The organism is Alcanivorax hongdengensis A-11-3, from assembly GCF_000300995.1.
Taxonomy (GTDB): domain Bacteria; phylum Pseudomonadota; class Gammaproteobacteria; order Pseudomonadales; family Alcanivoracaceae; genus Alcanivorax; species Alcanivorax hongdengensis.
Genome location: NZ_AMRJ01000001.1, coordinates 1 through 112,141, shown reverse-complemented (window position 1 = coordinate 112,141; position 112,141 = coordinate 1). Strand labels below are relative to the sequence as shown.

At 62.0% G+C, this 112,141-nt stretch carries 106 protein-coding genes and 1 tRNA gene (1 of these 107 cut by a window edge); 58 read left to right on the top strand and 49 right to left on the bottom strand.

What is annotated here, in order from left to right:
* The 5 genes from A11A3_RS00530 to A11A3_RS00510 form a co-directional block, all read left to right on the top strand.
* A protein-coding gene (locus tag A11A3_RS00530; RefSeq protein ID WP_008927296.1) for an adenylosuccinate synthase crosses the window boundary here: on the top strand, positions 1–461 show its 3' end. 832 nt of this gene lie to the left of the window's left edge; 461 of the gene's 1,293 nt are visible here — the last part of the coding sequence; its start codon lies off the left edge, out of view; its stop codon occupies positions 459–461.
* 234 nt (positions 462–695) lie between these two features.
* Complete coding sequence (locus tag A11A3_RS00525; protein WP_008927295.1) at positions 696–1,043, top strand: DUF3302 domain-containing protein; 348 nt, start codon at positions 696–698, stop codon at positions 1,041–1,043.
* Positions 1,043–2,170: an HlyD family secretion protein gene (locus A11A3_RS00520; protein WP_008927294.1), complete on the top strand. Its 1,128-nt coding sequence runs from the start codon at positions 1,043–1,045 to the stop codon at positions 2,168–2,170. The genes A11A3_RS00525 and A11A3_RS00520 overlap by 1 nt, the downstream gene beginning before the upstream one ends.
* A gap of 189 nt (positions 2,171–2,359) precedes the next feature.
* Entirely contained in the window at positions 2,360–4,159 is a 1,800-nt protein-coding gene (locus tag A11A3_RS00515; protein WP_008927293.1) for a PhoX family protein, read from the top strand.
* A 52-nt stretch (positions 4,160–4,211) separates the two neighbouring features.
* On the top strand, positions 4,212–5,882 hold the full coding sequence (locus A11A3_RS00510) for an Aq_1262 family (lipo)protein (protein WP_008927292.1): 1,671 nt from the start codon (positions 4,212–4,214) through the stop codon (positions 5,880–5,882).
* Here A11A3_RS00510 and A11A3_RS00505 read toward each other — a convergent pair.
* Both A11A3_RS00505 and A11A3_RS00500 read right to left on the bottom strand, forming a co-directional pair.
* On the bottom strand, positions 5,879–6,088 hold the full coding sequence (locus A11A3_RS00505) for a hypothetical protein (RefSeq protein WP_008927291.1): 210 nt from the start codon (positions 6,086–6,088) through the stop codon (positions 5,879–5,881). The two genes, A11A3_RS00510 and A11A3_RS00505, sit on opposite strands and share 4 nt — an antisense overlap.
* A 346-nt stretch (positions 6,089–6,434) precedes the next feature.
* Positions 6,435–6,521: transfer RNA gene (locus A11A3_RS00500), tRNA-Leu, on the bottom strand.
* A gap of 121 nt (positions 6,522–6,642) precedes the next feature.
* Between A11A3_RS00500 and rnr the strand changes: the two genes are divergently transcribed.
* A complete protein-coding gene (gene rnr / locus A11A3_RS00495) occupies positions 6,643–9,096 on the top strand; it encodes a ribonuclease R (RefSeq protein WP_008927290.1) in 2,454 nt (817 codons plus the stop codon).
* Between the two features lie 125 nt (positions 9,097–9,221).
* Positions 9,222–9,986, top strand: coding sequence for a 23S rRNA (guanosine(2251)-2'-O)-methyltransferase RlmB (gene rlmB / locus A11A3_RS00490; RefSeq protein WP_008927289.1), 765 nt, complete (start codon positions 9,222–9,224; stop codon positions 9,984–9,986).
* Here the strand turns inward: rlmB and A11A3_RS00485 are convergent.
* Both A11A3_RS00485 and A11A3_RS00480 read right to left on the bottom strand, forming a co-directional pair.
* Entirely contained in the window at positions 9,983–10,534 is a 552-nt protein-coding gene (locus tag A11A3_RS00485; RefSeq protein WP_008927288.1) for a hypothetical protein, read from the bottom strand. The genes rlmB and A11A3_RS00485 overlap by 4 nt on opposite strands.
* Before the next feature lie 8 nt (positions 10,535–10,542).
* Positions 10,543–11,277: a hypothetical protein gene (locus A11A3_RS00480; RefSeq protein ID WP_008927287.1), complete on the bottom strand. Its 735-nt coding sequence runs from the start codon at positions 11,275–11,277 to the stop codon at positions 10,543–10,545.
* Positions 11,278–11,564: 287 nt separating this feature from the next.
* Between A11A3_RS00480 and rpsF the strand changes: the two genes are divergently transcribed.
* From rpsF to radA, 7 genes are all read left to right on the top strand, one after another.
* Positions 11,565–11,906, top strand: a complete 342-nt coding sequence (gene rpsF, locus A11A3_RS00475; protein WP_008927286.1) for a 30S ribosomal protein S6 — start codon at positions 11,565–11,567, stop codon at positions 11,904–11,906.
* Between the two features lie 2 nt (positions 11,907–11,908).
* Positions 11,909–12,217 (top strand): primosomal replication protein N, encoded by a 309-nt coding sequence (gene priB, locus A11A3_RS00470; RefSeq protein WP_008927285.1) that lies wholly within the window; start codon positions 11,909–11,911, stop codon positions 12,215–12,217.
* A 22-nt stretch (positions 12,218–12,239) separates the two neighbouring features.
* Positions 12,240–12,470 (top strand): 30S ribosomal protein S18, encoded by a 231-nt coding sequence (gene rpsR / locus A11A3_RS00465; RefSeq protein WP_007148676.1) that lies wholly within the window; start codon positions 12,240–12,242, stop codon positions 12,468–12,470.
* 15 nt (positions 12,471–12,485) lie between these two features.
* Positions 12,486–12,938, top strand: a complete 453-nt coding sequence (rplI, locus tag A11A3_RS00460) for a 50S ribosomal protein L9 (RefSeq protein ID WP_008927284.1) — start codon at positions 12,486–12,488, stop codon at positions 12,936–12,938.
* A gap of 99 nt (positions 12,939–13,037) precedes the next feature.
* On the top strand, positions 13,038–14,432 hold the full coding sequence (gene dnaB, locus A11A3_RS00455) for a replicative DNA helicase (protein WP_008927283.1): 1,395 nt from the start codon (positions 13,038–13,040) through the stop codon (positions 14,430–14,432).
* A gap of 87 nt (positions 14,433–14,519) precedes the next feature.
* Positions 14,520–15,581, top strand: coding sequence for an alanine racemase (gene alr, locus A11A3_RS00450; protein WP_008927282.1), 1,062 nt, complete (start codon positions 14,520–14,522; stop codon positions 15,579–15,581).
* Between the two features lie 82 nt (positions 15,582–15,663).
* Positions 15,664–17,028 (top strand): DNA repair protein RadA, encoded by a 1,365-nt coding sequence (gene radA / locus A11A3_RS00445; protein WP_008927281.1) that lies wholly within the window; start codon positions 15,664–15,666, stop codon positions 17,026–17,028.
* 44 nt (positions 17,029–17,072) lie between these two features.
* Here radA and A11A3_RS00440 read toward each other — a convergent pair whose 3' ends face one another.
* The 10 genes from A11A3_RS00440 to A11A3_RS00400 form a co-directional block, all read right to left on the bottom strand.
* Entirely contained in the window at positions 17,073–17,504 is a 432-nt protein-coding gene (locus A11A3_RS00440; protein ID WP_157375186.1) for a hypothetical protein, read from the bottom strand.
* Entirely contained in the window at positions 17,479–18,285 is an 807-nt protein-coding gene (locus A11A3_RS00435) for a DUF547 domain-containing protein (protein WP_008927279.1), read from the bottom strand. The genes A11A3_RS00440 and A11A3_RS00435 overlap by 26 nt, the downstream gene beginning before the upstream one ends.
* A 16-nt stretch (positions 18,286–18,301) precedes the next feature.
* Positions 18,302–20,446: a dihydrolipoyl dehydrogenase family protein gene (locus tag A11A3_RS00430; protein ID WP_008927278.1), complete on the bottom strand. Its 2,145-nt coding sequence runs from the start codon at positions 20,444–20,446 to the stop codon at positions 18,302–18,304.
* Between the two features lie 29 nt (positions 20,447–20,475).
* Complete coding sequence (locus A11A3_RS00425; RefSeq protein ID WP_008927277.1) at positions 20,476–21,516, bottom strand: methyltransferase domain-containing protein; 1,041 nt, start codon at positions 21,514–21,516, stop codon at positions 20,476–20,478.
* Positions 21,517–21,647: 131 nt separating this feature from the next.
* Entirely contained in the window at positions 21,648–21,881 is a 234-nt protein-coding gene (locus tag A11A3_RS00420; RefSeq protein WP_008927276.1) for an anti-sigma factor family protein, read from the bottom strand.
* A complete protein-coding gene (locus A11A3_RS00415) occupies positions 21,875–22,486 on the bottom strand; it encodes an RNA polymerase sigma factor (RefSeq protein WP_008927275.1) in 612 nt (203 codons plus the stop codon). The genes A11A3_RS00420 and A11A3_RS00415 overlap by 7 nt, the downstream gene beginning before the upstream one ends.
* A gap of 3 nt (positions 22,487–22,489) precedes the next feature.
* On the bottom strand, positions 22,490–22,849 hold the full coding sequence (locus tag A11A3_RS00410) for a PilZ domain-containing protein (RefSeq protein ID WP_008927274.1): 360 nt from the start codon (positions 22,847–22,849) through the stop codon (positions 22,490–22,492).
* 63 nt (positions 22,850–22,912) lie between these two features.
* Positions 22,913–24,580, bottom strand: coding sequence for an energy-dependent translational throttle protein EttA (ettA, locus tag A11A3_RS00405; protein ID WP_008927273.1), 1,668 nt, complete (start codon positions 24,578–24,580; stop codon positions 22,913–22,915).
* A 156-nt stretch (positions 24,581–24,736) separates the two neighbouring features.
* On the bottom strand, positions 24,737–24,832 hold the full coding sequence (locus A11A3_RS18210) for a hypothetical protein (RefSeq protein ID WP_083851629.1): 96 nt from the start codon (positions 24,830–24,832) through the stop codon (positions 24,737–24,739).
* Between the two features lie 59 nt (positions 24,833–24,891).
* Positions 24,892–25,218, bottom strand: coding sequence for a hypothetical protein (locus A11A3_RS00400; RefSeq protein WP_008927272.1), 327 nt, complete (start codon positions 25,216–25,218; stop codon positions 24,892–24,894).
* Positions 25,219–25,830: 612 nt separating this feature from the next.
* On the opposite strand from A11A3_RS00400, the gene A11A3_RS00395 reads away from it, so the two are divergent.
* The 5 genes from A11A3_RS00395 (at position 25,831) to nrdR (ending at position 36,710) form a co-directional block, all read left to right on the top strand.
* Positions 25,831–29,616: a hypothetical protein gene (locus A11A3_RS00395; protein WP_008927271.1), complete on the top strand. Its 3,786-nt coding sequence runs from the start codon at positions 25,831–25,833 to the stop codon at positions 29,614–29,616.
* Positions 29,617–30,170: 554 nt separating this feature from the next.
* Positions 30,171–34,346 carry a PKD domain-containing protein gene (locus tag A11A3_RS00390; RefSeq protein WP_162136905.1) on the top strand — a complete coding sequence of 1,392 codons (4,176 nt, stop codon included), beginning with the start codon at positions 30,171–30,173 and terminating at the stop codon, positions 34,344–34,346.
* A gap of 177 nt (positions 34,347–34,523) precedes the next feature.
* On the top strand, positions 34,524–35,780 hold the full coding sequence (gene glyA, locus A11A3_RS00385; RefSeq protein WP_008927269.1) for a serine hydroxymethyltransferase: 1,257 nt from the start codon (positions 34,524–34,526) through the stop codon (positions 35,778–35,780).
* Positions 35,781–35,821: 41 nt separating this feature from the next.
* Entirely contained in the window at positions 35,822–36,178 is a 357-nt protein-coding gene (locus tag A11A3_RS00380; RefSeq protein WP_008927268.1) for a four helix bundle protein, read from the top strand.
* Positions 36,179–36,236: 58 nt separating this feature from the next.
* Positions 36,237–36,710, top strand: a complete 474-nt coding sequence (gene nrdR, locus A11A3_RS00375; protein ID WP_008927267.1) for a transcriptional regulator NrdR — start codon at positions 36,237–36,239, stop codon at positions 36,708–36,710.
* 5 nt (positions 36,711–36,715) lie between these two features.
* On the opposite strand, the gene A11A3_RS00370 is transcribed toward nrdR, so the two are convergent.
* Entirely contained in the window at positions 36,716–37,192 is a 477-nt protein-coding gene (locus A11A3_RS00370; protein ID WP_008927266.1) for a phosphate-starvation-inducible PsiE family protein, read from the bottom strand.
* Between the two features lie 117 nt (positions 37,193–37,309).
* Here A11A3_RS00370 and ribD point away from each other — a divergent pair, with 117 nt between their 5' ends.
* From ribD to A11A3_RS00330, 8 genes are all read left to right on the top strand, one after another.
* Positions 37,310–38,425 (top strand): bifunctional diaminohydroxyphosphoribosylaminopyrimidine deaminase/5-amino-6-(5-phosphoribosylamino)uracil reductase RibD, encoded by a 1,116-nt coding sequence (gene ribD / locus A11A3_RS00365; RefSeq protein WP_008927265.1) that lies wholly within the window; start codon positions 37,310–37,312, stop codon positions 38,423–38,425.
* Positions 38,426–38,532: 107 nt separating this feature from the next.
* Positions 38,533–39,198 (top strand): riboflavin synthase, encoded by a 666-nt coding sequence (locus A11A3_RS00360; RefSeq protein ID WP_008927264.1) that lies wholly within the window; start codon positions 38,533–38,535, stop codon positions 39,196–39,198.
* A gap of 96 nt (positions 39,199–39,294) precedes the next feature.
* Positions 39,295–40,404: a bifunctional 3,4-dihydroxy-2-butanone-4-phosphate synthase/GTP cyclohydrolase II gene (ribBA, locus tag A11A3_RS00355; protein WP_008927263.1), complete on the top strand. Its 1,110-nt coding sequence runs from the start codon at positions 39,295–39,297 to the stop codon at positions 40,402–40,404.
* 134 nt (positions 40,405–40,538) lie between these two features.
* A complete protein-coding gene (gene ribH / locus A11A3_RS00350; protein WP_008927262.1) occupies positions 40,539–41,009 on the top strand; it encodes a 6,7-dimethyl-8-ribityllumazine synthase in 471 nt (156 codons plus the stop codon).
* A gap of 61 nt (positions 41,010–41,070) precedes the next feature.
* Positions 41,071–41,523: a transcription antitermination factor NusB gene (gene nusB, locus A11A3_RS00345; RefSeq protein WP_008927261.1), complete on the top strand. Its 453-nt coding sequence runs from the start codon at positions 41,071–41,073 to the stop codon at positions 41,521–41,523.
* A gap of 38 nt (positions 41,524–41,561) precedes the next feature.
* Complete coding sequence (gene thiL / locus A11A3_RS00340; RefSeq protein WP_008927260.1) at positions 41,562–42,488, top strand: thiamine-phosphate kinase; 927 nt, start codon at positions 41,562–41,564, stop codon at positions 42,486–42,488.
* Between the two features lie 18 nt (positions 42,489–42,506).
* Positions 42,507–42,992 (top strand): phosphatidylglycerophosphatase A family protein, encoded by a 486-nt coding sequence (locus A11A3_RS00335; protein WP_008927259.1) that lies wholly within the window; start codon positions 42,507–42,509, stop codon positions 42,990–42,992.
* 95 nt (positions 42,993–43,087) lie between these two features.
* Positions 43,088–44,353, top strand: coding sequence for a GGDEF domain-containing protein (locus A11A3_RS00330; RefSeq protein WP_008927258.1), 1,266 nt, complete (start codon positions 43,088–43,090; stop codon positions 44,351–44,353).
* 8 nt (positions 44,354–44,361) lie between these two features.
* Here A11A3_RS00330 and dxs read toward each other — a convergent pair whose 3' ends face one another.
* The 4 genes from dxs to A11A3_RS00310 all read right to left on the bottom strand — a co-directional run bounded on the left by dxs (position 44,362) and on the right by A11A3_RS00310 (position 48,257).
* Positions 44,362–46,278, bottom strand: coding sequence for a 1-deoxy-D-xylulose-5-phosphate synthase (gene dxs, locus A11A3_RS00325; protein WP_008927257.1), 1,917 nt, complete (start codon positions 46,276–46,278; stop codon positions 44,362–44,364).
* 63 nt (positions 46,279–46,341) lie between these two features.
* Positions 46,342–47,238 (bottom strand): polyprenyl synthetase family protein, encoded by an 897-nt coding sequence (locus tag A11A3_RS00320; protein ID WP_008927256.1) that lies wholly within the window; start codon positions 47,236–47,238, stop codon positions 46,342–46,344.
* Positions 47,228–47,470, bottom strand: coding sequence for an exodeoxyribonuclease VII small subunit (gene xseB / locus A11A3_RS00315; protein WP_008927255.1), 243 nt, complete (start codon positions 47,468–47,470; stop codon positions 47,228–47,230). Before xseB ends, A11A3_RS00320 begins: the two co-directional genes overlap by 11 nt.
* A 334-nt stretch (positions 47,471–47,804) precedes the next feature.
* Positions 47,805–48,257 carry an acyl-CoA thioesterase gene (locus A11A3_RS00310; RefSeq protein ID WP_040296540.1) on the bottom strand — a complete coding sequence of 151 codons (453 nt, stop codon included), beginning with the start codon at positions 48,255–48,257 and terminating at the stop codon, positions 47,805–47,807.
* 66 nt (positions 48,258–48,323) lie between these two features.
* On the opposite strand from A11A3_RS00310, the gene A11A3_RS00305 reads away from it, so the two are divergent.
* On the top strand, positions 48,324–49,271 hold the full coding sequence (locus A11A3_RS00305) for a tRNA dihydrouridine synthase (RefSeq protein ID WP_008927253.1): 948 nt from the start codon (positions 48,324–48,326) through the stop codon (positions 49,269–49,271).
* Here A11A3_RS00305 and A11A3_RS00300 read toward each other — a convergent pair.
* A complete protein-coding gene (locus tag A11A3_RS00300; protein ID WP_051011718.1) occupies positions 49,216–50,235 on the bottom strand; it encodes an MBL fold metallo-hydrolase in 1,020 nt (339 codons plus the stop codon). The two genes, A11A3_RS00305 and A11A3_RS00300, sit on opposite strands and share 56 nt — an antisense overlap.
* A gap of 237 nt (positions 50,236–50,472) precedes the next feature.
* On the opposite strand from A11A3_RS00300, the gene A11A3_RS00295 reads away from it, so the two are divergent.
* The 6 genes from A11A3_RS00295 (at position 50,473) to A11A3_RS00270 (ending at position 58,829) form a co-directional block, all read left to right on the top strand.
* Positions 50,473–50,730, top strand: coding sequence for a DUF4212 domain-containing protein (locus tag A11A3_RS00295; RefSeq protein WP_008927251.1), 258 nt, complete (start codon positions 50,473–50,475; stop codon positions 50,728–50,730).
* Positions 50,731–50,753: 23 nt separating this feature from the next.
* Complete coding sequence (locus A11A3_RS00290; RefSeq protein ID WP_008927250.1) at positions 50,754–52,550, top strand: sodium:solute symporter family protein; 1,797 nt, start codon at positions 50,754–50,756, stop codon at positions 52,548–52,550.
* A 76-nt stretch (positions 52,551–52,626) separates the two neighbouring features.
* On the top strand, positions 52,627–54,438 hold the full coding sequence (locus A11A3_RS00285; protein WP_008927249.1) for a DUF294 nucleotidyltransferase-like domain-containing protein: 1,812 nt from the start codon (positions 52,627–52,629) through the stop codon (positions 54,436–54,438).
* A gap of 14 nt (positions 54,439–54,452) precedes the next feature.
* A complete protein-coding gene (locus A11A3_RS00280; protein ID WP_008927248.1) occupies positions 54,453–55,076 on the top strand; it encodes a 3'-5' exonuclease in 624 nt (207 codons plus the stop codon).
* A 23-nt stretch (positions 55,077–55,099) separates the two neighbouring features.
* Positions 55,100–55,321, top strand: a complete 222-nt coding sequence (locus tag A11A3_RS00275) for a hypothetical protein (RefSeq protein WP_040296538.1) — start codon at positions 55,100–55,102, stop codon at positions 55,319–55,321.
* 31 nt (positions 55,322–55,352) lie between these two features.
* On the top strand, positions 55,353–58,829 hold the full coding sequence (locus A11A3_RS00270) for a hybrid sensor histidine kinase/response regulator (protein ID WP_008927246.1): 3,477 nt from the start codon (positions 55,353–55,355) through the stop codon (positions 58,827–58,829).
* A gap of 103 nt (positions 58,830–58,932) precedes the next feature.
* On the opposite strand, the gene A11A3_RS00265 is transcribed toward A11A3_RS00270, so the two are convergent.
* Both A11A3_RS00265 and acs read right to left on the bottom strand, forming a co-directional pair.
* Complete coding sequence (locus A11A3_RS00265; protein WP_008927245.1) at positions 58,933–59,589, bottom strand: response regulator transcription factor; 657 nt, start codon at positions 59,587–59,589, stop codon at positions 58,933–58,935.
* Between the two features lie 101 nt (positions 59,590–59,690).
* Complete coding sequence (gene acs / locus A11A3_RS00260) at positions 59,691–61,640, bottom strand: acetate--CoA ligase (protein ID WP_008927244.1); 1,950 nt, start codon at positions 61,638–61,640, stop codon at positions 59,691–59,693.
* 175 nt (positions 61,641–61,815) lie between these two features.
* On the opposite strand from acs, the gene A11A3_RS00255 reads away from it, so the two are divergent.
* Complete coding sequence (locus tag A11A3_RS00255; RefSeq protein ID WP_040296537.1) at positions 61,816–63,030, top strand: DcaP family trimeric outer membrane transporter; 1,215 nt, start codon at positions 61,816–61,818, stop codon at positions 63,028–63,030.
* Positions 63,031–63,094: 64 nt separating this feature from the next.
* Here A11A3_RS00255 and A11A3_RS00250 read toward each other — a convergent pair whose 3' ends face one another.
* The 4 genes from A11A3_RS00250 to A11A3_RS00235 form a co-directional block, all read right to left on the bottom strand.
* Complete coding sequence (locus A11A3_RS00250; RefSeq protein WP_008927242.1) at positions 63,095–63,493, bottom strand: ectoine synthase; 399 nt, start codon at positions 63,491–63,493, stop codon at positions 63,095–63,097.
* An 81-nt stretch (positions 63,494–63,574) separates the two neighbouring features.
* Positions 63,575–64,879, bottom strand: coding sequence for a diaminobutyrate--2-oxoglutarate transaminase (gene ectB, locus A11A3_RS00245; RefSeq protein WP_008927241.1), 1,305 nt, complete (start codon positions 64,877–64,879; stop codon positions 63,575–63,577).
* Positions 64,880–64,929: 50 nt separating this feature from the next.
* Positions 64,930–65,463, bottom strand: a complete 534-nt coding sequence (gene ectA, locus A11A3_RS00240) for a diaminobutyrate acetyltransferase (RefSeq protein WP_008927240.1) — start codon at positions 65,461–65,463, stop codon at positions 64,930–64,932.
* Positions 65,464–65,467: 4 nt separating this feature from the next.
* Positions 65,468–66,004 carry a MarR family winged helix-turn-helix transcriptional regulator gene (locus A11A3_RS00235; RefSeq protein WP_008927239.1) on the bottom strand — a complete coding sequence of 179 codons (537 nt, stop codon included), beginning with the start codon at positions 66,002–66,004 and terminating at the stop codon, positions 65,468–65,470.
* Between the two features lie 384 nt (positions 66,005–66,388).
* Between A11A3_RS00235 and A11A3_RS00230 the strand changes: the two genes are divergently transcribed.
* Both A11A3_RS00230 and A11A3_RS00225 read left to right on the top strand, forming a co-directional pair.
* Positions 66,389–66,970: a TRAP transporter small permease gene (locus A11A3_RS00230; RefSeq protein WP_008927238.1), complete on the top strand. Its 582-nt coding sequence runs from the start codon at positions 66,389–66,391 to the stop codon at positions 66,968–66,970.
* Positions 66,971–67,007: 37 nt separating this feature from the next.
* Positions 67,008–68,288 carry a TRAP transporter large permease gene (locus tag A11A3_RS00225; RefSeq protein WP_008927237.1) on the top strand — a complete coding sequence of 427 codons (1,281 nt, stop codon included), beginning with the start codon at positions 67,008–67,010 and terminating at the stop codon, positions 68,286–68,288.
* Positions 68,289–68,343: 55 nt separating this feature from the next.
* On the opposite strand, the gene dctP is transcribed toward A11A3_RS00225, so the two are convergent.
* Positions 68,344–69,366 carry a TRAP transporter substrate-binding protein DctP gene (gene dctP / locus A11A3_RS00220; RefSeq protein WP_008927236.1) on the bottom strand — a complete coding sequence of 341 codons (1,023 nt, stop codon included), beginning with the start codon at positions 69,364–69,366 and terminating at the stop codon, positions 68,344–68,346.
* Between the two features lie 192 nt (positions 69,367–69,558).
* Between dctP and A11A3_RS00215 the strand changes: the two genes are divergently transcribed.
* Positions 69,559–70,467, top strand: coding sequence for a tetratricopeptide repeat protein (locus tag A11A3_RS00215; protein ID WP_040296534.1), 909 nt, complete (start codon positions 69,559–69,561; stop codon positions 70,465–70,467).
* A gap of 171 nt (positions 70,468–70,638) precedes the next feature.
* Positions 70,639–71,598, top strand: a complete 960-nt coding sequence (gene folE2, locus A11A3_RS00210) for a GTP cyclohydrolase FolE2 (protein WP_008927234.1) — start codon at positions 70,639–70,641, stop codon at positions 71,596–71,598.
* A gap of 67 nt (positions 71,599–71,665) precedes the next feature.
* Here the strand turns inward: folE2 and A11A3_RS00205 are convergent, their stop codons facing one another.
* From A11A3_RS00205 to yidD, 6 genes are all read right to left on the bottom strand, one after another.
* A complete protein-coding gene (locus A11A3_RS00205) occupies positions 71,666–72,184 on the bottom strand; it encodes an outer membrane beta-barrel protein (RefSeq protein ID WP_008927233.1) in 519 nt (172 codons plus the stop codon).
* Positions 72,185–72,230: 46 nt separating this feature from the next.
* Positions 72,231–72,971 (bottom strand): metal ABC transporter permease, encoded by a 741-nt coding sequence (locus A11A3_RS00200; RefSeq protein WP_008927232.1) that lies wholly within the window; start codon positions 72,969–72,971, stop codon positions 72,231–72,233.
* On the bottom strand, positions 72,964–73,866 hold the full coding sequence (locus A11A3_RS00195) for a metal ABC transporter substrate-binding protein (protein WP_040296532.1): 903 nt from the start codon (positions 73,864–73,866) through the stop codon (positions 72,964–72,966). The genes A11A3_RS00200 and A11A3_RS00195 overlap by 8 nt, the downstream gene beginning before the upstream one ends.
* A 45-nt stretch (positions 73,867–73,911) precedes the next feature.
* Complete coding sequence (locus A11A3_RS00190) at positions 73,912–75,201, bottom strand: putative porin (RefSeq protein ID WP_008927230.1); 1,290 nt, start codon at positions 75,199–75,201, stop codon at positions 73,912–73,914.
* Between the two features lie 75 nt (positions 75,202–75,276).
* Positions 75,277–75,585, bottom strand: coding sequence for a hypothetical protein (locus A11A3_RS00185; protein ID WP_008927229.1), 309 nt, complete (start codon positions 75,583–75,585; stop codon positions 75,277–75,279).
* Positions 75,572–75,814, bottom strand: a complete 243-nt coding sequence (gene yidD, locus A11A3_RS00180) for a membrane protein insertion efficiency factor YidD (RefSeq protein ID WP_040296530.1) — start codon at positions 75,812–75,814, stop codon at positions 75,572–75,574. The genes A11A3_RS00185 and yidD overlap by 14 nt, the downstream gene beginning before the upstream one ends.
* Positions 75,815–75,968: 154 nt before the next feature.
* Here yidD and A11A3_RS00175 point away from each other — a divergent pair, with 154 nt between their 5' ends.
* Positions 75,969–76,664, top strand: coding sequence for an SRPBCC family protein (locus A11A3_RS00175; protein WP_040296563.1), 696 nt, complete (start codon positions 75,969–75,971; stop codon positions 76,662–76,664).
* Positions 76,665–76,787: 123 nt separating this feature from the next.
* Positions 76,788–77,450 (top strand): START domain-containing protein, encoded by a 663-nt coding sequence (locus A11A3_RS00170; RefSeq protein WP_157375183.1) that lies wholly within the window; start codon positions 76,788–76,790, stop codon positions 77,448–77,450.
* Between the two features lie 90 nt (positions 77,451–77,540).
* Here A11A3_RS00170 and cysS read toward each other — a convergent pair whose 3' ends face one another.
* The 3 genes from cysS to thrS all read right to left on the bottom strand — a co-directional run bounded on the left by cysS (position 77,541) and on the right by thrS (position 81,556).
* A complete protein-coding gene (cysS, locus tag A11A3_RS00165) occupies positions 77,541–78,926 on the bottom strand; it encodes a cysteine--tRNA ligase (protein ID WP_008927225.1) in 1,386 nt (461 codons plus the stop codon).
* A gap of 179 nt (positions 78,927–79,105) precedes the next feature.
* A complete protein-coding gene (gene hisI / locus A11A3_RS00160; RefSeq protein ID WP_008927224.1) occupies positions 79,106–79,537 on the bottom strand; it encodes a phosphoribosyl-AMP cyclohydrolase in 432 nt (143 codons plus the stop codon).
* A 105-nt stretch (positions 79,538–79,642) separates the two neighbouring features.
* Positions 79,643–81,556, bottom strand: a complete 1,914-nt coding sequence (thrS, locus tag A11A3_RS00155) for a threonine--tRNA ligase (protein ID WP_008927223.1) — start codon at positions 81,554–81,556, stop codon at positions 79,643–79,645.
* 197 nt (positions 81,557–81,753) lie between these two features.
* On the opposite strand from thrS, the gene A11A3_RS00150 reads away from it, so the two are divergent.
* On the top strand, positions 81,754–83,325 hold the full coding sequence (locus A11A3_RS00150) for an HD-GYP domain-containing protein (RefSeq protein WP_008927222.1): 1,572 nt from the start codon (positions 81,754–81,756) through the stop codon (positions 83,323–83,325).
* A gap of 17 nt (positions 83,326–83,342) precedes the next feature.
* Complete coding sequence (locus tag A11A3_RS00145; protein ID WP_008927221.1) at positions 83,343–84,173, top strand: M23 family metallopeptidase; 831 nt, start codon at positions 83,343–83,345, stop codon at positions 84,171–84,173.
* A gap of 20 nt (positions 84,174–84,193) precedes the next feature.
* On the opposite strand, the gene A11A3_RS00140 is transcribed toward A11A3_RS00145, so the two are convergent.
* Positions 84,194–85,417, bottom strand: a complete 1,224-nt coding sequence (locus A11A3_RS00140) for a GGDEF domain-containing protein (RefSeq protein ID WP_008927220.1) — start codon at positions 85,415–85,417, stop codon at positions 84,194–84,196.
* Between the two features lie 98 nt (positions 85,418–85,515).
* Positions 85,516–85,788: an Arc family DNA-binding protein gene (locus A11A3_RS18120; RefSeq protein WP_040296527.1), complete on the bottom strand. Its 273-nt coding sequence runs from the start codon at positions 85,786–85,788 to the stop codon at positions 85,516–85,518.
* 309 nt (positions 85,789–86,097) lie between these two features.
* Between A11A3_RS18120 and A11A3_RS00130 the strand changes: the two genes are divergently transcribed.
* The gene (locus A11A3_RS00130) at positions 86,098–87,045 is read left to right on the top strand and encodes a LysR family transcriptional regulator (RefSeq protein WP_008927218.1); all 948 of its coding nucleotides are present in this window, start codon (positions 86,098–86,100) and stop codon (positions 87,043–87,045) included.
* A gap of 1 nt (position 87,046) precedes the next feature.
* Here A11A3_RS00130 and A11A3_RS00125 read toward each other — a convergent pair whose 3' ends face one another.
* Positions 87,047–87,958, bottom strand: coding sequence for a 6-pyruvoyl trahydropterin synthase family protein (locus A11A3_RS00125; protein ID WP_008927217.1), 912 nt, complete (start codon positions 87,956–87,958; stop codon positions 87,047–87,049).
* Positions 87,959–88,146: 188 nt separating this feature from the next.
* Between A11A3_RS00125 and A11A3_RS00120 the strand changes: the two genes are divergently transcribed.
* The 4 genes from A11A3_RS00120 to A11A3_RS00105 are packed head-to-tail and all read left to right on the top strand — an operon-like array spanning position 88,147 to position 90,090.
* Positions 88,147–88,485, top strand: a complete 339-nt coding sequence (locus A11A3_RS00120; protein WP_008927216.1) for a histidine triad nucleotide-binding protein — start codon at positions 88,147–88,149, stop codon at positions 88,483–88,485.
* A gap of 2 nt (positions 88,486–88,487) precedes the next feature.
* Positions 88,488–88,847, top strand: a complete 360-nt coding sequence (locus A11A3_RS00115) for a DMT family protein (RefSeq protein WP_157375180.1) — start codon at positions 88,488–88,490, stop codon at positions 88,845–88,847.
* A 49-nt stretch (positions 88,848–88,896) separates the two neighbouring features.
* Positions 88,897–89,493, top strand: a complete 597-nt coding sequence (locus A11A3_RS00110; RefSeq protein ID WP_008927214.1) for a GNAT family N-acetyltransferase — start codon at positions 88,897–88,899, stop codon at positions 89,491–89,493.
* Positions 89,494–89,499: 6 nt separating this feature from the next.
* Complete coding sequence (locus A11A3_RS00105) at positions 89,500–90,090, top strand: acyl carrier protein phosphodiesterase (RefSeq protein WP_040296562.1); 591 nt, start codon at positions 89,500–89,502, stop codon at positions 90,088–90,090.
* A gap of 30 nt (positions 90,091–90,120) precedes the next feature.
* Here A11A3_RS00105 and A11A3_RS00100 read toward each other — a convergent pair whose 3' ends face one another.
* Both A11A3_RS00100 and A11A3_RS00095 read right to left on the bottom strand, forming a co-directional pair.
* Complete coding sequence (locus tag A11A3_RS00100) at positions 90,121–90,954, bottom strand: SDR family oxidoreductase (RefSeq protein ID WP_008927212.1); 834 nt, start codon at positions 90,952–90,954, stop codon at positions 90,121–90,123.
* A 73-nt stretch (positions 90,955–91,027) separates the two neighbouring features.
* A complete protein-coding gene (locus tag A11A3_RS00095) occupies positions 91,028–91,900 on the bottom strand; it encodes an alpha/beta fold hydrolase (protein ID WP_237738796.1) in 873 nt (290 codons plus the stop codon).
* Positions 91,901–91,915: 15 nt separating this feature from the next.
* Here A11A3_RS00095 and A11A3_RS00090 point away from each other — a divergent pair, with 15 nt between their 5' ends.
* Positions 91,916–92,320: a 3D domain-containing protein gene (locus A11A3_RS00090; protein ID WP_008927210.1), complete on the top strand. Its 405-nt coding sequence runs from the start codon at positions 91,916–91,918 to the stop codon at positions 92,318–92,320.
* A 7-nt stretch (positions 92,321–92,327) separates the two neighbouring features.
* On the opposite strand, the gene A11A3_RS00085 is transcribed toward A11A3_RS00090, so the two are convergent.
* From A11A3_RS00085 to A11A3_RS00075, 3 genes are read right to left on the bottom strand one after another with little or no spacing between them, the layout of a single operon-like run.
* Entirely contained in the window at positions 92,328–93,086 is a 759-nt protein-coding gene (locus A11A3_RS00085; protein WP_008927209.1) for an SDR family oxidoreductase, read from the bottom strand.
* The gene (locus A11A3_RS00080; protein ID WP_008927208.1) at positions 93,086–94,015 is read right to left on the bottom strand and encodes an alpha/beta hydrolase; all 930 of its coding nucleotides are present in this window, start codon (positions 94,013–94,015) and stop codon (positions 93,086–93,088) included. The genes A11A3_RS00085 and A11A3_RS00080 overlap by 1 nt, the downstream gene beginning before the upstream one ends.
* Positions 93,999–95,453: a flavin-containing monooxygenase gene (locus A11A3_RS00075; RefSeq protein ID WP_008927207.1), complete on the bottom strand. Its 1,455-nt coding sequence runs from the start codon at positions 95,451–95,453 to the stop codon at positions 93,999–94,001. Before A11A3_RS00075 ends, A11A3_RS00080 begins: the two co-directional genes overlap by 17 nt.
* A gap of 108 nt (positions 95,454–95,561) precedes the next feature.
* On the opposite strand from A11A3_RS00075, the gene A11A3_RS00070 reads away from it, so the two are divergent.
* Positions 95,562–96,569 (top strand): AraC family transcriptional regulator, encoded by a 1,008-nt coding sequence (locus A11A3_RS00070; protein WP_008927206.1) that lies wholly within the window; start codon positions 95,562–95,564, stop codon positions 96,567–96,569.
* Here A11A3_RS00070 and A11A3_RS00065 read toward each other — a convergent pair whose 3' ends face one another.
* The gene (locus tag A11A3_RS00065; protein WP_008927205.1) at positions 96,570–97,037 is read right to left on the bottom strand and encodes an LEA/WHy family protein; all 468 of its coding nucleotides are present in this window, start codon (positions 97,035–97,037) and stop codon (positions 96,570–96,572) included. It lies immediately after the preceding gene.
* Between the two features lie 347 nt (positions 97,038–97,384).
* Here A11A3_RS00065 and A11A3_RS00060 point away from each other — a divergent pair, with 347 nt between their 5' ends.
* Positions 97,385–97,882, top strand: coding sequence for a hypothetical protein (locus A11A3_RS00060; RefSeq protein WP_008927204.1), 498 nt, complete (start codon positions 97,385–97,387; stop codon positions 97,880–97,882).
* Positions 97,882–99,780 (top strand): tetratricopeptide repeat protein, encoded by a 1,899-nt coding sequence (locus tag A11A3_RS00055; RefSeq protein WP_008927203.1) that lies wholly within the window; start codon positions 97,882–97,884, stop codon positions 99,778–99,780. The genes A11A3_RS00060 and A11A3_RS00055 overlap by 1 nt, the downstream gene beginning before the upstream one ends.
* Here the strand turns inward: A11A3_RS00055 and A11A3_RS00050 are convergent, their stop codons facing one another.
* The 4 genes from A11A3_RS00050 to A11A3_RS00035 are packed head-to-tail and all read right to left on the bottom strand — an operon-like array spanning position 99,781 to position 105,980.
* A complete protein-coding gene (locus tag A11A3_RS00050) occupies positions 99,781–100,740 on the bottom strand; it encodes an FAD:protein FMN transferase (RefSeq protein ID WP_008927202.1) in 960 nt (319 codons plus the stop codon). It abuts the gene before it with no gap.
* A complete protein-coding gene (locus A11A3_RS00045) occupies positions 100,740–102,329 on the bottom strand; it encodes a hypothetical protein (RefSeq protein ID WP_008927201.1) in 1,590 nt (529 codons plus the stop codon). Before A11A3_RS00045 ends, A11A3_RS00050 begins: the two co-directional genes overlap by 1 nt.
* A gap of 9 nt (positions 102,330–102,338) precedes the next feature.
* Positions 102,339–104,792 (bottom strand): LamG domain-containing protein, encoded by a 2,454-nt coding sequence (locus A11A3_RS00040; RefSeq protein ID WP_008927200.1) that lies wholly within the window; start codon positions 104,790–104,792, stop codon positions 102,339–102,341.
* Positions 104,793–104,795: 3 nt separating this feature from the next.
* Complete coding sequence (locus A11A3_RS00035; RefSeq protein WP_051011717.1) at positions 104,796–105,980, bottom strand: DUF1585 domain-containing protein; 1,185 nt, start codon at positions 105,978–105,980, stop codon at positions 104,796–104,798.
* A gap of 194 nt (positions 105,981–106,174) precedes the next feature.
* Here A11A3_RS00035 and A11A3_RS00030 point away from each other — a divergent pair, with 194 nt between their 5' ends.
* The 6 genes from A11A3_RS00030 to A11A3_RS00005 all read left to right on the top strand — a co-directional run bounded on the left by A11A3_RS00030 (position 106,175) and on the right by A11A3_RS00005 (position 112,066).
* Positions 106,175–108,802 (top strand): HzsA-related protein, encoded by a 2,628-nt coding sequence (locus A11A3_RS00030; protein WP_237738795.1) that lies wholly within the window; start codon positions 106,175–106,177, stop codon positions 108,800–108,802.
* A 79-nt stretch (positions 108,803–108,881) separates the two neighbouring features.
* On the top strand, positions 108,882–109,583 hold the full coding sequence (locus A11A3_RS00025) for an SH3 domain-containing protein (RefSeq protein ID WP_008927197.1): 702 nt from the start codon (positions 108,882–108,884) through the stop codon (positions 109,581–109,583).
* A complete protein-coding gene (locus A11A3_RS00020; protein WP_051011716.1) occupies positions 109,553–110,212 on the top strand; it encodes an outer membrane beta-barrel domain-containing protein in 660 nt (219 codons plus the stop codon). Before A11A3_RS00025 ends, A11A3_RS00020 begins: the two co-directional genes overlap by 31 nt.
* Before the next feature lie 29 nt (positions 110,213–110,241).
* Positions 110,242–110,727: a TlpA family protein disulfide reductase gene (locus tag A11A3_RS00015; RefSeq protein WP_008927195.1), complete on the top strand. Its 486-nt coding sequence runs from the start codon at positions 110,242–110,244 to the stop codon at positions 110,725–110,727.
* A complete protein-coding gene (locus A11A3_RS00010; RefSeq protein WP_008927194.1) occupies positions 110,727–110,942 on the top strand; it encodes a DUF4266 domain-containing protein in 216 nt (71 codons plus the stop codon). Before A11A3_RS00015 ends, A11A3_RS00010 begins: the two co-directional genes overlap by 1 nt.
* The gene (locus A11A3_RS00005; protein ID WP_008927193.1) at positions 110,933–112,066 is read left to right on the top strand and encodes a DUF3570 domain-containing protein; all 1,134 of its coding nucleotides are present in this window, start codon (positions 110,933–110,935) and stop codon (positions 112,064–112,066) included. Before A11A3_RS00010 ends, A11A3_RS00005 begins: the two co-directional genes overlap by 10 nt.
* Positions 112,067–112,141: the final 75 nt, after the last annotated feature.

Here is a 112,141-nt window from a genome sequence, read left to right as displayed (position 1 = left end):
CGTTCCCCACCGAGCTGTTTGACGAGAACGGTCGCTACCTGGCCGAGAAAGGCCATGAGTTCGGTTCCACCACCGGCCGCGCACGTCGCTGTGGCTGGTTTGATGCGGTGGCGCTCAAGCGTTCCATCCAGATCAACTCCATCACCGGCCTGTGTCTGACCAAGCTGGATGTGCTGGATGGCCTGGAAGAGGTCAACATCTGTGTGGGCTACCAGGATGCCGACGGCAACTCTCTGGAATGTGCCTGGGATGCGGACAGCTACGAGGAAGTAAAACCTGTCTATGAAAGCCTGCCGGGCTGGAGCGAATCCACCCTGGGGGCGCGCAGCCTGGATGATCTGCCAGCCAATGCGCTGGCCTACCTGAAACGGGTGGAAGAGGTCACCGGGGCGCCGATTGATATCATTTCCACCGGCCCGGATCGGGTGGAAACGATCATCAAGCGCCACCCCTTCGAGTAGCGCGAACGGTTAACAGGAAGGCGGCCAATGGCCGCCTTCTTGTTTTGTGGCCGTTTTCAAGCACAATCCGGGTAAGGGGCAGGGAATGAGCCCGGTCCGGTTTGGCTTACAGGATAGTCAGCCCGGCGCGCAGGTGCGCCGAAGAGAATCGGTACGATTCGCCCAGACCGTCTGGCGAGTAAACAACAAGGGGCGTGCTCTCGCGGGAAAACGCCGAAAGCAGGGAAGGTTTCGATGCTCAGTTATATTGCCCTCGGGCTGCTTGTGTTTGTGGGGCTGGTGCTGTTCTACGGCATCATCGCCATTCACGACATTCCTTACGATATCGCCAAACACCGTAATCACCCCCATCAGGATGCCATCCATGTGGCGGGATGGGTGAGCCTGTTCACCCTGCATGTGCTGTGGCCTTTTCTGTGGATCTGGGCGACGCTCTATCGGCCGGAGCGGGGCTGGGGATTCCAGCAGATACAGGAACAGCAAAAGGTGGATGAGGCGCTGCTTGCCGAGTTACACGAAAAACTGGAAGAGCAGGCCCGGCGGCTGGCTGTACTGGAGCAGAAGCTGGAGGAGAATCACTGATGGAAATGCTGATTCTTCTTACCTATGCCGCGATCTGTGTCTTCATCTTCAAGGTATTCCGCATTCCATTGAACAAATGGACTGTGCCCACGGCAATACTCGGTGGCGTGGTGCTGATCGGTGCCCTGATCCTGACCATGAATTACAACCACCCCTTTACCCGCAAGGTGCGCCAGGTCTATGTGGTGACGCCGCTGGTGTCGGAGGTGCGTGCGCGGGTGCAGGACGTGTTGATCAAACCGAATACGCCGGTGAAAAAGGGCGAGCCGTTGATCGTTCTGGATGACACGCGCTATCAGGCGCGGGTGGCGGAGCTGGAAGCGAAGCTTGCCGATATGGGGCAGCAGGCCAAAGGCTATGTGGCCAGCGTCTCCGAGTCGCGGGCCCGGGTGGCCCAGGTAACGGCCAAGCGGGACCAGGCGGTACGAACCCTGCGCCGCTATGAGGGAGCGGCCAGCGCATTCAGCAAGCAGCAGATCGATACGGAACGGGACCGGGTGCGCGCCATGAATGCCGACCTGGAAGCGGCCAAGGCCGATCTGGCCAGGGCCGAGTCCCAGCTGGATGGCTCGGTCAACGGTGATGACCCGGCGGTGGCGGCGGTCAAGGCGCAGCTGGATGAAGCGCGTTTTGATCTGGCCAATACGGTGATCCGTGCACCCACCGATGGCATGGTCACCCAACTGGCGGTCCGGCCGGGGATGATGGCGGTGCCGCTGCCACTCAAACCCCTGGCCAATTTTATCAACAGTGAAAAGCGCCGCTATATTGCAGCTTTCCGTCAGCAGTCGCTGTTGCGCCTCAAGCCGGGATACGAGGCGGAGCTGACCTTCACTTCGCTGCCCGGTCAGGTGTTTGAAGGCAAGTTGGTGGAAGTCATGCCCACCATTGCCGAATCCCAGCTGGCCGCGGGCCAGGCCCTGGTCGGGGGGGAGGCTTTCCAGAAAATGGATAACGAGGCGCTGGCCATCATTGAAATGGACCCCAGTAGTCAAGTGGATGCCTTGCCGCTGGGTATGAGCGCCCAGGCGGCGGTGTATTCCGAGCATGCCCATCATGTGGCGCTGATCCGCAAAATCCTGTTGCGGATGATGAGTTGGGAGCATTACCTCTATCTGGATCACTGATCCGGCCGGCCCGGGTGCGGCTGAGGCTGTGCCCGGGTGATTGCCGGCCATGAACGCTGATTTTTCCTCTTTGCAGTCTTGTGACAATGGCCCGCAGACAAAAATAAAATGTCTTGTTTCTGAGACCGTTCTGTCACACGAATCCGCTTCACTGTTCGCCTCAATAACGACTGATGGGGAGAACAGTTCATGTACCGCCCGATTCCGTTTGCAAAGAAAAACCTGGCCGCCAAGGTCGGTACCGTGGCGCTGGGCGCCATGCTGCTGGCTGCCTGTGGTGGTGACAGCAATAACCAGGGCAAGTCCCTGGAATTTACCCCGGTCAATGCGCCGGCCACGGATGCGCAAAAGCGCCAGATCCTGGTGTCGCCCTCGGCCAAGGTGGATGGTGAAGAACACAGTGTCGGTTACCACACCCTGCTGCGTTCCGGCGATTCTGTGGATTCCGAGGTGGTATTCGGCCGCCTGGTGGATGAGAGCGGCGCGCCGCTGTACGGCTCCGATGGCGAGCTGCAGGTGACCGACTACAACGAGCATACGTCGCTGCTGCCGATCGGTGACCGTCTTTTCTCTGTTTCCCAGATGGAAACCCGCCCCGGCGCCATGTTCCTGATGGAGCTGGATCAGGACAAGGACACCGGTGTGCTGAGCACCAAGAAACTGTGGCAGATCGATCAGTCCTCCGTGCACGGAGGCTGGGTACACTGTGCGGCCACCGTTACTCCCTGGAATACCCATCTGGCCAGTGAAGAGTACGAGCCGGATGCTGCCGAGGAAGGCAGCGCGGACAGCATGGCACCGTATTTCGGGGGCGATACCTCCAAGGTGAACCCCTACTTCTGGGGCTGGAATATCGAGATCAAGGTCAACGCCAGTGGTGATGAGCAGCCGACCACCGAGCTGAGCAAGCACTATGCCCTGGGTCGCCTGGCCTTCGAGCTGGCCAAGGTGATGCCGGATCAGAAAACCGTGTACATGAGTGATGACGGCAGTGACGTGGGCTTCTACATGTTTGTGGCCGACACTGCGGGTGATCTGAGTGCCGGTAGCCTGTATGCGGCCAAATGGAACCAGACCTCCGGCGAGGGGCTGGGTGAAGCCGACCTGGAGTGGATCGATCTGGGGCACGCCACCGACAGTGAAATCGAAGCCTACGTGGATGGTGCCGGTGCCCTGTCTTTTGACGATATGTTCGAGCAAACAGCCGCCACCGAAGATACCTGCCCGGACGGCTACGCCGGCATCAAGGCAAACAGCTCCACGCTTCAGTGTCTGAAAGTGAAGCCCGGAATGGAAAAGGCCGCCTCCCGCCTGGAAGCTCGCCGCTACGCGGCGGTGATGGGCGCGACCACCGAGTTGCGCAAGGAAGAAGGTCAGGCGTTCGACCCGGCCACCAAGACCCTTTATGTCTCCATGAGTGAAGTGCAGAAAGGCATGCTGGATGGCGACAAGTACGATACCGATTACGCCAACCATATCCGTCTGAAAACCCGCAACGACTGTGGCGGTGTTTATCAGTTGCAGCTGGGTACCGACACCAACATCGGTTCCGAGTATGTGGCCAAGACCATGAAGGGACTGATTGCCGGCATCCCGGCCAGCTATGATGAAAACAGCCCCTATGCCACCTATACCTGCGACAAGGATGGTATTGCCAACCCGGACAACATCACCTTCATCGACGGTTACAACACCCTGATGATTGGTGAGGACTCCGGTTCCGGCCACCAGAACGACATGGTCTGGGCGCTGGATCTGAGCAAGGTGGATGCCAATGATCCCAAGGCCGGCCTGACCCGTGTGCAGACCACGCCCTACGGTTCTGAAACCACCGGCCTGTACTGGTACCCGAACATCAACGGTTTTGCCTACCTGATGAGCGTGGTCCAGCACCCCTACGGCGAGTCCGACAGTGACCAGATCCCCGACGGTTCCCTGGATCACCGTGCCTATACCGGCTACGTGGGTCCGTTCCCGGCCATGGACTGAGTTGACCGTCAATCGCAGCAAGGAGGCCGGGGGTAACCCCGGCCTTTCAATCATGAAATCTCTTTTTCTGAAACTCTCCGCCGTGCTGTTTTGTGTATGGCAGCTGAGCGGGTGTGGTGAGTCGCAGGCCTCCCAGCGCTATGACCTGGGCCGTATCTATCTGTCCAACCCGTCAGCCACCATTCCGCCCCAGTGTTATACCCAAACCCGCAATGAGGATGGCACCACCAGCAACCCCTGCTATGTGTGTCATACCGCCAGCAAGCGCCCCAATTTCACCAATGATCTGGACCTGCAGCTCAGCTATGACTTTGCCGCACCGGCCACCCTCAATCGCTGGAGCAACCTGTTCATCGACCGGCGCGACGCCATCGCCGACATGGATGACCAGGCCGTGCTGGATTATGTGCGCCAGAACAATTACGAGGAAAATGGCCGTGTGCCCCTGGTGGACAAGCTGACCGGGGCCCTGCCGGACAACTGGGACGATAACCACAACGGCCACTGGGACGGCTATGTACCGGATGTGGGCTACCACTTCGATGATCAGGGCTTTGACCATGACGTGCAGGGCCGGCTTACCGGCTGGCGGGCGCTGGCCTATACGCCGTTTCCGGGGACATTCTTTCCCACCAATGGCTCCGCCGATGACGTTCTGATCCGCTTGCCGGCGGCCTGGCGCGAAGATGAAAGCGGCCAGCCGGACCAGACCGTATATCGGGTCAACCTGGCCATCGTGGAAGCACTGATCAAGGAAAAGGACATCGCCATCGCACCGGTGAATGAGCGCCGCCTGAACGTGGATCTGGACAAGGATGGCCAGCTGGGTGAAGCCTCCCGAATCGCCTATGACTGGGCGCCCCTGGAGGGCCGTCTGATGCATTATGTGGGGCGGGCTCGTCTACTGCAGGCAAGCGGCAAGGCCAAGCTGGCCGCCCGTTCTTACCCGCTGGGGACCGAGTTTGTTCATACCGTACGCTATCTGGATATTGCCCCGGATGGTGAGGTGGTGATGGCGCCGCGCATGAAAGAGCTGCGCTATGCCCGCAAGACTCGCTGGATGACCTACTACCAGCAACGGGCCCTGGCCGAGACGGAAATCAAGGAAGCCCATGATTTTCCGGATCGCCTGGAGCCGGTGATCGGTGATATCGAAAAAGGCATGAGCAACCGCCACGGCTGGCGTTACAGCGGCTTTATCGAGGGCCGTGATGGCGAGCTGCGCCCGCAATCCTACGAGGAGCTGGCCACCTGTGCCGGTTGTCATGGCGCGGTGGGCGCCGTGGCGGACAGCAGCTTTTCCATGGAGCGCAAGCTCGACGGCACGGCGTTCCAGCGTGGCTGGTATCACTGGAGCCAGAAGAGTCTGGCCGGTCAGCCCGAGCCGCTGCGCGAGGACGGTCAGGGCGAATATGCCTTTTATCTCAAGCAGGTGGGCAATGCCGATGAATACCGTTCCAACCGGGAGGTCCGGGCGCGCTTCTTCGATGCCGACGGCAACCTGAAACCGGCCATGCTGGCCCAGTTGAAAAACGATATCTCGGTTCTGGTGATGCCATCCGGGCGCCGTGCCCTGGAGCTCAACAAGGCCTACCGGCTGGTCGTGCAGGAGCAGAGCTATAGCCGGGGCCGCGATGTGGCGCTGGCGCCCAAGCAGCATCTGCTTGAGCGGGTGGAGGCCGGTGAGCGCACGGGTATCACCGAGCCGCAGACCTATCGCTAGCCTCGTTTGCGGCGTGTCCAGATCACCAGGGCGCCGGTGACCACCATCACCGCCAGCGGGCAGAGCAGCAGGTAATGCTTGACCGTCAGCTCCCGCTCGGCGACGGAAGCCGGAGGCTCGTCACTATCGGCCTGGGCGTTGGCCAGGACGATGGGGCAGAACAGCAGACTGGCGGCCAGTAGCAGGCTGGCGAGCAAGAGGCGCATAACGGGAAACCATGCCGGTTATGAAAGACATTGCTTTCCCTTTATACGGGAGAAGCCCGCTCCGGGGCAAAGGTGATGTCGGGCGCTGGCCGGCAGTCCGACCGGGAGCATGAATATCGGAGAGATAGTCTAGCGATGGTCCGCGGGACGGTCGCCAAGGGTGGCGGGCACAAAAAAGGGCGCTCATGTCTGAGCGCCCTTTCAAAATTGGTGCCGAGGAGAGGGTGAAAAGCATGCTTTTCACGCCAGCGCAGCAGCAGGATATCGCCTGCTGTGTCTCGGCGCTGGCCGGCAGTCCGACTGAGAAACGAAAAAGGGCGCTCATTTGTGAGCGCCCTTCTTAAATTGGTGCCGAGGAGAGGACTTGAACCTCCACGGGGTTGCCCCCACTAGCACCTGAAGCTAGCGTGTCTACCAATTTCACCACCTCGGCTTGTTCGTGATGGGGTCCGTCGTGGAAATTTATTTCCGCTTCGGGAGCCGTTCATCGCGAAAGCGCGTGCATTCTAGTATATGATGCCCGGATGTCAAACCTCTTTTCGAAAAAAAATCCCATGCCCTCCAAGAAACGCTATCGCGACCCCCATGCAGAGCGGGAAGCAGAGAAATACGAGAATCCGGTCCCCAGCCGGGAGCTGATTCTCGACGTGCTCAATGACCAGGACAAGCCCCTGGACTTCGAGCAGATCGCCGCCCTGCTGGAAGTCCAGGACGAAGACGGCCTGGTGGGTCTGGAGCGCCGCATCAAGGCCATGCTCCGTGATGCCCAGCTGGTACAGAACCGCAATGGCAAGGTCGGTGTGGTCTCCCGCATGGACCTGATTCCGGGTACGGTACAGGGCCACAAGGATGGCTTCGGCTTCCTGATCCCCGAGGACAAGACCCAGGATGACCTGTTTCTGGGGCCGCGCCAGATGGACAAGGTCATGGACGGTGACAAGGTACTGGTGAGCAATGCCGGCTTTAACCGTTTCGGCAAGCGCGAGGCCCGTATCGTCGAGATTACCGAGCGTGTTACCACCGAGGTGGTGGGGCGTTATTACCGGGAAGCCGGGGTCAGCTTCATCGAGCCGGAAAACCGCCGTATTACCAAGGAAGTGCTGGTCGAGGACAAGAACGGCCTGAAACCCAACCCCGGTGACCATGTTCGCGGCACCATTACCCAGTATCCCAGCCGCGATCACCACGTGCTGGTGCGTCTGGAAGAGATTGTCGCCACGCCGGACCAGGCCGGCATGGAAGTGGAGGTGGCCCTGCGCCGCTTCGAGATTCCCCATGTCTGGCCGGACGGTGTGGAGCAGGCGGCGGAGAAATTCGGCGACAGTGTGCCCCACAAGGCCAAGGCCCACCGGGTTGATCTGCGTGACCTGCCTCTGGTGACCATCGACGGCGAGGATGCCCGGGACTTTGATGACGCGGTCTATGTGGAGCGTCGCCCCCGGGGCGGCTGGCGCCTGATCGTCGCCATCGCGGATGTCAGCCACTATGTGCACCCCGGTTCGGCGCTGGATCAGGAAGCCGCCAAACGCGGTAATTCCGTCTACTTCCCCAACCGGGTGATTCCCATGTTGCCGGAGGCCCTGTCCAACGGGCTGTGTTCCCTGAACCCCCATGTGGACCGCCTGTGTCTCTATTGCGACATGATGATTTCCGCCAATGGCCGGCTGTCACGGTTCGTGTTCCGGGAAGGGGTGATGCGTTCGCGCCACCGCCTGACCTATACCAAGGTCGGGGCCATGATCGAACAGCCGGAGTCGGAGCTGGCCCGCGAGACCGTCGCCAGCCTGGATGACGCCAGTCTGGATGCCATCTGGGCCTTCCATGAGCTGTTTCTGGCCCTGCGTCGTCGCCGTGAAGAACGGGGAGCTATCGACTTCGACAGCGAAGAGACCCGCATCCTCTACGATGAAAACCAGAAGATCTCCGGCATGGAGCCGGTGGTGCGCAACGTGGCCCATGTGATGATCGAGGAGGCCATGCTGGCCGCCAACATCTGCTCGGCCAAGTTGCTGGAAAAGGCCGGTATCCCGGCCCTTTACCGTAACCATGAGCCGCCCAAGGAAGAGCGCCTGGCCAAGCTGCAGCAGTTTCTCGGTGGGCTGGGCCTGAGCCTGGCCTGGTCGGAAGGGGCGCCCAAACCCCAGGTGTTCCAGCAGTTGCGCGAGCAGATTCTGGACCGGCCGGACCGTAACGTGATCCAGACCATGATGTTGCGCTCCATGACCCAGGCCAAATACGAGGCCGAGAACAAGGGGCACTTTGGGCTGGCCTACAAGGCCTATACTCATTTCACCTCGCCGATCCGGCGTTATCCGGACCTGCTGGTGCACCGGGCCATCCGCTACCTGATTCGCAGTGAGGGCGAGCCCAACCACGTGGATAATCCGGGCAAGCTGCCGGCCATCCCCCGTGAGAAGATCGTGCCTTACAGCCTGGCAGACATGGTCGCCATCGGCGAGCAGTGCTCCATGACCGAGCGCCGTGCCGACGATGCCACCCGGGATGTGGTGTCCTGGCTCAAGTGCCAGTTCATGGAGTCGCGCCTGGGTGAGGTGTTCGAGGGCGTTATCAGTGGTGTGGCCAGCTTCGGCCTGTTCGTGCAGCTCAATGATTTGAACATTGACGGTCTGGTGCATGTGGCCAACCTGGACAGCGACTACTACCACTTCGACGAAGTGAACATGATGCTGGTCGGCGAAGGCTCCGGCCGTCGTTTCAGTCTGGGCGATGCGGTGACCGTGCGGGTCGCCGGTGTGCACACCGAGGAACGCAAGATCGATCTGGAGCTGGAATCCTCCACCCCGTCCCGCAAGGGGCGCCCCAGGGGCGCCAGCAAGTCGGGCAACCGGGGCCGTGGGGGTAACAAAAGTGACAGCAAGCCCGCCGCGGCCAAGAAGGGGCCATCCGAGCGTGAGAAGCTGGCCAAGGGGGAGATTCCCAAGCCCAAGACCAAGCGCAAGGGGCCGCCCCGGGGCAAGAAGGCTGCACGCCGCAGCAAAAAAAGCTAACGTCAGCGTCGTTATCGTGGGCGTCTGCCGGCAGTGACCTGACTCAGCGTCGCTGACCGGCGAGCCCACCCTTCCTATTTTCCCACCGCGTGTTTGCGCGGTGTTTCCAGTGTGCAGGCCATGCCATGAGTAAAGCCCTCAAACCCCTGATGTATTCCGGTTTTCATGCGGTGGAGGCGTTGCTGCGTCATCGTCCGGAGGCGGTGCTGGAGCTGTTTGTGCAGGATAGCCGCGCCGACCGGGATGATCCGCGCCTGGAGGCGCTGATCAGCGAGGCGCGCGGGCAGGGCATTGCCGTGCAGCGGGCCCGGCGGGAAGTGCTGGAAAAGCATGCCGGGCCCCAGCATCAGGGCATCGTGGCCCGGGCGCGGCCGCGTCGGCCCGGCGATGAAAATCAGTTGCTGGAGTGGCTGGGCCGTGAGACGGCGCCGTTCCTGCTGATTCTGGAGGGGGTGACCGACCCCCATAACCTGGGCGCCTGCCTGCGCAGTGCCGATGCTGCCGGCGTTGATGCGGTCATCGTGCCGCGTCGCCATGCCGCCGGTCTGACGCCGGTGGCCTGCCGCAGCGCCGCCGGCGCCGCGGAAAGTCTGGCCTATTACGAAGTGGGCAACCTGGGCAATTTGCTCGATCAGGTACGCCAGCGTGGTGTCTGGGTGGTCGGTACCGCCCTGGAGGATCGCAGCGAGTCCCTGTTCACGTTTTCGCCCCCGGCATCACTGGCCGTGATCATGGGCGCGGAGGGCGCCGGTCTCAAACGTCTGACCCGGGACAAGTGCGACCAGCTGCTGGAGATTCCCATGGCCGGTGAGGTTCAAAGCCTGAATGTGTCGGTGGCCACCGGCGTGGTGTTGTTTCATGTCTGCCGCGAGCGTACCCGGGCCAGTTAGCGGGCTTCGACCTGGGTGAGCTGGTGCGTCTGCACCAGGTTGTCCGACGGTGGCATGTCGGGGCGGCGCGGTTGTTCGCGTTGCAACTGCTCGGTTTCCTCCAGCAGTTCCTCGGGAATGGGGGCCCGGGCCGCGTTCTGATCCTGTAACGGCGCCATCACGCCGGGAACGGTTTCCCGCGATAGCTGCTGCCTGGGCAGGCGTGGCAGTGGGAAGCTGATGTGGGTGGTGCGGTTGTAACGTAGCTTGGCCTTGTAATGAGGCTGCTGATAGCCCTTGGCATTCTGCAGGGCGGTATCCAGATCTTCCGGGCCGGTGACATGGTGCCAGTCGTGGGGCTTGGCCGGTGCTGGCGGGGCAATGCTCTCGCCCCGGGCCAGTTTCTTTTTCAGGGCGCTGCGGTGTTGCTCCCAGGCCAGCAGATCGGTGACAAAGCGGTCCTGATTGTCATAGTCGTTAATCTGCGGGCGCGGGCCCAGCACTTGTGCCAGTTGCCGGGCCTGGTCGTCCGGACCGGTCTGAGCGGGGCTGATGACGGGCCACAGCATGGCCAGTATCAGTAATGTGCAGGGGAACAGCCGTTGCCGGTACATGCCTCTGTCTCAACTCTGCCTTTGGTGGCGACCACGTCATCGTCCAGATCAATATAGAAATACAGGTTGCCGGAGCGTTCTACCCGGATGGCTTCATCGGCATTGTTTGCCTTGAACGCGGCGATTTCCGCCTGGCGTTCCTTCACCGGCAGCAGTTGGTAGGGGTAGAGCTGGTCCTGTTGCTGGGCATCGGAGCCATCCCGGGTCTTGTCGTCCTGGAGTGACAGGCGGGTCAGTGGTAGCACCATGGGGGTGTCGCTGCCGGCATTGCCCAGCAGGGTGCGAATCCGCTCATCGGCCAGGCCTTGTTGCTGCATGGGGGGCAGGGCAAAGCTGCGCGAGGTGGTGCGGTTATACCAGGTATCGTGTTTGCTGTAGTCCATCTGGGCGATTTGATGGGCACGCTCCACGGCGGAATCCAGGGTTTCCGGGCCTTCCACCACGGTGGGGTCGTTGCTGTGATGGGGTTTGGGCTGGTAGTCCCGGGGGCAGGCCTGGCGGTGGGCCTGCTGCAGTTTCACGGTCTGCTTGTACTTCATGATATCGACCAGGAAATCGCTATATTCCGGATAACTGGCCAGTTCCGGCTTGTCGGGCACGACCACGGGGTGTCCGCAGGGTGGCACGGCATCCTGGGCCTGCAGGGCGCTGGTCATGAACAGGGCGCAAAGGCCGAGCACTCGGGCGTGGGCTTGCATAATCGTGTCCCGGTTGTTGTTGTTTTTTGCCGTGGACAATCAGCAGCTTATCGATAAAAGAGCTGATCGTAAGCGTTTGTGTCTTTTTGTATCTATCGAGCATACGACCGATAAAGCCGGAAGGCAACGATGTTCCTTGTGATTGACCGGGGAAATCGGCTAGAATCGCGCGCTTCCTGCGTCCCGCCTGCGTTTGCAGCGGGGCGAGGTCTCCTTGCCTCACCGTGTCCCTCGGGAACGGGAGGCTGAATTGGCGCTGAAAGGCGCCGCAACCGTAAGGAGCTATCATGCGTCATTACGAAGTTGTGTTCCTGGTTCACCCGGACCAGAGCGAGCAGGTGCCCGCCATGATCGAGCGTTACAGCGCGATCGTGACTGATGGCAAAGGCACCATCCACCGTCTTGAAGACTGGGGCCGCCGCCAGCTGGCTTACCCGATCAACAAGATCCACAAAGCTCACTACGTGATGCTGAACATCGAATGTGACGGCGAGACCCTGGGCGAGTTGGAAAATACCTTCCGCTTCAACGATGCCGTAATCCGTCACCTCGTGATCCGCCGCGACAACGCTGTTACCGAGCCGTCGCCGCTGGCGAAGAACGACGAGAAGGAAGGGGCTGCCAGCTAATTTTGGAAAGCAATCACTGCGAGTTGACCGGCGTGATTGCCACCCTTGAAAAGGTGGCGCTGACTCCGGCCGGCGTGCCCCGCCAGCGATTCTGGCTGGAGCATCGTTCCCGGCAACTGGAGGACGGTCATCCCCGTGAAGTTCAGGCCCGCATCGCCGTCATTCTGGCGGGGGGGCTGACCCGGCAGGCCCAGAGCCTGCGGGAAGGACAACGGGTCAAGGTGACCGGCTGTCTCAGCCGGGCCGGTTACAAGGGCGAAGCCCGTGATCGCTTGCAACTGATTGCCCAGACGCTGCAAAGCCTCAACTAAGGATTCGACAGGAGATTATCCAATGGCACGTTTTTACCGCCGTCGCAAGTTCTGCCGCTTCACCGCGGAAGGTGTTGAGTACATTGATTACAAGGATCTCGACACACTGAAAGCCTACATCACCGAGACTGGCAAGATTGTGCCCAGCCGTATCACCGGCACCAAGGCACGCTACCAGCGTCAGCTGGCGTCTGCGATCAAGCAGGCCCGCTTCCTGGCGCTGCTGCCGTACTCTGACAGCCACGACAACTAAGCCGAGGGGACCGTCATGCAAGTGATCCTGCTGGAAACGATCAAAAACCTGGGCGACCTGGGCTCCGTGGTCGATGTACGCCCCGGCTATGGCCGTAACTTCCTGATCCCGCAAGGCAAGGCTCTGCCGGCCACCAAAGCCAACCTGGCTGAAGTGGAACAGCGTCGTGCCGAGCTGGAAAAACAGGCCGCCGAGCAGCTGTCCGCTGCCCAGGAACGCGCCGAGAAGCTGAACGAAGCCTCTGTCTCCATCGCTGCCAAATCCGGCGACGAAGGCAAGCTGTTTGGCTCCGTGGGTACCCGCGATATCGCCGAGGCGATCACCGCGGCCACCGGTGTGGACGTGGAAAAGGCAGAAGTGAAGCTGCCCCACGGCGCGCTGCGTAACACCGGCGAGTACGAAATCGACCTGGTGCTGCACGCCGAGGTCACTGTGACCGTGAAACTGGTGGTGGTGCCGGCCGAGTAAGGCCTGCCATATCGGTTTGCCCCGCAAGGGGTGCGGTGACAAAATCAGGGCACTGTCGCAGACAGTGCCCTTTTTTATTTCTGCTGCCTGGCCTCTACCATGACTGATGCTGTGAAGATCGACGATCATCTGCCGGAAAACCTGCGCATCCCGCCCAATTCCACCGAGGCGGAGCAGGCCATCCTGGGCGGCCTGTTGCTTAACAACAATGCCTGGGATGACGTGGCCGAGCGCGTCGGCCCGCGGGATTTCTATCGCAAGGAGCATCGCCAGATCTTCGAGGTGATCGGCCAGCTGGTGGAAGAGGAAAAACCCTGCGACCTGGTGACGGTCTCCCAGGCGCTGACCAGCCTTGGGCAGCTGGATGCGGTGGGTGGCATGACCTACCTGTCGGAACTGGCCCGCAATACCCCCAGTGCCGCCAACATCGCCGCCTATTCGGACATCGTCCGTGAGCGCAGTATTCTGCGCCAGTTGATCAATGTGTCCCACGATGTGGCCGAGGATGCCTTCAACCCCAAGGGCAAGAAGTCCCTGGAGATCCTCGATAGTGCCGAGTCCGCCATCTTCGAGATTGCCGAACAGCAGAAGAAGGGCAGCGGGCCGCAGAACATCAAGTCGGTACTGAAAAAGACCGTCGATCGCATTGATGAACTGTACAAGAACAAGAGCGCCCTGACCGGCCTGACCACCGGCTTCGAGGAGCTGGACAAGATGACCGCCGGTCTGCAGCCGTCGGACATGATCGTGGTAGCCGGGCGCCCGTCCATGGGCAAGACCACCTTCGCCATGAACCTGTGCGAAAACGTGGCGATCAAATCCGGCAAGCCGGTACTGGTGTTCTCCATGGAAATGCCCGCCGATTCCATCGTCATGCGGATGCTGTCATCCCTGGGGCGCATCAATCAGGGGGCGATCCGCTCCGGCAAGCTGGAGCAGGACGACTGGCCGCGTATTACCTCGGCCATTCACATGCTCAGTGAACAGAAATTCTTCATCGACGACACACCAGCCCTGAGCCCGCTGGAAATGCGTGCCCGTGCCCGCCGGGTGGCACGTGAATGCGGCGGCGAACTGGGCCTGATCATGGTCGATTACCTGCAGTTGATGCAGGTGCCCGGCTCCGACAACCGGGTCAATGAAATCTCGGAAATCTCCCGCTCTCTCAAGGGCCTGGCCAAGGAACTGAACTGCCCGGTGATTGCCTTGTCGCAGCTGAACCGCTCGCTGGAACAGCGCCCCAACAAGCGTCCGGTCATGTCCGACCTGCGTGAATCCGGGGCCATCGAGCAGGATGCGGACTTGATCGTGTTTCTCTATCGCGATGAGGTCTACAACAAGGACACCAACGAGAAGAATGTGGCGGAAGTCATCATCGGCAAGCAGCGTAACGGCCCCATCGGCACCGTGCGGCTGGCGTTCCGGGGCGAGTTCACCCGCTTCGATGATCTGGCGCCGGAATACTATGCCCAGCTGTCGGCCATGGATGAATAAGGACGCTCAAATGGTCGTGTTCCCTGTGGGCAAGGTGAGCGGCCATCAGTGGTCGGATGCCGGACGCTGCTGGCGGAGCCTGCGCCCATGAGAGGCACCCGTGTGGAAATTCGTCCGGCGGCGCTGGCCCATAATGCCCGCCGGGCAGTGGCGCTGGCCGGCGATGCCCAGGTGTTTGCCATGATCAAGGCCGACGGTTACGGCCATGGCCTGCTGCTGACTGCCCGGACACTGGCCGCCGAGGTCAGCGGCTTGGGTGTGGCGGTGCTGGATGAGGCCCTGGCCCTGCGCCGACAGGGCATCGACAGCCCTATCCTGGTGGCCGAGGGGCCCTTCGATTCGGAGGAGCTGCGCGAAGCCCACCGTCAGAATCTGGAACTGGTGATTCACGCCCCCTGGCAGGTGGATCTGCTGCTGGCCGAGCCCTTGCCAGTGCGCCTGTGGCTGAAACTCAACACCGGCATGAATCGCCTGGGCATGAGCCCCAGGGCCGCCCTGGCACAGGCCTGGCGGTTGCGAGAGGCGGGGCTGGAACCGGAAGGGGTGATGACCCATTTTGCCTGTGCCGATGACCGGCAGGATACCCTGACCGCCCAGCAACTGCAGCGTGCCTGGCAGGTGGCGGACACCCTGGGGCTGCCGCTGTCTGCGGCCAACTCTGCGGCGCTGATCCGTTACCCGGAGAGCCATGCCCGCCGGGTGCGCCCCGGTATTATGCTGTATGGCTCCTCGCCCTTTGCCTGGCGTAGCGCTGCTGATCTGGATCTGCAGGTCAGCCATCGTTTCAGTGCCCGCCTGATTGCCATCAACGAGGTGGCGGCCGGTGACAGCGTGGGCTATGGCGCCACCTGGACCGCCACCGTCAAAACCCGTATTGGCGTGGTGGCGGTGGGCTACGGTGACGGCTACCCGCGTCATGCTCCCGGTGGCACCCCGGTGGCGGTGGCCGGGCAACGCACGGTACTGGCCGGGCGGGTGTCCATGGACATGCTGACCGTGGATCTCACCGGTATCGAGGCGAACGTCGGTGACGAGGTGGAATTGTGGGGGGATACCGTGTCGGTGGACGAGGTGGCCGCTGCCTGCGGTACCATCAGTTACGAGCTGTTCTGCCAGATTACCGGGCGCCCCGAGCGCATCATTGTCTAGATCATCGTCATCGCAAGTGCCATCGCTTGCAGGCAAGCTCCTACAGTAGCCCTGTAAAAACGTCGTCTGTTTCCGAGGGATCATGGCCAAGAAGAAAATCGCATTTGTCTGTACCGATTGTGGCGGGGATTTTCCCAAGTGGCAGGGCCAGTGCCCGGCCTGCGGGGCCTGGAATACCTTGCAGGAATTCGTTCACGACGGTGCCACGCCCACCAGCCGCAGTGCCAACCGGGGAGGCTTTGCCGGCCAGCTCTCCGAGGTGCAGAACCTGGACGAGATCGTGCTGGAAGAAACGCCACGCATCGGTACAGGCATGGGGGAACTGGACCGGGTGCTGGGCGGAGGCCTGGTGCCGGGCTCGGCGATCCTGATTGGCGGGCACCCGGGCGCCGGCAAGTCCACCCTGCTGTTGCAGACCCTGTGCCGGCTGGCTGGTCAGCAATCGTGCCTGTATATCACTGGCGAGGAATCCCTGGCCCAGGTGGCCCTGCGTGCCGGGCGGCTGAAACTGCCCAGGGACAAGCTGCGCCTGGCGGCGGAGACCGATGTGGAGCAGATACTGGATCTGGCCCGCAAGGAGCAACCACGCATCCTGGTGGTGGATTCCATCCAGGTCATGTATCTGACTGCCCTGCAGTCAGCGCCGGGCAGTGTCGCCCAGGTGCGAGAATGTGCCGCGGCACTGACCCGCTTTGCCAAGCAGACCGGTACCGTGCTGCTGTTGGTCGGCCACGTCACCAAGGATGGCACCCTGGCCGGTCCCAAGGTGCTGGAGCACATGATCGACTGCTCCCTGATGCTGGAAGGTTCCACCGACTCACGTTTTCGTACCCTGCGCGGCCTCAAGAACCGCTTTGGCGCGGTCAACGAACTGGGGGTCTTTGCCATGACCGGCGAAGGGCTCAAGGAAGTGAAAAACCCCTCGGCCATTTTTCTCAACCGGGCCGATGACATTGCGTCCGGTTCGCTGGTGACCGTGGTCTGGGAGGGCACCCGGCCCTTGCTGGTGGAGCTTCAGGCACTGGTGGATGCCTCCCATTTCGGCAACCCCCGCCGGGTTTGCGTGGGCTTGGAAGGTAACCGCCTGGCCATGTTGCTGGCGGTGCTGCATCGCCATGGCGGCATTCAGGTGGGCGATCAGGATGTCTTCATGAACGTGGTGGGGGGCGTCAAGGTCACCGAAACCGCCGCGGACCTGGCCCAGGTACTGGCCATTGTCTCCAGTTTCCGCGACCGGCCGCTGGGACGGGAGCTGGTGGTGTTCGGTGAGGTGGGCCTGTCCGGCGAGATTCGGCCGGTACCCCAGGGGCAGGAGCGGCTGTACGAGGCCGCCAAGCACGGTTTTCGCAAGGCCATTGTGCCCAAGGCCAACCTGCCACGGGCCCTGCCGGACAATATGGAAGTGATCGGCGTCAGCACCCTGGCCCAGGCGCTGGAATATTTATAGAGCTAAGTCGCAAACCCCAATCGTGAGTTGTTCATGATTAAGGGTTAATGATGTTTCGGGTGCAGTGTCATGCGTTCGCCGTGCCACCAGCGCCAGGCATCAATCAGGTCGAAGAACAGGCTGATGGCGTTGACCATTACCACGGTCACGGTCAGTGCCCAGACCGGGCGGCTCAGGGTGTCATCGCCCCAGACACCACCGAGGGCGCCCAGCAGCAGGATTTCCAGCGGTAACCATGCCAGCAGGTGTACCACGGACATGTCCCGGTTCATGCCCCGGTGGTAGAGCATCAGGGCAACGTTGGCGATCACCACCAGGACCAGCGCCAGGCTGATGGCCCGGCCGCTGAAAGTGTCCAGAAACAGCAGGCCGGCGGCGTTGGCCGGCATCAGTATGAGTGCCACCCAGGCCTGCAACCACAGGGGCAGGGCGCGAAAGGCGTGCCAGCTATCAACCATCCGTTGGCGTAGCATCATGGTGGGCTTCCCGGTTCAGGCTCCAGTCATAACTGAGAAAGTGCAGGTCCAGGCTGTCGCTGTCCAGTGACTGTCTGGCGGTTTCCGGTAACGCCAGCGTATCGGCATATTGCAGCAGGTAGCGCTCCACGCTGCCGCTGGCTTTTTCAAAATCGTCGTCGTACCAGTCGAAGATCTTCGATACCTCCAGCCGGTTTTCCCGGGAGTTGTAGCGGTTGCGCTGCCGGTCACTGAGAAAGCGTTTCAGGTTATCGGTGAGCTGCTGGTCCAGACGTTCGCCCTGATAGGCCTCCGGGCGCAGGGCCGGGCAGCCGACAGAGGCGCAGTTGAGCGCGAAGTGCACACGCGGGTCCATCAGGGACGGATTGGCCCGGATCAGGGTGTGCTCCACCTCGTCGAGGGTGCGCTTCTTGCCCAGCAGGGAGAAGAAGCGCTGGTCCCAGGGGCCGTTGAAAAAGCTGCCGATATCACGAATGGAATCCGGCAACGCCGGTTGCCGCAGGATCAGGGCCACGGTGAAGGCATTGTAGGCATTGATCAGGAACGCCAGCTTTTCATCATGGCTGAAGTTTTCGAACTGTGCCGGAGTCACCGCCGACAGGCTGGCCAGGTAGCGATCCAGGGCAGCCTGCTCTTGGCGCATGCCGCTGTAATCCACGGCACTGGCCACGCCGTCACGTTGCCAGTGAACGTGGCTTTCAAGCAGCCGGTTCCAGCCACTGTGATCGAAGGCAAAGGCAGGCAGTGACAGACTCAACAGTAACAGGGCAATCCAGCGCATGGTGTCTCCTTGAGTATTAACGACGCCAGTCATGGTAACGCTCAACCCAGCGTAGCAGGCCTTCCGGTTTGCGGGCTTTTTTCCATTCGCCGGCGGCAAACTTGTTGGCCTCGGCCAGGGTTGGATAGATGTGGATGGTGCCGAGGATCTTGTTCAGCCCCAGGCCATGTTTCATGGCCAGTACGTATTCGGCGATCAGCTCGCCGGCATGCTGGCCGACAATGGTGACGCCGAGAATCCGGTCGCTGCCTTTGGCGGTAAGCACCTTCACATAACCCAGGTCGGTGCTGTCGGCGATGGCCCGGTCCAGGTCATCAATGCCGTAGCGGGTGACGTCGTAATCCACGCCCTGTTGCCCGGCGTCCTGTTCGTTGAGCCCCACTCGGGCGACTTCCGGGTCGGTGAAGGTGCACCAGGGAATCACCCGGTAATCCACCTTGAAGCGCTTGAGTGAGCCGAACAGGGCATTGACCGAGGCATACCAGGCCTGGTGCGCGGCGGTGTGGGTGAACTGGTAGGGGCCGGCCACGTCCCCGCAGGCATAAATGTTCGGATAACGGCTTTGCAGCCGTTCGTTGGTCTGGATGGTGCCGTCGGGATCGGTGGGCAGGTTGAGCGCTTGCAGGCCAAGCGTGTCCGTATTGGCCTTGCGGCCCACCGCCACCAGCACCTGGTCGAAGGGCAGGGCGGTTTCCCGGCCATCGTGCTCCACGTAAAGCACCTTCTCGCCGTTCTCCCGGGCAAAGCGAACCGCCTTGTGGCCGGTGAGAACCCGGACGCCACTGTCGCCCAGGGCGCGGGCGACAATCTCGCTGGCTTCCTGATCCTCGCGAATCATCAGGCGTGGCAGCATTTCCACCTGGGTAACATCACTGCCCAGTCGGGCAAAGGTCTGGGCCAGCTCACAGCCGATGGGGCCGCCACCCAGTACCAGTAGCCTTTGGGGTTGCTCCTGCAATTGCCAGAGATTGTCGGACGTGAGGATATCCATGTCGTCGATGCCGGGGATCGGCGGCACGAACGGGCGAGCCCCGGAAGCGATGATGATGCTGCGGGCGGTGAGGGTCTCCACCCGTTCGCCGTTGCGGATTTCCACTGCCCAGGGGGAAACGAGGCGTGCTTCACCCTGACGGCAATCCACGCCCAGGCCGGTATAGCGTTCCACGGAGTCGTGGGGTTCGATCTTTTCGATGATTTTTTGCACCCGCTGCATCAGATTGCCGAACACGAACCGGCTCTGAATGCTGTCGAAACCATACTTTTCTGCCTGCCGGTCGTGATAGGCAATGCGGGCACTTTTGATCAGGGCCTTTGAGGGCACGCAGCCGGTGTTGAGGCAGTCACCCCCCATTTTGTGTTTTTCGATCAGGGTGACTTTGGCTTTTACCATGGCCGCGATGTAGGCGCTGACCAGGCCGGCGGAACCGGCGCCAATGACGATCAGGTTGCGATCAAAGTGCTTCGGTTTCTTCCAGCCCCGATAGACCTTGCGAGCCTGCAGGCGATCCAGCAGGGCGCGGGCGATCCAGGGGAACAGACCGAGCAGGACAAAGGCGCCGATCAGCCCCGGGGACAGCAGGCCGGCCAGGCCATCGAGCTGGCCGAGCTGGGTGCCGGCATTCACGTAGACGGCGGTGCCGGCCAGCATGCCCAGTTGACTGACCCAGTAAAAGGTACGGGCGGGTAGTGGTGTGAGGCCCATTACAAGGTTGATGACAAAGAAGGGCACCACCGGCACCAGCCGCAGGGTAAACAGGTAAAAGGCGCCTTCCTTTTCCACCCCGGCGTTGATTTTCTTGAGCCTTTCGCCAAAGCGTGATTGCACCGCATCCCGGAACAGAAAGCGCGAGGCCAGGAAGGCCAGGGTGGCGCCCAGGCTGGACGCAAAGGAGACCAGCAGCAGGGCCACCCAGAACCCGAACAGGGCACCGGCGGCCAGGGTCATGATGGCCGCACCCGGCAGACTCAGGGCGGTGACGATCACATAGATGGCGAAAAAGGCGCCGAGGACCACGGCAGGCTTGTCCCCGTAGAGCGCATCGAAGGCGTGTTGCTGCTCCTTCAGGTAATCCAGACTCAAGAAACGGCCAAGATCAAACAGGAAGTAACTGGCAATGAGCGCCGCGATGATGACGAGTAACAGCGCTTTCTTGATGTTCATGGGGCTTCCCTGGTTTTGGCGTGGGGCGGCTAACAGCAGCTTGCTGTGCCGCCTTGCTCATTGTCTTCAAACGGCACGTTCAGGCCGCAGCCTTCAAAAATGCCGAAGTGGCGATCGAAGCTGCCGATGTAATCGAAGTGCTCCCGAAAACGGCTTTGCGCCAGCATCAGCCAGGTGTTGCCACAGACCGGGAACACCTTGCCGGTTTCCATCATGTGGTGATCGTCCAGCACGAAGGCATCTGGGCTGTCGGCCAGGGTGCCGCGGTAGACCACGGCCTGGCCGTAGTCTTCGCAGGCTGGTTCCAGAGTGTCGATGTTGAACAGCCGGTAGGTGGCGGAATAAAAGCGGATATTGCCGAGCTTCTGTTCGATGGCCGGGTTATCGATGGTCAGCCGGCGCGATTCCACCAGACGCGGATCGGCAAAACCACAGCGTTTGGCCAGGTTGAGAAAATCATTCCAGTACAGCGCCCCGGACAGGCATTCGCCGTACAACACCGGGTCCCGGGTCAGTGCCTCGGGGACGCGGCGATCGGCATAGACATCGGAAAAATAGAATTCGCCGCCGGGTTTGAGCAGCCGTCTGACGTCGGCAATGACCTTGGCCTTGTCGGTGCTCAGGTTGATCACGCAGTTGGAGATGACAATGTCGAAATAGCCATCGGCCAGGTCCAGTTGATCCAGCTCTTCGATGTAGCCCTTGAGAAAACGCACATTGCTGTTGCGGTAACCGAACTGTTGGCGGTGGTAATCCTGGTGGCGGCGGGCCACCTCCAGCTGCTCGTCGGTCATGTCCACGCCGACCACTTCCCCCTGCTCACCGACCAGCGCGGAGAGAAGATAGACGTCGCGGCCGGAGCCACTGCCCAGGTCGAGAATGCGCATGCCCGCCAGCGCCTGGGGCGCGACCAGGCCGCAGCCGTAGTAACGGCTGACCACATCATCATGCAGCTGGCCCAGCAGGGGCTTGAGGTAATCCGGCGGCGCCTGGTCACAGCAGGCGTTGGTCTGCAGATCGTCACTGCCAGTGAGTTGCTTGCCGTAGTAGTCCTGAACGTCGTCGCGCATGGGCGCTCTCCTGACAATATCTCCTGCCAGTATGGCGTGCGGCCGGGCAGGATGAAGTGAAGACTCTGAGCCTGTTCACGATCTATGCGCAACCGCGCTAAAAATGGTTCCAGGGCAGACGTGAACAGGCCTCAGTGCGACTGCGGTGGGTCCAGCTTGTCGAGAATGGCTTGGGTGCGGGCGTCATCCAGCGCGTCTTCCTGCCGGGGCAGACTGCCCAGCAGGGCACGCAGCTGGCGCAGGTAGCGCCGGCAGTGATGGCAGATCAACAGGTGAAAGCGCAGCGCCAGGCGCTCGCGGCGGGACAGGGGCGTGCCATCTACCAGCGCATCCGCCTTGTCCACGGCGTGACGACATTTCAGCATTCGCCTGTCTCCTGAAAGTGATCCACCAGCTCGAACAGCCGGGCCCGGGCCCGGTGTAACAGCACCCGGACATTGGATGCACTGACGTCCAGCATGTTACAGATATCGTCAAATTCCATGCCCTGCAGGTCTCGCAGCTCCAGCACCAGACGCTGGTTGTCGGGCATGCGGCCCAGGGTCTTTTCCATGCAACGGCGCAGTTCTTCCCGGGTGAGCAGGGCATCCGGACCGGCCAGCTCCCATTGGCGGGGTGCCTGTTGCCAGTGGCCGTCCGCGCGAAAGCGGTGAGCCAGGGCATCCTGCTCGTCGGTGGGGTCGAACTGGATCTCTCGACCGCCGCGACGCAGCATCATGCGGGCCTGGTTGATGACGATGCGGGTCAGCCAGGTGCGCAGCTGGCTGCGACCTTCAAAGCGGGCAATGGCGCGATGAGCGGCAATCCAGGCGTCCTGCACGGCTTCTTCCGCATCGGCGGGGCTGAGCAGGGTGCGGGCGGTGGCCAGCAGCATGTTGTGGTGGGTTTTGACCAGTTCGCCGAACGCCGCCCGATCTCCCTGTCGCAGGCGCTCAACAAAGTCGGGGCTGTCCGGCGGGGCGGTGGGCAAGGGTCAGGCCTCCGGGGGTAACAGGGTGGCCGGGTCGTCTTCGGCCTCGTCGCCCTGGTGCAGCATGACCAGGCGTCGCAGATGCTGCATGTCTTCCACGGCGGCGCGCTTGAACATCAGCCCCACATCGCTGCCCATCTGGCGTTTTATCAGGGCCGGCAGTAGCAGCTGGATGTCGGAATCATCCAGCACGATATGCAGGGTAACCGGTGAGGCATCGGGCAGGGCCAGGGGCTCGCTCAGGCTGACGCGGGCGCCCTGTACGGACAGATCTTCCAGACTGACCGGGTAGCGGTCCTGGCCGAATATCAGTGTGGCTGCGCCATCAAAGGCGATGCGGTGGGCGCGGCGCCGTTCCTTCATGGTGGTCTTTCCCTGTCGTTCCCCATGCCCCCGTGCTCCTGCTGCGGGGGCGGCCCGAGCGGATCAGACTTCGATCCGCTTGTATTTCATGCGCTTGGGTTGCAGGGCTTCATCGCCCAGCTGTTTGCGCTTGTATTCTTCGTACTCGGTGTAGGAGCCTTCGAACCATTCTACTCTAGCATCCCCCTCGAAGGAGAGAATGTGTGTGGCCACCCGGTCCAGGAACCAGCGATCGTGGGAAATCACGATGGCGCAGCCAGGGAAGGCCAGTAACGCTTCCTCCAGCGCCCGCAGGGTTTCCACGTCCAGGTCGTTGGTGGGCTCATCGAGCAGCAGTACGTTGGCGCCCTGCTTGAGCAGCTTGGCCAGGTGCAGACGGTTGCGTTCACCGCCGGACAGGTCGCCGACCCGCTTCTGCTGGTCGCCGCCCTTGAAGTTGAAGCGGCCCAGGTAGGCTCGGCTGGGGACTTCGTAGTTGCCGATCTTGAGGATATCGTTACCGCCGGACACTTCTTCCCAGACGGTTTTCTTGCTGTCCAGGTCCTCGCGGCTCTGGTCCACATAGGCCATCTGCACGGTGTCGCCGGTGACGATTTCGCCGTTGTCCGGGGTTTCCTGGCCGGCCAGCATGCGGAACAGGGTGGTCTTACCGGCGCCGTTGGGGCCGATGATGCCGACGATGGCACCACGGGGGACCTGGAAGCTCAGGTCCTCGTAGAGCAGCTTGTGGTCGAATTCCTTGCTCACGCTCTTCAGCTCGAACACCTGCTCACCCAGACGCTCGCCCGGCGGAATGTAGAGTTCCTGGGTCTCGTTGCGTTTCTGGAACTCCTGGCTGGCCAGCTCCTCGAACGCGGCCACCCGGGCCTTGTTCTTGGCACGGCGGCCTTTCGGGTTCTGGCGCACCCACTCCAGTTCCTTTTCCACCGTCTTGCGGTGGGCGGATTCGGATTTGGCTTCCTGCTCCAGGCGCTGCTCTTTCTGTTCCAGCCAGGAGGAGTAGTTGCCCTTCCACGGGATGCCTTCGCCACGGTCCAGTTCCAGAATCCACTCACAGGAATTATCCAGGAAGTAGCGATCGTGGGTGACCGCCACCACGGTGCCCGGGAATTCGTGCAGGAAACGTTCCAGCCAGGCCACGGACTCGGCGTCCAGGTGGTTGGTGGGCTCGTCCAGCAGCAGCATGTCCGGGGCGCTCATCAGCAGGCGGCACAGGGCCACCCGGCGGCGCTCACCGCCGGACAGGTTGGCCACGTTGGCGTCCCAGGGCGGCAGACGCAGGGCATCGGCGGCGATTTCCAGCCGGCGCTCCAGGTTGTGGGCGTCACTGGTTTCGATGATGGCTTCCAGCTTGGCCTGTTCGGCGGCCAGCTTGTCGAAATCCGCGTCTTCTTCGGCATAGGCCGCGTAGACTTCTTCCAGGCGTTGCTGGGCGTCACGGATTTCGGACAGGGATTCTTCCACGATTTCACGGACATTCTTGTCCGGGTCCAGCTCCGGTTCCTGGGGCAGGTAGCCGATGTTGGTGCCGGGTTGCGGCCGGGCTTCTCCCAGAAAATCCTTGTCCACCCCGGCCATGATCCTCAGCAGGGTGGATTTGCCCGCCCCGTTTAGGCCCAGCACGCCGATCTTGGCGCCGGGGAAAAAGGACAGGGAAATGTCCTTGAGGATGTGTTTCTTGGGCGGGACAACCTTGCCCACCTTGTCCATGGTAAAGATGTACTGGCTCATAGGAAATTCAGTGCGAATGATTCAGGGAATGGAAGAGCGCCTAAGGTACGGGAAAGGCGGGCAAAGGACAATTGCCGGGAGGGATGCTGGGCAGGTAAAACGTATCGTCCCGGGAAGGGTGGCGCCAGTTGCAGGGCCTCCCGCCCGGGAAGGGTTTTATGGCACCAGATAAATCTTGCGGATGCGATTGTTGTTGGCGTCAGCCACGAAGAGGTTGCCGCTCGGGCCCACCGCAACACTCGTTGACAACATAAATTTTGCCGCCGTGGCGGTGCCGTCAGCATCCCCTTGCGAATAATGACCTGCCTGTCCTAATAGCAGGTGAGGTCCAGATCGGGGAGGTTGCTGTTGCCCAGGGTGCCGCTGGCGCTCTCGGAGTAATCGGCAAACTCGCACTGGCAGGCGCTGGGCTGGCTGTCCACCGCGACTTGATAGACGCTGCCTTTGGCAAGGCCGGTAGTGAAGGTGTCGCTGCCATCCACTGACATCATCAGGTCATCGACGCCAAGGTTTTGCAGTGTCACGGACTGGCTGCCATCCCAGGGCAGGCCGGAAACGTTGCCACCGAGGGTAATGGCCCCCGATGCATTACATGTGTATTGGGTTTTGGCCGGGTCCACCTCATTGCTGTCGAGCACCTCGTTGCGATTGGTGTCCTGTCACTTCGGCCAAACCTCCAAAGTCACAGTTGCTGCCCATGGGTTCGATGACCTTTGCGGTCAGCGTCTTGTCACTGGTGCGGCTGCTGGCGGTGTTGTTACCGCTGCTACCCCCGCCCCCGCAGGCGCTGATCAGAATGGGCAGGCTCAGCAGGGCCTGACGGATAGCACAGGCAGGCCGGTTTGAGGGTGTGTTGCTGTGAGATGTTGTGGCGTGGCATGGCTGCCTCCTTCTGTGGTGCTGTATGTGGTGCGTTCCAGTTGGTCGGTGCCGGGGCGAAAGAGGGCTCCGGGCCGGTGGCATTGCTGGCGCTAGTGGCTTCACAGAGGGGATCGCACCGGTCTCTGGCGAAGGGGCAGGCTTGAACTGAGAGCGCCGTCACAGCTGGAATCGCGCCTGCGCTAACTGGGACGGGCCGATTCCGGAAGGCAAGCGAATATTATCCATAGACCTTTCTGATGGTGCGCGGGAAAGAATTCGGGGCTTTGCAGTGATGAACTGTGGTCGAGGGGCTTTGCAGTGGCGACTTACCCTATTTGGGGGATGTCTGCTTCGGTAAATGCCCTTAACGTGAAGCGGGGATTCCCGCCATGGCTGAGGGGGATCTGGATTTTGCCGGTCTGGGCGTTGTGCATTTGTCGCTTTCGCCTTGGTCTGCTGGTGGGTTTCAAGGGGGAATGGTTGTGGGTGTGTGTGGTCGGTTGATGGTGGCATGGGGGGCGACGCTGGTGGTGTCGCTGGCAGCTTGTGGCGGAGGAGGCAGCTCCTCTGGTAATGGCGTTGGTGCATCGCCTGATCGAACCGATCACGACATTATGGAGCTTGAGGTGCCGCAGGTGGCTGTGGCCCCTGTGACGCTTTCCATTCAAGTAACGGACAGCAAAGGGGATCCGGTTGTTGAACCGGGCACCATTACTGTGCTGGATGATACTGCCAGTCTGTTATCTCAATCTCAGTACGCTTTGTCGGGAGGCTCAGTTGATATCGCGGCTGCTGACAGTTTTACCGATCACGACAATAACGGTATTCCTGACCAGCCAGCCTCTCTGCTGCTGAAGTTTGATGGTTTTGCGCAACATCTTGGTGGTGTGAAACGGTTTGAGGTGGTGTCTTTTGGTGCCACCTCGCTCAGCATTGCGCTGGTTCCCCTGAGCGGCTCGGAGATTTTCACGGTCAATAAGTCCAGTGCAGTGTTGTCAGAGCAGGAACTTGTGGCGCAGCCGGGACAGGATGACTTGTCACAGCCTCCTTCGCTGATGGTTCCTTTTGTTGCCGTGCCGGATTCAGCTGAAAAGCCTTCTGCAGCGGCATATCTGCCTGTGCGACTGCTTGCCTACGATAATCAGGGCAATGAGCTGGATACATCTGAGGTCACCGTCACCACTGTTGCGGTGCCTGCAGGTAAGGCCCGGGAAGTGGGAGTGACCAATGAAGAAGGCCTGGTGCAGGTCAATAATCCTGATGCTCTGGAAAGCCCGGAAGCGGTAGCTGCCGGGGTTGTGCAGGGTGAGGCGGGGGATGATGCCTCGGTTCAACTGGATACTCTGGGGGCAACCCAGGTTGTGATTAACGATGCGGCCGGTACAACAGTGAGTCGGTTGAATCCGGGAACGCCGGTCGTTGTCGAAATTGAGCTGCCGGTGGGCAGTGTCAATCCGAATACTCTTGATCCTCTTGAGCCGGGGGATGACGTCCCGGTGTGGACCCGCTCGGATGACGGTGAAAGCTGGGATTACATGGGCCTTTATCAGGTGCAGGATGCTGAAGGCGGGCGATTCAAGGTCTACGTGCCAACCACGCACCTGAGCTGGTTCAGTATTTCCTATGCCCGTTACTACCAGCACTGCGGGGCTCGAATAGCAGTCAGGGATCGGGCCGGGCAACCTTTGCCTGTTGATGGGGTCATTACGACTGGTGGCGGGCAATCCGCTTACCTGAATTACGCCTACTATTATGCCGGTAGCGGCACCAGCTATCTTCATCTTGACTACTATTACAGTGCCGCGAACGCGGGTACGACCCGCTATGCAGATATCGCATTCAGGCTGCGTCAGGAAGGTGATAACTGGTGGGATTGGTACGGCGGGGATCTTGTGGCCATCGATGCGGCGCTGACTTCCCTGCGGGGCAATGCGCAAATGGAAACGGATGGGCTGGTTTCCGTTTTGCACGGAGTGGATGTTTGTGGCACCGATGCGGGCACCCTGACGCTGGACAGCGCCGGCCTGGTGCCGTCGGAAGCATTGATTGAAATACAGGTCGATGACGCACGAGTACTGAGCCTTGAGGGGGCCGCCAATTATCAGTTTTTGCGGGGCATTGATGAAGGTGATGTAGCAGGAGAGAGTGCTGAGAAGATTGTCAGAATCAGGCTGGTTGAACCGCTACCTTCAGGCACCGTCAGCCTGCCATATTCCCCGGTCGGCCTGAACAGCGCGGTCGAAGGCGTCGATTACGAAATTGTTGGCGCCGCTGGTGGTGTGGTAACGCTCGACCGGAATCAGCCGGAGGTGGAATTGCGCATCCGCAGCCTTCCGGACCTTGTGGCTGAAAACAGGATCAAGGAGTTCCAGCTGGCGTTCACCGCCACGGAGCAGGCAAAGTTTCTATCCGGTCATTCGGCCATTCAGGTCAGGGGGAGTGTCATTGATGACGATCGGCCTGTGTTGCAATCAGTGCAGGCGGATGATGTTGCCGAAGGGGAAGACGTAGTTGTGACTCTGGGCCTGGATCAGCCCCTCGTTCATCATGGTTATGTCTGGCTCAATGTGGTGCCAAAAGATATGACGGGCAATATCTCTGCTTCACCAGGCAGGGATTTCAGTATCCCTGATGCTTACAGTAACGATGTCAGCCGATTTGATTCCAGTGAGTTCAACTTCGGCCTGGAATCGGAGGATGCGGTTTTTCAGGATGGCTTCTCGCGGATTTTTGTGGACATGGAGCCTGGCCAGGATGAGGTGACGTTCCATCTTCCCACCCTGGATAACAATCTGAAAGATGCGGTGGGGCGTGGCTTTCGAATAGAAGTGGATCGCCTGACGGGGCTGTATGAGCCAGATGATGTGTCTTCACTGACCACTCATGTGGCTATTATTGATGATGAGATCGCGTCTGCCACAGCGCCATCGCTGGTTGCGGTACGAGAGAGTGATCATGAGGGTAATGTGCCCGCGGCCGGAGACATCCAGGAAGGTGCTGATCTGGCCTATGAGCTCTATCTGGATGAGCCGGCGATCAACGACGTGGTTTTCTCTCTTGCTCTCCAGGATTATCCGACCAGTAGCTTCATGGTGGTCCGCGATGGGGCGCTCGCCATCGTGGCCAATGGTGATGATCTGGTTATTCCCGCTGGTGAACAGTCTGTCCAGGTGTATCTGGCCACTGATGAAGATGGCATGGTGACGTCGCTGCCCCATTCCGATGTGTTGACGATAACGCCGCCGGCCGGGATCGCGGTTTCCGGTGGCGGCCCGCTGGTGTTGGGCCGCCCGCTGGCTGAAACCGATGTGACGTTTGTATCCATTGTGGCAGCCCCGGATCCTTCGCGTGCTTTCTATATCGAGGGTGATCAGGCGTCCTTCGTATATCGTGTACTATTTTTCGCGAATAACCCGGATCTGGAAGTGGTAATGAGCGATGTGGTGACGGGTGATGAGCGCTTTGATCCGCTGGCGCAGGAGGGGGAAGATTTTACCCTGTCAGGGTCGGCGATCGGCACGCTATCCGGGTATGAGGACAGTCGCTATTTTACCGTCAGCATCAATGACGATGATGTGGCAGAGCTGCCTGAGGTATTGGCATTCAATACCTCGATTGTATCGGGGCTGGCCGAAAACCCGAAAAACCCTCTGGTTGTCGACGGCAGAGTTATCAAGTCGAGGGTGACCCTGTTTGATGATGATGATCTTCGGGTGTCGACGAGGGACCGTGCCTTCGAGCTTACCTCGAACGGGGCATTCTCAGGAGCGATCAAGGTGTCAGTGGAGATCAGTGCTGTACTGGACCGGGCCTTGTCGTTCGATGTGGCCCTCAAGGGGACGGAATTGCCGTTCGATGCAATAGAAAAGAGCGTGACGATTCCCGCGGGTGAGCAATCGGCAGAAGCCTCGTTTTCCTTGTCTGGTGCTTCTCCTGCTTCCCTGGGGCTGAGTGAGGACAGCCGCACCCTGGAGCAGGTCCTCATGGCAAATATTTCCCTGACGGATAGCGCCAAAGACGCGCTGCGCAATGCCTCCAATATGGGGTATGTCGTTACCAATAGCGATGCCTATATCGGGCTCTCATTCACTTATACCGGCCAGGATTCGAGTGATAGCGGGAGCGCCACTGGCGCAACGGGTGGCACTGGTGGCGGTGGAGCGGGCGTTTTCTGAGTTTTCGAGAAGCAAATGCCTGATCCACAGGAAGATGAAGCCTGCCGGGGGAGCCAGCAGAAAACGGGCCAGCCAATGGCCCGTTATTGTTTGAGGATCATCCGACATCGCGGGTGTCGGGCTGTTAATGTGCTTTGGGGGCCTGTAACTGATTGAAAATTAAGAAACAGGGTTTAGGGTGACCATGCTGGTAGTCCGCAGAACATAGACTCCGACCGCACTGTCGATAAATGGGCGGGGCCGGCGCGGGCCCCGCAGAATGGCGCCTAAGCTAACGGAAAGGGCGCCATTATGAAAGGTGGCGCGTGCCGCTGCCCGCTGTTAGCGACCGGCAGCAAAGCGGTGCCTCCCCCCTCGATTATGAGGGGCGAGGGCTCGTTCTCCCCCTCATTCGCGGTCTGCGATCTTCTTGTCATCCTCTCTAGCCTAGGGGTCAGCAAGCCCCCTGTTGTCACGGCAGGGGCAAGGATCGGGTATGAGGGAGCATTATGAACAGCCATCGCCGTATCGCCATTAACCTGTTTTCTGTCCTCCCGGGTCAGGCTGTCGGTCGGATGATCGTCATTGCCGCGCTGGCTCTGATTCTGGGCGGCTGCTACTTTGATGACAGCCCGCAGAGCCAGCCGCTGGATACTCCCGTGGACGCCGATAGTTCGTCGTCGGCGCCAAAGGCGGCACTGACAGTGAGCGGCGAGCGCCTGGCGGGTACGTCGTTGACGCTCAATGCCGCGCCTTCCCGCGGTGAGGGCCTGAGCTACCGCTGGCAGTTCGGGGACGGCGACAGCGGCAAGGGCGAACAGGTCACCCATACCTATGACCGTGCCGATACCTACACGGTGACCCTGACCGTCACCGATCGCACCCAACGGACCGATAGTCGTAGCCTTTCACTGGATATCCAGGCGGTCGGTCCGGCCGCGGCTTTCCGTATTGAAGGGCCGGCCACCGCCGGCCAGCCCCAGCATTTTGATGCCAGCGGTTCCTATGGGCAGGCATTGACCTATTACTGGGACTTCGGTGACCAGGATGCCGGCCGCAACAACGCCATCGCCCATATCTACGATCAGGCCGGTGACTACGGTGTCACGCTCACCGTGACCGACCAGGCTGGGCATACCGATAGCCACAGTGAACGCGTCAGCATTGCCGCCGGGCCCACACCGGTGGCCGATGACGGTGTCATCAGTGGTACCGTCACCGACACCGATGGCACACCGCTGGAGGATGTCCAGGCGCACCTGGTGAACACACCGGTGCAGGATGATGGCCACACGGCGGTCACCGATGCCCAGGGGCAGGTCCTGCTCAGTGGCATGCCCACCGGGGTTCCCTTTGTGCTCAAGCTGACGCGTACCGGCTATGCGGACCAGTTCGTGCGCACTGTCATCCCTGCCGGCACCACGGATGCCACCTTCCGAGCCATCATGACGGCCCGTGCCGCCGCCCGGACCCTGTCCGCCGTGGAAAACGGCGGCAGTGTCAGTGGCGACGATGGAGTGCGTCTCAGCCTGCCGCCCGGTGCCCTGGTGGATAGCAGCGGCAATGACGTCTCCGGCGCCATCGATGTGACGCTGACGCCGGTGGATGTGTCCGATCAGGCAGAGCGCGGTGCCTTCCCCGGGTCTTTTGCGGCGGCGGACGAGAACGGTGAGAGCGGGCAGCTACTGTCCTTCGGGGTGGCGGAATTCCAGCTCACCCGCAATGGCGAGGAACTGCAACTGGCGCCCGGCAAGCAGGCTACCCTGACCGTGCCGATCTATGTGTCGCAGTACCAGGACGGCACCGGCATCGCCACCGGCGACAGCATTGCGCTGTGGTCGCTGGACGAAACCTCCGGCCAGTGGGTGCAGGAGGGCACCGGCACCGTGGTGACGGAGGGCGACTCACCCACCGGGCTGGCCTTTGAAATCCGGGTTGGCCACCTGTCCTGGTATAACTGTGATGCCTTCGCGGCTAATCCCTACCGGGTGATTCCGCATTGCAACGTGGACGACAGCAGTGGCCTGCCGACGCTGGATGCCTCCGAAACCTGCTATATCCAGGGCCAGATCGACGGGGGCGGACCCTATTCCGGTGTTGCCACCAATATCGACAGCACCAATCCGCGAGCTCTGCCGGTGCCTGCCGCCACGGACTACCGGTTAATCGCGCTGGCTCGTAATGGCACCCTCAGGGGGGAGGTCACGGTTAACGGCAGCGCGGGTGCCAGTGACGATGTCGCCATTGTGTTGACGCCCATCGGTGGCGGTACCGGTGAAGCCATCTCGCTGCCCTACGAGAATGATGGGGCCATCGACCCGGCCGACGAGGTGGACCGCTACACCTTCACCGGCCAGGCCGATCAGATTGTTCGCATCCAGGCGGGAGAGAGCGCCGGCTCCGATTTGTTCGGTCAGGTCTCGCTGCTGGGGCCGTCCGGGCAGACGCTGGCCCAGGCGGCCTTTGCCGATGGTCAGTACACCAACCCCTACGATGCCTTCGCCGGCGTGGTGCTGCCCGCCGATGGGCGCTACACCCTTGCCGTGCGTGCCACCGACAACGCCCCGGGGGGATATCACCTGTCGGCCCGGCGGGTGCCGCGTACACAGATCGATGAGAATTTGAGCGGCACCTTGCCGAGTGACGGCAACTCACTTTATCGCGGCTTCCAGGCGGATGCCGGCACGGTCATTGGCCTCACCAGCCTGGCCGGGAACCGGGTGGAGGTGACAGATGCCGCTAACCATACCCTGGCGTCCACCAATACGTTCACCGGTGACAATCTGGTATCGCTGCCAGATGACGGCCTTTACTTTGTGCGCGTTGAGGGTGGCGCATCGCAGGACTATAGAACTGCGGTCGCCCGCATCGAGCCGGCGACGGCGCTGGTGCCGGACAGCGCCGGTCGGGTGACGGTCAATGGCGATATCCAGGTCAACGGAGACCGTCATTTCTACAAGCTGACCGCAGCAGCCGGGGATGGGCTTTTCGTGCGGCTATCCCCGGGCAGCAGCGAGGCGCTTACCAGCGACTCAGCCAAGGTGCGGATTTATCGGCCCGGGCGGACACCACTGTACGACGCCGAGCCGATTGATAATGCCGACCAGGATGAATACGAATTCGCCGATGGGACGCACCTTTACAGCACCGGTCTGCGCCTGCCCGGTGACGGAGGGGATGAAACCTACCTGCTGGAAGTTTCTGCCCGTTATGCCGGTAGCGGCACCGAGCTGGGGCAATACACCCTGCGAGTGGACACCGCTTCCCAGGCAGGCACTCTGGTGGTTGATGATGACCTTGCCCAGTGCCCTGGCGCCGACAGCCACTCACTGCGGGCGGCGGCCTATGCGGTGACGGATAACGGCAGTCTCGATGTATGCACCGGCACCTATTCAGAATACGTGCCGGTGACCGCCCCGGACCGGCACTTCACCGTGATTGGGCGCGACCGTGCTGGCGTGATCCTGCGCAGTGAGGACCCGGACCAGGCGGTGGTGGAGAATGACTACCGCACCAATTACAGCGAGAACGCCGCGCATATCCAGTTGCAGAACCTGACCCTGCAAACCCGAGGCCACGGGACCTATTTCGGTGCCCAGGTTGGCAGCATCACCGGGGCGACCGATATCACCGTGGAGGCCGCTCCCGGGGAAACCGAATTGCCCGGTGCCCTGATCATCAACGAGGACGGGGCCCTCATTGACGGGCTGGATATCACCGCCGGGGACGAGGCGTTGAGTGTCAATGCGGATGATGTGACCGTGCGCAACAGCCATTTCACCGGCTCGCCGGGCACGATCTCACTGAGTGCCAGAAACTTCCGCTTCCAGGGCAATACCGTTCAGTCGGATTCCGGGGGGCCGGTCCTGGAACTGGCCGGCGGCACCTACGCCACCGTTGGCGGCGATATCGCCGTGCTCGACAACACCGTGACCATTACGTCGTCCGACCCGGACCGGCTGGGGGACAGCTTCGCCATGCGCATCGCCGACGACGGCACCGGGGCCAACGGTGTGGTGGTGCGCGGCAATATGCTGGATACCGACGCCGGGGGGCTGAAACTGGGTGCCACCGGGGCCGGCGCCCACTTTATCGTGGCGCAGAATCGCTTCACCAGCAGCGCCGTGGCTGGCGGCAAGCTACTGCAGGCGGCTATACAGAAAACCAGCGCGCAACAGGCCACCACCCTGACAGTACGCAATAATATCTTCGATGGCATGGAAGCACTGGGCGGGGAGGGCTACAACAGCCATGCCGGCCTGACCATCGTCTCTCCGGCCAAATTCGCCGCTGTGGACATCATCAACAACAGCTTCCGGGCGACGGTCCATGATGCGTTCAGCGGTGACAATGCCGGTATGCTCAGCATTGCCACCAGCGCTGACGGCCAGCCGGCCAGTTATCCGGTACGGTTGCGCAACAATATCTACCAGGGCATCGACGACAGCACCAAGCAGGATGTGGCCATTGCTGTCTCCAGTGGCGTGACCATTGATGCGGACTACGGCCTGTTCTTCGGGTTTGACAGCCTCTACAGCGGGGGTGGCAGTTCCACCGGAGGCAGTGATATCAGCAATGCGAATCCAGGCTTTACCAATGGCCAGCTGGAGGTGGACAACACCAGCCCGGCCGTGGATGCCGGCCAGGGGCCCATGGCCGGCGGCGTGCCGATACCGGACCAGGACTACAGTGGTACCGCCCGGCCCCAGCACGGCAGCTACGATATCGGCGCCCACGAGAATGTCTTCTAGCCTTGACGAAGCGGAGCCCCTGCGGCCCGGTGGGCAGGGGCTGAAACGACGAGAAACAGGGGCTTGACGGGTTGAGCGGGCATTCAGGTTGGCATGAGCGGACTTCATGTGTCTTTGCCGCCGGTTTTGGTTAGAATACGCCCCCCTGAATTGACCAACCACACCGTAGGGTAGCCCATGTTCCCGAAATCCATGTCCATTGCCGAGTTCGACCCGGAAATCCAGGCGGCCATCGAGGCCGAGGAGCGCCGTCAGGAAGAGCATATCGAGCTGATCGCCTCTGAAAACTACGCGTCTCCCCGGGTGATGGAAGCCCAGGGCTCCGTGCTGACCAACAAGTACGCGGAAGGCTACCCGGGCAAGCGCTACTACGGTGGCTGCGAGAACGTGGACGTGGTCGAGCAGCTGGCCATCGATCGGGCCTGCGAGCTGTTCGGTGCCGACTGGGCCAACGTGCAGCCGCACTCCGGTTCCCAGGCCAACGCCGCCGTCTACATGGCGGTGCTGCAGCCGGGCGACACCGTGCTGGGCATGAGCCTGGACGCCGGCGGTCACCTGACCCACGGCGCCAAGCCGAACTTCTCCGGCAAGACCTATAACGCCATCCAGTACGGTCTGGACAACGATACCGGTCTGATCGACTACGAGCAGGTGGAAAGTCTGGCCCGTGAGCACAAGCCGAAGATGATCGTGGCCGGCTTCTCCGCCTACTCCCAGGTGGTGGACTGGCAGCGTTTCCGGGATATCGCCGACGAAGTGGGTGCCATCCTGCTGGTGGATATGGCCCACGTGGCCGGCCTGGTGGCCGCCGGCGTCTACCCGAGCCCGGTGGGTATCGCCGACATTACCACCACCACCACCCACAAGACCCTGGGTGGCCCCCGCGGTGGTTTGATCATGGGCAAGGCCAACGAAGAGATTCAGAAGAAGATCAACTCCGCGGTGTTCCCCGGTGGCCAGGGTGGCCCGCTGGAGCACGTGATTGCCGCCAAGGCGATCTGCTTCAAGGAAGCCATGCAGCCCGACTTCAAGGGCTACCAGCAGCAGGTGGTCAAGAACGCTCAGGCCATGGCCAACGTCTTCATCGAGCGTGGTTTCGATGTGGTCTCCAACGGCACCGAAAACCACCTGTTCCTGCTCAGCCTGATCAAGCAGGACATCACCGGTAAAGATGCGGACGCCGCCCTGGGCCGTGCCTTCATCACCGTCAACAAGAACGCCGTGCCCAACGATCCGCGCTCCCCGTTCGTCACCTCCGGCCTGCGCATCGGCTCCCCGTCCATCACCCGTCGCGGCTTCAATGAAGACGACGCCAAGGCCCTGGCCGGCTGGATCTGCGACATCCTCGACAACATGGGCGACGAGTCCGTGATCGAGACCGTGAAAGGGAAGGTGAAGGAGATTTGTGCCCGGTTGCCGGTCTACGAACGTTAATTGATAATTGACAATGGATAATTGATAACTGGAGGCCAAGGATGGCTGACGGCAGTGCGGCGCGGGAGAAATCCCGCGCTTTTGCTTTGCGGGTAGTGAAAATATATCAGTACCTGCAAGAGCAAAAACGTGAGTATGTATTGAGTAAGCAACTTTTGCGTAGCGGAACGGCCATTGGTGCTCTGGTGCGGGAAGCGGAACAAGCGGAGAGCCGGGCTGATTTCATCCACAAGCTCGCCATAGCGTTGAAAGAGGCCAGTGAGACAGAATACTGGCTGGATTTGTTGACCGAAGCGGGGTATTTCGACAGACATGCTGGCACATCGGTTAGGCGTGATGTTGATGAACTACTGAAACTGCTTACGGCAATTATTAAAACCACCAGAAGTCGCGGATAATGGTGGTCGCTGGTTTTCGTTATCAATTATAAATTATCAACTATCAATTGGGGTTCTCATGTACTGCCCATTCTGCTCTGCCCAGGACACCAAAGTGATCGATTCGAGGCTGGTTGCGGACGGCGGGCAGGTGCGTCGGCGACGGGAGTGTCTGAGCTGTAATGAGCGCTTTACCACCTTCGAGACCGCCGAGCTGGTAATGCCGCGGCTGGTGAAGTCGGACGGCACCCGGCAGCCCTTTGATGAGGCCAAGCTGCGTGCCGGCATGCTGAGGGCGCTGGAGAAGCGCCCGGTGAGCATGGAAGATCTGGAAGCGGCCATCAGCCGCGTCTGTCATCGCCTGCGGGCCACCGGCGAACGGGAGCTGCCGGCCCGGGAGCTGGGCGAGTTCGTCATGGAAGAGCTGCAGCTGCTCGACGACGTGGCCTATGTGCGTTTTGCCTCGGTGTATCGCAGTTTTCAGGACATTTCCGAATTCTCCGCCGAAGTGGACCGCCTGCGCAGCAAAAGCGGTGGCAAGGATAACGGCTGACCGGTTTACCGGGCCGCCTCCCGGCTCTCGTTGCCGTCCTGCTCTTCCTTGTGGTCCTTCGCCGGCAGTTTGTGGATCAACCAGTAACCGATACTGATTGCCAGTGTGACCGCTGCAATCCCGTATACGTAGGCCGGCTCCAGCTTATCCATATCCAGAATGATGACTTTCCGGGCGATGGCCATTAGTGCCGTTGCCATGACGATCTTCACGTGTATCACGTTATCGCGCAGGTAGACGGTGATGTTGATGAAAATCTCGATGGCAATCAGTACGGCCATGAAGGCGCCAAAGGTGGCGAGAATGTCCGAGATGGTCATGATGAAAGTGGGCGGCGCCATCAGCTTCTGGTAGACCGTCCAGGCCACATCCACTACCCCCATGATGATCACGAACACCATCAATATGGCTAGAGCTCGAATGGACAGATGAATCAGACGTTGCAGCCATTTCATCAGGCGATCATCCGTTTCCAGCTTCACTTGAGTCCCTCATGTCGTGATAAAGATCCGGAGTATGAGATTACCCCCGCTGAAAAGCGCGGGGAAGCGGGGTTTTCCCTGCGACAGCCGGGTGGGTGATCCAGTAGAATATCGGCCATGTTCAGTCTCCGTGATCGCCAGTACATGGCCCGGGCCCTGCAGCTGGCCCGCATTGCTCTTTATACCACCGACCCCAATCCCCGGGTCGGTTGTGTGCTGGTGCGCGACGGGCAGGTCGTTGGCGAGGGGTACCATGTGCGCGCCGGCGAACCCCATGCCGAGCGTAATGCCCTGGCGGCGGCCGGCGAGCAGGCCCGTGGCGCCACGGCCTACGTAACGCTGGAGCCCTGCTCCCACACCGGCCGTACCGGCCCCTGCGCCGATGCGCTGATCGAGGCTGGCGTTAGCCGGGTGGTGGCGGCCATGACCGACCCCAACCCGCAGGTGGCCGGGCAGGGCCTGCAGCGTATCGCCGAGGCCGGTATCCAGGTGGCCTCGGGGTTGCTGGAGGACGAAGCCAGGGCCCTGAATCCGGGCTTTATCTCGCGCATGACCCGTCAGCGCCCCTATATCCGCATCAAGATCGCCGCCAGCGTGGATGGCCGCACCGCCATGGCCAGTGGCGAGTCCCAATGGATCACCGGGCCGGCTGCCCGTGAAAACGTGCAGCATCTGCGTGCCCGCAGCTCTGCGGTGATCACCGGGGTGGGCACGGTGCTGGCGGACCGGCCGTCCTACACCGTGCGCCCCGAGCAGTGGACCCGCCGGCCGTATCCGGGTGACTGGGTGCGCCAGCCACTGCGGGTGATCCTGGATCGTACCCTGCGCACGCCGCCGGATGTGCCGGTGGTCAGTGCCCCCGGTCATTGCCTGGTGGTGGCTGGCGAACACCATCCCGGTCGCCAGAATGCGCTGGAGTCCGCCGGCGCCGAGGTCATCCAGTTACCGGCTTCCGGGTCCGGTATTGACCTTCAGCAGTTACTGGTAGAGCTCAACCGGCGCGAATGCAATGAAGTACTGGTAGAATGTGGCGCCACCCTGGCCGGGGCCTTCGTGCGCGAGGGCCTGTTTGATGAGCTGGTGGTGTATATGGCGCCGGCCCTGCTGGGGTCGTCGGCCCGGCCCCTGCTGGGGCTGCCGCAGCTGGCCAGCATGAGCGAGAAGGTGTCGCTGAAATGGCAGGATGTGCGCCAGGTGGGCGAGGACTTGCGCCTGACACTGGTGCCGGCCTGATGGCTTTCTTGCTGTAGGAGCGACGCTTGAGTCGCGAATAGGACAGATCGCTCAATGGGTTCGCGACTCCAGCGTCGCTCCTGCAGAGTGAAATAACGAGGTTTTCCATGTTTACCGGCATTATTGAAGCCATGGGCAAGGTGGCATCCATGACCCCCCGGGGCGGCGATGTGACCCTGCTGATCCAGAGCGATGCGCTGGATTTTTCCGACGTGCAGCTGGGCGATTCCATTGCCGTCAACGGTGTCTGCCTGACCGCCACGGCGCTGCCGGGTGGCGCTTTCGAGGCGGATGTGTCCGGCGAAACCCTGTCGCTGACCTCGCTCAAGCAGATCAGCGTGGGCAGTACCGTGAATCTGGAAAAGGCGCTCACGCCTACCACCCGGCTTGGCGGTCACCTGGTCAGCGGCCATGTGGACGGTCTGGGCAAGATCGTCGAGATGAAGCAGGATGCCCGTTCGGTACGCATTGATATCGAAGCCCCGGCGGAGCTGGCCAAATACATCGCCCACAAGGGTTCGATCACCGTGGATGGCATCAGCCTGACCGTGAACAGCGTGGACGGCGCGGTGTTTTCCCTGAACATCATCCCGCACACCCAGGAGGTGACCACCATCGGCCAGTGGCGGGTGGGGACGCCAGTGAACCTGGAAGTTGATATAATCGCCCGCTACCTGGAGCGCCTGTTGCTGGGCGAAAAGGCCGCCGAGGCCGGCTCGCCAGGTATTTCCATGGCGTTTCTGGCCGAGCACGGCTTTCTCAAAGGCGTCTGACGTCAGCCGTCGGACGTCAGACGCTGGGCCGACTGACTGTGAGTCTGCGGCAGTGGCAGCGTTATTGACCGCAGATGAATTGAAGGCAGCAATTGTATGCAGCTCAACAGTATTGAAGAACTGATCGAAGACATCCGTCAGGGCAAGATGGTGATCCTGATGGACGACGAAGACCGGGAAAACGAGGGCGACCTGGTGATGGCCGCCGAGCACGTGAGCGCCGAGGCCATCAACTTCATGGCCAAGTACGGCCGTGGCCTGATCTGTATGCCCATGTCCCGCGAGCGTTGCGAGCTGCTGGAGCTGCCGCTGATGGTGCAGAGTAACGGCAGCGGTTTCGGCACCAAGTTCACCGTGTCCATTGAGGCCCGTGAAGGGGTGACCACCGGTATTTCCGCCGCCGACCGGGCGCGCACTGTGCAGGCCGCCGTGGCCCGCAATGCCCGGGCCTACGATATCGTCCAGCCTGGCCATATCTTCCCGCTGATGGCAGAGCCCGGCGGCGTGTTACGCCGCGCCGGTCATACCGAGGCTTCCTGTGATCTGGCTGCGCTGGCCGGGTGCGAGCCGGCCGGGGTGATCTGCGAGGTCATGAACGAAGACGGCTCCATGGCCCGCCGTGAGGATCTGGAAGTGTTCGCCAAGGAGCATGACCTGAAGATCGGTACCATTGCCGACCTGATCCAGTACCGGGCTCTCAACGAGAAGACCATCGAGCAGGTGTCCGATCATCCGCTGGACACCTGGTACGGCGACTTCCGTCTGGTGGCCTTCCGCGACACAGTGGACGGTCTCACCCATGTGGCCCTGGTCAAGGGTGATATCAGCGAGGACCGGGAAGTGACCGTACGGGTGCACCAGGTGGACCCGCTGCGCGATCTGATGAGCGCCAAGATGAACGGCCGCACCGGCTGGAACATGCACCGTGTGCTGGAGGCCGTGTCCCATGCCGACACCGGCGTGGTGATCATTCTTGGCCAGGATTACGAGTCCCAGGACACGGTAGAGCGGCTGGAGTCGTTCTTCAGTGGTGCGGTGGCCAAGCCCAAGGGCGAATCCCGCGCCTACCGCAACATCGGCACCGGCTCGCAGATTCTCAAGGCTCTGGGCGTGCGCAAGATGCGCCTGCTCAGCTCGCCGATGAAATTCAACGCGCTCAGCGGTTTCGATCTGGAAATCACCGAGTACGTGGAAGCGGATAGTTGAGATAAGCCGGACGTCTGAGGTCGGACGTCCGACGACAACTTCAAAAGCGTCAGACGTCAGACTTCCGACGTCCGGCCCCAAGTTAAATACTGCGTCGGTAGCCGTGAGCCACCGGCACTGACAGGAAGGCAAGCATGCACAACATCAAGACCCTTGAAGGCACTCTCAACAATGTGGGCGGTCGCTATGGCATCGTGGTGGCTCGCTTTAACAGCTTTGTGGTGGAAGCCCTGCTGGAAGGCGCAGTGGATGCGCTGGTGCGTCATGGCGTTAGCCGTGACGACATTGAAGTGATCCGCGTGCCCGGTGCCTGGGAGCTGCCGGTGGCGGTGAAGAAGATCATCGAAAAGCGTGACTACGACGCGGTGATCACCCTGGGTGCGGTGATTCGCGGTGGCACCGCCCATTTCGAGTATGTGGCCGGCGAAGCCGCCAAGGGCATTGCCAGCGTGCAGAATGCCACCGGCGTACCGGTGGTCTTCGGCGTGTTGACCGTGGACACCATAGAGCAGGCCATCGAGCGCTCCGGCACCAAGGCCGGCAACAAGGGTGCCGAGGCGGCCATGTCCGCACTGGAAATGGTCTCCCTTTTCAAGGCACTGTAAATCCCGCGGGACGCGGCGCGGGGCGCTGGCGTCCCGCACCGGCTCCGTTATTCGAGGCAGCATGAACAATCCTTCCACCCCCAATGCCCGTCGTCGGGCCCGTCGTTTCACCCTGCAGGCCCTGTACCAATGGCAGCTGGCCGGTGCCGCGGTGTCCGATATCGAGGCCCAGTTCCTGGCCAACCAGGATTTTGCCAGCACCGACCGGCAATACTTCCATGAGCTGCTCCACGGAGTCACCGCCAGGGTGTCCGAGCTGGACGGCCTGCTTTCGCCCATGCTTGACCGGCGGGTGGAGGAACTGTCCCAGGTGGAGAAAGCCATCCTGCGTCTGGGAGCCTACGAGCTCAAGGAGCGTCTGGATGTCCCCTACCGGGTGGTCATCAACGAGGGCATTGAGCTTGCCAAGGTGTTCGGGGCTGAAGAGTCCTTCAAGTACGTCAACGGTGTGCTGGACAAACTGGCCCGCCAGGTGCGCTACGCCGAAGCGGCGGAGAAGCGTCCCCGTGACTGAGGCATGCCCGGTCTGCCGGCTGGCCCGGGAGGCCGGGCATGCTGGATGAGTTTTCCCTCATCCGCCGTTATTTCCATCACGCCCAGAGCGACAGCGTGGTGCTGGGGCCGGGAGACGATGCGGCCCTGCTGACGCCCCCCGCCGGCCAGCAGCTGGTCATGACCCAGGACACCAGTCTGGCAGGGCGTCATTTCCCCGAAGACATGCCGGCGGCGGACATCGGTTACCGTTGCCTGGCAGTGAACCTGTCGGACCTGGCCGCCATGGGTGCCGAGCCGCTCTGGTTTCTGCTTTCCCTGACGTTACCTGACGTGGACGAGCCCTGGCTGGAGGCATTCAGCGCCGGCCTGTTTGCGCTCGCCGACGCCAGTGGCATCAGTCTGGTGGGCGGGGATGTGACCCGCGGGCCACTGTCCGTGTCGATCCAGGCTACCGGTGCCGTGCCGCCGGGTCAGGCGCTGCGCCGCGACGGGGCCCGCGCCGGTGACAGGATTCTGGTCGGCGGCGTGCCCGGCGAAGCCGGTGAAGGGCTCAACCAGTGGCAGGCCGGTCGCCGTGATGGCCCGGCGGTGGCGCGACTTTGCCGGCCGGCTCCCCAACTCGTCCTGGGGCGTGCCCTGCGGGGCCAGGCCCATGCCGCCATCGATATTTCCGACGGGTTGCTGGCGGATCTGGTCCATGTGCTCAAGGCCTCCGGCGATCTGGGGGCCTGTTTGCATGAGCCGGCCCTGATGACACTGCTGGCCAAATCGCCGGCGCTTTCGGCGCTGGCACCGGCCATGCGCTTGTCCCGGGCCTTGCAGGCCGGCGATGATTACCTTTTGCTGTTTACCCAGGCGGCCCGGGCGCCGGTACCGGCAGGCAGCCATGTGATTGGCGAGATTCAGTCGCACCCGGGCCTGCGCATGCGCGGCGATGACGGCACGGAACATCCGTTGACGGCCTCCGGCTGGCAGCACTTCTGATCAGAATAAGGACAAGGCATGGAATTCCAGCGACCGCGGATGAGCAACCCGGTGCATTTTCTCGCTTTCGGTTTTGGCTCCGGGCTGGCGCCCATCGCCCCGGGGACCTTCGGCACCCTGGCAGCCCTGCCGATCTGGTGGCTGTGTGCCCAGCTGCCCCTGTGGGGCTATTTGCTGGCCACTGTGTTGATCATTGCCGTGGGGCCCTACCTGTGCGGCAAGACGTCCCATGACATGAATGTGCATGATCATCCGGGTATCGTCTGGGACGAGATCGCCGGGTTGATGATCACCATGATTGCCGTGCCGGTAAGCCCCTGGACGGCGCTGGCCGGGTTTGTGCTGTTTCGGGTGTTCGACATCATCAAGCCCTGGCCGATCAGCTGGCTGGATCGCCACGTGGAAGGGGGGCTGGGCATCATGGTCGATGACCTGCTGGCCGGGGTCTACGCGGCCCTGGTGTTGCAGCTGATGCTGTGGCAATGGCCGGGGCTGACCGCCTGATGTCGTGACGATGGTACCGTTGGGTCGAAAAGTTTCGCACTGAAAGCGGGCAGGAATTAGCCTGAATCAGGCTTTAATGCGCAAAGGATTTGCTCATGCTCGACCAGGACCCACGCTCCCGTCGGGTGGTTTCACCCGGTTTGCGCTGGTTGCGGTTTCCGCACCGGCTGGAGCTGTCTTATCGCCGTTATCAATGCCAGCAGGCCGTGTCGGCCTTCCGCATTAATGCTTTCTATATCCTGCTGCTCTACATCCTGCTGATCAGCGGCATCTACAGCATGGCGTCGGACCCCATCCGCGGGCCCTGGCTGGCCTGGTATATCTGGGTGGGCATCATCGTGCTGATCGCCGGTTGCCTGGCACAGATCCGGGCGCTGGACCGCTATTTCCCTGTCTATGCCGGCATCGGCAGTTTTCTGGCGGTGGCCGTGTCGGTGGCCATCCCCGGTTTCATTGGCCATCAGCCTTCCGGGCAGCTGGCCCAGACCAGTGTCATCTACGCATTGGTCATCGTTTACGCCATGGTGGGGTTACGTTTCCCGGTGGCCATGCTGGCCGGCTGGGGCGGCGGCCTGCTGGGGCTGCTGGTGGCGGAAACCCTGGGCCAGGGGGTGGACTGGCTGGTGATGAACCGCACCTATACCGGCATCAGCCTGTTAAGCATGTTCCTGTGCTACACCACCGAGGTGCGCGACCGGATGCTGTTCTTCAACCAGCGGCAGGTGATCACCCAGCAACGGCGTACCCAGGCCATGGCCGAGCGTCTGCATCGTCTCAGTCGCCAGGACAGCCTCACCGGCCTGGCCAACCGGCGCCTGTTTGATGAAGAGCTGGAGCGCGAGTGGCGCCGCTGCCTGCGTAATCAGGAGCCGCTGGCGCTGATGCTGGTGGATGTGGATTGTTTCAAGGACTACAACGACCATTACGGCCACCTGCAGGGCGACCGGTGTCTGCAGGCGCTGGCGGCGGAGTTCAAGCGCTATGCCCGTCGAGGGGGCGATCTGGTGGCCCGTTTCGGCGGTGAAGAGTTCGTGCTGCTGTACCCGCGCACCGGCGAGCAGGAAGCCCGGGTGCTGGCTTCACGGTTATGTGCGGCGATCCGGGCGTTGGGCCTGCCCCATCACTGGAACCAGCACCGGGACGTGGTCACCGTCAGCGTAGGGGTAGCCACCCTGACGCCACGCTCACCGGGCCAGCCGCTGGAATTGCTGGAGGCCGCGGACCAGGCGCTCTACAGCGCCAAGCAGCGCGGTCGCGACTGCTGGAGTTTCTTCCAGCCAAAGCAACCGGTGCGGCTGGTACGTGACGAAACCGGCCCCCCGGACAAGGACAGCGGCCTGGGCAAGAGCTCGTCTGACTAGGGCCCGCCCTAGGGCGCTTCGCGCAGGCTGGCCTGACTGTCCAGGCGCTCGCGGATGCGCCGCTCAATGCTGGCGCTGTCCAGCCCGGCCTGGGCCAGCAGGGCATCGCGCTTGCCGTGGTGGATAAAGTGGTCCGGCAGGGCCAGGTTGAGTACCGGTATCTGCACTCCCTCCTGCAACAGCAATTCATTGACCGCCGAGCCGGCACCGCCCATCAGCTGATGGTCTTCCACGGTGACCAGCAGACGGTGTTGAGCGGCGGCGGCCATGATCGCGTCCCGGTCCAGGGGCTTCACCCAGCGCATGTCGATGACCGTGGCATTGAGGGCCTTGCCGGCTTCCTGGGCCGCCGGCGTCAGTGCGCCAAAGGCCAGAATGGCCACGTCCTTGCCGGTTTGCAGGGTGCGTGACTGGCCCAGGGGCAGGGCGGTCATGGTTTCTTCCGTGGCGACGCCCGGGCCGGTCCCACGGGGGTAGCGCACCGCCGCCGGACCATTGTGCTGATAGGCACTGTAGAGCAGCTGGCGGCACTCGTTTTCGTCCGAGGGGGCGGCAATCACCATGTTGGGCACGGTGCGCAGGTAGGCCAGATCAAACACACCACCGTGGGTGGCGCCGTCTTCGCCCACCAGGCCCGCGCGGTCCAGGGCAAAGGTCACATCCAGATCCTGCAGGGCCACGTCATGGATCAGCTGGTCGTAGCCGCGTTGCAGAAAGGTGGAGTAGATGGCCACCACCGGCTTCTGCTTTTCGCAGGCCAGCCCGGCGGCCAGGGTCACCGCATGTTGTTCGCAGATGGCCACGTCGTGGTAACGGTCGGCAAAGCGCTGGCTGAATTCCACCATGCCGGAACCTTCGCACATGGCCGGGGTAATGCCGACCAGACGCGGGTCCCTGGCTGCCATATCGCATAGCCAGCGGCCGAAGATTTCCTGGTATTTGGGGCTTTTCGGCTTGGCCGGCACCGCCACCTGCACCTTGGGCTTGGGTTCGATCTTGTTGATGGCGTGGTAGCCCACCGGGTCCAGTTCCGCCTGGGCGAAGCCCTTGCCCTTGGTGGTGTAGACGTGCAGCAGTTGCGGACCTTCCAGGTGCTGCATGTTGCGCAGGGTGCGCACCAGCTCCTCGATGTTGTGGCCATCGATGGGGCCGATGTAGTTGAAGCCGATGGACTCGAACAACATGTCCGGGCTGACCATGTTCTTCATGCTTTCTTCGGTGCGGCGCACGAAATCCCAGGCCGCGGGCATCGCCGACAGGACCTTCTTGCCGCCCTCGCGCAGGGCGATATAGCTCTTGGAGGCCCAGACCCGGGCGAAATAATTGGCCAAGCCCCCCACGTTGTGGGAAATCGACATGTTGTTGTCGTTGAGTACCACCAGCAGGTTGGAGCGCGTGTGGGCCGCGTGGCTGAGTGCCTCGAAGGCTTGGCCGGCGGTCATGGCGCCGTCGCCGATGATGGCCACGGCCCGGCGGTCGCTACCGGCCATCTCCGCGCCCAGGGCCATGCCCAGGGCGGCGCTGATGGAGGTGGAGGAGTGGCCCACGCCGAAGGTGTCGTATTCGGACTCACTGCGCTTGGGAAAACCGGACAGGCCGTCCTGCTGGCGAATGTTGAGCAGGCCCTCGCGGCGCCCGGTGAGAATCTTGTGCGGGTAGCACTGGTGGCCCACATCCCACACCAGGCGGTCGTCCGGGGTGTTGTACAAGTAGTGCAGGGCGATGGTCAGCTCCACCACGCCCAGGCCGGCGCCGAAGTGGCCACCGGCCTGGCCGACGGCGTAAAGCAGGTATTCACGCAGCTCATCGGCCAGCGGGCCCAGCTGTGCCGCCGGCAGACGGCGCAGGTCCGCGGGCCTGTTGATGCTGTCCAGCAGGGGCGTGTTGGGGCGCGTCAGCGGAATCTGGGTAAACGTCCTGGGCATGAAATCGGCCTGATGATAGTGATGCGTGACTGAGTCAAGTATACCGGGGCAAGGGGTCAATCGTCAGTGATTGCGGCTGATGATGTATTGCGCCAGTTGTTGCAGGGGCAGGGCGCTGTCGCCATAGCCGGCCAGCGCCTGTTGTGCCGTCTCACACAGTTGACTGGCTCGCTGGCGGCTGGGTTCCAGACCCAGTAGCGACGGGAAGGTGCTTTTCTGGTGTTTCTCGTCGGAACCGGCCGGTTTGCCCAGCTGCTCGGTGCCGGCGGTGATATCGAGAATGTCATCCTGAATCTGGAACGCCAGGCCAATGGCGTCGCCATAGGTGCACAGGTCCTGCAGCAGGGTGGGCTGATCCACCTGGGCGGCCAGGTAGCCCAGTTGCAGGCTGGCAGTGATCAGGCGGCCGGTTTTCAGATAGTGCATGGCTTCCAGGGCGGCCAGGGTCTGAACCCGGCCATGGGCCAGCATATCCTGCATCTGGCCGGCGGCCATGCCGTTGACGCCAGCGGCCTCGCACAGCCGCTGCACCATGGTGATACGGGTGGCGGGCGGGTAATCGCCGGCGCTGGCCAGCAATTCAAAGGCGCGGGTGTGCAGGGTATCGCCGGCCAGGATGGCCGTGGCCTCGTCAAAGGCCCGATGGCAGGTGGGCTGTCCGCGGCGCAGGTCGTCATCGTCCATGGCCGGCAGGTCGTCATGCACCAGTGAGTAGGCATGCACCATTTCCACCGCAGCGGCGGGAATATCCGCCTGGCCAAGCGTGGCGCCGGCCAGGCGGGCGGCGCCGTAGACCAGCAGCGGGCGGATGCGCTTGCCGCCGCTCAGGGCCGCATAGCGCATGGCGTCGCTCAGCCTCGGTGCGGCGCTGTCCAGGGGCAGGTGCTGATCCAGGGTTTGTTCCAGGCGAACGCGGGCGTCGTCGCCAAGCCGGTCCAGGGCCGGAAAACTACTGCTCATCGCTGTCGCCGCTAAAGGGCGCCGGTTCCGCCTCGTTATTCTGTTCCAGCAGGATGCGCACTTTCTGTTCGGCCTGCTGCAGGGCCTGCTGGCATTGCCGCGACAGCCGCACGCCTTGCTCGAAGGCCTGCAGGGACTCTTCCAGCGTCAATTCGCCGGATTCCATGCGCTCGACCAGCGCTTCCAGGTTGTCCAGAGAGGTTTCCAGGGGCGGTGTGGCACTTTTGGCCATGACGGTCTCCTTGGGCGATTCACAACTGCCCGCTAACGGGGCAGGGTAGCCGGCGGCAACAGTAATGCACCGGCGAGGGTGAATCAATTGCCATGGCCGCATGGTAGTGCCCGTGGTCGGAAAAATCCCCATGGCATTGCTGGGCAAAGTGTATGTGTGTGCTCACACACAATTACTAACTAATTGAAAATAAAGGGGAGGGTAAGGGCGGGAATGAATCCGGCGGATTGATTCCAAATGGTTCTAATCAGAGGCTTCCACCGTTTCCCCGGCCGTGCGTATAGTGGAATACCCGCCGGAGTTCGCAGGCAGCTTCTTCCTCTGATCTCCTAAGCTATGGCGTCTTGCCTGCGCGGCCGGCGGGGGCTCCTTCCTCTTCCCTGTCTTTCTGATCCGCTACCTGATGGGCCTGTAGCTGTGCCCGCAGTGATGCCGTGAGCGGCTGGCTGCGTCGTTCACGGGTATCAAAACTGACCAGGGTGGCCACGCCGCGGGCGGTCAGCACCTGGTTCTGCCAAGCCTCCTGGATCACCTGGAAAGACCGGTTTCCCAGCTCGCCGATGCCGGTGGTAATGGTCACCGGGCTGCCGAACAGGGTTTCGGCGTGAAAATCCACCTCCATGCGCACCACCGCCAGGGCATTGTTACCGTCCCGGCCCAGTGTTGGCGAAAACAGGCGCAGCACCGGCTCCCGGGCTTCCATGAACCAGACCGGCAACACGGTGTTGTTGATGTGACCCAGTGCATCAGTCTCGCTGAAGCGCGGGCGCAATTCGGTTGTCCACATGACCGGCAGTATTGATGGCCCGGTGGCGCGGCGCAATGACGCTTTTGTTCAATGATGTCGGGTAGAATGCGCGCCATGAAACTGATCCTTGCCCCCATGGAGGGCCTGGCGGACTTCTGGGTCCGGCAGACCCTCACCGATCACGGTGATTACGACTGGTGTGTCAGCGAGTTCGTGCGCGTCAGTGGCGAGCTGCTGCCGCCGCGGGTGTTCTACCGCTGGTGCCCGGAGCTTCGCCGTGGCGCTCGCACTCGCTCCGGTACCCCGGTGCACCTGCAGCTGCTGGGCTCGGACCCGGTCTGCGTGGCCGACAATGCCGTGCGGGCGGTGTCGCTGGGGGCGCCGGCCATTGATCTGAACTTCGGTTGCCCCGCCAAAACCGTGAATCGGCATCGCGGTGGCGCGGTATTGCTGGATGAGCCGGCGCTGGTTTACCAGGTGACCCGGGCCGTGCGTGATGCGGTGCCGGCGACCATTCCGGTGTCGGTAAAGATGCGCCTGGGGAACGAGGATGACGGCCTCGCCACCGAGAATGCCCAGGCGGTGGAGGCGGCCGGTGCGGCCTGGCTGACGGTACACGGGCGCACCAAGCGCCAGGGCTATCGACCGCCGGCCTACTGGGATCGCATTGGATTGCTGCGCCAGGCGGTGTCATTGCCGGTGATTGCCAATGGCGAAATCTGGCGCCCGGAGGATGCATGGCGCTGCCGACAGGAAAGCGGCTGCCAGGATCTGATGCTCGGACGTGGCGCGGTAGCCGACCCTTTGCTGGTGGACCGATTGCGAGGCCGGCAGGCCGGCGATTGGGCGTCGGTATTGCCGGTGCTGGTGACTTTTATCGACGACGTGGACGGTAGTGGCACCGATGCCCAGGTGGCCGGGCGCATCAAGCAGTGGTTGAGTTATCTGCGCCGGCGCTGGCCGGAGGCCGCGATGCTGCTGGAGCAGGTCAAGCGGCTTACCGTGCCGGGGCAGATCCGGGCGGTGCTGGAGCAGGCCCGGCAGGCGGCGTGAGCGTCATGGTGTGGGTCGGCGGCAGCACCTGAAAATCCCCCTGGAAATGTGACGTGATGGCCCGGAACGACTTGTCCATGTTGTCCAGCAGCAGGGGCAGGGGCTTGACGTTGGCACTGAGCGGTGCAAAGAAATTGTCCCAGTGGATCGGAATCACCGTGCGGGCATGCACCGCATTGACGGTGTTGTCCATGAAGGTCTTCTGATAATGCTCACTCTGTTTGCCCAGGCTGGCGCTGGCCACGAAGGCATAGTCGGCCCGGTAATAGTCCAGTGCCCCGGCCACATCACCGGCGCTGCCCTGTATCAGCAGGCTGCCGTTGGGGTGCTGAATGACCAGCGCGTAGCAGTGGCCTTCCTGCCAGGCACCCACCGGTGCCGGCTGTTCCAGTGGCTGGTGGATCTGCCCCTTGCCGGTCAGGGCTTCCACCGGCGCGGGCAGCGGCACGTGCCGGGCGGGCACGAAGGTGACAGTAAAGTCACCAAAGTGGTAAGGCTTGTGCACGTCCACGGTGGTCACCCGGTGATCATCCAGATGTGCGCCTTTGGCGGTCATGGCGGTGGAGTGCGAGCCAAGCAGGCGGGCACCGGTAAGCTCGGCAACCCGAGCGCTGTCCATGGCATGGTCGAAGTGCGAATGCAGCACCATCACCGCATCCAGGTTGTCGATGTGCGCCTGTTTGAGCCCCTGTTGAATACGCTGGGGGTCCGAGGACAGGTCGGAGAGCAGAATCTGGTCCAGGCTGGAGCGGGTGAAATACCCGTCCGTAAGCAGGTGGGTCTTGCCGTCACTGATCAACAGGGTGGCGGTGCCCAGCCAGGTGACCGTGACCTGCCCCGGTTGCGCCGCGGGCTGGGCTGGTACCTGTTGCCACTGGTTCGGGTTCGGATAGACAAAAAGCAGCGCCACCGGTATCGCCAGTACCAGCAACAGTATCCCCAAAAAAAGCCAGAGTCGTTTCATTCCATCGCCTGGTCGTTGTTATGGTCATGCCTCTGCGGGCTGATCGCCATCCTGGCGCAGGCCGGTATTCTACTCTATTGCGCAATACTGCACAGCGTTATCTCTCCCCTCTGTGCGTGAGCACACATGGCCCGACCGGGCTTCGACTAAAGTCATACTGTGCGCCCAGGTTCCTTTGGCTAGTCTTGGATGAAATCCAGTCAATGGATGGTGTTCCGAGGATCAAAGGGGTCAGTTATGAAAGAAGAAAACGCACGGGCCTACTGGGCCGCCAACGTCAGGCTGATCATCACCTATCTGGTGATCTGGTTTGTCGTTTCCTACGGCTGCGGCGTGTTGTTCGTTGACGCGCTCAATCACATTCACTTCTTCGGCTTCAAGCTCGGTTTCTGGTTTGCGCAGCAGGGCACGATCTACACCTTTCTGGTGCTGATCGTCATGTACGCGTATTCCATGAACAAGCTCGACCGCAAATTTGACGTCCACGAAGAATAACGCTGAAGGCGGGAGACTTAATCATGGATATCCAGACTCTGACTTATCTTTTCGTGGGCGCCTCCTTTGCGCTCTATATCGGTATCGCCATCTGGTCGCGGGCCGGCTCCACCAAGGAGTTCTATGTGGCCGGGGGCGGGGTTTCACCCATGGCCAATGGCGCCGCCACGGCGGCGGACTGGATGTCGGCGGCATCCTTCATTTCCATGGCGGGCATCATCGCCTATGCCGGCTATGATGCCTCGGTCTACCTGATGGGCTGGACCGGCGGTTATGTGCTGCTGGCCATGCTGCTGGCCCCCTATCTGAGAAAGTTCGGCAAGTTTACGGTGCCGGATTTTATCGGTGATCGTTACTACTCCAATGTGGCGAGAACGGTGGCGGTGATCTGCGTGATCTTCGTGTCCTTTACCTATGTGGCCGGGCAGATGCGCGGCACCGGTATCGTGTTTGCCCGCTTTCTGGAAGTGGATGTGAATGTGGGCGTGGTGATCGGCATGGCCATCGTGTTTTTCTACGCGGTGCTGGGGGGCATGAAGGGCATTACCTATACCCAGGTGGCGCAGTATTGCGTGCTGATCTTTGCCTTCCTGGTGCCGGCGGTGTTCCTGTCTATCATGATGACCGGCCATGTGCTGCCGCAGACCGGCTTCGGCGCCACCATGCTGGATGCCAGTGGCAACGATACCGGCGTCTACCTGTTGCAGAAACTGGATCAGGTGGTCACGGACCTGGGCTTCACCGCCTATACCGATGGCTCCAAGTCGACCATGGATGTGTTCTTCATCACCGCGGCGCTGATGTTTGGCACTGCCGGTTTGCCCCATGTCATCGTGCGCTTCTTCACCGTGCCCAAGGTGCATGATGCTCGCATCAGTGCCGGCTGGGCGCTGTTCTTCATTGCCTTGCTGTATACCACGGCACCGGCGGTGGGCGCGTTTGCCCGCATGAACCTGATCAACACCGTTAACGAAACCCAGTACGAAAAACTGCCAAGCTGGTTCTACAACTGGGAAAATTCCGGCCTGATCGGCTGGATGGACAAGAACGGTGACGGCAAGGTGCAGATGCGTGCCGGCGCGCCCTTCGATGGCAAGCCGGACTACGTGGGCAGCCGCAAGGACGTTCAGGGCAGCCACGGTGAGCGCATGCTCAAGAACGCGCCCACCGATAACAACTCCGAGGTTTATATCGATCGCGACATCATCGTGCTGGCCAACCCGGAAATCGGCAATCTGCCGGCCTGGGTGATTGCCCTGGTGGCCGCCGGTGGGGTAGCCGCGGCCCTGTCCACGGCGGCCGGGTTGCTGCTGGTGATTTCCAGTGCCATTTCCCACGATCTGCTCAAGAAAACCCTGAAACCGGATATCACCGAGAAGCAGGAACTGCTGGCCGCCCGCCTGGCGGCGGTGGTGGCGATCATCGTGGCCGGTTACTTCGGGGTCAATCCACCCGGATTTGTGGCGCAGGTGGTAGCACTGGCCTTCGGGCTGGCCGCCTCCAGCTTCTTCCCGGTGATCCTGATGGGCATCTTCTACAAGCGCATGAACCGGGAGGGGGCGATTGCCGGCATGCTGGCCGGGCTGTTGTTCACGCTGAGCTATATCGTCTACTTCAAGTTCGTGGCGCCGGACATGAACAGTGCCGAGCACTGGCTGTTCGGGGTGTCACCGGAGGGTATCGGTACCTTCGGCATGATCATCAATTTCCTGGTGGCCTTTGCGGTCTCCCGGGTCACCGCCCCGCCGCCGGAGCATATCCAGCATATCGTTGAGGACATTCGTGTCCCCCGTGGTGCTGGCCATGCCGTGGCACACTGATAAGCTGGCAGTAACCGGTGCGCCAGAGGAGGGCGCACCGGCTTTCCTTTTTTCCGGAGGGAGGCCAGGCCAGTCAATGAGTGACGAACTTCAGCATTACCCCTTCACCCTGCTCAGCGAGTCCGGTCGCGAGCACCTGCAGCGGTGCGCCGATCTGGCCTACTTTCAGGAAGGGGAAATCATTCTGGATGCCGGCGAAAGCAGCCGGCATGTCTATGTGGTTCACAAGGGCAGTGTTGCCGAGCTGGATGTGGCGGTGCCCAGTGAACGGGCACGACTGGGTGTCTACACCAGCGGTGACATCTTCGGGGCCATCAGTGTCATCAGTGGCAAAAGCCGTTACCGGTTCCGTGCCGAACAGCAAACCCTGTGTTACCTGATTGCCGCGCAGGCATTCATCTCCCTGTGCGAAAAGGAACCGGCGTTTGCCGATTATTTTCGCCAACGGCTGGTGGAAAAGGGGCGGCGCCTGGCCGAGCAGCGCGAAGGCGGCGTGACCATGGCCGGCTTCATGCTGGCCCGTATTGCCGACTGTATGCGCGAGCCACTGGTGATGGCCGCCGGCAGCTCGTTGCGCCAGGCGGTGGAGGCCCTCAAGCAGCACGGCGTTGATAGTGTGCTGATCGAGCAGCAGGGCCGTTATGCCATTGTCACCAAGACCGATCTTCTTACCGCCCTGGTACTGGAAGAGCGGGGCGTCGATACACCGCTCAGTGATGTGGCCGAGTCTCACCTGGTTACCGCCACACCGCAGGACTATCTGTTCAGTGCGCTGGTGCGCATGACGCGCCACAAGATTGCCCGGGTGGTGGTAATGGATAACGCGAAAGCCGTCGGGGTGGTGGAGCTGGCGGACGTGCTCAGCTATTTCTCCAGTCGCTCCTACGTGGTCGGGCTGGAGCTGGAAAAAGCCGAGAATCTCGAGGCGCTGGCACGGGCCAGTGCCCGGCTGCCGGAGTTGGTGGAAACCCTCATGGCCCAGGGGGTGAAAATGCGCTTTGCCATGGACCTGCTGGCCGCCCTCAATGCCCGGCTGATGAGCAAGGCGTTTGAAATGACCGTGCCGGCGGACAAGCTGGCCGGGGCCTGCCTGATGGTGATGGGCAGTGAAGGGCGTGGCGAGCAGATGCTCAAGACCGACCAGGACAATGGCCTGATCCTGGCTGACCATCTGTCCTGGCCGGACTGTGCCAGCGACATGGAACGTTTCAGCGAGACCTTGCAGACGCTGGGTTATCCGCCCTGCCCGGGCCGGGTGATGGTCTCCAACCCGGACTGGCGTGGCAGCGCCCGGCAATGGCGCGAGCGAATTCTGCGCTGGGCGGATGTGGGCGATGGCGAGGCGATCATGCGTCTGACCATCATTCTCGATGCCCACGCGGTGGCCGGTGATGTCGATCTGCTGGAGCGCGTTCGCGACGCCCTGTTTGAGCGCTGCCGTGATGACCAGTTGCTACTTCAGCGTTTTGCCCGCCCGGTGCTGCAGTTTTCCTCGCCGCTGACCCTGTTCGGCAAACTGAAAAAATCCGGGCACGGCATCGATGTGAAGAAAGGCGGCCTGTTTCCGTTGATTCATGGGGTGCGTGCCATGGCCCTGGAGCAGGGCATCCGTGATACCTCCACCAGCACACGGCTGAAAAAGCTGGTGGCCGCCGGAGCCATGGAAGCTGCCTTCGGCGAAGACCTGCAGGAAGCCCTGGAATTGTTCAGCGAGTTGCGCCTCAAGCAGCAGCTCGCCCAATGGCGTGATGAGCAACCGCCGGTACACGGCAATCAGGTCATGCTTCAGCAACTGTCATCGCTGGAGCGGGATCTGTTGCGTGATGCCCTCAAACTGGTCAATGAATTCAAGCAGCGCCTGTCGCGGCGTTTTCACCTGGAGTATTGAATGGAACCCACAGCATGAGTGGCATGTGGCAGCAGCTGCGTCGGCGGATGGACCGTTATCTACACGGCCATGGCCCCTACCAGCATTTGTTCGCGCCCTATGACGGTAACGAGGTGGTGGCCATCGATTGCGAAACCACCGGGCTGGACCGTCAGGCCGAGCTGGTATCTCTCGGCGCGGTGGTGGTCTGCCCGCAGCGGGTATGTAGCGGTAGTGCCCTGGAGCTGCATCTGCAGCCGCCGCAAAGCCTGGCCGCCGATTCCATTCGCATCCACCGCCTGCGGCCCATGGACCTGGATCAGGGCGTGGCGCTGGAAGAGGCACTGACCCGGTTGCTGGATTTTATCGGCAACCGGCCACTGGTGGGCTGGTGCGTGGCCTTTGACGTGGCGGTGATAAACCGTTATCTGCGGCCATTGATGGGCTTTGACCTGCCCAACCGGGTGATCGAGCTGGCTGGGCTGTACCAGCGTAAATGGCGTTACTGGCAGCCGGACATGCAGCCGGACCTGCGTTTTGAAGCCATGGCAAAAGCCCTGGATGTGCCGATCATGGAGCGCCACACCGCCCGCGGTGATGCCATCATGGCCGGCCTCATGTACCTGCGGCTACAACAACTGGAGAGCGCCCCTCACTGAGGGTGGGCCTGGAGAGAAAGATAATGGTATATCTGCAATCAGGATTGTTGAGTGTGGGACTGGTGCTGGTGATGCTGGCCTATGGTGGTTACTGGCGCCGCACCGAGGACGGCCGCGGGCTGTTGTTGTTCTGGCAACGCCGCCTGGCACTTTCCAGCACGGAATTTCGCATTCAGCGTGCGGGTCTGGCGTTGTTATGGCTGGCGGTAGCGTTGCGTTTTGCCCAGGCGTTCTGGCACTGGTGAACAGACCCCGCTAGGCGGCTGAGGAGGCGCGGTGTTCTCATTATGGCAGCTAGGGCTGCTGGCTCTGGGCTATGTGCTGGTACTGTTCCTGATTGCCTGGTGGGGCGACCGGGCCGCCCGACGTGGGCATCGCCTGGTCAACAATGCCTGGACCTACAGCCTGGGCCTGGGCGTTTATTGCACCTCCTGGACCTACTACGGCGCGGTGGGGGAAGCGGCGACCAACGGCTGGAATTATCTGCCCATCTACCTGGGGCCGATTATCACGGTGCTGCTGGGGGGCTCGCTGATCTACAAGCTGGTGTCGGTGGGCCAGCAGCACCACATCACCTCGATTGCGGATTTTCTCGCCGCCCGCTACGGCAAATCCCGGCAGCTGGCGGTACTGGTTACCCTGGTGGCGATCATCGGGGTACTGCCTTACATCGCTCTGCAGCTCAAGGCGGTGACCTTGTCCTTCGAACGGGTGGTGGGCGATGGACACTCGGCGGGGGTCAATACCGCCCTGCTGGTGGCGGCGCTGATGGCCGGTTTTACCCTGTTGTTCGGCACTCGCCATATCGATGCCACCGAGCACCAGTCCGGGTTGATGCTGGCGGTCAGTTTCGAATCCTTTATCAAGCTGGTGGCCTTTCTTGTCGTAGGCCTGTTCTGTCTGTTCGGGCTATTCGATGGTCCGTGGGATCTGTGGCAGCAGGTGGTCAGTCGGCCACCGGTATTGCACACCTTTGAACCGACCCTGTTCTCGCAGAGTTTTGTCACGGCGCTGTTGTTATCCATGGTGGCGATTCTCTGTTTGCCCCGGCAGTTCCACGCCGGGGTGGTGGAAAACAATGATCTGGGCCATCTGCGTACTACCCGCTGGGTGTTGCCACTGTATCTGTTCCTGTTCGCCCTGTTCGTGTTGCCGGTGGTGGCGGCGGGCATGATCAATCAGCCCCAGCTGATCGGCCAGGCGGACAGCTATATGCTGTCGCTGCCGCTGGCTGAAGGGAATGGACTGATGTCGCTGATTGCCTTCATCGGCGGTATCGCCGCGGCCACCGGCATGGTGATCGTGTCCACCGTGGCACTGGCCATCATGCTGACCAATGAAATCCTGTTGCCGGTGTGGGTGCAGTACCGGATTCAGGGGCGTGCCGAGTTGTCGGATCTGAGTGGCCAGCTGCGGTTTTTGCGGCGTCTGAGTGTGGTGTTATTGCTGGGGCTGGCATTTCTGTTTCATACCCTGATCGATCATTTTCAGGGGCTGGCCCGCATCGGCCTGATCTCCTTTGCCGCCGTAGCCCAGTTTGCTCCGGCCCTGCTGGGCGCACTCTACTGGCGCCGCGGACATAAACACGGTGCCCTGATCGGCCTGTTGCTGGGCTTTGCGGTCTGGGTGTACTGCCTGCTGTTGCCGGTGATGCTGCCCAAGGACTGGGTTCTGGTCCTCAACCAGCATGGCCTGCTGGGGCTGGGGGTTCTGCGCCCCCACGCCCTGTTCGGCATTGAGGGGCTGGAGCCCCTGACCCATGGGGTGTTCTGGTCACTGGCATTGAACACCGCGGCCTATATCTATTTTTCCCGGCGCAGTCGCGCCGATGCCCTGGATGAAGCCCAGGCCACCCGCTTTGTGGATATGCCCACTGACTGGTGGCGCGAGGGCATGGGCCACCCGTCGATTACCACCGCCGAGCTGCTGGAAGTCTGCGAGCGTGGACTGGGCAGCCCGCGGGCCGGGCCACTGTTTTTTGACTACATGCGCCGCCGTGGCGTTTCCGAGGAGCTGGAGCTGCCGGCACCGCTGCACCTGGTGCGCTATGTGGAACGCCTGCTGGCCGGCACCATGGGTGCCTCCACCGCTCGCATCGTCATGGGGTCGCTGCTTAGCAAGCAGCACACCCGTCATGCGGATGTGGTGCGCATGATGGACGAGGCGTCCGAGCTGATTCAGTTCAATCACCAATTACTGCGAACCACCATCGAGACCATCAGCCAGGGTATCTGTGTGGTGGATCGGCAAATGAATGTGGTGGCCTGGAATCAGGCCTATGTGCGTCTTTTCGATTACCCGGAAGGGCTGATTCGTCTGGGGCGGCCGATTGAAGAGGTTTACCGCTATAACGCCGAGCGTGGCTATTACGACGGTGAAAATCTGGAGACCGATGTTCACAAGCGCGTGCAGCTGTTGCGTGAGGGCCATGCACATCAGTTCGAGCGCGAACTGCCCAACGGCATCGTGGTGGAGGTGCGTGGCACGCCCATGGTCGGGGGCGGCTTTGTCAGTACCTACATGGATATCACCGAGCGCAAACGCGACGAGATGGCACTGCTGCAGATTAATGAAAACCTGGAGCAGATGGTGGCTGAGCGCACGCGCAAGCTGTCCGATGTGAATAATCGGCTGGCCGAGGCCAATGAGGGCAAGACCCGTTTTCTGGCCGCCGCCGGCCATGACCTGATGCAACCGCTCAATGCCGCCCAGCTGTTTGCGTCCTCCCTGCGCCAGCAGCTCAGATCCCGGGATGAACCGGGCCAGGGCTTCCAGGCGGAACAGGCAGTGCTCGGTCACATCGACAGTTCCCTGCAGGCCGCCGAGCAGATCATTTCCGCGTTACTGGAAATCAGCAAACTGGATACCGGCACCATGCCCGCCCGGGTGCAGCCCATGCCGCTGTCGTCACTGATGCGCACCCTGGGGCAAGAGTTCGATGCCCTGGCGCGGGCCAGTGGACTGGACTTTCACCAGGTGCCTTGCAGCGCCCTGGTGGAGACCGATGAGGCCCTGCTGCGCCGTGTGCTGCAAAACCTGCTTTCCAATGCCATTCGCTACACCGGTGGCGGGCGCATCCTGTTTGGTTGCCGGCGCCAGGCCGGTAAGGTGCGCATCGAGGTCTGGGATACCGGTCCGGGGATTCCCCCTGAACAGCATGAACAGATCTTCCGCGAGTTCCAGCGACTGCCCCAGCCCAGCGGCCGCCAGATCAGCGGCCTGGGCCTGGGGCTGGCCATTGCCGATCGTATCTGTCGGTTGCTGGGCCACGCCCTGACGGTGCGCTCCTGGCCCGGCCGCGGCACGGTATTCAGCGTCACCGTGCCGCTGGCGCAGGGCGAGGCGCCGCCCCTGTTACAGGACGAGACACCGGCCACCCCCCGAGATATTCACGGTACCCGCGTGTTCTGCGTGGACAACGACCGGCCGCTACTGGCCAGTCTGGTGGCGGCGCTGGAGTCTCTGGGTTGTGAAGCGATTGCCGCAGTGGATAGCAAGGAAGCCGTGGCCTTGGCCCGGCAGACAGAGGCCCCGGATGTACTGTTGGTGGACTACCAGCTGGATCAGGAAGACGGCTTTCAGGTGATCGACGCGCTGGATGCCTGTTGGGACGATGTGGTGCCGGCTATTCTGATGACTGCGGATCGCCGCCCGCAAGTGCGCGCTCGGGCCCGGGAGCAGGGCGTGGGCTTCATGCAGAAGCCGATCAGCGAGGGCATGCTGCGCAGGGCGCTTGAGCAAATTAAGCGTTGAAATTCATCCTCGCGCGGGAAAGCCAATCCTAGCCGAACGGCATGAGGCTGCGCTCACAGGTTGGCGGCTCATGCGTTTTAGAGCAGGGGGGCTCTGATCCCGCTTAATTACCCTCCACGCCTTGCGCATCAATGGCCAGATCTTTCAGCGCCAACACTGCCTGGGTGCGATTGCGCACGCCCAGTTTGCGGAAGATGGCGGTCATGTGGGCCTTGATTGTGGCTTCGGAAACATCCAGCTCGTAGGCAATGACCTTGTTCTGCATGCCTTCCATCAACATGCCCATGACCCGAAACTGTTGTGGTGTCAGGCTGGTGATACGTTCCTTCATGGCCGTGTGGTCGGGCAGGGTGGGCGGCATGGCCCGGCGTGCCTTTTCCGGCAGCCACTGTTTGCCATCCATGATCTGTCGCATGGCCTCGGTCATGGTATCCACCGAGGCAGATTTGGGAATAAAACCATCCGCGCCGAAATGGATCGCCCGTTGTATCACGTCCACGTCCTCGGTGGCGGAGATTACCACCAGTGGCACCTTGCGATATTGCTCGCGCAGGTAAATCAGCCCGGAAAAACCGTGGGTGCCAGGCATGTGCAGATCCAGCAGGATCACATCGAAGTGCTGCCCCTGCTGGCCGATTTGTTCCAGTGCCGCCAGCGAGTCTGCTTCGTGAATGCTGGCCTCGCTGAAACTGGCCTCCACCGCCTGACGCAGGGCGGCGCGGAAAAGAGGATGATCATCGGCAATCAGGATGTCGGTCATGGCCCTATTTAACCACTTGTCAGGCCGCTTGTGCGCCCCGGGCAAAAAAACGCTGCCCCGCGGGGCAGCACACGGGGAAGTCGGCGCCTGCTCGCGCCGCATCAGCGGTTCATCCGGGTTTCAACCAGGGAGGCCACCACCGCCGGATCGGCCAGGGTGGATATGTCGCCCAGGCTGTCGTGCTCGTTGGCGGCGACCTTGCGTAAAATTCGCCGCATGATCTTGCCCGAGCGGGTCTTGGGCAGGTCAACGGTGAAGTGGATCAGATCCGGGGTGGCAATGGGGCCGATCTCCTGGCGGACCCACAGGCGCAGTTCCTCGCACAGCGCCTCATTGCTGTCGGTGCCGGCATTGAGCGTCACATAAACGTAGATCCCCTGGCCTTTGAGCTGATGGGGGTAGCCCACCACCGCGGCTTCGCAGACCTTGGGGTGGGCGACCAGGGCGCTTTCCACCTCGGCGGTGCCCATGCGGTGACCGGACACATTGATGACATCGTCCACTCGCCCGGTAATCCAGTAGTCGCCGTCGGCGTCCCGTCGGGCACCATCTCCGGTGCAGTAATAACCCGGGAAGGTGCTGAAGTAGGTTTGCACGAAGCGTTCATGGTCGCCCCACAGGGTGCGGGCCTGGCCCGGCCAGCTGTCACCAATCACCAGGTTGCCTTCTGCGGCGCCGGTCAGGATATGCCCCTCGTTATCCAGCAGTGCCGGTTGCACGCCGAAGAAGGGCCGGGTGGCCGCACCGGGCTTGGCCTCGATGGCGCCGGGCAGCGGGCAGATCATGATGCCGCCGGTTTCCGTCTGCCACCAGGTGTCCACCACGGCGGCCTGGCCCTTGCCGACCACATCATGGAACCACTGCCACGCCGCCGGGTTGATTGGTTCACCGGCGGTGGCCAGCAGCCGCAGGCTGTCGCGGTGGCTGCCCTGACAGCAGTGATCACCGCCGGCCATCAGGGCGCGAATGGCCGTGGGCGCCGTGTAGAGAATGTTGACCTGGTAACGGTCGATGATGTCGCCCACGCGCTGATCATTCGGGTAGTTGGGAACCCCTTCGAACATCACACAGGTGGCGCCGTTGGCCAGCGGGCCGTAGACCAGATAGGTGTGACCGGTGATCCAGCCCACGTCGGCGGTGCACCAGTAGACCTGGCCCGGATGATAGTCGAACGCCACCTGGTGGGTGAGAGCGGCATAGACCAGATAGCCACCGGTGGTGTGCAGCACGCCCTTGGGTTTCCCGGTGGAGCCGGAGGTATAAAGAATGAATAGCGGGTCTTCCGCGTTCATGGCTACCGCCGGGCAGTGTGTACTGCTGGCCGCCATCTCTTCGCTGTAGCGCCGGTCCCGACCGTTGTGCCAGTCCGGCGCCACGCCCAGATGCTCCACCACCAGCACGGTGTCGACACAGTCGGTGCCGGGTTTTTCCAGGGCAGCATCCACATTGGCTTTCAGGGGCACCTGCTTGCCGGCTCGGCGTCCGGCATCGGCGGTGATCACCAGCCGGGCCTGGCAGTCGGCAATACGGCCGGCCAGGGCATCCGGCGAGAAGCCGGCAAATACCACCGAATGAATGGCACCGATACGGGCGCAGGCCAGCATGGCAAAGACCGCTTCCGGAATCATCGGCATATAGAGCATGACCCGGTCACCTTTGTTCACGCCCAGACGTGTCAGGGTGTTGGCCAGCCGGCAGACCTGTTCATGCAGTTCCCGGTAACGAATCTCGCGACGTTGCTGGTGTGGTTGGTCTGGCTCCCAGAGCAGGGCGATACCGTCACCGTTTTTTTCCAGGTGGCGGTCGATGCAGTTGTAGGTGGCATTGAGTTCGCCATCCTGGAACCAGTGGATGTGCACATCGTCTGGATGGAAGCTCACATCCCGTATTTGCGTGGGCTCACGGAACCAGTCAATCCGCTCCGCCTGGCTGCGCCAGAAACCGACACTGTCGGTAATGCTCTGGCGGTAGAGCGTCTGATAGGCGGCGCTGTCGATCCAGCAACGCTCCTGAATGGCTTTCTTGATGGCGATAGGTGTGCCCGTTTCCATGGCCTGTCTCACTGAAATGAATTCCAACATGGTCAGTGTGGAAGCCGCGGGCAAGGGGCGGAATTAGACCTTGGTCGAGCGTCCCCCGGCTTCGACCTATGGCTAATGGTGAGCGGCTCCGCGGCTTTGCAAGCTGACCACTGTCACTTCGTGTTGATAACCAGAGGGCAGGGTCATGAAAGTCATAAAAACCGGATATCTTTGCGCAGCCATTTTGCTTACCCATGGTGGTTATGCCATGGCGGCAACACTGGAAGAGCGGGTGGACGCGCTGGAAAAGCAGCAGAACCACACCGTGGGCAATAATACCAACATCACCTTCGGCGGCTTTATCAAGGCCGATACCATCTATAGCAAATACAGCGATGGTGAACAGGCCACCTCGTCCGTGGGCGAGGATTTCATGGTGCCATCCACCATTCCGGTGGACCCCACCGGGCAGGCGGATTCCGGTTCGGGCAAGTTGAACATGATTGCCAAGCAGAGCCGCTTCTGGCTGAAAAGCGCCACGCAGACATCCGCCGGGGAAGTGCGCGGCCATATCGAGATTGATTTCCAGACCAATGGCATGGGCGACGAGCGCATCAGCAACAGCTACGCGCCGCGCATCCGCCATGCCTACCTGACCTGGGACAAATGGTTGTTCGGGCAGACTTGGTCGACCTTCTTCAATGTCAGCGCGCTGCCGGAAACCCTGGACTTCGTTGGTGCGGCCGGCACCGTGTTCGAACGTCAGCCGCAGATTCGTTATACCAACGGCGCCCTGATGCTGGCCATGGAAAACCCGTCCACCACTCTCTACGGCGGTGACAGCAATCCCAGTGAATACGACGACAACAGCATGCCGGATCTGGTGGCCCGCTATAACCTGACCGGTGACTGGGGCAATGTCAGCCTGGCGGCGCTGGGCCGGCAGCTGAAGTATCAGGATACGGTGGGCGGCACGGCCCATGACGAAAGTGAATACGGTTACGGGCTGGCACTGGCCGGTAAACTGAATGTGGGTGAGCGAGACGATGTGCGTTTCCAGCTCAACTATGGCAATGCCATGGGCCGTTATACCACCCTGAATGCATTCCGCGCCGGCCAGATCGAAGCTGATGGCGACATTGATCTGATTGATCAGTGGAGCGGCGTGCTGGCCCTGCGCCACCACTGGAGTGATCGCTGGCGCTCCAACTTTTCTGTATCAGTGAGCCAGGCGGATAACCCGGATACCGTAGCGGCCACCACCAACGATACTATCCAGAGCGCCCATGCCAATCTGATCTGGCAGGTGGCCAAGCCACTGGCCCTGGGCGGTGAGCTGATCTATGCCGACCGGGAAATCGACAATGGCGAGGACGGCGATCTCAAGCGCGTACAGTTCACCGCCAAGTATGATTTCTGATTGTTTTTCGCCGGCATAAAAAAAGCGGAGCCGATGGCTCCGCTTTTTGGTTCTGGCTGATCGATCAATCCAGATCCGCCGGGTACACGCCATTCTCGTCGTGTACTTCCTTGCCGCTCAGCGGCGGGGTGAAGGCGCAAGCCACCACCATGTCTTCGTTTTCACCACCATACAGGTAGTGCTCGTCGTGTTCGTTGAGCAGGTAGATGGTGCCGGGAGTCAGGTCGTAGACCTTACCATCGTCCAGGGTTTCGATCTTGCCGCTGCCGGAAATCACGTACACGGATTCCCAGTGGTTGGCATATTTGATGTGGGTCTTGGTGCCCTTGAAGATGGTGGTGATGTTGAACGAGTGGCCCATCTTGTCTTCTTTCAGGGACAGGCGCACGGACTGCCAGTTGCCGTTTTCGGCTTTTACGCAGCGCTCGGTCTTTTCGGCTTCCGCCAGGGTACGAACGATCATCCAGAACTCCTAAATGGTAAAAGAGAGGAGGGGAAAGGCGCCCGGCTCCCCCGTCAGGAGGGAGCGGGAGCGGTAAGGCTATCAGCCGGCAATGCTGGCAACAGAGTGGGCTTCGCCGCGCTTGATACGGTCGGTCATCACTTCGGTGACGCTTTCCTTGACGATATCCAGGGCGCGCTGCAGATCCTCTTCGGAAATGGTCAGCGGGCACAGGGTCTTGATTACCTGGTCATCGGCGCCGGAGGTTTCGATCACCAGCTGACGCTTGAAGCAGGCCTTGGTGATTTCACCGGCCAGCTCGCCATCACGGGCCACCAGGCCCTGCATCATGCCGCGACCGTTCAGGTAGAACCAGTGCGAGTCATAGCTGTTGGCAATCTCGCGGAAGCGATCGGTAATAATGTCCGCTTTCTTCTGCACTTCCTGGGCGAACTTGTCATCGCTCCAGTAGTGTTTCAGGGCGGCGGCGGCGGTAACGAACGCCAGGTTGTGGCCACGGAAGGTGCCGTTGTGCTCGCCCGGTTTCCACTGGTCCAGTTCCGGCTTGAGCAGCACCATGGCAAAGGGCAGGCCATAGCCACTCAGAGATTTGGACAGGGTGATGATGTCCGGCTTGATGCCCACCTCATCAAAGCTGAAGAAGGTGCCGGTACGGCCACAGCCGGCCTGGATGTCATCCAGGATCAGCAGCATGTCGTGTTTGCGGCAGACCTTTTCCAGGTTGCGCAGCCACTCGAAGCTGGCCGCGTTGATGCCGCCTTCGCCCTGTACGGTTTCCACGATTACCGCTGCCGGGTGATCCACGCCACTGGAGGAGTCGCCCAGCACCTTGTCCAGGTACTCGGTGGTGTCGAAGGCGTCGCCCAGGTAGCCGTCATAAGGCATCGGCGTCACGCCGGCCATGCTGACCCCGGCCACACCACGGTGATGGCTGTTGCCGGTGGTGGCGAGGGCGCCCAGGCTGACACCGTGGAAGCCGTTGGTGAAGCTGATGATGTTCTCGCGACCCTTGATGTTACGGGCGATCTTCAGCGCCGCTTCCACGGCGTTGGTGCCGGTGGGGCCGGTGAACTGCATCACGTGGTCCATATCGCGGGGCTTGAGGATCACCTCGTAGAAGGTATCCATGAAGTCACGCTTGGCGGCAGTGTGCATGTCCAGACCGTGAACAATGCCGTCACGCTGGATGTACTCGATCAGCTTTTCTTTCAGGATCGGGTTGTTGTGCCCGTAGTTGAGGGTGCCCGCGCCGGCCAGGAAGTCGATGTACTCCTTGCCGGTTTCGTCATACAGGTAGCTGCCCTTGGCCTGGTCAAAGACCACCGGGAAGCTGCGGGCATAACTCATTACTTCGGATTCGTGACTCTCAAAAATTTCGGTATCCATGGTCCTGGTTTCCTCGTCTGGAAGTCTTTAGGTGCGTGTCGGGGCGTTGATCAGGCGTCGTCGCGGTTGAACGGGCCGATACGCAGCAGGTATTCGTCGTTGTGTTCGCCGGCAAAATGAATGCGCGAATCGAACAGGATGAATTCTTCCGTGGGGAAGCTGCGCTGGTAGGCGAAGCTGCGGAACATGCCCCAGGAGGCTTCGTTATCCGGCGTGATGGTGGTTTCGATGAACTGGACGTCGGCGCTCTCTTCGCGCTCGATCAGTTCGGCCAGCATGCGCTTGGCCAGGCCCTTGCCACGGGCCTTCTCGTGTACCGCCACCTGCCACACAAACAGGACATTCTGCTGTTTGGGCGGAATGTAGCCGGAGATAAAGCCGACCAGATCGCCGTCCATCTCGGCGGCCACGCTGGTGTCGGCGAAATGCGTGCACTGCAGCAGATTGCAGTAAACCGAATTCTCATCCAGCGGTTTGCATTCGCTGATCAGTTTATGCACCCGGCTGCCGTCCTGGCTCTCCGGTTTGCGGAAAGTAATGTCATCCTTTTTCTCGGTGGATGAACCCTTGTCTTCTGCAAGCATGTGGTCACTTCTGGTCGGTTTTGGATAAGGGGGTATGCTCCCGATGCTGGTTCAGGTCCACAGTGGGCTGAGCCCGATCTATGGCGCCCAGATCCAGCACCGGAGACGCGTCAATATCGCCGGCGTTCATCATCGCCGCGACCCGCTGCAGGGAGCTGAGAATCAGGGACTGCTCCCATTCTTCCAGCCGGTCAAAGCGGGCAATGAACTCATCCTGCAAAGGCGTGGGAGCCTTTTCGATGATGTCCATGCCGGCCTGGGTCAGGTGGGCATAAACCCGACGCTTGTCGGATTCGCCGCGCTTGCGCCCCAGCAGGCCACGCTTTTCCAGGCGATCAAGAATCGTGGTCACGGTGGCCTGGCTGAGTGTTACCTCGTTGGCCAGGTCGCCCATGGTCATTTCACCGTGCGCCGCAATGGCCTGCAAAATCAGCAGTTGCGGTGAGGTGAGGCCGGCGACCTTGCTCAGTTTCCGTGAGTAGAGGTCGGTGGCGCGAATAATCTGTCGTAATGCAATCAGCACGTCTTCGTGTCTGGCCATTGCCGTCAATTCTCTAGATAACAAAGTGATGTGACCGTGATGAGACATCGTCAAATTTAGAAATCTAAGGTCCGTTTCTCCCGTGAATTCAGGGCAATGGCAAGAATTCCCTTGCGATAACTGGTAGGCTATCTTAGAGGTAAAACATTTAGATGTCAAAATAAATGCCGGCGAGCGGTGGTGCGTGGCGCTGTTCCTGACACGCCGATGCACCCTGACGGTGCCGATTTCCGGGCTTTTTCAGGGCAATTCCCTGGCCCGGGGTACAGGTCTGATGACCCCGGCGGCACGGCTCGGGAGGTGGATATCGCCATGCCTGCGTGTGATACCGGTTTGTCTTCCCGATGACCTTTCTGTTCACTTTTTACTGCGGAAATGTCGATCATGATTGATTCCTTTCTTACCGCACTCTCCCTGCTCGATCGTGTGCTCGGTGTGGTCGAGCGCGTCATCATCGGTGGCTGCATTCTGGTCATGGCCCTGCTGATGAGTGGCCATGTGGTTGGCCAGACCCTGTTCGAGGCGGGGATTCCCGGCACCTATGAAGTGACCAAGATGCTGATCGTGGTGCTGACCTTTGTCGGGCTTGGTTATGCGGCCCGACACGCGCGCCACATTCGGATGTCCGCCTTTTACGAGCAGCTCAATGGCCCGGCGCGCAAGGCGTTGCAAATGATCATCTGCGCTGGCACGGCGGCATTGATGCTGTATTTCGCCTGGAAGTCCGCCCAGTACGTGATCGATATCCACGACCGTGGCCGCGTCAGCGCCTCCCTGCAGGTGCCCATGTGGACGGTGTATCTGGCTCTGCCCATCGGCTTTACCCTGGCCGGCGCCCAGTATCTGCTGACACTGGCACGCAATGCTCTGTCGCCGGGCGTCTGGCGCTCTTTCAGTGAAGAGGAGAACTATGCGCAGGTGCCCGCCGAGGCGGGTGTGTCCGAGGACGGGGAGGGCCGCCAATGAGCGTCAGTGGCCATGCTGTGAAACAGGGGGGCGGATCATGTTGATTCTGCTGGGCGTGATCATGCTGGTGCTGCTGTTCATGGGCTACCCCATGATGGTGCCGCTGGCCGTGGGCACTTTGTTCATGATGTTTACCGACATGACCTTCTTCGGGCCGGATCAGGCGGTGACCTGGATGGTCACCGGGGTGGGCAGCTGGGTGCTGGCGGCGGTGCCCATGTTCATCTTCGCTGCGGATATCCTCACCAAGGGCCATACCGCCAACCGGCTGCTGGATCTGGTGGACGCCTTCAGCCGTCACCTGCGCGGTGGCCTGCCAATTACCACGGCGGCGGCCTGTGCGGTGTTCGGGGCGGTGTCCGGTTCCACCCAGGCGACGGTGGTGGCCATGGGCGGTCCCATGCGTCCACGACTGCTGGCCAAGGGCTACCCGGACAGCTTTGCCCTGGCGCTGATCATCAATGCCAGTGATATTGCCCTGCTGATTCCGCCCAGTATCGGTTTCATTGTCTATGGTGTGGTGATGAAAACCTCCATCGGCGACCTGTTTCTGGCCGGTATCCTGCCCGGGTTGCTGGTGTTGCTGATGTTTTCCGTTTACTGCTGGATTGGCGCGCGCATCAAGGGCATCGAGCCGGAGGAACGCGCCTCCTGGGCGGAGCGCTTTACGGCCCTGCGCCGGGCCATTCTGCCCATGGGCTTTCCCATTCTGGTGGTGGGGGGCATCTACGGTGGCTGGTTTAGTGCCGTGGAGGCTTCGGCGGTAGCCGTGGCCTATGCCCTGCTGCTGGAGGTGGTGATCTTCCGCAAGGTCAGTATCCGCGATCTCGGGCCGCTGGCACTGTCGTCAGGCATGATCACCGCCGTGGTCTTTATTCTGGTGGCCGTGGGAGCGGCGTTCTCGCATACGCTGGGTACGGCCAATATTCCCGAGAAATTGTTGGGGCCGGCTATCGAGGCCATTGGCACCAATCAGGTGGCGGCGTTGTCGCTGATTGCGGTGGCCTTCTTCGTCGGCTGCATGTTTGTGGACCCGATTGTGGTGATCCTGATCCTGGTGCCGATCTTCAAGCCGCTGATTGCCTCGGCCAATCTGGATCCGGTCCATGTCGGGGTGATTGTCACCCTGCAGGCCGCCATCGGTTCCGCCACACCGCCGTTCGGCTGTGACATTTTCACTGCCATTGCGGTGTTCCGGCGCCCATACCTGGATGTGATTCGCGGTACGCCGCCCTTTATTTTCATGTTGCTGATTGCCACCTTCGTGCTGATCCTGTTCCCGCAGCTGTCGCTGTGGTTGCCTTCCCTGGGCGGCTAGCACAAAAAAAGCCCGGCCGGAGCCGGGCTTTTTTATGGCGACGGTTGCCGGGTTATCAGCTGTCCGCCTTTTCCGCCTCTTTGAAGGCTTTCAGCAGGGCGTTGAGAGACTGCTGGCCTCGCGGACCCACTTCCTTCACGTAGGTCTTGCGTACCGGTTTGGCCATCTTGCGGAACTGGGCCTGCTGCTTGTCGGTAAGCTCGATGATCTTGATGTCACTCTTGTTCTTGATGGTTGCCAGCCGTTCCTTGTTGTACTGGGTCTGGATGTCGTAGCCCTCGCGTACCAGCGTGGCGGTCACTTCATCAATCATGGCTTTCTGGGCGTCGGAAAGACCGTCATACCAGTCGGCGTTGCCCATCATGGTGGCCACAAACTGGGACTGCTGGGCAAAGATCATGTATTTCTGCACCTCGTAAAACGCCATTTCCTCATGGGCGAAGACCGGCTGGATATTGCCCTCGGCCTGGCCCTGTTGCAGGGCGCTGTAGAGCTCGCCGTAGGCAATGGAGGTGGGGGACGCGCCGTAGGCCTTGTAGGTGGCGCGCAGCAGGCTGTTGTCCATCACGCGAATGTGCAGGTTTTCGATATCCGCCGGCGTGTGGATCGGCTTGTTGGCGGTCCATACCTGATATCCCTCCGGCAATTCCGCCAGTGGCACTAGCGAACGGGCCCGGAACGATTGCTGCCAGGCCTGACTCTTCAGAAAGGTGTCGCTGTTGAGCCCCCGGGCGGTGACCCACTGATCACTGGGCATGATGTAGTTGAGGTTGAGCAGCTGGCTTTCCGGCACGGTGCCGCCCAGGGCGCCGGAGCCGAAGCCCAGCTGGATGGCGCCGCCCTGGATGGCGTCATACAGGGCGGAATAAGTGGAGCCCCATTTGCCATAGGGCAGCAGTTGCACGCTAATGTCGCCGTCGCTTTTTTTCTCCACCAGCTCCTTGAAGCGTTCGGCGTAGCTGTACTGCACGCTGCCTTCGATTTCCTCCAGACCGAAGCGCCAGGTGTCGGCGTTGGCGGTGGCGGTCAGGGCAAGGACGCCGAAGGCGGCGGTGCTCAGAAGTCGTAGAAATCGCATGCCTTTCTCTCGATGTTGCTTGTGGTTGCGTTTCACTACATTGCATCGTGCCGGGCCTGTCAAGGCAGCGGCCCGCAAGGCTGGCACCCCGGCGGCCTTGATGCGACCATAGGTGCGCGGCGGGCAGGCCAGCAGGGTGTGCCGGCCGTCAAAAGGTTTTTCGCTTGGCGAATGGGACAAGAGGGCAGTGCATTGAGCAGACACATCCTGCGTATGGGCCTGTTGGGCGCGTGGTTGATTCTGGCCGGTAATGTCTGGGCCGAGACGCAACAAACGGCAGCGGCGGAGCCTCGCCCCGAGGCACAAAGCGAGATCGAGCGCGGCCCGGTGATTTCCCAGTTTCGCGAGAACTGGATACTGGGTGAGCTGCGTACCCTGCGTCAGGACATGAACGACTACCGCAACGAGATGACCAAGATGGTCACCGACCGGGAGCTGGACGTGGCCGACAAGGCCATGGGCTATGCCACCAACACGGTGACCTACTTCTTCTATCTGATTGCCGGTGCTGCTTCCATTCTGGCCTTGCTGGGCTGGTCCACCATCCGTGACCTGAAAGACAACATCCGTATCTACGCGGAAAAGGAAATGTCGCGACTGACCAGTGAGTACGAGTCGCGCCTGGCGGATCTGGAGCGCGAGCTGCGCAAGAAGTCACGCACCATTGCCGAAAACCAGGAAGAGATCGAGCGCACCAACGAGATCCACAGCCTGTGGCTCAAGGCCACCAAGGAGCCCAGTGCCCAGGCCAAGATCGAGCTTTATGACCGGATTCTGGAACTGCGCCCGGACGACCCGGAAGCGCTGGCCTGGAAAGCGGATGCGGCGCTGGAACTGGGTGAGCAGCGCTGGGCCCTGAGTCTTTGTGACCGGGTACTGGAAGTGGAAGAGGACAACTCCCACGCACTCTACCAGCGGGCCTGTGCCTGGGCCGGGCTGGGCGAAATCGAGTACGCCCTGCGCGATCTGGAACAGGCCATCCAGGTGTCCGATTCCCTGCGCAGCCATGCCCGCAGCGAGGAAATGTTCCGCCCGCTGCATGCCCTGCCACGCTTTGAAACCCTGGTGGGCGAGGACCCGGAAGCTGCCCCGGCGGGCTGATAGCAGTCCGCTTTGGCGGCCATAGCCAATCTCTCGCGGCGAAAAGGTCAATTCCCGGGCGCTTTCTGCTAGACTTGCCCCCCTTGTAGGTTAGGGCGATGAACCCCACATGACCTTTTGTTGACGTCGGGATGTCGACAATCCCCGGTCATCGCCCCAGCGGAGAATTCCATGACGCGTGAAAACGGTGCCGGCGGCACCAAACAGATGCCGGATGTGGCATCCAACTCCATGGTGGATCATATCCATACCACCCTGGACTGGGTCGGCATGAGCGAAATTCACCTGCCTGCCCGTGTCAGTGACACCCTGGCCGGCGAACGGCCGGTGAGTACCTCCATCCAGGCCTATGTGAATCTGGCCAACGCGGATGCCAAGGGCATTCACATGTCCCGCCTGTTCCTGATGCTGGAAGAGACCTTTGGTGATCACTCGGTCAGTGCCGCATCCATCGAGCAGTTGCTGCGCAACTTCCTGGAAACCCACGAAGGGCTCAGTACCCGTGGCTTCGTGCAGCTGGACTTTGAATACTCCATGCGTCGCCCGGCCCTGAAGAGCAGCTACTCCGGCTGGAAAAGCTACCCGGTGAGCATCAAGGGCACCCTGTGCGAACAAGGCATGCGTATCGAGATGTACGTGGAAGTGCCGTATTCCTCCACCTGCCCATGCTCGGCGGCCCTGTCGCGCCAGCTGATTCAGGAACAGTTCCGCAAGGACTTCCAGGACGGCAAGATTGATGCCCAGGCCGTGTTCGACTGGCTGGGTACCGAGGAAGGTATTGTCGCCACTCCGCACAGCCAGCGTTCCGTGGCCCAGGTGCGGGTGTTGCTGGACCATACCGAGGGTGATGCCTTCCCGATCACGGCGCTGATTGATTCCATCGAGGGCGCTCTCAAGACGCCAGTGCAGACCGCGGTGAAGCGCATCGACGAGCAGGAATTCGCCCTGCTCAATGGTCAGAACCTGATGTTCTGCGAGGATGCGGCCCGTCGCCTCAAGGTGTCACTGGACCCGCAGCCCTGCTACAAGGATTTCTGGCTGCGAGTGAACCACCTGGAAAGCCTGCATGCCCATAACGCGGTGGCCATTGTCACCAAGGAAGTGGATGGCGGCTACCTGCCGATCCCCTGACATCGGGATATGGCTCAGATAAAAAAAGCCGCGCTCAAGCGCGGCTTTTTTGTTTGAGCCAGGCCGCTCAGAAGCGGCCGTTCAGGCCCACGGCCAGATTGCTGATCTGGTCGCCGCCATGGTCGACCACCCGCATGTATTCCACGCTGACGAACACCTGGTTGGTCAGGGTGATATCGGCACCCAGACCCAGGGACAGGTCGTTGTAGTTCTCGCCCTTGGAGCCGCCACCGGCATAGTCCTGGGTGGTTTCCACCCGGGTGATGCCGATCAGGCCATAGGGGCGTACCGGCAGGGTGTTGGGAAACTGGCCACGGAAATAGGCGCCGTAGGAGCGGTCGATTTCCACATCCACACCGCTGCGCAGGTGATCATCACCCACGCCCAGGCCCAGGCGGACTTCGCCACCCAGGGTTTCATCCCGGTTGATCCAGCTGCCGAACTTGAACTGCAGGGCAGACGGGTCGGCACTGCCACCATCATCCGGCTCCACGTTGCTGGATACGAAGTCCAGGCCGGCGAAACCGCTGGCGGTGGCACTCAGGGGCAGCGCAAACAGGGCTGCCATCAGGCTTTTTCTGATCATTGTCTCTGGTCCTTTCAACCCGTAAGTGCCAGCGATTGTAGCCAATTCACCGGCGCGCTGCGATGCCTCTGCCCACCGCCGTGAACAGGGCACAGGCCGCCAGGCTGACCACCACCGCCGGACCACTGGGCCAGTCCCAGGCCAGGCTGGCGCCCAGGCCCAGCAGGTAGCCGGCGGCGCCCACGGCCAGGGCCAGCAACAGACCACGTTTGCCATTCATGCCGAAGCTGGCCAGGGCCGGGAAGATCAGGGAGGCAAACACCAGGTAGACCCCCACCGCCTGCACCGAGGCGGTGATGGCCACGGCGAAGGGACCGTAGAAGCTAAGCAGAGGGTGGTGGAACAGCCGCATGCCCAGCAGGGCCACCGCCGCCGCCCCGGCCAGCGCCCACAACTGCAAGGGCGTGACCCAGAGAATCTGACCGGCCAGGCTGCTGTTCAGGTGCTCGCCGCCATGCGGGTCGTTGGCCAGCATCAGCACCGCCAGGCTCGCCAGTACCACAAAGGTGGCACCGATCATGGCTTCCTGGACCCGGTTGCCCAGTTTTTCCAGCTGGTGCAATAGCAGGGCGAACAGCAGGGCGGTGGCAACCGCCACCCCCTGCAGAACCACGGTGTTTTCCAGATGCGTCCACTGATGCACGGCGAGCAGGCCGGTGGCGGCGGCCTGGGCCACCGCCAGATCAATAAAGATGATCCCCCGGCGCAGCACCTGCCGCCCCAGCGGCACGTGGCTGGCCAGTACCAGCAGCCCGGCGATCAGTGCTGGCAGCAGGATATCAACCATGACATTGCTCCCGGGCTTCCAGCAGCGTGTCGATGATGCGCTGGTAGAGGCTGACCAGGGTGGTAGTGCCTTTCTCGCCGGGGGAGAAGGGCATCTCCACCGCGCAGGCGCTGGTACGGCTGGCCAGCCATTTGGAGGCATCGCTGCCGTTTTCCGGGCGGTAGAGGATCAGGGAAACGTTCTGCTTTTTCACCGTATCCACCAGCGCGGCCAGGTGCGCCGGTGTCGGCGGCAGGCCCGGTTTGGGTTCCAGTTCGTCCACCCGGCGCATGCCCAGCCAGTCCATCAGGTAGCTCCAGTCACGGTGGTGGGTGATCAGGCCAAGCCCCTTGAGCGGGGCCGCTTTCTGTTCCAGCTGGGTGATCTGGGCGTCGAACTGCTGTTGCCACTGGGCTTGCTGGTCCCGGTATTGTTGGGCATGGGCCGGGTCCAGAGTGGCCAGGCGTTCGGCCAGTTTGCCGGCCACGGTTTCCACCCGGCGCGGGTCCAGATGCACGTGCGGGTTGCCCTTGGCGTGGACGTCACCGTCGGCCCGGTCCAGGTGATCGGGGATTTCCAGCCGCGAGACCTGATCGGCGGCCATGAACAGCCCCGGAGCCTGGCGTACCGCCGGGTTGCCGCCGCGGTTGAGCAGCACCGGCAGCCAGCCGATTTCCAGTTCGGCGCCATTGCACAGCACCATGTCCGCCCGGCGGACCTGGGAGATCAGGCTGGGGCGGGCCTGAATGTGGTGGGCATCCTGACCGGGGGCAATGGCGCTTTTCACGTCCACCAGGTCGCCACCCACTTCGCGGGCGAGCTCCGCCCATTCCGGTTCACAGGCCAGAATGCGTACGCTGGCCTGGGCAGACAGGGGCAGCAGCGCCCCCAGTATCAACATCAAGACTACTCTCATGAAATCTCTCCTGGCAGGCGGGCCCAACCCGCCTGCGACAATGCGTTAGAACGAGTGGGCACCGTGGGCGCCGAGGCTCAGGTTGTACTGCAGGAACACCTGGTTGTAGGTGTCGCGGCCGTCTTCACCGTCGATATCGTTACGGTTGAACTGCAGCCGTACCTTGGAGAACTCGGTGGCATACCAGGTGAGGGCCAGGCTGTTCTGGTAGGAGATGCCGATATCTTCCTTGTCGTCCCCTTCCTTCACCTGGCCATTGATACCGGCGGCAGCATAGCGGGCGCTCACCTGCCAGCGCGGGGCAAAGCCGTAGCTGGCGGACAGATAGCCGGCATCCTGGCGAGCTGTCAGGGGCAGGCCCAGTTCCGCCGGATTGCTGTGGTAAACCGCTTCCTGGTCGGTTTCGGCGTGGAAGTATTCGCCCTGCACGGTGGCCGCGCCCAGGCCGTAGTTGCCGGTGGCAAAGCGCTTGAAGACCGCCTGCAGGCCGTAGACATCACTGTCACCCTCGGTGACGAACTGCTCGGTGCCTTCATCGTGATACGCCTGGCTATGGCGGTGGTGGGCCACGGACAGACCCAGCTGCAGGGCGTGGCGGGCGCCCAGGTCCGGCGCCAATCGGGCATAGAAGACGCCCAGTTGCGGGCCGTCCTGGGTGGCCAGGCCCAGATCGTCGGCGGTGACGCCGCCGCCAATATCCTCAGCGACGCTGTCCGCGTCAATGGTGCCGCCGACGCCTTCCAGGTTGTCGCCCTGGGTGGCTTCCAGGCCCAGTTGCAGGAAGGTGGCGGTGGGAGCCAGCCAGCTTACCTGCACGCCGTCGCCACCCAGGCTCTCTTCGCCGAACAGGCTGCGGTAGGCCAGGTTTTGATCGGCAAAATTCCATTGATGGGAATGACGCTCGTTGTGGTAACCGATGGCACTGAGGAAGCGGCCGGCCTTGATTTGCAGGCCGGCGGGCAGGGCCTGGCTGCGGATCCAGGCTTCTTCCAGGTCCAGGTCGCCGCTACCGGTGATGGACGCGGTGAGGCGGGCATCAAAGTAGCTGTCCACGGAACCACTCATGGTGATTTCGCTTTCCCCCAGATTGAAGCCGCGACTCAGATCGCCGTGGTCGTGCTCTTCACTGCCGCCGTGGCTGTGGAAAGCATTGTCCATCTCGTCGATACGCTCCATGCCTTCGCCCTGGGCGTCGTCATGGTAATAAAGGCCGCCAAGAATCACGGAGATGGCCGGGTTGAAGGCGCGCAGGCCGCTGTCGGCGCTACTGGCCGAGGCCAGCCCGGGCGCCAGAATGGTGGCCAGCGCAGAGCCGGCCAGGAACATCTTTTTCATGGTCTTTCCTGATCAATACACAAAGTACCGCCGTGGCCTGTGCCACGCCGGAATCTCAAGGGTTGGGATGTCGGATCAGGAAAAGACGGGTGGGCCGCGGGCAAGCCGGGCCAGATGGAAGTGTTGTTGGGGCTGATGCGCTTGGCAGCTTTCGCCCAGGCAGACGTGCGTGGGCGGAACCGGCATGACCGCCTGGCTGGGCAGGCCAACCAGACCATGGCCATGGGCGCAGATCTGGCAGTCAGCCGCGGTGATAAAGGCTTTGCTGTGGTCGCCCTTGCCGGCGTTGATATGGGAAGGGCTGTGCCAGGCAAAGATCAGCTGGGCGAGAAAGACGATCCCGGCCAGCCACAACGCCAGGCGGCGCTGGTCAGTCGTGGTCATGGCAGCCCTCGCAACGGGTGCCAGGCACCGGGTCAAAACCGCCGGGATGCCAGGGATGACATTTGCTCAGACGTCGGGCCGCCAGCAGGCTGCCGCGCAGGCTGCCATGGGTTTCCACCGCCTGCCGGGCATATTCCGAGCAGGTCGGGTAGAAGCGGCACTGGTTGCCGATCCAGGGGCTCAGCACGATCTGGTATAACCGCAACGCGCCGAGCAGCAACGTCTTCACCGGGGATGTCCCCTAATCAGGAAATGGAAGCGGCTGCCAGTTTTGTAAAAAACCATGATAAAAGCAAGCCGCGCGGAGCGGTTCGGGATTCGCGGCGTCCAAAGCGGTAGACATGATACAGGACATTTTGTTGGCCGATGGCCAGGGAGGCACCATGAAACCGATACGTCGATGGCCCCGTTTTTTGCATCTGCTGTTGCTGCCGACGCTGTTGCTGGGCAGCAGCGTTGCCGGCGCCGATTCACAGTGGCAGCCGGTGGACAAGGGTGACAAACGCACCGATATCAGCACCTTTGAGCGCCCGGTGAAAGACAGTGAGGTGAAGGCGTTTCGTGGCGTGACCGAGGTGCATGCGTCAGTGTTGAGCTTGCTGGCGGTGATGGCCGATGCCAGTGTCTGTGACCAGTGGCTCTACCAGTGCCAGTCGCTGGAACTGCGCGATAACCACCGTGCCTATATCCAGTTCAAGGGTATCTGGCCAGCCAAGGACCGGGATGCACTGATCGAAAGTGATGCCAGCCAGGACAGCAAGACCGGGGCGGTGACCATTGCCTCCCATGCGGTCAAGGGCGAACCGGATCACAAGGGGCTGGTGCGGGTGGCGGCCCTGCGAGACCGGTTTGTGTTTACCCCGCTGAAAGATGGCTGGACCCGTGTGGAGTTCGAAACCTACATTGACCCCGGTGGCAATGTGACCGGGATTGCCAATACCATTTCTCACGACGCCCCTCGGGAGACCCTCAAGGGGATGCGCAAGCTGGCCAAACAGTCGCCCTACAAGGAGGCGGACCTGGAGGACGTGCTCAAGCGCTACGATTCGCTCAAGGGCATGGATCTGCCCGCCAGCTAGTGGGCCAGGCATGAAATGCCGCCGGGTGCTTCCTCGGGGTCAATGCCCCGTGGATGGGCGTTCGTCATACTGTCATCACGTTTTAACCCGCTGTGTACCGCACGGCCTGTGAAGAGGCGAATGATGAAACTCTGGATAGCAACATTGTTGATGGTGATGGCCGGCCCGCTGTGGGCGGCGGACTGGGAAGTGAACCACCAGGGCAACAGCCCCGCAGAGGTAACCACCTATGTGCGTGATGTGGCCGACAGCCCGGTGAAGGCGTTTCGCGGTCAGGTACAGGTCGCCGCATCCATGACCTCGGTACTGGCGGTGATCACTGCGGTGGATACCTTCCCGCAATGGGTCTTCCAGTCCAAGGATGCCCGTCGTATTGCCGTCCAGGGGCAGGAAAAACTGTACATGCAGTTCAACGGTATCTGGCCGGTCTCGGATCGGGATGTGGTGCTCGGCAACACCCTCAGCCAGGACGATCAGGGCGTGATTACCCTGCACAGCGTCAACCTGTCAGGGGTGGCGGACAAACGCAGTGGTTATGTGCGCATTCCCAAGCTGGATAACCGCTTTGTGCTCAAACCCGTGTCCGATGGTCAGGTGCAGGTGACGTTTGAAACCTATGTGGATCCGGGCGGTCGGGTGCCGGCCTGGCTGGCCAATCTGGTTTCCACCCGGGCGCCGCTGGAGACCCTGGAAGGTTTGCAGGCCCAGCTGAAAAAGCCGCGCTTCACCGATGTGCAGCGGGGTGATCTGCCCAAGCTGCCGGGCATGGATCAGCTGACGTTGTAATGGATAAAAAAACGGGCAGCCAGGCTGCCCGTTTTTGCGGTGTTGAGTGGTGCTCTGCAGCAGGTCGTTGCCTGGATGCGCCCCGGACTGTCAGCCCCGGCTCCAGCGCGTTCCCTCTCGGGTGTCTTCCAGCTGGATGCCGGCATCGGTGAGTTGCTGACGGATCTCGTCGGCGCGGGCGAAATTCTTGTCTTTTTTCGCCTGGGTGCGTTCGGCTACCAGGGCGTCGATGTCGTCGTTAGCGAGGCCGTCTTCACTGGCATTCTTGTTCTGGAACCAGGCGGTGGGATCCTCGGTAAGCAGGCCCAGCAGGTCGGCGGCGGCCAGCAGCTCGGCCTTGCGCTTCGGTTTGTCCGCCAGTTCCGCCTTGTTGAGCTCGCCGGCGATGGCATGCAAGGCGCTTACGGCTTCCGAGGTATTCAAATCATCCTTCAGTGCGTCCAGTACCGGATGGTTATCGGGCAGCAGGTAACCGGCTTCCGGCTCCACGGTTTCGCCACGGCCGAGCAGGGCGTAGTAAAGGGTATCCAGGCCTTTCTCCGCATTCTCCAGGACATCGGCGGAGAAATTCAGCGGGGAGCGGTAATGGCTGGAAAGCAGGGCGAAGCGCAGCACCTCGCCGTGGTACTGGGTAAGCAGATCACGCACCAGGCGGAAGTTGCCCAGTGACTTGGACATTTTCTCACCGTCGATGTTGATGTAGCCGTTGTGCATCCAGTAACGCACGTAGTCGGTGCCATGGGCGCAACAGCCCTGGGCAATCTCATTTTCATGGTGCGGGAAAATCAGATCCTGGCCGCCGCCGTGGATGTCGATCACGTCACCCAGGTGCTTGTGAATCATGGCCGAGCACTCGATGTGCCAGCCGGGGCGGCCACGTCCCCAGGGTGATGCCCAGCCGGGCTGGTCGTCGCTGGACGGCTTCCAGAGGATAAAGTCGCCGGGGTGGCGCTTGTAGTCGGCCACTTCCACCCGGGCGCCGGCCAGCATGTCTTCCAGCTTGCGCCCGGACAGCTTGCCGTAGTCGGGCATGGATTCCACCGCGAACAGGACCTGGCCATCGGCCTGGTAAGCGTGGCCTTTTTCCACCAGGGTTTCGATCATGGCGATCATCTCGCCGATGTGATCGGTGGCCCGGGGGATGATGTTCGGGGTTTTGGCATTCAGGTTGGCCATGTCTTCGGCAAAGGCCGCCGTGAAGCGTTCGGTGAGGGCATGGATATCCTCGCCGTTTTCCGCCGCCGCCTTGATGATCTTGTCATCAATGTCGGTGATGTTGCGGGCATAGACCACTTGCGGATAGAGCCGCTCCAGCAAACGGTAGAGCACGTCGAACACCACCACCGGGCGGGCGTTGCCGATATGGACGAAGTTGTAGACCGTGGGGCCGCATACGTAGAGGGTGATGCGGTTGGGGTCCAGCGGAATGAAGTCGTCCTTCTGTCCGGTGAGGGTGTTGTGCAGTTTCAACGTCATGAGGAACCTCTGAAAATCGGTTTTACAGAGCTTTGCTGACAAGGTTCCCTCTCCCTTGACGGGAGAGGGACAGGGAGAGGGTGAAAGGCAGTAGGGAGGTGTATTGTTTCAACGCCGTTCCCCCCTCTCCCCCAGCCCCTCTCCCGCAAGGGGAGAGGGTAGCCCATCAGGCTTCGAAATTACGTTTTATCGTAAAGCTCTTTCGGATCGATGATCGGCGTCTTATCGATGGTCACGCTGTCGGCGTCCGCTTTCCAGTAGAAGCAGTCGCGGCGACCGGTATGGCAGGCGGGGCCGGTCTGATCCACGCTCACCAGCACAGTGTCGGCGTCGCAGTCGAAGCGCAGTTCTTTCAGTTGTTGCACCTGACTAGAGGACTCGCCCTTGCGCCACAGGGTCTTGCGAGAGCGGGAGTAGTAGCACACGCGCCCGGTTCGCAGGGTCTCCTCGATGGCTTGCCGGTTCATCCAGGCCATCATCAGGACTTCGCCGCTGTCGTGTTGCTGGGCAATGGCAGGCACCAGACCGTCGGCGTTGTACTTGAGGTTGTCCAGGGCCTCTTGCAGCGAGACCTGAAAACCTTCGGCTTGTTGTTCATTCTGTTTGAACATGGTGCTTCCCGTCTGGGGTCGGACGTCGGACGTCGGACGCATAAAACCAGAAAACCCGGCCACGCGGGTTTTCGCGTCAGACGTCAGACCTCCGACGTCTGACCGTTAGATCGGCAGGCGGGTGGCGTCGGCCAGGTTGGCGACGGCCTCGTCCAGGGCCACCGTCTCGGTGGCCTGGGAGCCGAGACGACGAATGGCCACCTGCTGCTCTTCCTCTTCCTGTTTGCCGAGAACCAGGATCACCGGCACCTTGGCGCGGGAGTGTTCGCGCACCTTGTAGCCAATCTTCTCATTGCGCAGGTCCATTTCCACGGTCACGCCGGCGGCTTCCAGTTTGGCCTTCACTGTGCGGGCATAGTCATCGGCGGCGTTGGTAATGGTGGCAATCACCACCGGCACCGGCGCCAGCCACAGCGGCAGATGGCCGGCGTGGTGCTCGATGAGGATACCGATAAAGCGTTCCATGGAGCCCACGATGGCGCGGTGCAGCATGATCGGACGCTGGCGCTGGGAGTTCTCATCCACGTACTCGGCATCCAGGCGTTCGGGCATCATGGGGTCAAACTGCACGGTGCCCATCTGCCAGGCGCGGCCGATGGAATCCTTCAGATGGTATTCGATCTTGGGGCCGTAGAAGGCGCCTTCGCCGGGCAGTTCTTCCCACTGCACCCCGGCGTTACTGAGGGCCGCACGCAGTCCATTTTCGGCCTTGTCCCATGCCTCGTCCGTGCCGATGCGCTTGTCCGGGCGCAGGGCCAGTTTCACCGAGATATTCTCGAAACCGAAATCCGCATAGACCGCCATGGCCTGCTTGTGGAAGGCGGTCACTTCCGCTTCCACCTGATCTTCGGTACAGAAAATGTGGCCGTCGTCCTGGGTAAAGGCGCGCACGCGCATGATGCCGTGCAGGGCCCCTGACGGCTCATTGCGGTGGCAGCCGCCGAACTCCGCGTAACGGATCGGCAGGTCGCGGTAGCTGTGCAGGGCGGCGTTGTAGATCTGCACGTGACCGGGGCAGTTCATGGGCTTCACCGCGTAGGTCCGTTTCTCGGATTCGGTGAAGAACATGTTTTCCTGGTAGTTATCCCAGTGGCCGGAGCGCTTCCACAGGCTCACGTCCATGATCTGGGGACCTCGCACTTCCTGGTATCCGCTGTCACGGTATACCTTGCGCACGTACTGCTCCACCTTCTGCCAGATGGCCCAGCCGCGCGGGTGCCAGAACACCATGCCCGGGGCTTCTTCCTGCTGGTGGAACAGGTCCATTTCCTTGCCGAGTTTGCGGTGATCGCGTTTGGCCGCTTCCTCAAGCTGCTTGAGATAGGCGTTCAGTTCCTTCTTGTCGCGCCAGGCAGTGCCGTAGATGCGCTGCAGCTGGGCCTTGGTGGCATCGCCGCGCCAGTAGGCGCCGGCCACCTTGGTCAGCTTGAAGCCATCTCCCAGCTTGCTGGTGCTGGGCAGGTGCGGGCCCCGGCACAGATCGATGAAATCGCCCTGGCGGTAGAGGCTCACTTCCTGATCGGCGGGCAGATCACGAATGATCTCGGCCTTGAACTCTTCACCGGCGTTCAGGAAGAACGCGATGGCTTCATCGCGGTCCCAGACTTCACGGCGGATGTCCTCGTTACGGCGCACGATGTCCTGCATGCGCTTTTCGATGGTCTTGAGGTCGTCCGGGGTGAACGGCTCTGCACGATGGAAGTCGTAATAGAAGCCGTTCTCGATGGTCGGGCCAATGGTCACCTGGGTGTCGGGGAACAGTTCCTGTACGGCTTCGGCCATCACGTGGGCGGCGTCGTGGCGAATCAGTTCCAGCGCATCGTCGGTGTCGCGGGTAATGATTTCCACGGTGGCGCCATCGTCGATGGGCAGATAGACGTCAATGAGGTTGCCGTTGACCTTGGCGGCCAGGGCCTGTTTGGCGAGTTTTTTGCTGATGCGCCCGGCGATTTCCAGGGCCGACACCGGCTGTTCAAACTCCATGCTTGCCCCGTCGGGCAGTCGATAGCTCACACTCATGGGTGACAAGGGATCCAGATGATTGGCTCAGAACCGGCAGATGGTAGGCAATCGGGCCCGCCGCTTCAAGGCAAGACGTGGCTTTGGCCACGTTGGTCGTGGATTATTCGACGCACGGCACCGGGCTTTGCCTGGTTCGCCGGGCCAGCCTATGCTTGAGCGATGATAAGGAATGCCCAACGGGAGCCGGATTGCCCATGATTCCTCCACTGCCCGACTCACCGTCGCTGTCCAGTGAAGCCTTGCTGCCCCGCCTGCTGCGGGTGGCCCAGCACCTCAGTGAGCAGCGCGATGTGCCGCGCCTGCTGGAAGCCCTGCTGGACGAGGCCCTCTACCTCTGCCAGGCGCACACCGGTTGGGTATGGCTATATGCCGATTCCGCCCAGCCGCCGGGCCTGCGTTGCCTGTGTCGCCAGGGCAGTAGTGGCCCGCTGCAGGAAGATGCCGCCCTGTTTCGCCCGGTGGCGGATGGTGATGGGCCGGTGCAACGCTGCTTTGCACAGGGCAGCCCGCTGGTGGTGCAGGTCAGCGATGCCGCCCTGGCCGAGGCGGACCGGCCGTTGCTGGCGGCCCTGGCCCCGAACGCCGGCGGGCTGCGCCTGTGGCCGCTGCGCAATCACGAAGGGGCGGTCATCGGAGTGTTGCAGCTGGCCTACAGTCGCAAGATGCCGGGTACCCTGACGCGCCTGGGTGAGCACAGTGATCTGATCTTCCAGTCTCTGCTGACCTATGCGGGGATTGCGCTCAGTAACCTGAGCCAGGTGCAGGACCTCAAGGAACTGCTGGATGCCTTTATCAAGGTGCTGGCCCAGGCCATTGATGCCAAGAGCCCGCATACCAGTGCCCATTGTCAGCGGGTGCCGGTGATCACCGAAATGCTGGCCCAGGCCGTCTGCGATGATGGCGAGACCTTCGCCGATTTCAGCCTGGACGAGGATGGCTGGTACGAGCTGCATGTGGCGGCCTGGCTGCATGATTGCGGCAAGCTGGCGACGCCGGACTCGGTGCTCGACAAGTCCACCAAGCTGCATACCCTGCATGACCGTATCGAGGAGGTTTCCAGCCGGTTTGCCTCGCTGCGGGCGCGGGTGGAATTCGATTATGAGCGGGCCTGTCTGGAGAATCCGTCAGCGGAACCCGAGTATCGCCGGACACTGGAAGCCGGCATCCAGGCGATTACCGATGATCTGACCTTTCTTGAGCGCATCAACCGTGGCGGTGAAGCCATGGCCGAGGCCGACCAGCAGCGTGTACGCGACATTGCCGCCCGCCAGTGGACCGATGCCTGGGGCCGGGTCCGGCCGCTGCTCACCGAGGATGAGGTGGAAAATCTCTGTATTGCCCGGGGCACGCTGACGCCCAGGGAACGCCAGATCATCAATGGCCATATGGATGTGACCCTGGACATGCTCGAATCCCTGCCGTTTCCGGCCAAGCTTCGCCAGGTGCCGGAGTACGCCGGCGGCCACCATGAGAAAATGGATGGCAGCGGCTTTCCCCGTGGCCTGACCCGCGAGCAGATGTCGATCCCGGCCCGCATCATGGCCATTGCCGATGTGTTCGAGGCGCTGACTTCCCGGGAGCGTCCCTACAAGATGCCCCTGCGCCTGAGCGAGGCGCTGGGCATCATGCAGCGCATGCGCAACAACCAGCATCTGGACCCGGATCTCTACCGGCTGTTCATTCTGTCCGGGGTATGGCGCCAATATGGGCAGCAGTTCTTGGACCCGCAGCAGCTGGATGTGGATGATGCCAGCGCATTTCTGTGATCAGGGAGAACAAGCGTATGCCGGTGCTGCGAGGGATGCTGCCGATGGCCGTGCTATTGCTGCTGGGGAAGCCGCTGTGGGCGGCTGACTGGCTGCAGTCGCTGCAGGGAGAACGTACCCAGGGAACCTTGCTGCGAGGTCAGGTACTAGCGGGAGTGAGCGTCTGGCTGGGTGATAAGCCGGTGCGCACCACCCCGGACGGTTTCTTTGCCGTCGGCTTTGCCCGTGATGCGGATCTGCACCCGCTACTGGTGTTGCGTCGCCAGGGTGAGCAGCAGACCGTCGCGTTGACCCTGGAGCCCCGCCAGTACCCTATCCAGCGGGTCAATGGCGTCCCCGAGCGCACCGTCAAAACCCCGCCGCCGGCGGTGCTGGCCCGTATCCAGCGGGAAGTGGCCCAGGTCAAGGCCGCCCGCGATACCGACTCGTCACTGACCGCCTTCCTGACGGATTTTCGCTGGCCCCTCACCGGGCCGGTCACCGGTGTTTACGGGAGTCAGCGGGTCTACAACGGCAAGCCCGGGCGCCCGCATTATGGTGTGGATGTGGCCCGGCCCGCCGGAACCCTGGTGGTGGCGCCGGCGGATGGCACCGTGACCCTGGTACAACCGGATAATTACTACTCCGGGGGCACCCTCATCATTGATCATGGTTATGGCGTGTCGTCCACCATGATTCATCTCAGTGCCGTGCTGGTGAAGGCGGGGCAGCAGGTCAAGCAGGGGCAGCCGGTGGCGCGGGTCGGGCAGTCCGGCCGGGCCACCGGCCCGCATCTGGACTGGCGCCTCAACTGGTATCAGCAACGCCTCGACCCGCAAACCGTGGTGCCGCCCATGCCGACAGAATGACCCTGGCGCGCATGGGCGCCTCAGAGCATCAGTACCTGACCCTCATGGCTCATCTGCGCCACCCGGTTACGGCCGGCCCCCTTGGCCTGGTAGAGCGCCTCGTCGGCCATCTTGAGCAGTTCCGCGCCGTTTTCCGCCGGCCCGTCCGAGCAGGAGACGCCGACACTGATGGTCACCACCTGGCTGACGCGGGAGCCGCTATGGGGCAGGCCCAGCTGTTCGATGCGGTTGCGCATGCGCTCGGCAAACACCAGGGCATCATTGAAGCTGGAGTTGGTCAGTACGATGACGAACTCCTCGCCGCCGTAACGGGCCACGAAATCGGTCTCGTTCTGAACCATGGACAGGGGCACCGATGACACCCGTTTGAGGCATTCATCGCCGGCCGGGTGACCATAGGTGTCGTTGTACTGCTTGAAGAAATCGATATCGAACAGCAACAGGCTGATGCGCCTGGGTGCGTCCGGGGTCTTGCTGTTGAGTTGGTGATACAGGTGGTTGAGCCGGCTTTCCATGCCGCGCCGGTTGATGCAGCCGGTCAGTCCGTCGATGGTGGCCTGGCTCTCCAGCACGATATTGGCAGAATGCAGCTCATTACGGTGTTGGTAAAGCACATGCTCGGAGAGGAAATGCTGACGCAGCAGCCGCTCGTACACGTACTGGCCGAACAGGCTCATGCTGCCCAGGGCCAGGGTCAGCAGCAGCAGGGTCATGGCGGCAAAGGGTTCATGCTGGCTGATATGGGTGCAGACCCCCAGTGCGCCGATCATGATCAGGGAGCTGGACAGCGCCGCATAGAACGGCACCCGCAGGACAATGCAGATCAGCAGAATGGCCACCGGTGTCTGCAGGAAAAAGGTATAGGACAGCGGGTGTTCAATGGCCATGCCCAGGTAGTCGCCGGTAAAGGCGATACCAAAGGCCAGTAGCAGGGACGCCGGGTGTAGCCAGACATGCCAGGCCGGTTTGCGCATCAGGATCAGGGTGCCGACGATCAGCATCAGGGTCAGCAGGCGCGGTCGCCAGCTGACGGCAATCACCGCCGGGTCGATCAGGTATTCCACGCATACGGCCAGCACCAGCAGAATGGCCAGCATGACCAGGGCCAGTGGGGCGATCTTGATGACGCTGGCGCGGAAATACAGCCGGAAATCCTTTTCCAGCGGGCGTGGCAACCGAAGGTGCCAGGGCAGGCTGATGTCGCTGCCACTGGGCAGCGGATTGTGCAAATTGGTTGATGTCACGTCCTGATTGACTCCCTCCCGAAAGGCTGCCGGTTTCAGCAACCTGTAGGAGTATCATAGAACATGTAACCGGCTACGAAAATTATCTTATGAAAACGTTAATCCAGCAGGGCGAGCAGGGCCTGCTGCTTGCCGCTGGGCAGGTCACGAAAGCGCTCCAGCAGATAGCTTTCCTCATTGCCATGGGGAACGGCGCTGTCCGCGCGGGGAAACTGCTGCGGGCAGTGCTCCAGACTGTGCTGCAGCCGGGCGATGATTTCGGCGTTCATGCTGCGATGACTGGCTGTTGCCGCCTGTGCAACCGCGTCTCTCATCCCTTGTGGAAAACGAACCACGAACTTCTCGGCTCGCGTGGTTTCGCTGGTTTTCATAAAAACCTCAATGGTAAGAGCTGTTAATGCCGCCAAGCGGCGGTCTGGCGCAGAGAGACACGGGGTCTCTGCCGGGGTACGAAAGTACCTTACGCATTTTTTTGCCCTTAATCGATACTGGCAGGTTGCCACCAGGCGCCAAACAGAGACCGGGTTAGCACTTGCCAGGTAAAAAAACGTTGTACGCCAGAATCGCTGCTCAAGCCGTGATCAAGTGCTCACTCACCCTGGCGTTTTCGTGGCGAGGCCGTGTGCGTTCTCTCTGCTACAATAAAAGCGGATGATGCTTGTTTTTGAAGGATAGATTGCATGAATGTTGGCAGCGCCGACCTTAATCTGCTCAAGTCGCTGGATGCCCTGCTGCGCGAACAGAATGTCACGCGGGCGGCGGAGCAGCTGGGCATTACCCAGCCGGCCATGAGCAACGCGCTCAAGCGCCTGCGCGAATTGTTCGGTGATCCCTTGCTGATTCGTACCAGTGAAGGCATGACGTCCACGGAGCGCGCCCAGGAACTGCGCCCGCTGGTGCGCCAGATCCTGTCCCAGGCCGAGCAGCTGTTTACCCCGGAGGATGTGTTCCGGCCCGCGGAAAGTCGCCGGGTGTTTCGCATCATGACCAGTGACTATGCGGAGGGCACCCTGGTACCGCACATTGTGCGGCGTCTGCGGGCGGAGGCGCCCAATGTGGTGCTCGATTTCCTGACGCCGTCCGATGTCAGTTACCAGGATATGGAGCAGGGCCGGGTGGACATGGCGGTGAACCGCTTCAATGAAATTCCCGGTTCGTTTCACCAGGTCAGCCTGTGGAAGGACTCCTTCTCCTGCCTGCTCAATCGGGATAACCCCATTGCCGTGAATTTCGACCTGGACAGCTACCTGTCCGCCCAGCATATCTGGGTATCAAAAACCGGCTTCGGGGTGGGGTTTGGCATGAACCCGGAAAAACTGGGCGGGCTGGGCTGGATTGACCACGCTCTGGAGCAGCTGGGCAAGAGCCGCAAGATCAGCATCTTTACCCGCCACTATCAGATGCCGGCCCTGCTGGCCATGAACAACGATCTGGTTGCCACCCTGCCCAGCCGGGTGGCCCGCATGCAGGCGCAGAACCCACGGCTGGTAATCAAGTCGCCGCCGTTCGAGATTCCCGAGTTCGAACTGAAGATGGCCTGGTCATCCCTGCTGCATCACAACGTGGCTCACCGCTGGCTGCGGCGCCTGATTCAGGAAGAAGCGGAGCGCATCCTGGCCGAGGAATGAATCAGATCGAAGCCACGCCGCCGGTGAGCCAGCCGGTCTGTACCCGGCCGGGCAGGTTTTCGCCGGCCTCGGCGATGGCGCCCTTGCCGATCCCTTCAAAGGCGCGCACCCGGAAGTGCTTGCCCGGCGCTTCCACCGCCAGTTGCCCGGCAATGTGGCTGGCCAGTTGCTCCACGGTGGTGTCGCTGTCCACCAGATAACAGTGGTCTTCCGGGATCACCAGTTCGAAGTGGCCCTGGTCGGCGTCGTAGCGAAAGCGGTGGTGGGGGATTTCCTCGATGTAGTAGGTTCCTTCCAGGTCTTCCTGGGTGCCGATGTAGATGTCTTCCCAGCGGTCCGCCCACATCTTCTCCCAGTAGCGGCTGCGACGGCCGTTTTCAAAGATATGGATGCCGGAGCGGTGACCATGGGCAATGCGCTGGCAATTGCCGTCGTGCTTCTTGAGGCCATGGGAGTAGTGGTAGAAGGGCGCTGTGCCGGTGTCTTCCTCGCGCAGCACAATCTGTACTTCAGCCACATTGTCGGGCACGGCCTGTTGTACCAGCTCCATCAGGTAGAGAGTCAGGCTGGCCTTGGACACTTCCGGGCCCGGCATCAGCAACACGCTTTCCCGGGGAGAGACCATGCGGATGGTGCCGGCGCGGTAGGCCCATTCGATGCTCAGGTCATCGTCACGCTGGCTGCGGGTCAGCTGTTCGCTGTCTGCCGGCACCAGCAGGCGGTGATCCACATGGGTATCAATCAGTTTCTTGATCTGTTTCTTGATCAGGCCGAAATCAAACACCATGCCCTGATGATCCAGCTCGCCGGTCAGTTCCAGGTCCACCATCCAGGATTCACCCACCATGCCGCGCTTGGCATGCAGGTAGGAAAAGTCGACGACAGTCAGGTTTTCGACAAATAATGTGGCCATGGTGATCCGGTTGCCAGAAGGTTGATTTGTTCAGGGCGTATAATGCCATCATTGGCGGCTGGCGCTAAGAGGCCCGCCGCCTGGCGTGCATAAAATAAACACGGATAATCCGTGGTCTGTGAACCGGAACACGCCCATTCAGTGAGCGCCTGTGCAGTTTCACGCAGTACGGGCCCCAAGGAGTTTCCATGAGTGACACGCTTTTCTCCAAGATCATCGACCGGGAAATTCCCGCCGATATCATTTTCGAAGACGATCAATGCCTGGCGTTCCGGGATATCAATCCCCAGGCGCCCACCCATTTTCTGGTGATTCCCAAAAAGCCGATCGCCAAGCTGTCCGATGCCGACAGCGACGACCGTGAGCTGCTGGGTCACCTGCTGCTGGTGGCCAGCCAGGTCGCCGGGCAGGAAGGGCTGGAAGATTTCCGTCTCAACGTGAACAACGGTGCCGGGGCCAGCCAGACCGTGTTTCATCTGCACGTGCATGTGCTCGGCGGGCGCCCCTTCTCCTGGCCGCCGGGCTGAGCATGACCGTGCCGCCGATCCTGGTCACCATCGGCCTGCTGTGCGCCAGCAATGTATTCATGACCTTTGCCTGGTATGCCCACCTGAAAACCCTGGATAACCGGCCCTGGCTGGTGGCGGCGCTGATCAGCTGGGGGGTGGCCTTTTTCGAGTACCTGCTGCAGGTGCCGGCCAATCGCATCGGCTTTACCCAGTTGAGCCTGGGGCAGCTCAAGGTGCTGCAGGAGGTGATTACCCTGTCGGTATTCGTGCCGTTTTCGGTGTTCTACATGCGCGAGCCACTCAAGCTGGATTACCTGTGGGCCGGCCTGTGCCTGCTGGGTGCGGTCTACTTCATGTTTCGCGGTCGCTGGGGGCTTTAGCAGGCTGCTAGCGCTGGCGGCCCCTGATCGCTAACCACAAGGACGAACCATGTCGCGATGGATTGAGCCGGTCGCCCTGCAAGGGCAGGCCGTGATACTGGAACCGATGACCATGGAGCACGTGCCGGCGCTGGCCGAGGCGGTACGTGATGGCGAGCTCTGGCGCCTGTGGTACACCCTGGTCGCCCGCCCTGAAGGTATGGCGGACTATGTGGCCCGCGCCCTGCGTGACCGCGACGAAAACGGCGGTTGCCCCTTTGTGGTTCGTCACCGGGCCAGTGGCGCGCTGATCGGGTCCACCCGTTTCTTCCGCGTGGACGAGGACAACCGGCGCCTGGAGCTGGGCCATACCTGGTACCGGCAAAGCCATCAACGCAGTGGCATCAATACCGAATGCAAGCAGCTGCTGCTCACCCATGCCTTTGAAACCCTGCAGGCCATTGCCGTGGAGTTTCGCACCCACTGGCACAACCGCGCTTCACGGGCCGCCATTGCCCGCCTGGGTGCCAAGCAGGATGGCGTGCTACGCAACCACACACGCAGTCCGGACGGCGTCTACCGGGACACCGTGGTGTTTTCCATTATCAATCACGAGTGGCCAGCGGTGCGCGAGAATCTGCGCTTCCTGCGTGAGTACCGGGGCTGATTGGCGGTGAATTACCTGGCGCATTTGTCCCTGTCTCGCCCCACGGTGGCCTCGCGGGTAGGTAACGTACTGGGTGATTTCATGCGTGGTGTTGACGTGCAGGCGTTGCCCGAAACGGTGCAACGGGCGCTGGACAACCACCGCCTGGTGGACCGGGTGACCGACCAGCACCCGTCGGTGCGCCAGGCCCGGGCGCTGTTCAGCCCGTCCCGGCGTCGTTTTGCCGGGGTGGCCATGGATGTGCTGTTCGACCACTTTCTCTGGCAGCACTGGTCGCGCTTTCATGACCGGCCGTTGCAGCACGCCATCGGCGATTACTATCGACAGCTGCAACAGGGCCAGGCTCTGATGCCGCCGGCCATGCAAGCGGCGGTGGGGCGGATGCGCGAGCGTGATCTGTTGAATGTCTATGCCAGCCTGGAGGGCGTCAGTGAGGCCCTGGATGCCATGGCCGCCCGTATCCGCTTCACCAATTCCTTTGCCGGCATTGGCGAGGAGCTGGCGCTGCATTACGACACCCTGGAGCAGGTCTTCCTGGCGCTCTACCCGCACCTGGATAGGGAGGTAACCCGGGCCGCCATCGAGACGCCCGGGTAATGTCAGCCGCCGCTTAATTTCAACAGCCCGTTAAACCGGGTCAATGCCCAGCAGGGTCACAGTCTGGGCGTAGAGTTGCTCTGCCAGGCCGGCCCGGCGGGCCAGCGGCGAGCGCAGCGCCTTGCCCTTGGCATCGAAGTAGCCACCGGTCACCCCTGCAAACTCGTCGCTCAGTGCCAGCTTTACCGGCAAACGGGCGGCTTTTTCCGGGGTGGTCAGGGTGGGGCGAATCAGTGCCATGGCCGGGCGCGGCACATAGCGAAAGATCGGCGTGTCCACGCCGCCCGGGTGCAGGGCGTTACTGGTGATGCCGCGTTCTTCCAGTCGGCTGGCCAGGGCATCGCTGAACAGGATATTGCCCAGCTTGGACTGGCCGTAGGCATCCATCACCAGATAGGGGCGACGGCCGCGCCAGGTGCGTGAGTTGATACGGCCCAGCCAGTGGGCCACCGAGGCCACATGGACAATGCGGCCCGCCTCGCTTTTTTCCAGCAGCGGCATCAGCCGGTGGGTGAGCAGAACCGGCGCCAGGTAGTTGACGCCGAATTGCATCTCGTAACCGTCGTCGGTGAATTGCTGGCTGGTGGGCACCACGCCGGCATTGTTGATCAGCACATCCAGGTGATCCAGGCTGGCGAGAATCTTGTCGGCGCTGGCGTTGACCCGTTGCAGACTGGACAGGTCCAGCTCGAACAGGCGCACCCGGGCATTCGGGGTGCGGTTCTTGATGCGGGCCACCGCGGCCTGCCCCTTGGTCTGGTCACGGCAGGCCAGGATCACTTCGGCCCCCTGCTCGGCCAGTTGCTCGGCGGTACACAGGCCAATGCCGGAATTGCCGCCGGTAATCAGAACCCGTTTGCTCATCAAGAGGTCTCCTGAACAAGGTGTATGCGATGTGGGCAAAGAGTAGCAGGCCTGCGGCTGCAGGACAGGCCAATCAACGGGACTGGTCTGCCAGCCATTGCCGAATATCGTCGGTGACGTCCTGCCACTGGCGACTTTGCAACAGCAGGTGCGGCCCCTGGGGGTAGTAATGCCAGCTCAGGTGCTCGGCCAGGTGCTGGCGCAGATGGTCGATGCCGGCTCTGGGGACCGATTCGTCCTTGCCGCCGTAGAGTAGCAGGGTGGGCTGGCGCAGTTGCGCTGCCATATCGCTGGCACTGTCGGCCAGTTTGATCAGGCCCCAGTAGGTATCCATGCGTACCTGGCGCATGACGCGCGGGTCCTCGGCCAGGCGCAGGGCACTGTCCGGTGCCAGGGTCGGGTCTTGCGGGTCGCGTTCCACGGTCAGTGGGTAGCTCGGCCACACGGCGGCGGCACTGCCGATCAGCAGATTCCAGCCGTAGCGAAAGCGAATTCCCTCGCGCACTGCCGGTGCCGCCAGAATCAATCCGGCCACCTGCTGTGGACATTGCCGGGCGGCCAGCATGGCCACCGCCCCGCCCAGGCTTTCACCCAGCAGGAACACCGGCTGCTGGTAGTGGTCTGCAAGCTGGTGGATTTGCTGGCAGGCCTCGTCCACCAGCCGTGTTTCCCCGGCCCAGTGCCCGTGCAGTCCCCGGTCGCCGAAGCCGGCCTGATCATAGCTTTGTACCACATAGCCGGCCCGGGCCAGCGCCTGGCCGGTAAGATCAAAGGCGGCGCTGAAGTCGCCAAAGCTGTGCAGGCCCAGTATCACCCCCCGGGGTGCCGTATCCGGTTGCCAGAGTCGCACGGTGGGGGACAGGGCAGGGGGTATACTGGGCGTGTGGGCACAGCCGGTCAGCAGCATCAGCATGGCAACAACAGGGAGCAGGACGTGACGGGTCATGGCAGGAGCATAGCGGTGAGTCAGCAAGGCGGTGTGAAGGCGCGCTGCCTGCTGGTGCTGATGGGATTGTTGGTTACCGTCGGTGTGCGGGCGGAAACCGTATTGACGGTCACCGCCACCGCCTACAATTCCCTGCCCGGTCAGGGCGCGGGCACGGATCATTCGCTGGCCGCCTGGGGGGATACGCTGGAGCCGGGCATGCGGGTGATCGCCGTGTCCCGGGATCTGATTCGCCGGGGGCTGACCCATAATACACCGGTGACCATCGAGGGCCTGCCCGGCATCTGGCTGGTCAAGGACAAGATGCACCGGCGCTGGAAGAACAAGATCGATATCTACATGGGCCACGACCGCCAGGCAGCGCGGGAGTGGGGCCGACGACGGGTGAAAATCCGTTTTAGCCCATCATCGGTCCCTTGATGGCGGACTATTCCCGGCTCAGAAAGGTCATGATCAGGCGGGTGGACGCCGACGGCAACAGTTTGTCCAGCAGCTTCATCATCTTGAAGGTAAAGCCCACCGGGTTATGCACCGGCACCTTTTCATTGGCCGCTTTCCAGGCCTCGGCGGCAATGTCTTCGGCGGTCAGGTTGACGCCCATGCGGTCCACCACCGGCGCACGAAAATCCGCAGCGTCCACCATCGGCGTTTTCACGAACGGCGGCATCAGGTCCACCACCCGGATACCGAGACGTTTCCATTCGATATGCAGGGCTTCGGTGAGGCCGCGCACGGCAAACTTGCTGGCCGAGTAGCTGGCCAGGTGTGGCACACCACTGAGCGCGGAGGCGGAGCTCATGTTGATCACCGCCGGCGCGTCACTGTTTTTCAGCGCCGGCAGCGCCGCCAGGCTCATGTTGATCAGGCCGGTGACGTTGATGTCGATGATCTGCTTGTGCCGTGCCGGGCTGATGTCCTCGAAATGCCCCATGCTGAGAATACCGGCACAGTTGAACAGCACGTCCAGCCCCTGATCGCCGGCAAAGGCCTCGCAGGCCTGGCGGCAGGCATCCGCATCGGTGACATCCAGTCGGCGATGCCAGCTATTGCCCAGTTCGTCAGCCAGTTTTGCCAGGGCCACTTCATTGATATCCAGCAGCCCCAGTTGCCAGCCTTGGCGGTGAAAGTGGCGGGCGGTGGCCATGCCGATGCCGCTGGCGGCGCCGGTGATCAGAATACGTTTCATCAAGACGGTTCCCGGTGCTGGTGAATAAAGCGCGCGCAGGTCATCAGTGCCTGGTCGGCATCGGTCAGCACCCCGGCATGGAGCTGGAAATCATGCCAGCGTTGCGGGTGCACCTGCAGCCTGGCCTGGCCGCCGGCGTCATGGATTGCCTGGCACAGTCGCTGGCTGTCGTTGAGCAGAATTTCGTCGCCACCCACCTGAATCAGCACCGGCGGCAGGCCGCTCAGGTCGCCATTGATGGGCGAGCGGCTGGCGGCGCTCAGATCATCGCCGCCATAGGCGCGGGCGGCGAAGCCCAGCCAGGCCTCGCTGAGCATGATGTCCCGGTCGGTATCGAACAGTTGCGTCAGGCTCAGGTCCACCCAGGGGGAGAACACGATCACCGAGCCGGGCAGCGGCTCGCCGGCGGCCTTCAGCGCCTGCAGGGTGGCAAAGGTCAGGCCGCCACCGGCAGAGTCGCCGGCCAGGGTCAGTTGCTGCGGCTCCACGCCGCTGGCCAGCAAGTGTCGGTAGACCGCCACCGCATCCTCGATGGCCGCGGGGCAGGGGTGCTCCGGCGCCAGCCGGTAGTCCGGCACCACCACATGGGCATTGGCGTAGTGAGCCAGATGCGAGGTGATGGCCTTGTGGCTGTCCGGGCTGCCGGCCACGTAGCCGCCGCCGTGCAGATAGAGCACGGTGCCGGTGGCATTCAATGGCTGGTAGTGGCGGCAGGGCACGCCGGCCAGGGGCCGGTCGGCACTGTTGACCGAGCGGTTGCGCAGCGTGCTCTGGGCCATGATATTCAGCCAGCGTCGCTGCAGGGCGACACTGACTCGGGGGTTGGCCACCGGCTTGAACAGCAGGCGCAGGGAGCGGCGCAAGACGCCGGCCACAGCCTGCTGCATTATCGAGCGGGACTGGCTGATGCGTTCAGCGGATGAGTTCATAGTCATTCAGGTCCAGATTGCGGGTCTGCTGGCGGTAGCTGAAAGTGAAGCCCGGCCAGTTGTTGGTGTTCTTGCCGCTGTCCGTCTTGTACCAGCTGTGGCAGCCCTTGTCCCAGACGGTGTCGCGGATGTCGGCCTGTACCCGCTCATTGAAACGGGCCTGGCTGTCCTGGCGCACTTCCAGGGCCCGGACACTGTCGTCCAGCTGCGCCAGGCACTGCAACACGTAATGAACCTGGCTTTCCAGCATATAGATGATGGAATTGTGGCCCAGGTTGGTGTTGGGCCCATAGAGCATGAACAGGTTGGGGAAGCCGCGCACGGTAATGCCCAGGTAGGCCTCCGCGCCGTCTTTCCAGGCCTCGTTCAGGTCCTGGCCGTCACGACCATGGAGGGTCATGGGGGTGAGGAAGTCGGTGGCCTTGAAGCCGGTGCCGTAGATGATCACGTCCGCATCGTGGTGGACTCCGGTGCTGTCGGTGAGGCCCTGTTTGTCCACCGACTGGATGCCGTGGTTGATCACTTCCACATTGTCCCGGGCCAGCGCCGGGTAGTAGTCGTTGGACATCAGAATGCGCTTGCAGCCCATGGGGTAATCCGGAGTCAGCTTTTCACGCAACGCCGGGTCCTTGATGGACTGTTTCAGGTGACGCTTGAACAGCCATTCATAGGCGGTCATGGCCTTCTGCAAAGACGTGAAACCCAGCACCCGTGATTCATTGGCGGCATAGATGCGCAGCCGGTCCAGTGTCTGGGCTATGGGCAGCTTCTTGAGCAGCAGGTGTTCGGCCCGGGTGTAGGGGCGATCCGGTTTGGCGATCACGTGGGCGGCGGAGCGCTGGAACAGCTTGACCTTGCCGGCCACCTTGGCCACTTCTGGCACGAACTGGATGGCGCTGGCGCCGGTGCCAACCACGGCCACGGTCTTGCCGGTCAGGTCCACGTCGTGGTCCCAGCGGGCGCTATGGAAATGCGGGCCATGGAAGTCATCGATGCCCTTGAGCGGCGGGTAGGCCGGCTGGTTGAGCTGGCCGGTGGCGGTGATCAGTGCCCGGCAGGTGAGCGTCTCGCCGTTGGTCAGGGTCACTTCCCACAGGCCCTGATCATCCCGGTAGCGGGCATCGGCCACTTCCGTGTTGAAACGGATGTGGCGGTAGATGTCGTACTTGCGCGCGCAGTGTTGCTGGTAGGCGAGAATTTCCGCCTGGGGGGCAAAGCGGCGGCTCCACGGATAATGGCGCTCGAAGGAAAACGAGTATAGATGCGAGGGCACGTCGCAGGCGGCGCCCGGGTAGGTATTGTCCCGCCAGCAGCCACCCACGTCGTGGCCTTTTTCAATCAGCAGCAGATCATGTTCGCCCTGCTCCTTGAGCCGGATGGCCATGGCCAGGCCGCCAAAGCCGGCGCCGATGATCAATACGCGATGGGTCGGTGTCATGTTGAGAGTCCGGTCTGATTGCATTGAGTCTCTTACCCTTAATGTAATCACTGATAAACGTTATGTTTATGGCATACTGGGACATAAAGTTGTGGAATTCGGACAGTTATGCCCATTGCCAGCCGTCGCAGCATCACCAGTGTTCGCCTGCAGGTGCAATTCGCCCTGGAGCGGGGCCTGTCCGTGGCACAGTGTCTGGCCGGTAGCGGCCTGAGCGAGGCCATGCTCAGCGGTGTCGATTGTGAAATCAGTGCCGACCAGGAGCTGGCCGTGGTGCGCAACCTGTGTACCCTGCCAGGGGATAATGCCGAGCTCGGCCTGGCCATGGGCCAGCGGTATCACCTGAGCAGCTATGGGGTCTGGGGCTTCGCCATGCTCAGCAGCTCCACCTTCGGCCAGGCGGTGGACCTGGGGCTGCGTTATCTGGACCTGACCTTTGCCTTTGTCGCCATGTCACTGAAAACCCGCGGTGAGCAGGCGTCCCTGGTGCTTGATGACGGTGCGCTACCGGCGCAGGTGCGCCCCTATCTGCTGGCCCGGGATGCCAGTGCCATCATGGTGATTCAGCAGGAACTGTTTGCCGGCATGATGCCGCTTTCCGAGTTGTGCCTGCGAATGCCGGCCCGGGATCCGGCCCCTTTTGAAAGAATTTTCGGCTGTCAGCCGCAGTTCGGCGCCGCCGAAAACCGTGCCAGTTTCCAGGCCGGTCTGCTGGCCATGCCCTTGCCCCGTGCCAACCGGGCCACCGCCCGGCTTTGCGAGGAGCAGTGTCAGCAACTGCTGATGCAGCGGGCCCGCCGCAAGGGTGTGGCAGTACAGGTACGCCAGCGGCTGCTGGAGCAGCCCGGACGCTTTCCCGACATGGAAGAGATGGCCGCCGGCCTCAACGTCACCAGCCGCACCCTGCGGCGGCAGTTGGCCCGCGAGGGCACCGGCTACCGGGAGTTGCTGGATGAGGTGCGGCTGATGCTGGCGGAGCAGTGGCTGCTGGCCGGTGTTCTGCGGCTGGAAGAAATCAGCGAACGGCTGGGGTTTTCCGAGGTGTCCAATTTCATTCATGCCTTCCGGCGCTGGACCGGGCAGAGCCCCGCCAGCTACCGGCGCCAGCAGGCCTGATCAGGGCATGGGCAGCGAGGGCAGGGCTATTTCACCCTGTTTGTCGAAACTGAGCGGGATCGGCACCCCGGCCACCCGGGCCTTGCCTTCCAGCCGGTACTGCAGGGGCTGCCCCGGGTTTTTCTGCAGGCTTTGCAGTTTCTGCAGACTGCCCAGCAGGCTGGTGGTGATATGGGTGGTCACCAGCGCATCGCCCATGGCCGGCAGGGTGACGCTCTTGTCGGTCAGGCCGCGGGCGAACTTCTCGTCATTGAGATAGATCTCGTAATCCAGGCTCTTGAGCGTCAGTTCCCGATCATTGGGGTTGCTGGCCCGCAGGGTCAGGTCCCATTGCTGTTCAAACAGACTGATGCTGCTCAGCTGGATGCGGGAGACGGAGACCTCCGGGGACTCCAGGCCGCTGAGGGTCTGGCAGGCGCCCAGCAGCAGGGTGATACCCAGGGTGAAAGTCGGTAACAGGAATTTCATGCAGCTTTCCGTTCTGAAGGTTAGGGCCTGCTAACATTACCAAAATGCATTCAGACCTTTGGGTTGAGCCCCATAATCCGCCAACCGTCGTTATTCATCACTCATTTGGCGTCACCAAACCTCACTCTCCATGCCTTGATTGGCGGATTATGGGGCTCAATAGGCGCCATTTTGGTAGTGTTAACAGGCCCGGTCTATCCATGGTAGCGCGGGATCGTCGGGCTGGGGCATTGGATTCGCGTTCACGGAAAAAGTTTTATCTGTCGCGGCTGTGAACATGACAGCAGTCAGGTCACGGCCGTCGTGTTAGATTCTACGCAAAGAAGAACGGTATTGGGGGTGCGCGCATGCGCCGAGTAGTAGGTCTGCTGCTGATCATGGTGGCGGCGCAGCTTCATGGGGCGGAGCTGGACAAGGATCTGGCCGATTTCAAACGGGATGTTCTTGAGGTCAACAAGCGGCTGCTGCTGCTCGAAGAGGAGCTGCTGTTCCCCGCCGACACCCAGGTGGGGCTCTATGTCTCCCTGGATGTGGGGCACTACTTTGCGCCGGACAGCCTCACCCTGAAAATGGATGGCAAGGTACTGGCTTCCCACCTGTACACCGACAAGGAACTGCGCGCCCTGAAAAACGGCGCCATCCAGCGCCTGGCGCTGGCCAATGTCAAAAACGGCTTCCACGATGTGACCGCCTTTGTCACTGGCATTGGCCCGCAGGGGCGCGAGTTCCGACTCGGCGTGGAGGGGCGCTTCGAGAAGAAGCATGGCCGGCACTTTGTGCAGCTGCACATCGAGGATGACGCGGCCAAGCAACAGCCACGCCTGTACTTCCGCGACTGGCAGTAATGACCATGCTGCGTTTGTGTCTGCTGACGCTGGCCCTGCTGATCACCAGCGTGGCCAGTGCCCGCCTGGATCAACCCGAGCGTATCGAGGAGCCGGCCTACGGCGAGGTGGTGTTCTATTACCTGCAGGGTGACTATTTCGCCGCCCTGACCCGGGCGCAGATGGCCCTGGAGCGGGGCGAGGTACACCGCCACCGTGATGATCTGAAAGTGCTGATCGGTGCCATGTACAGCGCCTATGGCATGCCCGAGGACGCCGAGAAGGTGTTCAGCCAGTTGCTCAGTGGCAGTGTCAGTGAGCCGGTGGCCAAGCGGGCCTGGATTCACCTGGCCGGCCTTTACTACCGCCAGCAGAAGAATCGCCAGGCCCTGGCGCTGCTGGACAGCAAGGTCGGAACCCCGCCGGAGGACCTCAAGGAGGTCTATCTGAGTCTGCGCGCCCGCATTCTGATGCGCCTGGGCCGCTACCAGGAGGCCGCCGAATCCCTGGATGCCTTTGCCGTCAATCATCCACTCAATGCCTACCTGCGCTATAACCTGGCGGTGAGCTGGATCAACGGCGAGCATCCGTCGAAGGGGCAGGCCTGGCTATGGCAGCTGGCCAACATGCCGCCGGGCAATGAGGAGGTCAACGCGGTCAAGGAAAAGGCCATGCTGGCGCTGGCCATTTACATGCTGCGCAGTGACCAGGAAGAGCGGGCCCTTGAACTGCTGCGCAATGCTCGCCTGGATGGCCCCTTCTCCGATATTTCCCTGTTGCTGTATGCCCGGGCGCTGCTGATCGAGCAGCAACCGCGCCAGGCCCTGCCGGTACTGCAGCAACTGGACAAGCTGTCGATCCAGCGCAATACCGTGCAGGAGGCGCAGCTGGCCCTGCCTTATCTTTATCAGGAGCTGGGCGACGAGCCCCGTGCCGCCCAGGCCTACCGTGATGCCCTGCAGCGCTATGATGACCTGCAGCAGTATCTGGTAGCGCTGGAGGGCAAGGTTGCCGCCGGCAGCTGGTTCCGGGATCTGGTCGGCAAGCCGCAATGGACCACCGCCATGGACCCGCTGCCCCACTTCCTGCCCAAGCGGGTGGAAAGCTTTCCGACCTTCTACGAATGGTTTGCCTCACTATCGTTCCAGCATGGTTGGAAGAACTACCACGAACTGCAACGCCAGCAGCATCTTCTACAGCAATGGCAGGGGCGTATGCCGGGCTTGCAGGAACTGGTGGCCGCCCACCAGCGCAAACACGATGACGTGGTACCCCGTGCCCAGGCACTGTTGCAGGATCTCAGTGACCAGGACCTGCAAGGACGGCTGACCCGTTTGCAGCGCCGTTTCGACAAGGCCGTGCAGGATCAGGACCCGGTGCCCTTCGCCACCCCCAAGGAGCGTAAATTGTGGCAGGCTGCCCAGGACGCCGAGCAACACAGCAAGGACTGGGGCGAGAGGACCCGCCCGGACCTGCAGGAAAAACTGGCCTTCGCCAAAGGGGTGCTGCAATGGGACATGCAGCAGGACATCGTCGCCCGCCAGTGGCCTCGCCAGCAGACACTGAACGCACTCAATGACCTGCTGGAAAAAAACCGCCAGCTGCGCTCACGGGTACTGGTGGCCGCCTCCCGCACCCCGCGGCTGGCCTACTATCATCAGGAAATCGACAGCCTCTCTGTCATGCTCGGTGGCCTCATGCAACGTGGCCAGACCCTGCTGGCTCGCCAGCAGAGTCAGCTGGAGGCGTCTGCCGTGGCCCAGGTTGATGCCACCCGAAAACGGTTGCGGGCTTTCTCGGCGGCGGCCTATGAAGGGCTGGCGGACATGCAGAATGCCGCCCTGCGTCAGCGCCCTGATACCGCGCCGTCACAGACCGGGCTGCCCGGTGCCGGTGGTGAGCCGCCGGCATCGAACTGATTACAACCCCTGCAGGTCGTCGGAGTAATGCACCTGGCCCTGGCGATCAATGATGATCGCCGAGGTGTCAGGCAGGCGGTTGATCAGCGCCAGGCCCTTCTTCACGCCCAGCACGAAGACACTGGTGGACAGGGCGTCCGCATCAATGCTGTTGGCACACAGAATGGTGACGCTGGCCAGTTTGCCGGCGCTCTTGCCGGTGCTGGGCGAGATGATGTGATGAATGCGGTGGCCGTTCTGGATGAAGTAGCGCTGGTAATCCCCGGAGGTGGAGATGGCCATGTCGCTCACCGGCAGGCTGATGGCCACCTTGTTGGGGTTGCGCGGATGCTGAATGCCGATTTCCCAGGGCCGTCCCTGGTGGTCCCCCAGTACGTAGCTGTCACCGCCCAGTGACAGGTAGGCATGCTCGATGCCGGCCTGTTTGAGCAGGGCGATGCCCCGGTCGATGGTGTACCCCTTGGCGATGCCACCCAGATCAATCAGCGTGCCCTTGCCGTGAAAACGCACCTTGTCCGGTGCAATCAGTTCGATGCGGTTGGCGCCGATATAGCGCCGCGCCGCTTCCAGGGTCTGCGCGTCCGGGGCCTTGCCCTCACGGTAATCGTACAGGTGTCCGACACTGGCAAAGGTGATATCGAAGGCGCCGCCGGTGAGCCGGTAATAATGCAGTGAGCGTTCCAGCAGGCGGTAGAACTCCGGGCTGATGGTCTGTACCTGCTCAGCGGCATGGGCGTTGACCCGGGCCAACTCGCTGCTTTCGATCCAGGGAGACAGCAGGCGGTTGAGCCGTGTCATTTCCTGCTTGAGCTGCTCGAACAGGGGTGCCGCGTCCTGCTCGGACCACAGGGTGATGCTGGCGCGGGTGCCCATCACATCCCATTGTTCCTGCTGCCAGCGCGCCTGGGCCGGTAAGGATAAAGCCAGCAGCACGAACAGGGGGATGAGGCGGAACAGCATCAGGTCAGGGTACCGTTAACGATGGGTTGGAAGGCGGCCAGCCGTTCCAGTGAGTCGGCATTCCCCAGGCTGTGATTGGGGAAGGTGGACGAGAACTGGCCCAGCTGGTCGTGCAGTGCCATGTAGTTTAGCCACACGGTCTGTGCCAGCAAGTTCACATTGTTGGCCGCCGGCGTGCCGGCGGTTTCCACCGAGGCGTCACTGCGCATCCAGCCCAGTTGCTGGTGCTGATCGGCACTGCTGCCGTTGCTGTTTAGGGCCGGGCGACCATTGGGGTTATAGACCAGGAAGAAGGAGGCGGCGGTGGAAGAATTGTCGCCGGTCCATTCGCCCTTGCCGCGCCCGTTCACCGAATCATCGATGCGGCCATTGCTGGCCACCGAGCCGTCGCTGAAGACATACAGCATCAGCGGCATGCCCCGGCGGCGGGCATATTCCAGGCAGGCGCCCATGCAGCGCCCGGCGCGCAGGTCCCGCTGTTCGCCGGTGGCCCGGTCGCCGGTGTGGTAATCAAAGCCGCCCATGGAAATGCAGCCGGCCCCGGCGTAGCCATTGATCACCAGCTTCATGATGGAGGCGGTTTTCTCGAATTCCCGATCATTGATTTCCGAGGACGAGAAAATGCCGCCGGGACCGACGATGTCGGCATCCAGCATCGGATTCAGGGTAGCCGGGTCGCCGTAGCGGTCGGTGATATCCGCCGCTTCCACATAGCCGCAGCGCAGCAGGTTGCGCAGGTTGTCGCGGCGGTTGCTGTCAGTCAGGCCGCTGTTCAGGCGGTCAATGCGCTTGTGGCTGATACGGGCGATGGATTCCATCACCGCCACCGCATCCTCCTGATCGAGCAGGCCCACCAGCTTGCCGGTGTCCACCAGGCCGGTCACGTCGCTGGCCCGATCCACCTTGGTGGGCCGGGCGGAGGCGATGATGGAGCTGTCCGGCGACATGGAGTTGCCACCGGAAACACTGCTTCGTGAACCGATCAGCGACAGCAATTCGCCATCGGCGCCGGCGCTGAAAATACCGTACAGCGGGTTATGCGGGTTGTTGGCCGTATCGTTTTCCGAGCGTGCCGGAATCACGCAGCCATTGGTGTTGGCCATGGCCGCGGCGGCCTTTTCACGGATGCCGCGCAGGAAGGCCGAATCACTGTGAAAGGCCAGCCCCAGGTCCCGGTTGACGGTGGACGGGTCACTGCTGGGGGCCTGGCTACCGGGCAGACCCAGCTTGGAATAACCGCCGGCGGAGAGAAAGTCTTCCTGCCCGCCCTGGCCGCCGACCAGCACATTGGAGCCGGCAATATTGGCGCCACCGGCCAGGTCGAAACAGATGAAGGGGATCTTGCCGGCGCCGGCGGCCATGATGCCGCAATCGCTCTTCAGCCCGTCCAGGTCCGATGACAGGGCCGCCATGGCCTCACGGGGATTACTGAACAGGCCGAACAACCCCAGGCTGCCAAAGGCGGCGCCGGAAATCAGGCCGCGGCCGAGCATTTCCCGGCGGCTGATGGCTTTGCCGTGGCCCAGCCCGGTGAGAGGCTCATCCGGGTGCAGGGCGCGCTGACGTTTTCTGAAATGATGGCGTTTCATGATGGCCCCCTATTGAAACAGCATGGTGGCGCTGCCGAGCATGGCAGCACAGGCGGCCTTGGTGGCCGTGGCGGTACGTTCGACACAGTCGCCGGCGCTGCACTGCGTCAGGTTGGTATCGAACAGCAGGTGCTCCAGCTCGCCTTCCACATCGGTGCGGTTGGGCTGGTGCGCCTGGCCATTGCCGACCATGCGTTCATAAAGCGGTGAGATTACCCGGTCACGCCATTGCTGCTGGCTGAGAGTCTCGACGCTCTGGCTGTAGTTCATGTCGGTGAACAGCGGCGTTACGCGGCTGTCACCGGTGCGTTCGGCCTCCACCAGCGCGTTGCAGTATTCAATGGCGAGCTGCGCCACGCCCACCTGCTGGGCGGTGAGGAAGGCTTCCATATTTTCCTCGCTGGGCAGCTGGGCTCGCAGGGTGCTGTAGGTGCCGGGTACGTCGCCGTAGCTTTCCGGCACGCCGGTCAGGCGGCTCATGGTGGCGTTGATTTCGGCAAAGGTGCGCAGCCCTTCCAGTGGCTGCTGGCCATAGGTGGCCGGCTGCAACGGCAGTGGCTGGGGCTCGGTGTAGACGTGGCTGTGACTGCCCAGTTGATCAAAGGACAGGAAGAACTCGTCGTTGCCTTCCTGTTCCACCGGCAGCAGCGTGCCCAGGCGGGACAGGGTCTGGCCCTGTTCGCTATAGCCATCGCCGCCCAGCTGGGTATTGAGCCGGGCATAGGATTGCGCCACCTGCGGTACCTTGCCGTTGATGCCCAGGCGCAGCCCCTTCATGGCCACCTGCTGGCTGATCGTGTCCTGCTTCAGGTTGATGAAGTAGGGGGCATTGAACAGATAGCTGTAGTTATCGAAGCGGGACACCTCGAAGACAATGTAGGCGCCGTCCTGGTTGATCAGGTCACCGATGTAGAAGGGCAGGTAGTAGCGCTCGCCCACGCCGGCGTCGAAGTTGGTCTGGATCTGCTCGGCGCTGAGGGCCCGGTTATGGATGGCCAGAAAACGAATGACCCCTTGCCAGGGGCGATCACCGGAAGCCTCGTTGCCGAGCACCAGGGCGAAGGTGTCGTCCCAGTTGTTGAGCAGGCCCGGGCTGCTCGGGTCCAGGTCGCCGGTGAACTGGCCGTTGATGTACAGGCGCCGGCCGTTGACCGCGTCATAGGTGGCGACCACGTGTTGCAGGCTGGCCTGCAGACCGTCGTCGCTGGTTTCCAGGGCCGGCTCGCCATTGGCGTCATCGACCCCGTCGATACGCTGGAACAGGGCATAGTTGGCGCCGTCCTGGGCCAGTGTCAGGTTGCGCGCGGTGGTGCCGGCGGAATAGCTGACGATGTTGGCATCGCTCTGGCCGGTGCTGGCGGGGACCAGCCAGGCCTCCAGGGTGTACTCGCCGGTGGCGGTGATAAGCTGGCGCAGTTTCTGGCTGGTGGCGGTGCTGCCCTGGGCCTTGCCATCATTGATGCGGATGCCCCAGCCACCTTCCCAGGCCACATCGCCGCTCAGTTGCAGGTTGATGGCCGGGTCCACGCCGGAGGTGTCGTAGGCGGTCAGGCCTTCGCCGGTGCGGAATTCGTAGCGGGCAATCACGTTGTTGTCATAGCGCCCGCCGCCGGCGGCCAGGGTGCCATCGTCAATCTGCAGGGCCTTGCTCAGCACCAGGGCGGCATCCGGCGCGGTGGCGCTGATGCCGTTGGCCATCTCGGTGATCTTGTCTTCCATTACCTGGGCATCGTGGGCGCAGTCATCGGTCCAGCAGTTATGGTTGTCCTCGGCCAGCCGTTCCACCAGCCGGCTCAGGGCCGGGCTGTTCATGTCGATCTTGCTCTGCGCGGCGGTGTAGGCCTCGCTGACATCATCGGAGGCAAAGTAGGGCGATTGCGGCGTGTCCGCATCGCGCTGGTGGCAGTCACTGCAGAAAGCGTCCAGCACCGGGTAGACGGTGCTTTCGAACAGGCTCGGGTCCGCCGGGAAGTTCTTGCTGCTGCCGGCATCCTTGATCGGCGGCGTTTGCAGTTCGGTGGTGCCGCCCCCGCCGGACAGGCTCTGGCCGGCCCAGGCGCTGATCCAGGTGCTGATCAGATCGGCGCATACCTGCGGGTCGGTTTCCCAGCAGTTATGACCGCCGGCCACTTTCTGCACCATGCGCGAGGCGGTGGGGCGTTCCAGGTCCACCAGCGGGTTGGCAGCGCTGTAGGCGTCATTGATGTCGCCGGTCTGCACAAAGGCCGGTGTCTGCTGGCGGTGGCAGCCGCCGCAACGCTGTTCGCTGACCAGGTTGTTCCACAGATTGATCTTGAACGCGGACACGTCGTTGGTCTTGGGCGCCGGGCCGCTGTAGGTAACGGCCTGATCGCCGTTGTTGTCGGGTCGATTGCTGACGGTGGCCGCGCCACTGTCGCTGCCGCCACAGCCGGTCAGGGCCAGAGCGAACAGTGCGGGGATAAAGAGCGTGCGTTTGATCATGCCTCAGTCCCCCATGCAGTAAACCGCCGCATCGGCAAACAGCGTCTTCATGCGGTAGTTGTCGTTACGGAAATGACTGGTCATCTGCGTCAGCTCGTTGCTGTCGGCGGAATCCGCCGGTTTGCGCAGGCAGACGGCGCGGAACACTTTTTGTGCCTGGCAGCTGGCAAAGGCGTCGCTGTGGGACAGCTCACGGCCCAGATCCGCAGCGCTGTCGCCGCTGCCGGGCAGGGAGCTGTCCCAGCCCAGGTTGGCATTGGGGCCGGTGCGCCAGTAGTTGTCCCAGTGGTTGTCCAGAGTAATGTAGCCGGCCGGAAAGTTGGTGCTGTTGATCAGGTACTTGCCCTGAACCCGGGTACCGGTGTCGGCATCCACACCGGTGTTGTAGACCATGCGGCCGCCGTTACCGTCCTGATCGCCCTGCCAGTCATAGTAGGCAAAGGCCTGGGCCAGCGGGTCCATGCCGCTGTGGCAACCAATGCAGCTGTTGCGAAAGATGCGGCTGTCGCCACCCGGACTGCGGCTGACATCCTGGCGAATCCGGTCGGAGGGGCGAGTGGTGTCCTTGACCTGCTCCAGGTCCCGGCACAGGTGGTTGATCAAGGTGAAGCGGATCATCGCCCGGTTGGTGCCGGCATAGAAAAAGGCGCGGGCAGCGGCGCGGGTGGTCAGCACGCCGGAAACGGCCTCGGCGGGGGTGCCGTAGGTGGAAACCTGGCTGCGCGCTACCAGCACGCTCTTAAGGTTGGCGTGGTTGTCTTCCAGGGCCTGGTAATGGGCATTGCTGCTGGCCGAGGGCGCGGGGGCGCCGCTGCTGCCGTTGCCCACGTACAGCAGGTCATCGGAGAGAATGCGGCGGAAATCCACATCATCGCGAATGGCGCCGATCACCGTGGCGGTGTAGTCGTTGAGCGGCGCGAACACGTCCTGTTCCTCGTTGGTCCAGGGCGTGGCGAACAGTTTCAGGGTGACGTTGTAGAAGGCCGGGTCGTCCATGGCCATTTCCGCCGCCTGAGCTGCCTGGTTGCCGTCGATCAGTGCTGCCATGGAATCCAGTGTGGCAGCGTCCGCGGGTACCCCCGCCAGCCGGTTGTGCAGGCGCTGGGCCTGGTCGCGGCTGTTGGCCGTGGCCTGTGTCGCCGTGCCCAGGGCGAGCGCGATGACCAGCATCCCCCTTATGCAAATCATGACCTTGTCCTTGTTCTGTTTTGGTAACCGGCCCCTTACCCCCGGGCCAAAGACACCATTATGTCGTTAGAATTGCTCCCTTACCGTTGAGTATTGTCACCGAGATAGTCTGTCGGCCTCTGTGATGTATCGCCCAGAAGTATTAGGCACTATGCGTGATACTGGGCAAAAGGGATCAATAAACGGATAAACGGGTGAAAACAATCATAATGCCCGGGCTGCTGTTGCTCATGCTGTGGGGGCTGAGTGCCTGCGGTGGCCTGGATGGGGGAGAACAACAGCAGGATCCCACCGTCACTGACATTCCTGTGGCTTATGTGCAGCGCGCGCTGCCCCGGGACCAGGATGGCCAGCTGATGGTCGATGACCTGCAGCAACCGGCGGCCTTTCAGGCCGGCGCCCGGTTGATGGTGCGTGACTTTGCCTCGCCCCGTGCTGAACCCCGTGATATTTCCACCGCCCTGCTGGGCGCCGGCCACGATATCCGTGACCTGTCACTGAGCAGCGATGGCCAGCGCCTGCTGTTTGCCGCCCGGGCCCCGGCTATCGAGGATGCCGACGAGGATGAGCAGCCCACCTGGAACCTGTGGGAATATGATTTCAGCGCCGGCCAGGCCCGCCGCCTGATCAGCAGTGATCTGGTGGCCGAGGAAGGTCAGGACCGCTTCCCCCGTTATCTGCCCGATGGGCGCATCGTTTTTGCCTCCACCCGCCAGCGCCAGGCCAGGGCCCGCCTGCTGGACGAGGGCAAGCCGCAATTCACGCCCCTGGCCGAGGACCGTGATACCCCGGCTTTTGCCCTGCATGTGATGAATGCCGATGGCAGCGACATTCAGCAGATCACCTTCAATGTCAGTCACGACCTGGCGCCACTGGTGGCCCCGGACGGCCGTATCGTCTTCCTGCGCTGGGAGCACAAGGATGGCCGCAACCGCTTTGACCTTTACCGGGTCAACCCGGATGGCAGCCAGGTGGAACCGCTCTACGGTGCGCAAAGCCATGATGCCGGCGAGGATCAACCGGAGCGGCAATTCCTGCCAATCACCTTTATGGATGACGGCCGCCTGCTGGTAGCTACCCGGCCCCGGGAAAGCCGGACCGCAGCCATGCTGCCGGTAGCCATCGATGTGGACCATTTCATCGATCGTGACCGCCCGCTCTATAACGCGGTGGCCGGGCAGGCGGAGCAGTCCCTGCCGGGGCCGGCGGTCAGTTACCTGCAAACCGTGTCCCGCGGCGGACGCATGGCGGCCCTGCGACCCATGGGCGATGGCTCCGGTCGTTACCTGATGGCCTGGTCGCCCTGTCGTATGGAAGACGGCGACACGTTGCTGGCCTGTACCGACGACAATCTGCAGCAGGATCTGGAAGAGGCGCCGCCGGCTTTCGGGCTGTGGATTCTGGACCCGTCCGATGGCACCCAGCTGCCGGTGGTGGCGCCCAGGGACGGCGTCTGGATCACCGATGTGGCGGTGGCCGCACCCACCACCCTGCCGGCGCAGGGCCCGCAGGGGCAGATCGATGACAACCTGGCGGACGACAACCTGGCCGAGATCAACATCCGCAGCGTCTACGATTTCGGCGATCGCTTTGATCCGCTCACTACGCCACCGGCCGGGGCCGGCACCCTGGAAACCTTCCGTGACCCGTCGCGGGTGAGCCCGGATGAACGCCGGGTGCGTTTCCTGCGTATCACCAAGGGCGTGCTGATTCCCGGTGACGAGGTGCTGGATCTGCGCGGCGCCGATTTTGGCCGGGCTGCCAATTTCGGCATGCGCGAGATCGTCGGCTATGTGCCGGTGGAGCCGGATGGTTCCGTGCGCGCCGTGGTGCCCGCCAATGCGCCCGTCGGCTTGCAGCTGGTGGATGCCACCGGCAAGGCGGTCTATACCCGCCATACGGCCTGGCTGACCCTGCGCCCCGGCGAGCAACGCCAGTGCACCGGTTGTCACCAGAGCGGCAGCGACGTGGTTCACGGCCGCGCCAGCGGCGAGCCCCCCAGTATCAACGCCGGGGCGCCGCTGACCGGTTCGCCGTTTCCGAATACCCGCAGCGACGTGGTCAGCTTTGCCGATGCCGGGGAAACCATGGCCGAGGCGCTGACCCGGCTGCAGCCGGAGCGGCGTTTGCCCAATATCAACATGCAGGCCTTCGACGCCTGGACCGACCCGGCACCGGACCCGGCCACCGAGCTGGCCCTGGACTACGCCGACCTGAACACCGACGCGCCCGCCGATGCCGCCTGCCAGCAGCAATGGCAGCCGGAGTGCCGCATCGTGATTCATTATCAGGATCATATTCAGCCGATCTGGGATCTGCCCCGCCAGGCGGACGTGGGTGGGGTGATGGAGGATGTGACCTGCTCGTCCTGCCATAACCGCCGCGATGCCGCCAATGCCCTGCAGGTGCCGCCGGCCCAGTTGGAGCTGACGGGCGATCCGTCTCCGGAACAGACCGCCCAGCCGGTCAGCTACCGGGAGCTGCTGTTCAACGATAACGAACTGGAACTGGTGGACGGTGCCCTGGTGGACCGGCTGGAAGTGGTGCTTGATGACCAGGGGCAGGTGGTCTACCAGACCGATGATGATGGTGAGCCGGTGCTCGACAACAATGGCGATCCGATTCCGGTCACCCGGACGGTGCCGGTCAATGCCGTGCTGCGGGCCGGGCGGGCCCGGGATTCGCAGGCCTTTTTCAGTCTGTTTGAGGACGGTGGCAGCCACCAGGGCTGGTTGAGCCCGCAGGAACTGCGGTTGCTGGCGGAATGGATTGACCTGGGCGCCCAGCTCTATAACGATCCGTTCCGGGTACCACAAAACTGACCGTGCCATGCCAGTGGCGTGGCACGGCACAATAAAGGGGGAGACGCACCCGGTGCGCCTTGTAGTTGGACTCTTTTTGATGGCCTGGTTGCTGACCGGGCAGGCACTGGCGGACGCCCTGCAGGTAAAGGTGGCCGAGCCCTATGTGGAGATCCACACCGGGCCCGGTCGCGGCTACCCGGTGTTCCATGTGGTGGAACGTCACGCGCCGCTGACCCTGATCCGAGAGCGGGCGGGCTGGGTGCAAGTGCATACTCCGCGAGGTCGCACCGGCTGGGTGCCCCGCGATGCCCTGGCCTTGACGCTGGATGGCACCGGCCAGGCGCCGGTCATGGAAGACGGCCTCAAGCGATTCAATGGCGGGCAGTGGCAGCTGTCGGTGCTGATGGGGGAGCTGGAAGGCGCCCGTTCCCTGTCGGCCGCGGCCGGCTACCAGTTCACCGATAATCTGCTGGCGGAGGTCATGTTCAGCCAGGCCAGCGGCCCCTATGCCAACAACCGGCTGCTGGATATCAATGTGCAGCATCAGCTGTTTCCGCAGTGGCGTGTCTCGCCCTACGTGATGCTTGGCACCGGCAAGATTCATATCGAACCGCGCGCCACCCTGGTGCAGCCGGACAACCGCGACGAGCGGCTGGTGCATGTGGGCGGTGGCGTGCGGATTGGGCTGTCGCGGGGCTTTGTGCTGCGTGCGGAATACCGAAACTATGTGCTCTTCACCCAGGAAGACGACAACCGGAATCTGGAAGAATGGAAACTCGGATTTGCCGTGCTGTTCTGACAGCACTGCTATTGCTGCCCGTGGCCGGGCAGGCCGCCGATGATGGCGCTGTCAACGTGCGTGATGCCGATGCCGGCAGCGTGCTGGACCCGCGTATCGAACGGCGACGTATCCACGAGGCGGACATCGACACCGAAAATTTCGAGGTGGGTGCCTATGCCGGCGTGCTGGCCATCGATAATTTCAGCAGTGAGCCGCTGGTCGGCCTGCGGCTGGGCTACCACATCAACGAGGATGTGTTTCTGGAGGCCCAGGCGTCCATGAGCAAGGCCGGTGATACCAGCTTCGAAAAGCTCAATGCCGGCGTGCAGCTGCTCACCGATGATCAGCGTGAATACCGGGCCTATGAGGCGGCGGTGGGTTACAACCTGCTGCCCGGGGAAGCCTTTTTCGGGGATGGTCGTGCCTTCAATACCAGCCTTTACCTGATTGGCGGCGCCGGCGTCACCGACTTTGCCGGTGACCAGCGCTTTACCCTCAACCTGGGGGCGGGCTACCGGGTGCTGATGAACGACTGGTTGAGTCTGCGCCTGGACATGCGTGACCACATCTTTGATCTGGATACCTTTGGCAGCAACGACACCACACACAATCTGGAACTCAGCCTGGGCCTGGGGGCCTTTTTCTGAACCGGGCGAAAACAACAAAAGGGGGAATCATGAAGAAAACACTGTCTGCTCTGATACTTTGCGTGCTGGCGCTGGTGGCCGGCCCGACCCTGGCCGCCGACACCGCACCGGATTTCACCCTCAAGGCGCGCAGCGGTGACAACATCAGACTCAACGAACTGCGCGGCACCGTGATTCTGGTGAATTTCTGGGCCTCCTGGTGTGGACCCTGCCGCACGGAAATGCCGTTGCTGGACAAGCTCTATCAGCAATACCGGGATTACGGCTTCACCGTGCTGGGCGTCAATCTGGACGAAAACCGCGACCAGGCCGAGCAGCTGCTGGCCAATGTGCCGGTGACCTTCCCGGTATTGTTCGACCCGGACAACAGCACCAGCGAGAGTTACCAGGTGGATGCCATGCCCACCACCGTGCTGATTGATCGTAACGGCACCATCCGTTACCACCATCGTGGCTACAAGGACGGCTACATGGACAAATACGAACAGGAAGTGAAGGAACTGGTGCTGGAATAATGCGCACGCTGCAACTGTTGCTGATGGCCCTGCTGCTCAGTGGCTGCGCCATCAAGCCCTGGCTGAAACCCTATGAACGGGCCCGTCTGGCAGACCCGGTCATGAATGTGTCCGCCAACCCCATTGCCGAGCAATACATTGACCACGTGCACGAAGCGCGTGAGTCCATGCGCGGGGCGGAAGGCTCCGCCGGGGGAGGGTGCGGATGCAGCTGATGGCCTGGCGAGCGGTTATCGTTGTCGGCGCGCTGTGGCTGGCCGGTGCTGCCTCGGCGGCGGTGTTGCCCGAAGACCGACTGGATGTGATGCGCCATGACTATGATGGCGGTGGCATGGAGATCAAGGGGCCGTCGGTGCTGGTGCGCAAGTCCTTTGCCGACAAGGTATCGGTGCACGCCAACTACTATGTGGATCAGGTGTCGTCCGCCTCCATCGACGTGATCACCAGCGCCAGCCCCTACAGTGAAGAGCGGCGCGAAAAGAGCCTGGGATTCGACTATCTGTACGGTAAATCGATCTATTCGATCACCTACGGCAACAGCCAGGAAAATGATTACGAAGCCAATACCCTGAATGTGGATGTGAGCCAGGACTTCTTCGGCGACCTGACCACCTTCAGTCTGGGGTACTCGCGGGGCTGGGACCAAGTGCGCCGCACCGGTGACCCGACCTTCAACGAGGATACCGACCGCCAGTCCTTTCGCCTTGGCGTCACTCAGGTGCTGACCCGGGACCTGCTGCTAAGCGTGGCCCACGAGCTGATCACCGATGAGGGCTATCTGAACAATCCCTACCGGTCGGTGCGTTATCTGACGTCCTCCAGCTCCTACAGCTACCAAGCCGAACGCTACCCGCGTACCCGTACCAGCGAGGCAACCACCCTGCGGTTGTCCTACTTCCTGCCCTGGCGGGCCGGCCTGCACGGCGAATACCGTTTCTTCAATGATTCCTGGGGCGTGGAGGCCAACAGCTGGCAGCTGAAGCTGGTCCAGCCCATCGGCCAGCGCTGGACGGTGGAAACCCGTTACCGGGCCTACCAGCAGGGCCAGGCGGATTTTTATGCGGACCTGTTCCCCTACAAGGACGCCCAGAACTTTCTGGCCCGGGACAAGGAACTCAGTGATTTCGATTCCACCGTCATGGGCGTGGGGCTGGGCTTCCAGTTTGGTCGTCACCGCTGGACCCATGTGGAAAGGGCCGGCCTGCACCTGTGGGTGGATCGCTTCAGCTTCGACTACAACAACTTCCGCGACCTGCGGGTGCAGACCACGCCGGGCACCGAACCGCTCTACGGTTTTGATGCCACGGTAACGCGACTGCTGTTTACGGTGTGGTATTAAGGAACCTCTCAAAAACCCCTTACACGCTCAGGCTTTCAGGCTGGTTTGTAGTGGTCAACTAATACCGGACAGTGA

Bases quoted from the DNA above. Each gene is read 5' to 3' on its own strand.
- A11A3_RS00525 (WP_008927295.1), top strand. From the start codon at position 696: ATGCTCAGTTATATTGCCCTCGGGCTGCTTGTGTTTGTGGGGCTGGTG.
- A11A3_RS00520 (WP_008927294.1), top strand. From the start codon at position 1,043: ATGGAAATGCTGATTCTTCTTACCTATGCCGCGATCTGTGTCTTCATC.
- A11A3_RS00515 (WP_008927293.1), top strand. From the start codon at position 2,360: ATGTACCGCCCGATTCCGTTTGCAAAGAAAAACCTGGCCGCCAAGGTC.
- A11A3_RS00510 (WP_008927292.1), top strand. From the start codon at position 4,212: ATGAAATCTCTTTTTCTGAAACTCTCCGCCGTGCTGTTTTGTGTATGG.
- A11A3_RS00505 (WP_008927291.1), bottom strand. From the start codon at position 6,088: ATGCGCCTCTTGCTCGCCAGCCTGCTACTGGCCGCCAGTCTGCTGTTC.
- rnr (WP_008927290.1), top strand. From the start codon at position 6,643: ATGCCCTCCAAGAAACGCTATCGCGACCCCCATGCAGAGCGGGAAGCA.
- rlmB (WP_008927289.1), top strand. From the start codon at position 9,222: ATGAGTAAAGCCCTCAAACCCCTGATGTATTCCGGTTTTCATGCGGTG.
- A11A3_RS00485 (WP_008927288.1), bottom strand. From the start codon at position 10,534: ATGCTGTGGCCCGTCATCAGCCCCGCTCAGACCGGTCCGGACGACCAG.
- A11A3_RS00480 (WP_008927287.1), bottom strand. From the start codon at position 11,277: ATGCAAGCCCACGCCCGAGTGCTCGGCCTTTGCGCCCTGTTCATGACC.
- rpsF (WP_008927286.1), top strand. From the start codon at position 11,565: ATGCGTCATTACGAAGTTGTGTTCCTGGTTCACCCGGACCAGAGCGAG.
- rpsR (WP_007148676.1), top strand. From the start codon at position 12,240: ATGGCACGTTTTTACCGCCGTCGCAAGTTCTGCCGCTTCACCGCGGAA.
- rplI (WP_008927284.1), top strand. From the start codon at position 12,486: ATGCAAGTGATCCTGCTGGAAACGATCAAAAACCTGGGCGACCTGGGC.
- dnaB (WP_008927283.1), top strand. From the start codon at position 13,038: ATGACTGATGCTGTGAAGATCGACGATCATCTGCCGGAAAACCTGCGC.
- alr (WP_008927282.1), top strand. From the start codon at position 14,520: ATGAGAGGCACCCGTGTGGAAATTCGTCCGGCGGCGCTGGCCCATAAT.
- radA (WP_008927281.1), top strand. From the start codon at position 15,664: ATGGCCAAGAAGAAAATCGCATTTGTCTGTACCGATTGTGGCGGGGAT.
- A11A3_RS00440 (WP_157375186.1), bottom strand. From the start codon at position 17,504: ATGATGCTACGCCAACGGATGGTTGATAGCTGGCACGCCTTTCGCGCC.
- A11A3_RS00435 (WP_008927279.1), bottom strand. From the start codon at position 18,285: ATGCGCTGGATTGCCCTGTTACTGTTGAGTCTGTCACTGCCTGCCTTT.
- A11A3_RS00430 (WP_008927278.1), bottom strand. From the start codon at position 20,446: ATGAACATCAAGAAAGCGCTGTTACTCGTCATCATCGCGGCGCTCATT.
- A11A3_RS00425 (WP_008927277.1), bottom strand. From the start codon at position 21,516: ATGCGCGACGACGTTCAGGACTACTACGGCAAGCAACTCACTGGCAGT.
- A11A3_RS00420 (WP_008927276.1), bottom strand. From the start codon at position 21,881: ATGCTGAAATGTCGTCACGCCGTGGACAAGGCGGATGCGCTGGTAGAT.
- A11A3_RS00410 (WP_008927274.1), bottom strand. From the start codon at position 22,849: ATGAAGGAACGGCGCCGCGCCCACCGCATCGCCTTTGATGGCGCAGCC.
- ettA (WP_008927273.1), bottom strand. From the start codon at position 24,580: ATGAGCCAGTACATCTTTACCATGGACAAGGTGGGCAAGGTTGTCCCG.
- A11A3_RS18210 (WP_083851629.1), bottom strand. From the start codon at position 24,832: ATGTTGTCAACGAGTGTTGCGGTGGGCCCGAGCGGCAACCTCTTCGTG.
- A11A3_RS00395 (WP_008927271.1), top strand. From the start codon at position 25,831: ATGGCTGAGGGGGATCTGGATTTTGCCGGTCTGGGCGTTGTGCATTTG.
- A11A3_RS00390 (WP_162136905.1), top strand. From the start codon at position 30,171: ATGATCGTCATTGCCGCGCTGGCTCTGATTCTGGGCGGCTGCTACTTT.
- glyA (WP_008927269.1), top strand. From the start codon at position 34,524: ATGTTCCCGAAATCCATGTCCATTGCCGAGTTCGACCCGGAAATCCAG.
- A11A3_RS00380 (WP_008927268.1), top strand. From the start codon at position 35,822: ATGGCTGACGGCAGTGCGGCGCGGGAGAAATCCCGCGCTTTTGCTTTG.
- nrdR (WP_008927267.1), top strand. From the start codon at position 36,237: ATGTACTGCCCATTCTGCTCTGCCCAGGACACCAAAGTGATCGATTCG.
- ribD (WP_008927265.1), top strand. From the start codon at position 37,310: ATGTTCAGTCTCCGTGATCGCCAGTACATGGCCCGGGCCCTGCAGCTG.
- A11A3_RS00360 (WP_008927264.1), top strand. From the start codon at position 38,533: ATGTTTACCGGCATTATTGAAGCCATGGGCAAGGTGGCATCCATGACC.
- ribBA (WP_008927263.1), top strand. From the start codon at position 39,295: ATGCAGCTCAACAGTATTGAAGAACTGATCGAAGACATCCGTCAGGGC.
- ribH (WP_008927262.1), top strand. From the start codon at position 40,539: ATGCACAACATCAAGACCCTTGAAGGCACTCTCAACAATGTGGGCGGT.
- nusB (WP_008927261.1), top strand. From the start codon at position 41,071: ATGAACAATCCTTCCACCCCCAATGCCCGTCGTCGGGCCCGTCGTTTC.
- thiL (WP_008927260.1), top strand. From the start codon at position 41,562: ATGCTGGATGAGTTTTCCCTCATCCGCCGTTATTTCCATCACGCCCAG.
- A11A3_RS00335 (WP_008927259.1), top strand. From the start codon at position 42,507: ATGGAATTCCAGCGACCGCGGATGAGCAACCCGGTGCATTTTCTCGCT.
- A11A3_RS00330 (WP_008927258.1), top strand. From the start codon at position 43,088: ATGCTCGACCAGGACCCACGCTCCCGTCGGGTGGTTTCACCCGGTTTG.
- dxs (WP_008927257.1), bottom strand. From the start codon at position 46,278: ATGCCCAGGACGTTTACCCAGATTCCGCTGACGCGCCCCAACACGCCC.
- A11A3_RS00320 (WP_008927256.1), bottom strand. From the start codon at position 47,238: ATGAGCAGTAGTTTTCCGGCCCTGGACCGGCTTGGCGACGACGCCCGC.
- xseB (WP_008927255.1), bottom strand. From the start codon at position 47,470: ATGGCCAAAAGTGCCACACCGCCCCTGGAAACCTCTCTGGACAACCTG.
- A11A3_RS00310 (WP_040296540.1), bottom strand. From the start codon at position 48,257: ATGTGGACAACCGAATTGCGCCCGCGCTTCAGCGAGACTGATGCACTG.
- A11A3_RS00305 (WP_008927253.1), top strand. From the start codon at position 48,324: ATGCGCGCCATGAAACTGATCCTTGCCCCCATGGAGGGCCTGGCGGAC.
- A11A3_RS00300 (WP_051011718.1), bottom strand. From the start codon at position 50,235: ATGAAACGACTCTGGCTTTTTTTGGGGATACTGTTGCTGGTACTGGCG.
- A11A3_RS00295 (WP_008927251.1), top strand. From the start codon at position 50,473: ATGAAAGAAGAAAACGCACGGGCCTACTGGGCCGCCAACGTCAGGCTG.
- A11A3_RS00290 (WP_008927250.1), top strand. From the start codon at position 50,754: ATGGATATCCAGACTCTGACTTATCTTTTCGTGGGCGCCTCCTTTGCG.
- A11A3_RS00285 (WP_008927249.1), top strand. From the start codon at position 52,627: ATGAGTGACGAACTTCAGCATTACCCCTTCACCCTGCTCAGCGAGTCC.
- A11A3_RS00280 (WP_008927248.1), top strand. From the start codon at position 54,453: ATGAGTGGCATGTGGCAGCAGCTGCGTCGGCGGATGGACCGTTATCTA.
- A11A3_RS00275 (WP_040296538.1), top strand. From the start codon at position 55,100: ATGGTATATCTGCAATCAGGATTGTTGAGTGTGGGACTGGTGCTGGTG.
- A11A3_RS00265 (WP_008927245.1), bottom strand. From the start codon at position 59,589: ATGACCGACATCCTGATTGCCGATGATCATCCTCTTTTCCGCGCCGCC.
- acs (WP_008927244.1), bottom strand. From the start codon at position 61,640: ATGGAAACGGGCACACCTATCGCCATCAAGAAAGCCATTCAGGAGCGT.
- A11A3_RS00255 (WP_040296537.1), top strand. From the start codon at position 61,816: ATGAAAGTCATAAAAACCGGATATCTTTGCGCAGCCATTTTGCTTACC.
- A11A3_RS00250 (WP_008927242.1), bottom strand. From the start codon at position 63,493: ATGATCGTTCGTACCCTGGCGGAAGCCGAAAAGACCGAGCGCTGCGTA.
- ectB (WP_008927241.1), bottom strand. From the start codon at position 64,879: ATGGATACCGAAATTTTTGAGAGTCACGAATCCGAAGTAATGAGTTAT.
- ectA (WP_008927240.1), bottom strand. From the start codon at position 65,463: ATGCTTGCAGAAGACAAGGGTTCATCCACCGAGAAAAAGGATGACATT.
- A11A3_RS00235 (WP_008927239.1), bottom strand. From the start codon at position 66,004: ATGGCCAGACACGAAGACGTGCTGATTGCATTACGACAGATTATTCGC.
- A11A3_RS00230 (WP_008927238.1), top strand. From the start codon at position 66,389: ATGATTGATTCCTTTCTTACCGCACTCTCCCTGCTCGATCGTGTGCTC.
- A11A3_RS00225 (WP_008927237.1), top strand. From the start codon at position 67,008: ATGTTGATTCTGCTGGGCGTGATCATGCTGGTGCTGCTGTTCATGGGC.
- dctP (WP_008927236.1), bottom strand. From the start codon at position 69,366: ATGCGATTTCTACGACTTCTGAGCACCGCCGCCTTCGGCGTCCTTGCC.
- folE2 (WP_008927234.1), top strand. From the start codon at position 70,639: ATGACGCGTGAAAACGGTGCCGGCGGCACCAAACAGATGCCGGATGTG.
- A11A3_RS00205 (WP_008927233.1), bottom strand. From the start codon at position 72,184: ATGATCAGAAAAAGCCTGATGGCAGCCCTGTTTGCGCTGCCCCTGAGT.
- A11A3_RS00200 (WP_008927232.1), bottom strand. From the start codon at position 72,971: ATGGTTGATATCCTGCTGCCAGCACTGATCGCCGGGCTGCTGGTACTG.
- A11A3_RS00195 (WP_040296532.1), bottom strand. From the start codon at position 73,866: ATGAGAGTAGTCTTGATGTTGATACTGGGGGCGCTGCTGCCCCTGTCT.
- A11A3_RS00190 (WP_008927230.1), bottom strand. From the start codon at position 75,201: ATGAAAAAGATGTTCCTGGCCGGCTCTGCGCTGGCCACCATTCTGGCG.
- A11A3_RS00185 (WP_008927229.1), bottom strand. From the start codon at position 75,585: ATGACCACGACTGACCAGCGCCGCCTGGCGTTGTGGCTGGCCGGGATC.
- A11A3_RS00175 (WP_040296563.1), top strand. From the start codon at position 75,969: ATGAAACCGATACGTCGATGGCCCCGTTTTTTGCATCTGCTGTTGCTG.
- A11A3_RS00170 (WP_157375183.1), top strand. From the start codon at position 76,788: ATGAAACTCTGGATAGCAACATTGTTGATGGTGATGGCCGGCCCGCTG.
- cysS (WP_008927225.1), bottom strand. From the start codon at position 78,926: ATGACGTTGAAACTGCACAACACCCTCACCGGACAGAAGGACGACTTC.
- hisI (WP_008927224.1), bottom strand. From the start codon at position 79,537: ATGTTCAAACAGAATGAACAACAAGCCGAAGGTTTTCAGGTCTCGCTG.
- thrS (WP_008927223.1), bottom strand. From the start codon at position 81,556: ATGAGTGTGAGCTATCGACTGCCCGACGGGGCAAGCATGGAGTTTGAA.
- A11A3_RS00150 (WP_008927222.1), top strand. From the start codon at position 81,754: ATGATTCCTCCACTGCCCGACTCACCGTCGCTGTCCAGTGAAGCCTTG.
- A11A3_RS00145 (WP_008927221.1), top strand. From the start codon at position 83,343: ATGCCGGTGCTGCGAGGGATGCTGCCGATGGCCGTGCTATTGCTGCTG.
- A11A3_RS18120 (WP_040296527.1), bottom strand. From the start codon at position 85,788: ATGAAAACCAGCGAAACCACGCGAGCCGAGAAGTTCGTGGTTCGTTTT.
- A11A3_RS00130 (WP_008927218.1), top strand. From the start codon at position 86,098: ATGAATGTTGGCAGCGCCGACCTTAATCTGCTCAAGTCGCTGGATGCC.
- A11A3_RS00125 (WP_008927217.1), bottom strand. From the start codon at position 87,958: ATGGCCACATTATTTGTCGAAAACCTGACTGTCGTCGACTTTTCCTAC.
- A11A3_RS00120 (WP_008927216.1), top strand. From the start codon at position 88,147: ATGAGTGACACGCTTTTCTCCAAGATCATCGACCGGGAAATTCCCGCC.
- A11A3_RS00115 (WP_157375180.1), top strand. From the start codon at position 88,488: ATGACCGTGCCGCCGATCCTGGTCACCATCGGCCTGCTGTGCGCCAGC.
- A11A3_RS00110 (WP_008927214.1), top strand. From the start codon at position 88,897: ATGTCGCGATGGATTGAGCCGGTCGCCCTGCAAGGGCAGGCCGTGATA.
- A11A3_RS00100 (WP_008927212.1), bottom strand. From the start codon at position 90,954: ATGAGCAAACGGGTTCTGATTACCGGCGGCAATTCCGGCATTGGCCTG.
- A11A3_RS00095 (WP_237738796.1), bottom strand. From the start codon at position 91,900: ATGACCCGTCACGTCCTGCTCCCTGTTGTTGCCATGCTGATGCTGCTG.
- A11A3_RS00085 (WP_008927209.1), bottom strand. From the start codon at position 93,086: ATGAAACGTATTCTGATCACCGGCGCCGCCAGCGGCATCGGCATGGCC.
- A11A3_RS00080 (WP_008927208.1), bottom strand. From the start codon at position 94,015: ATGAACTCATCCGCTGAACGCATCAGCCAGTCCCGCTCGATAATGCAG.
- A11A3_RS00075 (WP_008927207.1), bottom strand. From the start codon at position 95,453: ATGACACCGACCCATCGCGTATTGATCATCGGCGCCGGCTTTGGCGGC.
- A11A3_RS00070 (WP_008927206.1), top strand. From the start codon at position 95,562: ATGCCCATTGCCAGCCGTCGCAGCATCACCAGTGTTCGCCTGCAGGTG.
- A11A3_RS00065 (WP_008927205.1), bottom strand. From the start codon at position 97,037: ATGAAATTCCTGTTACCGACTTTCACCCTGGGTATCACCCTGCTGCTG.
- A11A3_RS00060 (WP_008927204.1), top strand. From the start codon at position 97,385: ATGCGCCGAGTAGTAGGTCTGCTGCTGATCATGGTGGCGGCGCAGCTT.
- A11A3_RS00055 (WP_008927203.1), top strand. From the start codon at position 97,882: ATGACCATGCTGCGTTTGTGTCTGCTGACGCTGGCCCTGCTGATCACC.
- A11A3_RS00050 (WP_008927202.1), bottom strand. From the start codon at position 100,740: ATGCTGTTCCGCCTCATCCCCCTGTTCGTGCTGCTGGCTTTATCCTTA.
- A11A3_RS00045 (WP_008927201.1), bottom strand. From the start codon at position 102,329: ATGAAACGCCATCATTTCAGAAAACGTCAGCGCGCCCTGCACCCGGAT.
- A11A3_RS00040 (WP_008927200.1), bottom strand. From the start codon at position 104,792: ATGATCAAACGCACGCTCTTTATCCCCGCACTGTTCGCTCTGGCCCTG.
- A11A3_RS00035 (WP_051011717.1), bottom strand. From the start codon at position 105,980: ATGATTTGCATAAGGGGGATGCTGGTCATCGCGCTCGCCCTGGGCACG.
- A11A3_RS00025 (WP_008927197.1), top strand. From the start codon at position 108,882: ATGGCCTGGTTGCTGACCGGGCAGGCACTGGCGGACGCCCTGCAGGTA.
- A11A3_RS00020 (WP_051011716.1), top strand. From the start codon at position 109,553: ATGGAAACTCGGATTTGCCGTGCTGTTCTGACAGCACTGCTATTGCTG.
- A11A3_RS00015 (WP_008927195.1), top strand. From the start codon at position 110,242: ATGAAGAAAACACTGTCTGCTCTGATACTTTGCGTGCTGGCGCTGGTG.
- A11A3_RS00010 (WP_008927194.1), top strand. From the start codon at position 110,727: ATGCGCACGCTGCAACTGTTGCTGATGGCCCTGCTGCTCAGTGGCTGC.
- A11A3_RS00005 (WP_008927193.1), top strand. From the start codon at position 110,933: ATGCAGCTGATGGCCTGGCGAGCGGTTATCGTTGTCGGCGCGCTGTGG.